Genomic DNA, 113,591 nt, shown 5'->3' on the forward strand with positions numbered 1-113,591 from the left:
TGCCGCATCCGGGTCGGTGAAGGAGCACAAAACTTTGCCATCTTGCGCCGAATCGCCCTGAACTTGCTGAAAAATGAAAAGTCGACCAAGGTCGGCATCGCTACCAAACGCTTAAAAGCGGGCTGGAGTGCCGACTATCTTGCCAAGGTCTTGGGCTTACCGACTTGATGCTTCATGCAATCGCCCTGCGACGGAGGCCAACGCGATGTACGTAGCGAAGCAAATGGGATATACCGATACGACCATGATGACGAGAACTTACGGCTGCTGGGTTGAGCAAGAAGGTGGTGTGTTACCAGATCAATACCGCACCATGACAGATGGGCTAAAGGCAGGGGTCGCTTAGCTTTTTCGCCCACGTTTCGCCCATGCAAATGGCAAAACGACTGGAACCCGCATGCATGCGTGTTTGTTGTGGCTAAAAGCAAAAGCGCCCTCCGTCCTTGCAGCATAGAAAAGATATTTGAAAATAGCAAAAGATCGCACTCGCCAGACAGCGGCCACGCCGGCGCCCTGCCCGCTCAACCCTTGACTGGCTTGCCGCCTGCGCGGCGCCGGCGCGCCTCCTTCGGGTCCGCCTGTAAGGGCCGGTACACTTCCACCCGGTCATGCTCGTGCAATACGGTATCGAGCGGCTTCTTCTTGCCATAGATGCCCACCATATTGATGCCCAGGTCGATGCCGGGGATTTCCTGCAGCAAGCCGCTCTGCGCCACCGCCTGCCCGATGGTGGTACCTGCAGGCACACGCAAGGAGCGCAGGAACGTACTATCCGGCAGCGCGTGGCAAACCTGCACCATGATGCCCGCTTCAGCCATACACCGTCTCCGCGCGCTTACAGAAAGAATCGACCATGCTGTTGGCGATCATGCCGAAGACGGGGCCGATGATCTGTTCAAGCACGCGGCTGGAAAACTCATAGTGCAAGTCCAGTTCGATCTTGCAGGCATCTTCACGCAGGGCCTTGAAGGTCCACACGCCGTCGAGGGTCTTGAAAGGACCGTCCACCAGCTTCATCTTGATGGAGGTGAAAGGCGCGTTCTCGTTGGACGTGGTGAAGCTTTGGCGCACGCCGTGGTAATGTATGCCCACGCTGGCGACAACCGTGTTCTCGCCTCGCTCGCGAACCTCGACCGCACCGCACCAGGGCAGGAATTTGGGATAATCCTCCACCGCCGCCACCAGCGCGAACATTTGTTCGGCGCTATAGCCGAGAAAAACTGATTTATGTACTACTGCCATTGAAGAACCATTTGCTATGATGTTGGATATAGTGATTTTATCGCGCTTGCGCGAGACAGTAGTTTAACCGACCCGCGCACATTTACCATCTCATGACCATAGCAGACAACAGAAAAGCCTTCCACGACTACTTCATCGAGGATCGCTACGAAGCGGGCATCGTGCTGGAAGGCTGGGAAGTCAAAGCCATCCGCGACGCTCGCGTTCAAATCAAGGAAGCCTACGTTGTCGTCCGCGGCGACGAACTCTTCCTGTTCGGCGCGCATATTAGCGCCCTGCCGACCGCCTCCACCCATATCCACCCGGAAGCCGTACGCACGCGCAAGCTGCTGCTGCACCGTACGGAAATGGATAAACTGATCGGCAAGGTGGAGCGCTCCGGCTATACGCTGGTGCCGCTCAACCTGCATTACAAGGGCGGCCGCGTGAAATGCGAAATCGGCTTGGCCAAGGGCAAGAAGCAGCATGACAAGCGAGCCGCAGAGCGCGACCGCGATGGCGCGCGCGAAGTCCAGGCGGCAATGAAGTCGCACCGTCGCTGATCTGGCACAGCGCGCAGCGTGCTGCGACCGTACCAACAACCCGGCTATATGCCGGGTTTTATTTTGCCAATTACCTGTGGCAAGCGGAAAAAGCCTGGCGCGGCGGGATGAAAACAGGGAAAGGAAGAGATACTGCGGGAACAAGACGAGTATTAGTGAAAATACCGTGGAGATAAGCGAATGAATCAGCTTTGCCTGTCTGGCCAAAGACGATAAATCAGGAAAGTTCCGGATGCTTGCATGCTGCCTTGTACTGCACCTGCACCACTCCACAGGACAAGCATCCGAATGAACGGTGTATTACACCTTCAACAGATCGCGCGACTTGCCCGAATCGGTCCACTCTTTGACCCATTTCGGTTGACGGCCACGGCCAGTCCATTGCTGCGTCGCATCGTCCGGATTGCGATAGCGCACTGCGACTGTGCCCGTTTTAGCGCGAATCCCTGTACCAACCAAGTCTTTTACGGAAACGCCGACGCTCTGGGCAATGGCCAGGATTTGCTCACGCGCTTTGGACAGATCATCCTGTTCGCGTTTCTTCATTTGCTTCTTGATGTCGTCCTGCAAGGTGCGCAGTTCGGACAGGGATAAGCTCGACAGATCCATGATATTTCCTTGTGTGAGTTGAAAAATATAACTGAACAGTTAAATTCTATCCAATTGTAACGCGACTGAGGTGATTTTTCTTAAGATTTGATTGTTTTTTACAATTCTTTTACCAAAAACCCTGCTTCCCTGGCTTTCAAGCACTACAAGCTTCCAATCACGGGGAGAGGGCATCGCGCACGGACTGTTTGCGCAAGCGCCACTGCTTTGTGCGGCTGCGATTCAATACAGCGCCATCGGCTGTATTTATTTTGCAGTACTTTCTGCTTTATTGCAATTTATAGTAATTATAAATTGCAATTCAAAATATACATGGAGCCAATACTATCGCCTATCGCGCATCGCCTGTAAACACTATCCTGGATCCTGCGCGGCAGATGTCACGCCAGTCAATGAAATAAGCACCACATGGCAGCACATATTCCCTAAAGTGCGCATAGCATAGCATGAAGAAAATATTTTCAACATAATTCATTCAGCCGCCGATACTCCAGCCCTGCCGCCGCCAGATAATCGGGGCAACGCAAATGCAAACTGCCCGCTATACAGCGGGCAGTATTGACGAAACCTTGCTACAGGCTTGCTATTCACCCAGCCAGTCAGGTAATCAGGGCATCGCTACGCTGCCTTTCGGCTTCTGCGATTTCACCACCTGCATCGCTGTGGCGATCAAACCACTCATATCGCCCAGATTGGCCGGCACAATAATCGAGTTATTCGTTTTCGCCAATTGCGCGAACGCGCCCACATATTGCTCGGCCACTTTCAGATTGACGGCATCCTCACCGCCTGGCTCGCGGATGGCGGCGCCCACCTGGCGCAGCGCTTCGGCACTGGCTTGCGCCAGCGCGACGATGGCCGTAGCCTGGCCTTCGGCGCGGTTGATCGAGGCCTGCTTCTCGCCTTCCGAACGGGCAATCGCCGCCTCCCGCTCGCCAGTGGCGATATTAATCTGCTCTTGCTTACGCCCTTCCGAGGCAGCAATCAGGGCGCGCTTCTCGCGCTCGGCCGTAATCTGCGCCTGCATCGCATGCAAAATTTCCTTCGGCGGCGTCAAATCCTTGATTTCATAACGCAATACCTTGACACCCCAATTCGCCGCCGATTCATCGATAGCATTTACGATGGCCGTATTAATATGGTCGCGTTCTTCAAATGTCTTGTCGAGTTCCATTTTGCCGATGACCGAACGCAAGGTCGTTTGCGCCAGTTGCGTAATGGCGGCAATATAATTCGACGAGCCATACGAAGCACGCATGGCATCGGTAATCTGGAAATACAGAATGCCATCGACCTGTAATTGCGTATTGTCACGCGTAATGCACACCTGCGGCGGCACGTCGAGTGGAATTTCCTTGAGCACGTGCTTGTAAGCAATGCGGTCAACGAAAGGCACAACGATATTCAGGCCAGGCCCCAATACCGCATGGAACTTGCCCAGGCGCTCCACCACCCAGGCATGCTGCTGCGGCACCACATTGACCGTCTTGAAGACAAATACCAGTGCCAGCAATAACAAGATCAGCGACATGCTTCCGATGCTTACTTCCATAATTTATTCTCCAGGTTATCCAACAATCAAACGGCTGCCACGTACGGCACGTATGGTGTAATGACCGGCCTGCGCATCGCTGCCGGGAATCAGCTCCACGTCCCACAAGGCGCCGCGATACATCACGCGCGCCGTGCCATCGACCCAATGCGCGACCGCCACGCTTTGACCGATATCCAGATTCACATTCGGATCCTGCGCCACATCGCGCCGCGCCGCCTTGCCAAAACGGCTGCGCCGCAATAACAGCGTGGCCGCCACGCCGACCATGGCGGCCGTCACAGCCTGCCAGCTGCCATTGCCGCCCGCCAGCGCCACCAGTCCTCCGGCACTGATACCGATGGCGATCATCAGCAGATAAAACGTGCCGGTAAACAGTTCCAGGATCAATACCGCGCCAGCTGCCACGAACCAGCCTACCCATTCAGCCATGATGCCTCCATTCTTGCGATTCCAAAAATAAAAAACCCCGCAGCCTATATAAGCGACGGGGTTTAATGCGCAGTACAGCCTGATATTCTTCTTACCAAACACCTATATACAAGCAGTCTAACGCAATTCCTGATGACGTCAATAGCCAGGGGGGCGAATTAGCGCCGCCGGCCCTGCATTTATTCTTCCAGCAGGCTGCGCAGCATCCACGCCGTCTTTTCATGCAAATCGAGACGCTGCGTGATCAGATCGGCCGTCGGCTGGTCATTGGCTTTTTCCAGCAGCGGGAACAAACGACGCGCCGTGCGCGCAGTCGCTTCCTGTGCCGACACCAGGTGACTGACCATGTCGAGCGCCGGCGGCACGCCGTCGATTTCCTTGATCGAGGCGAGCTTGACGAATTCCTTGTAGGTGCCCGGCGCCGGATAACCGAGGGCGCGAATGCGCTCGGCGATCAGGTCCAGCGCGCCCCACTGCTCCGTATATTGCGTCATGAACATCAGGTGCAGGGTGTTGAACATCGGACCCTTGACGTTCCAATGAAAATTATGGGTCATCAGGTACAAAGTGTAGCTGTCGGCCAGCAGGCCGGACAGGCCTTCCGCGATCTTCGCGCGATCCGCCTCGGAAATGCCGATGTCGATCTTTGCAACTTTGCTCGGTTTCTTGCTTGCCATGAGAACTCCCGTTTCAATGTATTGGTGGAATCATTTTAGCTGATCTGGCGCAAGCCCATCGAATATTGCCGTGCGCCGCATGGCAGGCGTAAAAAAACCCGCTGCCAGGTGAGCGGCAGCGGGTTTTCAGAGGGTAAGAAAGATGCTTACGCTTTCAGCGCAGCGAGCTTCTGCCAGGTGTCGATCACTGAGTCGGGATTCAGGGACATCGATTCGATGCCCTGCTCCATCAGCCAGACGGCGAAGTCGGGGTGATCCGAAGGACCCTGGCCGCAAATGCCGATGTACTTGCCGCGCGCCAGGCAAGCCTTGATGGCGAGCGACAGCAGGGCTTTCACGGCAGGATCGCGCTCGTCGAAGTCGGCGGCCAGCAATTCCATCCCGGAATCGCGGTCCAGGCCCAGGGTCAGCTGGGTCAGGTCGTTCGAACCGATCGAGAAACCGTCAAAATGGTCGAGGAACTGGTCGGCCAGGATGGCGTTCGATGGCACTTCGCACATCATGATGACGCGCAAGTCGTTTTCACCGCGCTTCAGCCCATTTTTCGCCAGCAGGTCGATGACTTTCTCAGCCTGACCCAAGGTGCGCACGAATGGCACCATGATTTCCACGTTCGTCAGGCCCATGTCGTTGCGTACGCGCTTCATCGCTTCGCATTCCATGTTGAACGCTTCGGAGAAGTCGGCCGACAGGTAGCGCGCCGCGCCGCGGAAGCCCAGCATCGGGTTTTCCTCGTCCGGCTCGTAGCGCGAACCGCCGATCAGCTTCTTGTACTCGTTCGACTTGAAGTCGGACAGGCGCACAATGACTTTTTTCGGCCAGAATGCGGCGGCGATGGTGGCGATGCCTTCAGCCAGCTTGTCGATATAAAACGCTTTCGGCGAAGCATGGCCACGCGCCACCGATTCCACGGCTTTTTTCAGGTCGGCATCGATGTTCGGGTATTCCAGGATCGCGCGCGGGTGCACACCAATATTGTTATTGATGATGAATTCCAGGCGCGCCAGGCCCACGCCGGCATTCGGCACTGACTGGAAGTCGAACGCCAGTTGCGGGTTGCCCACGTTAAGCATGATCTTGGTGTCGAGCTTCGGCAATTCGCCGCGCGACACCTCCGATACTTCCGTTTCCAGCAAGCCGTCGTAGATCTTGCCTTCGTCGCCTTCCGAGCACACCACGGTCACAAAGGTGCCGTCTTTCAGCACGTCGGTGGCATTGCCGCAGCCGACGACGGCTGGAACGCCCAGTTCACGCGCAATAATTGCAGCGTGGCAAGTACGGCCGCCACGGTTGGTGACGATGGCCGCAGCGCGCTTCATGACCGGTTCCCAGTTCGGGTCCGTCATGTCGGCCACGAGCACGTCGCCTGGCTGCACGCGCTCCATGTCGGCCGGGTCGTGGATCACGCGCACAGGGCCGGCGCCGATCTTCTGGCCGATGGCGCGGCCGGACGTCAACACGGTGCCCGTGCTTTTCAGCTTGAAGCGTTCCTGCACGTCGGTCGCCTTTTGCTGCGACTTGACGGTTTCAGGACGCGCCTGCAAGATGTACAGCTTGCCGTCGCGGCCATCCTTGCCCCACTCGATGTCCATGGGACGGCCGTAGTGGTTCTCGATGATGACGGCGTATTTGGCCAGCTCCACCACTTCGCTGTCGTTCAGCGAGTAGCGGTTGCGCATTTCGACCGGCACGTCGACGGTTTTCACAGAACGGCCAGCTTTCGCTTCGTTCGTAAATTCCATCTTCAGCAGTTTTGAGCCGATATTGCGGCGGATCACAGGCGACTTGCCTTTTTCCAGCATCGGCTTGTGCACATAGAATTCGTCGGGATTGACGGCGCCCTGCACCACGGTTTCGCCCAGGCCATAGCTGGAGGTGACGAACACCACATCCTTGAAGCCCGACTCGGTATCGATGGTAAACATCACGCCGGCCGCGCCCAGGTCGGAACGCACCATGCGTTGCACGCCGGCCGACAAGGCCACTTCAGCGTGCGTAAAACCCTTGTGCACGCGATACGAGATGGCGCGGTCGTTGTACAGCGACGCAAACACCTGTTTCATGGCGTCGAGCACGTTGTCAATGCCAACCACGTTCAGGAAGGTTTCTTGCTGACCAGCAAAAGACGCGTCCGGCAAGTCTTCCGCCGTGGCCGAAGAGCGCACGGCAAACGACATTTCGGTCTCGGAATCGGCCACCAACTTGGCGTAGAACTGGTCGATTTCAGCGGCCAGGCGTGGCTGGAATGGCGTTTCCACGATCCACTGACGGATCTCGGCACCGGCTTGCGCCAGCGCGCGCACGTCATCGATGTTCAGCCCTACGAGGCGCTGGGCGATGCGTTCGGCCAGCGGCAAGCCGCCATTGGCGCTATACGACAGGAAATCGCGGAAGGCCTGCGCCGTGGTGGCAAAGCCACCGGGCACGCGCACGCCGGCTTCCGCCAGCTGGCTGATCATTTCGCCCAGGGAGGCGTTCTTGCCGCCGACGGATTCGACATCCGTCATGCGCAAATGCTCGAACGAGGCAACATACACCGCGTCCTTGTCTTCCTGCTGTTGCGATACTGCGTTGGTCATAATGACACCCTTACTGATGATAGAAATCTTTACGCGAGGCGCACAGACAGTCTTCTTGTTATTCTTGGCGTCGTGCAGCACAATCATACCGTTGCAACCATTTTACCTTGTGCGGCGCAAATTGACGACGCACAATCTTGATCCGAAAACCCATGACACAAGATCCACGCCCCCCTCTGCCCTCCGCGGCCCGCACCGTCTTCTTTGTTTCCGACGGCACCGGCATCACCGCCGAGACCTTCGGCCACTCGGTGCTGACGCAGTTCGATCTGCGTTTCCGCCAGATCCGCCTGCCCTTCATCGATACCATGGACAAGGCCTACGAGGCGGCGCGCAAGATCAACGAAGCCTTCGCCACCGATGGCCAGCGGCCGATCATTTTCTCCACCCTGGTGAAGAACGATCTGTCGGCCGTAATTCGCAAGTCCAGCGGCATGCACATGGACCTGATTCAGACCTTTGTCGCCCCGCTGGAGCAGGAACTGGGCGTGATGTCGACCCACACCATCGGTCGCTCGCACAATATCGTCGACAGCGAGGAGTATAAGAACCGCATCGAGGCGATCAACTATTCGCTGGCGCACGACGATGGCCAGTCGCACAAGAACCTGTCCTCGGCCGATGTCATTCTGGTGGGTGTTTCGCGCTCTGGCAAGACCCCGACCAGCCTGTATCTGGCCATGCAATACGGTATCAAGGCGGCCAACTATCCGCTGATTCCCGACGATTTCGAACGAGACAAGCTGCCGTCCGCCCTGCTGGAATTTAAGAATAAAATTTTCGGATTAAGCATTACGCCCGAACGTTTGTCGGAAATACGCAACGAAAGACGCGCTGGAAGCAAGTATGCGGCCATCGAAAATTGCCGTTACGAGGTCAACGAGGCGGAAAAAATGATGAAACGCGAGGGTATCCGCTGGCTCTCCTCAACCACCAAATCGATCGAGGAGATTTCCACGACGATCTTGCAAGAGATTAAGCCGAACCGCCGCGAATACTAGACTAGAACACCTGACTAAACCTGCTGCGCGTCCGCTCGCTACGGTTTTGTCAGGCGTTCGTTTCTCTCGAAAGTTCCGTCAACGCGGCCACCAACCGGTCCAATTCAGCGGTGGTGGTAGTGACTGCCACCGTCGCGCGCACGATGTCGGTGTCGCCGATATTGCGCTGCACGGTAAAGACCTCGAAGCGCTGCAGCAAGGCCTGTTGCAGCTGGCGCGCGCTCATGCCGTCGACGGCAAAGGCCACCAGCGCCGTGCCGTGCACCGCGTCCTGCGGCGACAGCAAGCGTACGCCGGGCAATTGCGCGACGCGGCTGACCCAGTAATTGCGCAGCCAGGCCAGGCGTGCGGTCTTGGCCGGCGTGCCGCCCAGGCGCTCATGAAAGTCCAACGCGGCAGGCGCGGCAAGGATGGCGCTGATCGGCGGCATGCCCATGTGCAGGCGACTGCGGATATCGTCCAGTGGATAATCGTCGTCTCCGAAATGCGGCTCGATCTTGTGCAGCTGCGCAGCGCGGATATACACAAAGCCCAGTCCGGGCGGAGCACCCAGCCATTTATGTAAATTAAAACCGGCAAAATCGACATCCATCGCCCGCACATCGACCGCCACCTGCCCCAGCGCATGGGCACTATCGAGCACGACGTCGATGCGGTGTTCGCGCGCCAGCGCAATCAACGCGCGCACCGGCAACTGCTGGCCATTGGCCGGCGTTACCTGCGACAGCAGCAGCAATTTCGGTTTGACGGCCTGGCGCATGGCCGCAGCATAGCGGGCGATGATCTCGTCGTCGCTGATCGGCAAGCGCAATGTGACTTGCGTACTGGTGACGCCACGGCGCTGCGCCAGCCAGCGCATGGCCGTGCGCGTGGCCGGATAATCGAGATTGCTCCACAGCACGGTATCACCGGGCGCCAGGCCGTGATACTGCGTGATCAGCACTTGCATGGACTCGGTGCCGCTGCGCGTGAGCAGGATCTCGTGCGGCTCCGCATGGATCAGCGCGGCCAGGCGCTGGCGTAAAAGATCGACGCGCATGTGCGTGAATTCGCCGCGCACAAAAGGACTCAATTGCGCATTGACATAGCGCACCGCCTGCTCGAAGGCCGCTTGCACGGGCGCCGCCATGGCGCCGAAATAGCCATGTTCGAGATTGACGATGGCGTCCGGCGGCGCGGGATAAAAGGCGGCGGCCTGACGCCACCATGCCTCGTCACGTGCGGCGCCGCCGGCGAGCAAAGGCAGAACTGGATGATCAGGCATGGCGGGCATTGGTTGGAAAGTGTCAGGACTGGCCCTGGCGCAGCTGCTCGAAGAAGCAGACGGCGGCGCAGGCGGCCACGTTCAGCGATTCGATCTGTCCCAGGTGGGGAATGACCACCTGGTGCGTCGCCATCGACAGCAGGTCGCCGGCCACGCCCTGCCCTTCATGGCCAAACAGCCAGGCGACCGGCTGACGCAGGTCGACATCGTACAATCGCTGGGTGGCGTAGCCGCTGGTGGCGAGAGTGGCCACCTTGGCGCCGGCAACGAGCGCGGCCAGGTCGACGTTCTCAAAGATGTCGAGCACGAAGTGCGCGCCCATGGCCGCGCGCAGCACTTTCGGCGACCAGCAGAAGGCCGTGCCGGCGCTGCAGTACACCTGCGTAATGCCGGCAGCGGCGGCGCTGCGCAGGATCGAGCCCACGTTGCCCGGGTCTTGCAGATTATCGAGCAGCACGGCCGACACGCTCAGCGGTGCCGTGACGACCCGTTCCGGCGTCTCGACGAGGAACATCACGCCCACGCCATGCTCGACCTGGCTCACCGCATGGTACAGCGCGTCGGGCAAGCCCAGTACGTGCGCGCGCTGGCTTTCCAGCTGGCCGACGATGTCCGCCACTTCCCCGTTCTGCAAGGCGCTTTCGCTGACGATGCACTGCTCCGGCATGCCGCGCAGCTGCAGGTACGACTGGCACAGGTGCACGCCATCGAGCAAGGTACGGCCCGACTTGCGGCGCGCCTGCGAACTGCCCGCCAGCTTCAGCAAATCCTTGTATTGCGCATTCTCGCGCGAGGTAATCGTCTTCATGCCACCACCTCCTGCGCGCCGAACAGCGCAATCACATTGCGCACGGGGGCGAACGAACGGCGGTGCACGGGCGAGGCGCCGTGCAGATGCAGTCGCTCCAGGTGCAGCTTGGTGCCGTAACCCTTGTGCTGGTCGAAGCAGTACTCGGGATAGGCCGCATGCAAGTGCACCAGGGCCGCGTCGCGCGCCGTCTTGGCCAGGATCGAGGCGGCGGAAATCGAATCGACCTTGTCGTCACCGCCGATGATGGCCATGCCGCGTATCGGCATCACGGGGCAGCGGTTGCCGTCGATCAGGGCCAGAGTCGGCACGGTAGCCAACGCCTCAACGGCGCGGCGCATGGCCAGCATCGACGCCTGCAAAATATTCAGGCTGTCGATCTCCTCTTCCGACGCTTCGGCGATGGCCCAGGCCAGCGCCTTGGCCTTGATCTGCGGCGCCAGCAGATCGCGCTTGGCCTCGGTGAGTTTTTTCGAGTCGCGCAAGCCGTCGATCGGCTGCTGCGGGTCGAGGATCACGGCGGCGGCGAACACGGGGCCGGCCAGCGGACCGCGCCCTGCCTCGTCGACGCCACAGATGATTTCATCGAGCGAGAATGGCAAGTCGTCAAACAGGCCGGGATAGATATTTTTCACGTTGAATCTTTGGTTGGTAATGCGGTTGAAGCGGTGATCGGGATTTACTTGCGGTTGACGGCGATGACTTGCATGACGGCGTTGGCGCTCTCGCGCGCGCTGTCGCGCAGCAGGCTGTGGTGCATATCCGCAAAGCGCTGCACCAGGCGCAGACGGCCCGGCACGTCGCTCAGCTGCTGCCACATGGCCTCGGCCAAGGCCTCGGGGCTGGCCGCGTTTTGCAGCAACTCGGGCACCAGGTAGTCGCGCGCCAGGATGTTTGGTAAACCAATCCACGGCTGATAGCCCATGTGGCGCATGATTTCCCACGACGCGCGCATCATCTTGTAGGCGATGACCATGGGCTTCTTGTACAGCGCCACTTCCAGCGACGCCGTGCCCGACGCCACCAGCACCGCATCGGCGGCGCAGATGGCCGTGTGCGAACCACCATCGGTGAGCAAAATCTCGACGTCCTGCAAGCCAGCTTCCGCAATCAGCTGCAGGAAATACTGGCGCTGCTTTTCGCCGGCCATGGGCGCGACGAAACGCAAGGAGCGGTCGCGCGCCAGCAGCAGCTTGCAGGCGGCCACGAACGCTACCGTATTGTATTTGAGTTCGCCCATGCGGCTACCCGGCATCAGGGTCACGACATTCGCGTCTTCCGGCAAGCCCAGGGCGCGGCGCGCGGCCGCTTCGTCGGGCTGCAGGGGAATCATTTCGGCCAGCGGATGGCCGACATAGGTGACGGGCACGCCCGCCTTGCGGTAGATCTCTTCCTCGAACGGGAAGATCACCAGCATGTGCGAGACGGCCTTGATGATTTTCTTGATGCGCCCACCGCGCCAGGCCCAGATCTGCGGCCCGATGTAATGCACGGTGGGGATGCCGCCTTCCTTCAACTGCTGCTCCAGTCCCAGATTGAAGCCGGGATAATCGGCGCCGATGAAGACGGCGGGACGCTCGGCCAGCAACTGGTCGCGCAGCGCGTTCTGGATGCCCTTGATTTCACGGTAGCGGGGAATGATCTCGAACAGGCCGCGCACGGTCAGCTTGTCGAGCGGCCAGTCGGAGACGAAACCCTGTTTGGCCATGTGCTCACCGCCGATGCCGTGGAAGCGCGCACCGGGCAGCTGCGGCACCAGGCCGGACAGCAGCCGGCTGGCCAGCAGGTCGCCCGACACCTCGCCGGCGACGATGGCGACATTGGCGACAGCGAGGCCGCCGGCCTGGTCAGCGGACGATGCCACGCGACGCCACGCCCAAAAATTCGCGCATGGCGCGAATGTGTTCCGCTACTTCCGGCGACGCCGCCGCTTCTTCTTCGAACAGGGCTGCCTTGGATTCTTCCAGGGTCAGTCCGGAGCGATAGATGAGTTTGTACGCGGTGCGGATGCCGTTGATCTGCTCGCGCGTAAAGCCGCGGCGTTTCAAGCCTTCGATATTGACGCCATGCGCCTGCGCCGGATTGCCGTTCAACAGGACAAACGGTGGCACGTCCTGCGTCAGGCTGGTGCTCATACCGACAAAGGCGTGCGCGCCGATCTTGCAGAACTGATGCACATTGGCGAAGCCGCTCATGATGACCCAGTCGCCGATTTCCACGTGGCCCGCCAGTTGGGCGTTGTTCGAAAAGATGGTGTTGTTGCCCACCAGGCAGTCGTGCGCCAGATGCACATACGCCGAGATCCAGTTGTCATTGCCCAGGCGCGTCACGCCGCCACCCTGCACGGTTCCCGTGTTGAAGGTGCAGAATTCGCGGATGGTGTTGCGCTCACCGATTTCCAGGCGCGTCGCTTCCCCCGCCCATTTTTTATCCTGCGGCTGCGCGCCGATGGAAGAAAACTGGAACAGGTGGTTGTCGCTGCCGATCGTCGTGTGGCCGTCGATGACCACGTGCGGGCCAACTTTGGTGCCAGCACCGATGCGCACGTGCGGACCGATGATGGTGTACGGACCCACCTCGACCGAGCTGTCGAGCTCAGCCTTCGGATCGATCACTGCCGTGGAGTGGATGGCCGCCATCACTGCCCCGCTGGCTGGCTCGCAGACTGGCTCGCATCCTGCGCGCTACGGATGGTACACATCAGTTCCGCTTCCAGCGCGACCTTGCCGTCAACCGTCCCGACAGCCTTGTATTTCCAGATGCCGCGCGAGACGCGCAGGATTTCCACGTCCATTTTCAGCTGGTCGCCCGGTTCAACAGGACGCTTGAAGCGCGCATTGTCGATGCCGACAAAGTACACCACCGAATTTTCGTCCGGTTTCACGCCCATCGACAGGAACGACAGCAGGGCCGCCGTTTGCGCCAGCGCTTCGATCATCAGCACGCCGGGCATGACCGGCTTGTGCGGGAAATGGCCCTGGAAGAACTCTTCATTGACCGTCACGTTCTTGATGGCGGTGATGGTTTTATTCGCTTCCCAGTCCAGCACGCGGTCAACCAGCAGCAGCGGGTAACGGTGCGGCAGCAGCGATTTGATGGCCAGGATGTCGAGGGTCTTTTTTTCAGTAGTCATTTTTCGTCTTGCGTGGTCAGTGTTTTAATTGTTTTTTCAAGCGCGCGGATCTTCTCGCGCATGCTTGACAGGTTGCGCACGATGGCGGCGCTCTTTTCCCAGTCGGCATTCTTGGCCAGCGGATAAAAACCCGTGTACTGGCCAGGTTCCGCGATCGAGCGCGAGACCATGCTGCCCGAGCCCACGTGGACGCGGTCGGCAATGGTCAGGTGGCCCAGCACCATGGCAGCGCCGCCAAAGGTGCAGTACTTGCCGATGATGGCGCTGCCGGCCACGCCGACGCAGCCGGCCATGGCCGTGTGTGCGCCGATGTGGCAGTTATGGCCAATCTGGATCTGGTTATCGAGCTTGACGCCATCTTCGATGATGGTGTCAGCCAGTGCGCCACGGTCAATGGTGGTATTGGCACCGATATCGACATCGTCACCGATCACCACCCTGCCCGTCTGCGGAATCTTGATGTACACGCCACCTTCGTTGGCGAAGCCGAAGCCATCGGTGCCGATCACGGCGCCTGAATGGATGATGCCGCGCTGGCCGATCACGCAGCGCGCATGGAAGGTCACGTTGGCGAGGAGCTGGGTGCCTGCGCCGATCCTGGCATCGCGCCCCACCACGCAGCCAGGGCCGATGACGCAGCCGGCGCCAATGACGGCGCCCGCTTCGATCACCGCATGCACGCCGACAGAGGCGCTGGCATCGACCTGCGCGCTGGCGTCGACAAAGGCACCCGGATGGATGCCGATTGGCGCCTTGATCTCATGCAAGGCGGCGAAATACTGCGCCGCGCGCGCAAAATAGACATAGGGATTCGGAGTGACGATGCGCGCACCGGCATACTCGGCACCGATCAGCGCATCGTCAGCCGGCGTAAGGATCAGCGCGGCAGCGCCGCTCTGCGCCGCCTGTGCGCGGAATTTGCTATTACTGAGAAAACTGATGTGCGAAGCGCCGGCATCGGCCAGCGGTGCGATCCCTGTGACTTCCAGGTTGGGCTCGCCCGCCAACTGTCCACCGAAGCGTTCGACCAAATCTCCTAGTCGAGTGCCCATCTTGATAACCCTTATTTTGTTACTGTTACTTGTCCAGTGCCTTCAAGACCTTGTCGGTAATGTCGATGCGCGGGCTGGCCCACAGGGCTTCCTGCAGCACGATGTCATATCCTTCGATATGCGCCATCTGCTGGATGATGGTGTTGGCTTTTTCGGCAATGGCGCTGCGCTCTTCGTTCGTGCGCTGGCTCAAGTCTTCGCGAAATTCGCGCTGGCGGCGTTGCAGCTCCTTGTCCAGCTCGAAAAACTCGCGCTGGCGCTTGGCGCGCTCAGCCTCGCTCAGGGTGGGCATGTCCTTTTCCAGGGCTTCGTTGGCCACCTTGAAGCGGCTGCCCAGTTCCTGAACGGCTTTTTCGCGCGAGCGAAACTCTTCGGCCAGCTTGGCGCTGGCCGCTTTGGCCAGCTTCGACTCGTTATAGATACGTTCGCTGCTGATCCAGGCGATCTTCGACTCCTGAGCCAGCGCCTGCACCGGCAACAGCGAACTCCAGCACAATGCGATCACGGCAAGGGACTTGGGCAGGGTAGCGGATGCGGTGTTCATGATACTCCATGGTCAAAAGGTAAAAGCTGTCGCCCCGGTTCAGATGGCCGGTTAGAAACCGGTGCCCATCTGGAACTGGAAGCGCTCCAGGCGGTCTGTGGGCTTGGCGTTCAGCGGCTTGGCATAGCTCAGCTTGAGCGGGCCCACCGGTGAAATCCAGCTGATGCCCAAGCCAGCAGAATAGCGCAATTGCGAGATCCGCATTTTTTCGCCTTCCTGGTAGACCTGGCCGCCGTCAAGGAAACCAAACCAGCGCAAGCTGCGGTCATTGCCCGAACCGGGGAATGGCATCTGCAGTTCGGCGTTACCGATCAGGCGCGAAGCGCCGCCCAGCGCATCGTTGGTGCTCGGTTCGACCGCGCCCAGCGAGGAACTCAGGTAACCGCGCACCGAACCGATGCCGCCACCGTAGAAATTCTTGAAGACCGGATACACGTGCTTGCCGATGCCATGGCCGTAATCGATCTCGCCCTTCAGCGCCAGGGTGACCTTGCTGAACAGCGGACGGAAATACTGGTGCTCATAGATGGCACGGAAGTATTTCTGGTCGCCGATCACGTCAGCCTCCAGGTTGATGCGCTGGTAGCGGCCGATCGATGGCGTCAGGGCGCTGTCGCGGCTGTCGCGTTGCCATGCCGCCGTCAGCGGGATGGAGTTCGTAGTGGCCGAACCGATACCGTCGGACGGGCCGCCATTGTCGATCACATACTGCTTGAAGCGGACCGGGCTGGTGATGTCGGTTTCGATGCGCGAGCGCTCGGCGCCGATGCCGAAGAAGACGGTGTCGACTTCCGAGAATGGCACGCCGAAACTGACGCGGCCACCGGTTTGCTTGATCTTGTAGCTGCCGATGTTCAGCGCCGGCGGTTCCGTCGTACGCAGGTAAACTTCAAAGCTGCGCGAAATGCCATCGTCCGTAAAGTACGGATTGGTTTGCGAAAACGCAATCGTGCGGCTGTAGTGGCTGGTATTGAGTTCGATGCCGACCGTGTTGCCGCTACCGGCGAAGTTGGCCTGCGAAATCGATGCCGACAGGGTGAACTTCTCCGATTGCGAAAAGGCGCCACCGATCAGGAAGTTACCCGTTGGTTTTTCCACCACCGTCACGTTGACGTCGACCTGATCGGTCGTGCCCTGCGCTTCCGGCGTGTCGATGGTCACATCCTTGAAGTAGCCCAGGCGGTCGACGCGGTCGCGCGACAGCTTGATCTTGTTGCTGTCATACCAGGACGATTCGAACTGGCGGAATTCGCGGCGGATGACTTCATCGCGCGTGGTGGTGTTACCGGCGATATTCATGTGGCGCACGTACACGCGCTTGCCCGGATCGATGAAGAAAGTAAAACCCACTTCATGCTTTTCACGGTTGATTTCCGGGTTGGCGTTGACGTTGGCGAAGGCATAGCCGAACGTGGCCAGGCGGTCCTGGATGCGTTTATTCGTGGCCGTCAGGCGCGCACCAGAGTAAATCTCGCCTTCGCGCATCAGGTTCAGGGCCTTCAGCTCCTCTTCGCGGCCGAACATCTCGCCTTCGAACTTGGTGCCGGCGATCTTGTACTTTTCACCTTCGGTTATATTGATCGTCAGGTAGATGTCTTTTTTATCGGGCGTGATCGACACTTGCGTGGAATCGACCTGCATCTCGATATAGCCGCGGTCCAGGTAGTAGGACTTGAGCGACTCGATGTCGCCCGTCAGCTTGGTCTTCGAATACTGATCGGCTTTGGTGTACCAGCTGAACCAGCCGCCCGTATTCAGGGCCAGTTGTTCGCGCAGTTCCTTGTCGCTGAAAGCCTTGTTGCCGACGATGTTGATCTGCTTGATGCGGGCCACGTCGCCCTCGTCGACGGCGAACACCACGTTGACGCGGTTACGCTCGATCGGCGTGACGGTGGTGGTGATCTTCACGCCGTACAAACCATGCGACAGGTACTGGCGCTTAAGCTCCTGTTCCGCGCGATCAACCGAAGCCTTGTCGAAAATCTTGGCTTCGCCGACGCCGATTTCTTTCAATGCCTTGACCAACACATCTTTCTCAAATTCCTTGGTGCCCGTGAATTCCACGGCAGCGATGGCCGGGCGCTCCTCGACCAGCACCACCAGCACGTCACCATCGACTTCCAGACGCACATCCTTGAAAAAACCCGTCGCGTACAGGGCTTTGATGGCGGCGATACTCTTTTCGTCGGAGAACGTTTCACCGACGCGCACCGGCAGGTAGCTGAAAACAGTACCCGCTTCAGTACGCTGGATCCCTTCGACCCGGATATCCTTGACAGTAAACGGCTGAACGGCCAGCGCATGGCCGGCACACAAGGCCATGACGGCGGCGCCGATCAGGCTGCGACGAAAGGAAGGCAAGGCAAAACGAGCAGAATGTAATTTCATTGGGGTTATTCAATGGGTAAATCAATGGACAACATACACAAAAGATTGCTTGTGCGACTCACGCAATGGCATCAACCACCGCCCTAATTCAGCAATCGCAACACGTCATTAAAGACGGCAAGCACCATCAAGGTCAGCAACAAACCGATCCCCAGGCGCTGGGCAATCTCGCCTACGCGCTCCGGCAAGGGGCGTCCGGTCAAAACTTCCAGCGAATAATACAGCAAATGCCCGCCATCCAGAACAGGAATGGGTAGCAAATTCATCACGCCCAGACTGATACTGATGAAGGCGATGAAGCTCAGATAGCTTACCAGGCCGATGCGCGCTGTCTGGCCCGCGTAATCGGCAATGGTAATGGGCCCCGTCACATTCTTCAGTGAAACCTGACCGGTGATCATTTTACCCAGCATTTTCAGGCTCATGACACTGGTATCCCAGACCTTGGCGGACGCCTTGCCCACGGCAGAGAACGGTCCGGAGGCCACGGTGATCATATCCGGCACCTGCCCCAGCTTTGCCTGGATCTTACCAACTGTTACAGCTCCCTCTGTCCCGGCGCCCGGCACGGCGTCCGGCGTAATGGGCAAGGTCAGGTCCTGGCCCTGGCGCAAGAGTTGCAATTGCAAGGTCCGGCCAGGCGACTGGCTCAGGGTGGCGATGACCGCCGCCACATCGTGCACGGGCTGCTCGTCGATGGCCAGAATCTGGTCGTTTTTCTGCAGGCCGGCGCGCGCCGCGGCGCCACCGGGCATGATTTCCATCAGCGTGGGCGCGGAACGGGCCAGGGTCAGGCCCAGCTTGCCCAGCACGTCGCCTTCCAGGTCGGTTTCCGTCAGGCTGGCCGTCGGCAAGCTCGCTTCCTGCTGGCCACGGTCAGGACGGCGCACTTCGATGCGCGCCGGCTGCTTGTCGAGGGTGGCCTGAATCAGTTCCCAGCGCAGCTCGGACCAGCTGGCCACGGTCTTGCCATTCACCGTTTCAACCGTATCGCCGCTGCGCAAGCCAGCCACATAGGCGGCCGTCTGCTCGGCCACGGGACCGAGCTTGCTCGACGGCTCCTCGATGCCATACATGAACAGACCCGCGTACAGCACGATGGCGACGAGGAAATTGGCCAGCGGGCCGGCGGCAACGATGGCAATACGGCGCCACACGCTCTGGCGCGTGAATTCACGGCGCAATTCGCTTTCCGGCAAGTCACTGAGGTCTTGCGCGCGGCTGTCGAGCATGCTGACATAGCCACCCAGCGGCAGCGCGGAAATCGCCCATTCCGTCTGGTCCTTGCCAAACTTGCGCGAATACACCACTTTTCCCATGCCAATCGAGAAACGCAGCACTTTCACGCCGCACCAGCGCGCCACCAGATAGTGGCCCAGCTCGTGCAAGGTAATCAGTGAACCGAGCGCGACGATAAAGGCCAGCAAGGTGGTAATGAGCGTCATGCGGCCAGCCTTTGGGCGATATACGCGTGTGCCGCCGATCGGGCCAGGCGGTCCTGCTCCATCACGGCCTCGATACTGGAGGCGGCGCCATGCGGCACCGTCTCGATCACATGCGCGATGACGCGGTCGATCTGGCGGAAGCCGATCTGCTCGTCGAGGAAGGCTTGCACGGCCACTTCATTGGCCGCGTTCAGCAAGGCCGGCGCCGTGCCGCCCGCGCGCAAGGCGTCGAACGCCAGCGCCAGGCAGGGGAAACGGCGGAAATCGGGACGTTCGAACTGCAGGGTGGCCACTTGCGCCAGGTCCAGCTGCGCCACGCCGGAAGCGATACGCCGCGGATAGGCCAACGCATGCGCAATCGGCGTGCGCATGTCGGGGTTGCCCAGCTGGGCCAGCACGGAACCGTCGATATACGACACCATCGAATGGATCACGCTTTGCGGATGGATCAGCACTTCGATCTGCTCGGCCGGCGCGCCGAACAGCCAGTGCGCTTCGATCACTTCCAGGCCCTTGTTCATCATGGTGGCTGAATCGACGGAAATCTTGCGTCCCATGGCCCAGGTCGGATGCTTGCACGCCTGGTCCGGCGTGACCGTGTCGAGCGTCTCGACGTCGCGCGTGAGGAAAGGGCCGCCGGAAGCCGTCAGCACGATTTTCGCCACGCCTGCGGCGCCTGGCGTGCGGCCATGGGCATGCGGCATGCATTGGAAGATGGCGTTGTGCTCGCTGTCGATGGGCAGCAGCACGGCGCCGTTATCGTGTACCGCATCGATGAACAGCTGGCCGGACATGACCAGCGCTTCTTTATTGGCCAGCAATACTTTCTTGCCAGCACGCGCCGCCGCCAGGGTGGGCGCCAGGCCGGCCGCGCCGACGATGGCCGCCATCACGCCCGTCACTTGCGGCGCGCTGGCGATGGCGCACAGGGCTTCCACGCCGTACTCGACTTGCGTATCGACGCCCTGCCCGCGCAGCAAACGCGTCAGTTCAAGGGCGGCGTCTGCCGTGCCGACGACGGCGCGCTGCGGACGGAACTGCAAGCACTGCGCGGCCAGTTCGGCCACGCGGCTATGCCCACTCAGCGCATACACGCTGTATTGCTCGGGATGACGCGCGAGCACGTCCAGGGTAGACACGCCAATCGAGCCGGTCGCGCCAAGGATGGTGATGTATTGCATGAGTTTCCTTAAAGCCAGCTGGCCACGAGGGCGGCAAATGGCAGGACCGGAATCAGCGCGTCGATACGGTCGAGTACACCGCCATGGCCGGGCAGCAGCTTGCTGCTGTCCTTGATGCCGGCGCGGCGCTTCAATTGCGATTCAAACAGGTCGCCGACGATGCTGGCAGCGACGACCAGCAGCAGCACCAGCAAGGCCACCAGCGACCCGCGGCGCAATTGCAGTTGCACGGCAAAGGTGTCTTGCAGGACCGGTAGCGATGGCGCGGCAACGATGGTGATGGCGGCGATGAGCAGTACGGCAATCCCGCCGCCGATGGCGCCTTCCCAGGATTTCCCTGGGGAAATACTTGGCGCCAGCTTGCGCTTGCCGAAAGCCTTGCCCGAGAAGTAGGCGCCGATATCGGCGATCCACACGAGGGCCATGACGGACAGCAGGAACAAAGGGCTATGCAGGAACAAGGCGATGATGGCGACGAAGCAGCCGACGATGGTCACCGGGTACACCAGGCTGAGCAAGGTATTGCCCAGGCCTTCGGTGGGCGGCAAGCCCGTCGCCAGCGAGGGCACAAAACGGATCAGCCAGATAGCCACACTCAGGGTAAACCAGAAATTGAGCTGGGCCATGCCGTTAGCGACAAAAAAAGTATACGCAAAGGCGGCAGTCCAGACGGCAGCAATCAGCAGCGCCTGGCGATTTTTAAAAATGCGGAAACTTTCCCAGACGGCGGCGCCGAAGAACGCCGTGGCGATCACGGCGAAGGCAGGGAAATAATTCAGATACAGAACCGGCAGCAAGACCGCCAAGAGGACCAGGGCGGTGATTATCCGTGTTTTCAGCATCAGTTTGTCTTTTCAGTTAATTGCGCGCTGGTACGGCCAAAGCGCCGTTCGCGCTGCTGGTAAGACGCGATTGCCGCGTCGAGGCACTCGTCATTGAAGTCGGGCCAGAAAGTCTCGGTAAAAAACAGTTCAGTGTACGCCAGTTGCCACAGTAGAAAATTGGAAATGCGCTGCTCGCCGCCCGTGCGGATGAACAGGTCAGGCTCGGGCGCATAGGCCATGGCCAGGTGCGGCGCCAGTTGTTCTTCCGTGTAAGCCTGTCCGGCGGGCTGGCCGTTGGCGGCAGCCTCGACCGTCATTTTGTTGACTGCCTGCATGATGTCCCAGCGGCCGCCATAATTGGCGCAGATCGTCACCGTCAGACGCGTGTTGCGCGCCGTCTTGCGTTCCGCATTGGCGATCAGGGTTTGCAGCTGGTCATTGAAGCGCGACAGGTCGCCCACCACCTTCAGGCGGATGTCGTTGGCATGCATCTTGACCACTTCGCGTTCCAGCATGGTGACGAACAGGCGCATCAGCATCGACACCTCTTCTTCCGGGCGACGCCAGTTTTCCGAGCTGAAGGCAAACAGGGTCAGATACTCGACGCCCCGTTCGAGGCAGGTCTCGACGACACCGCGCACGGCGTCAGCGCCCTTGACGTGGCCAGCCACGCGCGGAAGGAAGCGTTTGGTTGCCCAGCGGCCATTGCCATCCATAATAATTGCTACATGGCGCGGCACCGTGCCCACCTCAGGTACTGCCGTTGTCGAACTCGAATAGATCATGAAAACACGAATACCAAAAATAAAGATAACTATTATGCGCCAAATAGCACTGCCCGGAAAAGCCATGCTCTCCCGGGCAGCGTCAAAGGACTGAAAACTAGACTGTCAGCACTTCTTTTTCTTTGTCGACCACCATCTTGTCGATGTCGGCAATAAACTTGTCCGTCAGCTTCTGCACTTCTTCCGACGAGCGGCGCTCATCGTCCTCGGAGCAGGCCTTTTCCTTGACCAGTTTCTTCAGCGACTCATTCGCATCGCGGCGAATGTTACGCACGGCAATCTTCGCATCTTCCGCTTCGGTCTTGACCAGCTTGACCATTTCCTTGCGACGCTCTTCCGTCAGCGGCGGCGTCGGGACGCGGATCAGGTCGCCCTGTGCCGATGGATTCAAGCCCAGGTCAGCGTCGCGGATGGCTTTTTCGATGGTGTTGGCCATCTTTTTTTCGTACGGCTGCACACCGATGGTGCGCGCGTCGATCAGGGTCACGTTGGCGACCTGGGTCAGCGCCGTCGGCGAACCGTAGTAATCGACCATCACGTGGTCCAGGATACCCGTATGGGCGCGGCCGGTACGCACTTTGGCCAGATCGGCCCGCAGTGTTTCCAGCGACTTCGTCATGCGTTCCTGGGTGTTCTTTTTAACGTCTGCTAAGGACATTACTGTACTCCTTGTCTTGATAATAATGAATATTTCTACTTCGCTTGCGATGAAAACACTAGCTCAGTCGGGAGTGCCGAAAACCGTTCAGGGCAAGGCGCGGCGCCGACGACGCTACGAATAGTACATAACGTGGATCAGGCGCTGCAACGCAGCCATGGACGGTTTCTCGGTGCTCCTTATTTCTATACGTGCACCAGAGTGCCTTCATCTTCGCCCATGATGACGCGCATCAGCGCGCCTGGCTTGGTGATCGAAAACACCTTGATCGGCAGTTTCTGGTCGCGGCACAGGGCGAATGCGGTCGCATCCATCACTTGCAGGTGCTTGGCGATGGCGTCGTCAAACGTAATCGTGTGGAACAGGGTGGCGTTCGGATCCTTCTTCGGATCGGCCGTGTAGACGCCGTCGACCTTGGTGGCCTTCAGGACGATCTCGGCACTGATCTCGGAACCGCGCAGGGCGGCTGCCGTGTCGGTAGTGAAGAACGGATTGCCGGTGCCGGCGGCGAAGACAACCACTTTGCCTTCTTCCAGGTATTGCAGGGCTTTCGGGCGGACGTACGGCTCGACAACTTGTTCGATGCCGATGGCCGACATGACGCGCGCGACGATGCCGACGTGGCGCATGGCATCGGCCAGGGCCAGTGCATTCATCACGGTGGCAAGCATGCCCATGTAGTCGGCGGTGGCACGGTCCATGCCTTGCGCGCCAGGCGCGACGCCGCGGAAGATATTGCCGCCGCCAATCACGATTGCCAGTTCCACACCCAACTTCGCCACCTCGGCCACATCGGCCACCATGCGCTCGATCGTGGCGCGGTTGATGCCGTAAGGATCATCGCCCATCAGGGCTTCGCCGGACAACTTGAGGAGGACGCGCTTGTAGGCTGGTTTTGACATGAGCTGGGGCTCCATAAATGAGGTTATTCGAGTATGACATGGCGCAGCGCCTTGCAGCGCCGGATAGGCGCGCGGGGCTGCCCATGCCGCCGCCCGGCACGACAGGTGCGGGCGGGCCAAAAAAACGGGCCTCTCGGCCCGCTTTACTTACGCTCCCTGGGAGGCAGCCATCTGTGCTGCGACTTCTGCTGCGAAGTCGTCTTGCTTCTTCTCGATGCCCTCGCCTACCACGTACATGGCAAAACCTTTGACGCTGGTGTTAGCCGCCTTCAGCATTTGCTCAACCGACAGCTTGTCGTTTTTCACGAAAGCCTGGTTCAGCAGGGAGACTTCTTTCAGGAACTTCTGTACGGAACCTTCCAGGCGTTTGGCCAGGATTTCCGGCGATTGCGCTGGCTTGCCTTCGGCGGCCGCTTTGGCTGCGTCTTCTTCGGCTTTCAGTTGTGCAACCGAACGCTCTTTTTCGATCAGTTCCGCTGGAACTTCGTTCGAAGACAGCGACACTGGCTTCATGGCAGCGATGTGCATGGCCACGTCTTTGCCGACTTGCTCATCGGCACCGTCGAATTCAACGATCACGCCAATGCGCGCACCGTGCAGGTACGACGCCAGCTTGTTGCTGGTTTCGAAACGCTGGAAGCGGCGGATGGTCATGTTTTCGCCGATTTTGCCGATCAGGGCAGCGCGCACTTCGTCCAGGGTCTTGCCATCGAGTGGCAGGGCCAGCAGGGCAGCGACGTCAGCCGGGTTGTGTTCTGCTACCAGACGCGCAGCGTTGTTGGCCAGTGCCAGGAAATCGTCGTTTTTCGCAACGAAGTCGGTTTCCGAGTTCACTTCAACCAGGGCGCCTACGCCATTGGCGATGTAGGTTGCCACGACGCCTTCAGCGGTGATGCGTGCCGATGCTTTCGATGCCTTGCCGCCCAGTTTGACGCGCAGGATCTCTTCCGCACGCGCCATATCGCCTTCGGCTTCGGTCAGTGCTTTTTTGCATTCCATCATTGGTGCGTCGGTTTTGCCGCGCAATTCGCCTACCATCGCTGCTGTAATCGCTGCCATGTGTTTCTCCTGATTCGGTGAGTCGATAGTCGCGGCCGGGCATGCATGCCTCGCCAGCGGTCCCTATCGTTTTTTTGTTAAAAAAAAGGGGGAGCTGCTGCCACCCCTTTTCCCTTACTGCTGCGCTTACAAACGGCTATCTAGCGATAGCCTTGCCATTAAGCCTGTTCGTTCACTTCGACGAATTCGTCGCCAGCGGCTGCTTTAACCATTTCAACAACTTCGTTACCGGCAGCTGCACGGCCTTCGATGATTGCATCAGCAACACCGCGAGCGTACAACATGATGGCTTTCGAGGAGTCATCGTTACCTGGGATCACGAAGTTCACGCCTTCTGGGGAGTGGTTGGTATCGACAATGCCGATGACCGGGATACCCAGTTTAGCTGCTTCGGTGATCGCACCTTTGTGGTAACCGACGTCCACGACGAAGATTGCGTCAGGAATGCCGCCCATGTCCTTGATGCCGCCGATCGATTTTTGCAGCTTGATCATTTCGCGGGAGAACATCAGCGCTTCTTTTTTCGACAGTTTCTCGATCGAACCGTCTTCAACCATGACTTCCATGTCTTTCAGACGCTTGATCGAGGTTTTGATCGTTTTGAAGTTGGTCAGCATGCCGCCCAACCAACGTTGATCAACGAAAGGCACGCCAGCGCGTTGTGCTTCAGCGGCGATGATTTCGCGCGCTTGACGCTTGGTGCCAACCATCAGGATGGTGCCACGGTTTGCAGCCAGTTGACGCACATGCTTCATTGCGTCCTGGTACATCGCCATGGTTTTTTCCAGGTTGATGATGTGGATCTTGTTGCGATGGCCGAAGATGAACGGTGCCATTTTTGGATTCCAAAAACGGGTTTGGTGACCAAAGTGGACACCGGCTTCCAGCATTTCGCGCATTGTTACGGACATTATTAACTCCAGGGTTGGGTCTGGAATCCGATCAGTCACCATACAGGCACCCTTGTCGACCGGATTCGCGTGTTTATATTAATTAAAGACACTGTTTTGCTGCATTGCTCAAAAGAGAATTCAAGCAACCCGGGATTCTACACCGGAATGAGCGCCACATCAAGTCCGCACTGCAAATCGCCCGCCCTGCGGAAACGCCCGATGCACCACGCTGGTGCAAGGCGTGGCCGCGCCGCCGCTTCATCCCCATTTCCCCACACATCCCTGCCCGGCCATAGGATGGAGGCGGCGGATTCAGGGCACCTCGTTTATAATTTCGACATATTTGCAGACTTTTCCCCGTACCGCAGGACTCGTCTGTGCTTTTCACCCGTGCTTTTCAGCCGACTATCTTGCAGATTGCGAATTACACCATGCCCACCATCCGTATCAATAGCGCCGCCGACATCGAAGGTATGCGCGTTGCCGGCAAGCTCGGCGCCGAAGTCCTCGACTACATCACTCCCTTCGTCAAGGTCGGCGTCACGACCGGCGAACTGGACCGCCTGTGCCACGAATACATGGTCAATGTGCAGGGCACCATCCCTGCCCCGCTGAACTATTGCCCGCCAGGCTACACGCCCTATCCGAAAGCCATCTGCACCTCCGTCAACGACGTCATCTGCCATGGCATTCCGGGCGACAAGGTCTTGAAGAGCGGCGATACCGTCAACCTCGACATCACCGTCATCAAGGATGGCTACCACGGCGACAATAGCCGCATGTTCCTGGTCGGCACGCCCACCATTCTGACCAAGCGCCTGTCGGAAATCACCTATGAATGCATGTGGCTGGGCATAGATCAGATCAAGCCGGGCGCCCACCTGGGCGATATCGGCCATGCCATCCAGCAGCACGCGGAAAAGGCGGGCTACAGCGTGGTGCGCGAATTCTGCGGCCACGGCATCGGCAAAGTGTTCCATGAAGAGCCGCAGGTGTTGCATTACGGTAAACCAGGCACCCTGGACCGCCTGGATGCGGGCATGATCTTCACGGTCGAGCCGATGATCAACGCCGGCCGCCGCGAGATTCGCGAAATGAACGATGGCTGGACCATCAAGACCAAGGACCGCAGCCACTCGGCGCAATGGGAACACACGGTGCTGGTGACAGAAACCGGTTATGAAGTGCTGACCGTCTCGCCCGGCATGCCGCCGCCGCCGGACTTCATTACGCACAAAGCCTGATCCCGCCACCCGGCCAGCCAAACGCACCGCCACCCCAGGGCCCAGATGAAAAAGCAAGTTCGGGAACAGCTGAAACAGCAACTGAAAGCCGACCGCCAGGTCGTCATTGCGGCCTTCCAGGCCGACGGCAAGCCTGAAAAACTGCTGCGCAGCCTACGCCACAGCGTCGATGGGGTGCTGGCGCGCGCCTGGCAAGAAGCGGGACTGCCGCCCGGCACGGCCCTGGTGGGCGTGGGCGGCTATGGCCGCGGCGAACTGTTTCCGTATTCCGACGTCGACCTGCTGATCCTGCTGCAGCAGGCGCCGGACGCGGCGACGCAGGAAAAACTCGAGGAACTGGTGCAACTGCTGTGGGACCTGGGCCTGGAAATCGGCCACAGTATCCGCACGGTCGAGGAATGCATGGTCGAATCGAAAGCCGACATCACCGTGCAAACCAGCCTGCTCGAAGCGCGCCTCGTGTGCGGCAACGCAGACTTGTTCGCGCAATTGCAACAGCGCTACGAGGCGGCAATGGACCCGCAGGCGTTTTTCCAGGCAAAAACGGCGGAAATGCGCCAGCGCCATGCCAAGTACGAAGACACGGCCTTCAGCCTGGAACCGAATTGCAAGGAAAGCCCGGGCGGCCTGCGCGACCTGCAAGTCATCCTGTGGGTGGCCAAGGCGGCCGGCTTGGCGAACTCGTGGCGCACCCTCGCCACAGGTGGCCTGATCACCTTGACGGAAGCGCGCCAGTTGATGGAAAAGGAGCGCGCCTTCAAGGATATCCGCGTGCGCCTGCACCTGCATGCGGGCCGGCGCGAAGACCGTCTGGTGTTCGACGTGCAGACGGCGATCGCTGAATCGCTGGGACTGCAGGCCACGGGCAGCGGGCCGCACATGCGCCGCGCCAGCGAATTCCTCATGCAGCGCTACTACTGGGCCGCCAAAACCGTGACCCAGCTCAATACGATTCTGCTGCAAAATATCGAGGCACGGCTGTTTCCGCAAGACGATGTGGCCGTGCCCATCAACGAACGCTTCAATGAAGTCAACAGCCTGATCGATATCAGCGCCGACGATACGTTCGAGCAATATCCGTCAGCCATGCTGGAAATCTTTGTCTTGATGACGGAGCGCGCGGCACTGAAAGGCATGACCTCGCGCGCCACGCGGGCCCTGTGGCACGCGCGCTTCAAGATCGACGCCGCCTTCCGCCAGGACCCTGTCAACCGCGCCCTTTTCCTGCGCATCATGAAAGCACCCGTGGGCATCATCCACGCGTTGCGGCGCATGAACGAGATGAGCATCCTGGGGCGCTACCTGCCGAATTTCCGCCGCATTGTGGGCCAGATGCAGCACGACCTATTCCATGTGTACACGGTCGACCAGCACATTTTGATGGTGGTGCGCAACATGCGCCGCTTCACCATGAGCGAGCACGCACACGAATACCCGTTCTGCAGCCAGTTGATGGCCGATTTCTCGCAGTCGTGGCTGCTATACGTGGCGGCCCTGTTCCACGACATCGCCAAGGGCCGCGGCGGCGACCATTCGAAGCTGGGCGTGGCCGACGCCACCCAGTTCTGCCAGGACCACGGCCTGTCGGAAGAAGACACGGAACTGGTGGCTTTCTTGGTGGAAAATCACCTGACCATGTCGCAAGTGGCGCAAAAGCAGGACCTGTCCGACCCCGACGTCATCGCCGCCTTTGCAAAAGTGGTCAAGGACGAGCGCCACCTGACGGGTTTATACCTGCTGACGGTGGCCGACATCCGCGGCACCAGCCCGAAAGTATGGAATGCCTGGAAGGGCAAGCTGCTGGAAGACCTGTACAAAATCACCCTGCGCGTGCTGGGCGGCGAACCGCACACGGCCGACCGCGAGCTGAAGAACCGCCAGCAGGAAGCGCTGGCCACCCTGCGCCTGTACGGTTTGCCGCCAGACGCGCACCTGAAACTGTGGCAGCAACTGGACGTGGCGTATTTTCTGCGCCACGACGCTTCCGACATCGCCTGGCAGACGCGCTCGCTGTATGACAAGCTCGACAGCAAGTTGCCGGTGGTAAAATGCCGCTTGGCGCCGATCGGCGAAGGCTTGCAGGTGGCCGTGTACATTCCCGACCAGCCCGACCTGTTCGCGCGCATTTGCAGCTATTTCGACCGCAAGAATTTCAGCATCCTCGACGCGAAGATCCACACGACCAGGAATGGTTATGCGCTCGACACATTCCTTGTCACCGAACAGAATTTCGCCAAGAGCTACCGCGACATCATCAGCCTGATCGAGCATGAGCTGGGCGAGCTGCTCCAGTCGCAAACACCGCTGCCGCCGCCGGGCAAGGGACGGCTGTCGCGCCTGTCGCGCACCTTCCCCTTCCAGCCGACGGTGGATTTGCGGCCCGATGAAAGGGGCCAGTACTACCTGCTGTCGGTGGCCGCCAACGACCGCACGGGCCTGCTGTATGCAATCGCCAATGTGCTGACCAAGTACCGCATTAACTTGCACACGGCCAAGATCATGACCCTGGGCGAGCGGGTCGAAGACGTCTTCCTCGTCGACGGTCCCGCGCTCAACAATGCCCGCAACCAGATATTGCTGGAAACCGATTTACTCGATGCGCTGAAAGTCTAATGACCTCCGCGCAGCGCCTACCCTTACTGAAACTGAAACAACATGACCGAAGAATTATTACGCTTGTCCAAACGTATGTCCGAACTGGGCCTGTGCTCGCGCCGTGAAGCCGATGAATGGATCGCGCGCGGCTGGGTCCGCGTGGATGGCAAGGTGGTATCCGAACTGGGCAGCAAGGTCACTCCCAGCCAGAAAGTCACCGTGGAACGCCAGGCGGCGGCCGAACAGTCGAAACGCGTGACCGTGCTGATCAACAAGCCGATGGGCTATGTCAGCGGCCAGGCCGAAGATGGCTATACGCCCGCCGTGGCTTTGATCAAGGCCGAAAACCGCTGGGCGGAAGACCGCAGCCCGGAACAGTTCCACCCGACCCAACTGCGCAGCCTGGTGGCAGCCGGGCGCCTGGACATCGATTCCGTCGGCTTGCTGGTCTTGACGCAGGATGGGCGCGTGGCCAAGCAGCTGATCGGCCACGATACCGATATCGACAAGGAATACCTGGTGCGCGTGAGCTACACCAAGGGCGACACCCTGCCCGACAGCGAGCTGAAAAAGCTCAACCACGGCCTGTGGCTCGACGGCAAGCCGCTGCTGCCGGCCAAGGTGCGTTGGCAAAATGAAGACCAGCTGAGCTTTACCCTGCGCGAAGGCAAGAAACGCCAGATCCGCCGCATGTGCGAAGCCGTCGGTCTGAAAGTGCTGGGACTGAAACGCGTGCGCATCGGCAAGGTCAAGCTGGGCGACTTGCCGACGGGCCAATGGCGTTATCTGAGCGCGGACGAGCAGTTTTAAGCGGAGACGTCAACATGGCATGCCGCGCAGCATCCCATCCTGCATAAGCGAGTATAGTGATATAAAAACAATTATTGTGATTTACTTAGTAAATATTGCTTTAAACCTATACACTATTCCCCATTAGAACAAAAGAGATACGCTGTCGTGAACGATCCCATCCCCAATCCCCTGCGCAAAGGCGCGCCCAGCCTGGCCGACGTAGCCGAGCCGATGGAGCCAGGCACCAAGCCGCACCATATGAGCGATCCGTGGGATATCGGCGAAACCCTGTGCAGCCTGGCTGATAACGGCGACGCCATTTCCATCTATCCGACGGGTGGCGAAGATGTCATCATGGCGCGCATCTTGTCCGTCGACGACGACTTGCCGCAATTCGTGCTGGAACTCAATGAAGGTGCCACCCTGCCCGAAGGCGGCGCCACGTTTGTATCGTGGGTGCAAAGCGCCAAGCTGCAATTTACCATCAACGACGAATGGGAGGCCTATCCCGAGCGGCCAAACGTCTACCTGATGAACTTCCCCAGCCATTGCCTGGTGCTGGAACGGCGTGAATCGACGCGCCTGGAAACACCGCTGGGTGTGTACTACCTGGCCGCCTTCGTGCTCGAGGGTCGTCCGTATGAACTGCAGCTGTATGATTTTTCGGCCGGCGGCATCGGCATGCGCGCCCACCCGCGCGATACGGTCGGCCTGTACGTGGGGCGCAAGCTGTCGCGCGTGCGCCTGGAACTGGGACCGGACAAGGTCATGATCGCCGACCTGGAAATCCGCCTGTCGCGCACCTTCCGCTCTTTCCTGCTGGGCGAGCAAGTGCAGATCGGCTGCCGCTTCCTGAACCTGACGGATGCCATGCAGGATGAATTGAAAATGCTGCTCGATAACCTGGGCAGCAGCCGCAAGGCGCGCTAGGTTCGCTTCACGCATAAAAAATGGCCGCCCAGCTTATGCTGCGCGGCCATTTTTTATTGACTGTCAGAATCTGGGGTCAGACACCAAACTTAGTCGTCATCGTTTGGATCCAACTCGGGGAACATCACTTCCGTATAGCCGAACTGCGTGAAGTCGACGATGCGCATCGGATACAAAATGCCGTGCAAGTGGTCCACTTCATGCTGCACCACGCGCGCATGGAAGCCGTCGCAGTCGCGGCTGATGGGCTGGCCGAACTGGTCCATGCCTTCATAGTGCAACTCGCTCCAGCGCGGCACGCTGCCGCGCAGGCCGGGTACCGACAGGCAGCCTTCAAAGCCCTCTTCCTTGCGTTCAGACAAAGGTGTCAGCACCGGGTTGATCAACACAGTTTCCGGCACTTGCGGCGCATCGGGATAGCGCAGATTTTGCTTGAAACCGTAGATCACCAGCTGCAGGTTGACGCCGATCTGCGGCGCCGCCAGGCCCGCGCCATTGGCCGCATGCATGGTGTCGAACATGTCGCTGATCAAGGCATGCAATTCGGGCGTATCGAATTCACGCACGGGCTCGGCCATGCGCAGCAAGCGCGGATCGCCCATCTTCAGAATTTCACGTACCGTCATTTTGCTTCCAGTGTCGATTGCAGTTCTTGCAGGTAAGCGCGGAAGGCAGCGCCCGTTTCCGGATGTTTCATGCCCATCGCCGTCGTTGCCTTCAGATAACCCAGCTTGGAACCGCAATCATAACGCTGCCCCTGGTAGCGGTAAGCCAGCACGCGCTCTTCGCGCATCAGAGCGGCGATGCCGTCCGTCAACTGGATTTCGCCGCCGGCGCCCGTGCCGATATTTTCCAGGTGGTTAAAGATACGGCTGGTCAACACATAACGGCCCACCACGGCCAGGGTCGATGGCGCCTCTTCAGGCGCGGGCTTTTCCACGATAGCCGAGACCAGTTCCAGGTCGGGCTGATAATTCTTTGCCGATACAATACCGTACTGCTTGGTTTCTGCGCGCGGCACATCCTGCACAGCCAGCAACGAGCAGTTTTCATACTGGAAGACATCGGTCATCTGCGCCAGCACGGGGCGCACGCCCTCTTCCACATCCATGAAATCGTCGGCCAGCAAGACGGCAAACGGCTCGTCGCCGATCACGGGACGAGCGCACAGCACGGCATGCCCCAGGCCCAGCGGCGCCGACTGACGGATGTAAATGCAATTGATGTGTTTGGGAATGACGTTTTGCACCATGTCGAGCAACTGGCGCTTGCCGGCCGCTTCCAGTTCCGATTCGAGCTCATAGGCCGTATCGAAATGGTCTTCGATGGCGCGTTTATTGCGGCCCGTGATGAAGATCATTTCCGTGATGCCCGCCGCCACCGCTTCTTCCACCGCGTACTGTATCAATGGCTTGTCGACGATGGGCAACATTTCCTTCGGTTGCGCCTTGGTCGCAGGCAAGAAACGGCTGCCCAGGCCGGCGACGGGAAAGACTGCTTTTCTGATTTTTTTCATGGGTCTTCTGTAAGATGTTGAATGATTAGTCCTGCGCGAGCAAGGCCAGCAGGCCAGCCTCGTCGAGTATGGCCACGCCCAGTTCCTGCGCCTTGGCCAGTTTGCTGCCGGCGTCCGATCCAGCCACGACGTAGCCGGTTTTCTTCGACACGGAACCGCTAACCTTGCCACCGGCCGCCTCGATCAGCTCCGCTGCCTCATCGCGGCTCATGTTGGGCAAGGTGCCCGTCAAGACGAAAGTCTTGCCATCCAACTTGCCGCCAGCGGCTGATATTTCAGGCAATTGTGACAGTAATTCATTTCGCAGGGCGTCCAGTTGCGCAAGCAGCTTGAGATTGCTCTCATCGGCCAGCCATTGCGCCAGCGCTTCAGCCACGGCGGCGGGCAAGCCCGCGTGGAAGCTGGCGCCCTGCGCCGCCAGGCTGGACAGGGTCACGCCCCGCTCCACCAACTGCTTGCTACGCGGCTCCGTCAGCTTGGGGATGCCGATGGCCGCCAACAGCTTGGTTTGCTCCAGTTGCACGCGCAGCTTGGCGCTGGGCGCGTGTTCGCCCTGCGGCGTCACGCCAGCATCCAGCAATGCCTGCAGCGCCTGCTGGTTCTTTTCTTCGGCAAAGAAATCGGCAATCGACACCGCCACGGTGCCGCCGATGTCGGGCAGCACGCGCAGCAAGGCCGCCGGTGCGCGCCGCACATAGTCCAGGCTGCCCAGCCATTCGGCCAGGGTCTTGGCCGTCGATTCGCCCACGTGGCGGATGCCCAGCGCAAACAGGAAACGCTCGAGCGGCGGGCGTTTGCTCGCTTCTATGCCGGCCAGCAAGTTTTCCGCCCATTTGGTGGGAATCTTGCCTTGTTGCACTGTTTCTGGCGTCGAGCCATCGCGCTCGTCGGCGCGCAGCTTCATTTCCAGCAATCTTTCCAGGGTCAGGCTGTACAGATCGGCCAAGCCATGCACGTATTCCAGTTCGACCAGGGTATCGATATAACGTTCCCCCAGACCTTCGATATCCATCATGCGGCGGCCCGCGAAATGGCGAAACGCTTCCTTGCGCTGGGCCGAACAGAACAGGCCGCCTGAACAGCGGGCGATGGCTTCGCCCTCTTCGCGCACCACGTGGGAATCGCAGACAGGGCAGCGCTCGAGCATCTTGAATGGCAGCGGCGCCGGTTCCGGCCGTTTTTCCAGCACCACGGACAGCACTTCGGGAATCACGTCGCCGGCGCGGCGCACGACGACGGTATCGCCCACGCGCACATCCTTGCGCAGCACTTCGTCTTCATTGTGCAAGGTGGCGTTGGTCACCGTCACGCCGCCGACGGACACGGGCGCCAGGCGCGCCACGGGCGTCATGGCGCCCGTGCGGCCCACCTGAATGTCAATGCCCAGCACCTGCGTCAGCGCCTCTTCGGCAGGGAACTTGTGCGCCAGCGCAAAACGCGGCGCGCGCGACACAAAGCCCAGCTCTTGCTGGTCTTGCGTCGCGTTCACCTTGTACACCACGCCGTCGATTTCATAGGGTAAAGCGGGGCGGCGCACGCCGATATCGGCGTAGTAATCGAGCAAACCCTGCGCGCCCTGCACCACCTTGCGCTCCTTCGACACGGGAATGCCCAGGGTGTCGTACCAGTCCAGCAAGGCCGAATGCGACACCGGCATGGCGGCGCCATCGAGGGCGCCGATGCCGTACGCATAGAAGCGCAGCTTGCGCTGCGCCGTGATGCGCGAGTCGAGCTGGCGCATGCTGCCAGCGGCCGCATTGCGGGGATTGGCGAATTCTTTGTGCCCTGCTTCGCGCTGGCGTTCATTCAGGCGGGCAAAATCGGCCTTGAACATCATCACTTCACCGCGCACATCGAGCACAGCCGGAATCCTGTCGCCCTGCAGGCGCAGCGGAATGCCGGCGATGGTGCGTATATTCGCCGTCACGTCTTCGCCCGTGGCGCCGTCGCCGCGCGTGGCCGCCTGCACGAACAAGCCGTTTTCATAGCGCAGGTTGATGGCTAGGCCGTCGAATTTCACTTCGGCAGCGTAGTCGACTTCTGCACCGTCAAGGTCCAGGCCTTCACGCACGCGACGGTCGAAGTTGACGATATCGTCATCGGTAAAACCATTGTTCAGCGACAACATTGGCACCGTGTGCGTGACTTGCTCGAATTGCGGCAGCGGCGCCGCGCCCACGCGCAAGGTGGGCGAGTCTGGTTGAAGCAACTCAGGATGGGCCGCTTCCAGCGTCTGCAGTTCGACGAACAGCTTGTCGTACTCGGCGTCGGGAATGGTGGGATTGTCGAGCACGTGGTAGGCGTGCAGATGCCGATTGAGTTCGGCAGTGAGTGCCAGGACGCGCTGGGCGGCGTCCTGGTTGATCGGATCAGTCATTGTTGCGGGATTCTTCAGCTAAATAAACGCAGGGCGCGGGTGGAGCCGGCCGGAATGTCGGCCGCGTCCATTTCCTGGTAAAACTCTTGCACCTGGCCGGCGATCTCGGCCAGCGCCGTGTCCGACAGGGCCTGGTTGTAATCGTCGACGATGGTGGCGTCGAGGCGACCCACCAGCGCTTTGGCACAGGCGACCATGGCGCCGAAGCCGTCGCGCGCGGGCGCCACGCAAGGCACGTCCAGCAGCAGGGTCAAACGGGGCGTGGTTTCCTCGGCCAGGGTGACATTCGTTGACAGCGAGAACAGATAACTGCCGTCGCCGTCCGGCATGACGAAACGGCCGTCCGGACGCACATCAAAGCCCTGCTTTTCCAAGGCGAAGAGCAAGGTGGAAATGGCCCACGGCGCGCCGTTCGTGTGCAGGTTGACGCCCAGTTGTGCGTCGTGGCCGGCGACAAAGCGGTGCAAATTGCGCGCTTCGGCCATCACTTCCATCATGTCGGGCACTTCCGGCTCGGCGCCGATCTCGTCCGCCACGCCGCGCAGCCGCGTGACCAGTTCCGAGTATTCGAGTTCATTCAAGGCCGTGCTGCGGCTGGCCAGCTGCACCCCGCCTTGCATCTTGGTGTAAACACCGCCATGCGTGATCGGTTCCCAGTCGCCATTCACATGCAAACCGATGAAGTGCACGGGCTTGTTACCCACCAGGCGCAGGGTTTGCAACACGGGCAGGATCTTGTCGCCGCGCACGGGCGCTTCCAGTGACAAGGGCAGCAGGCAATCGATCAGCGGGTCGACCAGGCTGGTCGCCTGCTCGCTGGCGGCGCTCACTTCTTGCACGGGCTCGGCCGCTGGAGCAGGGACCGGCTCGGCAGGGGCATCCCCCAGCGACGGTTCCACATGCACGGGGGCATCGGACACGGGCGCCGCTGGCGGCGCGCCGAACGACGGTTCGGCCTTGGCGGCGGGCGCGGCGTCAAAACGCGGCTCCTGGCGCAAGACGGGTTGCTGGACATCGGTCACGGGGGCGTCGCCCTCGCGCATCAGCACATCGTCGTGGTCGGTGGAAAAGGCCCGCTCCACGCTTTTCTTGGCCTTGTATTCCTGCCATTTGTTGTACGAGAAAACGCCGACGATAAAGACGCCGCCGGCGCCAAACAAGGTAATTTGAAGGTCTGTCATGCTGCTTGTGCCTCGGTAGCAAAATTTGCGGCGGACTCCATGTCCACCGCCACGATGCGCGATACGCCCTGCTCCTGCATCGTCACACCGATCAATTGATGGGCCATTTCCATCGCAATCTTGTTATGCGAAATGAAAAGGAATTGGGTCTGGTCGGACATGCGCTTGACCATGCGGCAGAAGCGTTCCGTGTTCGAATCGTCCAGCGGTGCATCGACTTCGTCGAGCAGGCAAAACGGCGCCGGATTCAGGCGGAACATGGAAAACACCAATGCGGTCGCGGTCAGCGCCTTCTCTCCACCGGACAACAGGTGGATGGTGGCATTTTTCTTGCCGGGAGGCTGCGCCATGACTTGTACACCGGAATCGAGAATCTCGTCGCCCGTCATGGTCAGCTTGGCCTGGCCGCCACCAAACAGAATGGGGAACAGCTCGGAAAAGTGATGATTGACCTTGTCGAAGGTGTCTTGCAACAGGTCGCGCGTTTCCTTGTCGATCTTGTGGATCGCGTCTTGCAGCGTATTGATGGCTTCGGTCAAGTCGGCATTCTGGGCATCGAGGAAATTCTTGCGCTCGGATGCCTGCGCCAGTTCGTCCAGCGCGGCCAGGTTGACGGCGCCCAGGGCCGTGATGGCGTTCGTCAGACGCGTGACTTCGCCCTGCAGATACGATGGACGCATGTCCGGGTGCAGCTTTTCCGTCAGGGCCGCTTCATCGGCGCCCGATTCCAGCAGTTGCTGGGAGAATTGCTCCTGGTTCAGGCGCACGGCCTGTTCCTTGAGCTGCATTTCCATGATCTTGTCGCGCTGTGGCTGCAAGCTGCGTTCCGATTGCGTGCGCGCATCTTCAGACAGGCGCAACTGTTGCGTGATCTGGTCCAGTTCATGGCGGGCATCGGACAGCGCCCGCTCCTGCGTGGTGCGGCGCTCGAGCAAGTCCTGCAAGCCGTCGGCGGCCGCGCCGCTTTCCAGGTTGGCCAGTTCCAGTTCGCCTGCCTGCAGGCTGGCCGTCACTTGCTGGGCCTGCGTACTGGCCGTGGCGATGTTGCGGCGCAACTCCTCGATCTTCGCGCGGTGGGCTTTTTCCGCATATTCCGTATCCTTGGCGGCGCGTTCCAGGTCGCGCAAGGCTTCGCGCGCTTCGGCCAAGCGCTGTTCCTTCTGCAAGAAGTCCGTATGGCCGTCTTCGTGCGCTTCCTGCAAGTTGCCCAGTTCCATGTCCAGCTGTTCGAATTTCTCTTCCGACTCCAGCTTGGTCTGCATCTGTTCCGCTTCCTGCGCGGCGATTTCCGCCAGATCCGCGCCGATCTGCGTGCTGCGCTGGTTGAAACGCGCTTCCACTTCCGACAGTTTCACCACGTCCAGTTGCAAAGTATGCACGGAAGATGTCAGTTGCTGTATGCGCAGGCGCAAGTCCGACAGCTTGCGCGTCAAGGTTCCCACGGCGGCATCGGCGCGCACGGAACGGGCACGCGCCTCTTCGGCCAGCAATTGCTGGGCGCGCAACTGCTTGCCGATATTCTCGATTTCCTGCTGGCGCCCCAGCATGCCTTCCTGCTCCGAATCGGCCGCATAAAAACGCACGCTGGACGCCGTGACCACGTGACCAAGCCGCGTGACAAAGTAGCCGCCCGGCGGCAACTTGCTACGCTCGGCCAGCGCTTCGGCCGCGTCTTCCACGGCGTAGGCGTTGTACAGCCAATCCTGCAGCAAGCCGCGCAAGCCCGGATCGTTGAGTTTCAGCAAGTTCAGGAACGGCTTCAGGCCCGGCACTTCCGGCAGGGGCAGCGGCGCCACGGTGGACGGCGCGTACAGGGCCAGCTTGGCTGGCGGCGCATCGGCAAAGAACGCCTTGGCCCAATCGATATTCGACAGTTGCAGGGCCGACGTGCGCTCGCGCAAGATCGATTCCATGGCCGCTTCCCAACCCGCTTCGATCTGCAACTTTTGCCACAATCGCGGCAAGGTATCGAGCTCGTGCTTTTTCAGCCACGGCTGGACCTTGCCCTGCGTCTGTACCCGTTCCTGCAATTGTTTCAAAGCGGAAAGACGCGCTTCCAGCTGGGCATTCGCGGCCGTCTCGGCATTGACCTGCGCCTGCGCTTCGGCCCGTTCCTGCTCCAGCTTGGGTTGCTGCTCCAGCGCTTCTTCCAGGTAAAAACCCTGCTCTTCCAGCGTTTGTTGCTTTTCTTCCAGCTGCAGTTTCAGGTTTTCCAGGTGGCTGCTGTCGGGCAAGCTCAGGCTGTTCTTTTCCTGCTGCAGGCGTTCGCGGCGCGTCAGGAGGCTGGCCAAGATGTTCGAGGCGTTGCGCTGGTGCGCCGATTCCAGTTCCAGCTGCTGCTGGGCCTGCATAATCCGCGCGCGCGATTCCGTGCTCTTGTTCTGCGCGGCGCGCCAGGCGGCGTCCAGTTCGGGCAATTGCTCGCCCTTCTGTTCCGCCATCATTTGCGATTGCTCAACCTTCGCAGCCAGTTCCTCGAGGTGGAATTCCGCCTCTTCGATCTGTTCCTGGTATTCGCCGCCTTGGCTGCTCCACTGGTCGCGCTGGGCCGTCAAGGTGGCCAGCTGGGCTTGCAGGCGGGCGCGCGATTCGATGACGAACTTGATCTGCGCTTCCAGGCTGCCGATTTCCGCATTCGTCTGGTACAGATGGCCCTGCGCCGTATGCAAGCGGTCGCCCACGGCAAAGTGCGCCTGGCGCATCTGCTCAAGCGTCAATTCCACGTTGCGCAGCTTGGCCGTCTGCTCTTCCAGGTCCGTCTGCGCCTGCTCGACTTCGCGGAAATAGCGCGTCTGTTCGTTTTGCGCCTCGTTCTTGCGCAGCAGCCACAGCAGTTTCTGCTTTTCTTCCTGGTCCGCCTGCAAGGCGTGGAAACGCGTGGCCACGGCCGCCTGCGCTTCCAGCTTTTCCAGGTTGGCATTGAGTTCGCGCAAGATGTCTTCCACGCGCAGCAAGTTTTCGCGCGTATCCTGCAAGCGGTTTTCCGTCTCGCGGCGGCGTTCCTTGTATTTCGACACGCCGGCCGCTTCTTCGAGGAAGACGCGCAATTCTTCGGGGCGCGATTCAATGATGCGCGAAATCATGCCCTGGCCGATGATGGCGTAGGCGCGCGGCCCCAGGCCCGTGCCGAGGAAGATATCCTGGATGTCGCGCCGGCGCACGGGCTGGCCGTTGATGTAATAGGTGGAAGTGCCGTCGCGCGTCAGGGTGCGCTTGACGGCGATCTCGGCGTACTGGCCCCACTGCCCGGACGCCTTGCCGTCGTTATTGTCGAACACCAGTTCCACGGAAGCGCGGCCGGCAGGCTTGCGGTGGGTGGAACCGTTGAAGATGACGTCCTGCATCGACTCGCCGCGCAGTTCGGACGCTTTCGACTCGCCCAGCACCCAGCGCACGGCGTCGATGATATTCGACTTGCCGCAGCCATTCGGCCCGACCACGCCCACGAGCTGGCCTGGCACCTGGAAATTGGTGGGATCGACGAAAGACTTAAATCCCGACAACTTGATGGAAGAGAGACGCACGTGTTTTAGAGTTCCTGGCCTATGCTGGCGGTTGAGATCGGTGAACCCGGATCGTATTCAGTTCAGATACACCATTGCGATGGCAGTCTGGCCGCTCACCGCAAAAAAGTGGTTCATCATACCATTTCCCGATGCTTTTCTGGCCAAAAAACAGCAACATCAAGTGCTGTCCAGCGCCATCTTAACGGGCTGGGTGGCTATCCTGCGCCAGTTTCCAGTCTTCACGGGAAAAAACGCGCTCATGGCCGGACAGCACCATGGCCAGTTTTTGCAGCCACTGTTCGGTCGGCATGGGTTCGGCCTTGAAGCTCAGCACCACCATCAGCATCAGGCTGGCCAGGGCCAGCGCATGGCTGACGGCGAAATTCACGGCGCCACGGGCACTCCACATGAAGCCCAGCGCCAGCGCCAAGCCCAGCACGCAGCCGCTGACCGCTTCCGACACGCTATGCGCATGCACGACGACACGCGAAATAGCCACCAGCACGGCAAACGCCACCCCCACGAGCACGCCGGCATGGCGCCAGCGCGGCGTGGCGCGCTGCAGCAAAACATACATCAGCACGGGAAACACGGCGCCGGCGCGCATGGCGTGACCGCTGAAACCGGTGAAATCGAGCGCGCTACTGCCCACGCCCCAGCTCATGAAAGCCAGCTTTGACAGCACCACGAGTGCCAGGCCGCCGCCGTACCACATGCTCCAGCTGAGTACCAGGCGCCATTGACGCGAGACGAGCAGCCACAGGGCGATCGCCACGCCAGCCGGCCCCATCACGGACATGTCGGCCGCAAAAGAAATACCATTCCACCAAGTCATCGTGCCTGCACTTATCTCATGATCAGATTGCACTATGCCACGACTCTGCCCTGTTCCGCGTGGCTTTTGCTGTGCTGCAGCGAAGAATTACATTCCATTACAAATTTCCGCGCCAAAACTACCCACCTGCCCAGCGCCAAGCGCGTCAGATATTCGTCAGGCGCTTGCCCTTGGGCGGCGCAAAGTCGCGGATCGATTCGATCATGCCCACTTCCAGCGCCTGGTCAGCCGTCAGGTGCAGGTCGGAATAGGCATGCACCTGCCATTGCTCTTCCGTCAGGTTGACCTGGCCGCGCAGGATGCGCTCGGTACGCATGTCATCGGCGCGCAAGCCCTCGACGATGATGCTGAGCGCATCGGGCCGCGAACCGGGCGAGGCTGTCGCATGCGATTTGTGCACCATGAAGCGCGCCGTGTCGCTGGCATGGCGGTGCCGCCCCGACAGAAACAGGGTAACGGCGATGGACGCCACGGCGCCTGCGTTGTAGGTGATGATGTCGAGCGGCAATTTGCTGAGGAAGTTGTACAGACAGATGCCATCGCTGACATAGCCGCCGTTGGACTGGATCAAAATGTGCGCAGTGGTGAGCTTGTCTTCCGTGATATCGGCCACGACATTGAAGACGCGCCGCACCATGTCGCTGTTGACGTCGCCCGAGAGGGTGAAATAAGCGTGCTGCTCGGTGTTGTTTTGTGTCTCGTGTTGCGTCCCGCTTTGTGTCCCGCTTTGTGTCGTGTTCATGGCAGCCACCCGCAAGAAAGCCAAGATTTCATCATAGCGCATTCGCACGCGGCACGGCGCCCTCTTGCGCTGGAGCGCAGCGCCTGCCAGCCCCGCAAACTGCGGCTTTTGCTGCAATTTGGCAACGTCTTTTCAGATTGACAGAAACACCCTGCTGGCATATATTCCTCACACTTGATCGGGAGAGGGCAACCCAGCGTTGCCGCCGAAGGGGCACTACCCAAAAACTCTCAGGCAAAAGGACCGATCAGGCGGACTGAAGCTGTTGCTTTGGCGACACTACAGCTCAACTCTGGAGAGCGGCCGCGGCTATTGCCGGCGACCCACCGAAGGGGCGCACGGGGCAAGCCCCCGTAATCTCTCAGGTACAAAGGACAGGGGGGTCAGTGATCACGATGGAGTGCCGTTTTGGCGCTCTATATTCTGTGTTCTGTTAACTTCCCCTTTACCTTCGTCCCGAGGAATCCATGACGCTCAAAGCGACCCCACTCAACAACGCCCACCGTGCCCTCGGCGCCCGCATGGTCGATTTCGGCGGTTGGGACATGCCCGTCAACTACGGCTCGCAAATCGAAGAACACAACGCCGTGCGCAGCGACGCCGGCATGTTCGACGTGTCCCATATGTGCGTGGTCGATATCGAAGGTCCGAACGTGCGCGCCTTTTTGCGCGGCCTGCTGGCAAATAACGTCGACAAGCTGCAAGTGTCGGGCAAGGCGCTGTATTCGTGCATGTTGAATGCCGAAGGTACCGTCATCGATGACCTGATCGTCTATTTTTTCAACGAAAACTGGTTCCGCCTGGTCGTCAACGCGGGCACGGCGGAAAAAGACGTGGCCTGGATGCAGCAGCAAAATACCAACACCAACAGCGGCCTGACGATCACCCAGCGCCGCGACGGCAATGACGCCATGGCCCTGGTGGCTGTGCAAGGCCCGCATGCGCGCGCCAAGGTATGGCAAGTGCTGCCGCAGACGCAAGCGGCGTCCGAAGCCATCAAGCCGTTCAATGTCGTCATTGTCAAGGACACGGCGTTCGGCGAAGTCATGCTGGCGCGCACCGGCTACACGGGCGAAGACGGTTTTGAAATCGGCGTGGCAGCGACCCAGGTGGAAGCGCTGTGGAACGCCCTGATCGCTGCCGGCGTCAAGCCGGCCGGCCTGGGCGCGCGCGACACCCTGCGCCTGGAAGCGGGCATGAATTTGTACGGCCAGGACATGGATGAAACCGTCAACCCGCTCGACGCGGGCTTGGCATGGACCATCGACCTGGTCAGCGAGCGTGACTTCATCGGCAAGGCGGCCCTGCTGGCCAAAGGCCAGAATGCGCAATTCGTCGGCCTGATCCTGCGCGAAAAAGGCGGCGTGCTGCGCGCCCATCAAAAAGTCATCATCGCCGGCAACGCGCACACGGGCGAAATCACCAGCGGCACCTTCAGCCCGACGATGCAGGAAGCGATTGCCCTGGCGCGCGTGCCGAACGGCGTGAACGTGGGCGACACCGTGCACGTGGAAATCCGCGGCAAGCAACTGGCCGCTTCCGTCGTCAAGCTGCCTTTCGTGCGTAACGGTAAAATCCTACTTGCGTAAGCGATTAGCGATAGAGAGCCACCGCCCGCAAGACCGAACAATCATAATCAATAACGAACACTTACCATCTGGAGCCACACATGAACATTCCTGCAGACCTGAAGTACACCGCTTCCCACGAATGGGTACGCCTTGAAGGCGACGGCACGATCACCGTCGGCATCACTGAATACGCGCAGGACGCCCTGGGCGACATCGTCTTCGTCGAACTGCCAACCGTGGGCAACACCTACGGCGCCGGCGACGACGCCGCCGTGGTGGAATCGGTCAAGGCAGCGAGCGACATCTACGCGCCGATCGCCGGCGAAGTCGTGGCCGTCAACGACGACGTGGTCAATGCGCCTGAATCGATCAACGCCGATGCCTACGCCAACTGGCTGTTCAAAATCAAGCCAGCCGACGTGTCGGCCCTGGACGGCTTGCTCGACGCTGCCGCCTATGGCGCCACCACCAGCGCCTAATCGCGTTTGACTCACGGGCCGCGTTTGCGGCCCGTTTGCTTTAGTTGCAATAAATTACAGCAGCGCACGCGCGCCGCCTCCCGGTTTTTCAGTCTTTTTTGGCCTCTATATCATGACCCGCACCAGCCTGACCCAACTCGAAGCACGCGATGCCTTCATCGCCCGCCACATCGGCCCTTCTTCCACCGAACAGCAAGCCATGCTGGCGACCCTCGGCTATCCATCGCGCGCCGCGCTGATCGACGCCCTGGTGCCGGCCAACATCCGCAACAAGGGCGCCCTACCCCTGGGCGCGTACTCGCAGCCGATGCCGGAACAGGAAGCCTTGTCGCGCCTGAAAGCCATCGCCGGCAAGAACCAGGTATTGAAATCCCTGATCGGCCAGGGCTACTACAACACGTTCACGCCTGGCGTCGTATTGCGCAACATCTTTGAAAATCCCGCCTGGTACACGGCTTACACGCCTTATCAGCCCGAGATTTCTCAAGGCCGCCTGGAAGCGATCCTGAACTTCCAGCAAGTGATCACGGACCTCACCGGCATGGGCATCTCGAACGCCTCGATGCTGGATGAAGGCACGGCCGCCGCAGAAGCGATGACCCTGATCCAGCGCGTGGGCAAGTCGAAGTCGAACGTGCTGTACGTGGCCAATGACGTGCTGCCGCAAACGCTGGAAGTGGTGCAGACGCGTGCCCAGCCGATCGGCATCGAGGTGCGCACCTTCGACCCGGCTGAAATCGAAGCGCTGGACGCCTGCTTCGGCGTGCTGCTGCAATACCCTGGCGTGAACGGTGTCGTGCGCGACTACCGCGCCGGCGTGGAAAAACTGCACGCGAATGGCGCCATGGTCATCGTCGCAGCCGACCTGCTGGCCCTGACCATGCTGACACCACCGGGCGAATGGGGCGCCGACGTCGTCGTCGGCAACAGCCAGCGCTTCGGCGTGCCGCTCGGTTTCGGCGGCCCGCACGCCGGCTATCTGTCCACGCGCGATGAATTCAAGCGCAATATGTCGGGCCGCCTGGTGGGCGTAACCGTCGATGCGCAAGGCAACAAGGCGTATCGCCTGGCCCTGCAAACGCGCGAACAGCATATCCGCCGCGAAAAAGCCACGTCCAACATCTGCACGGCGCAAGTGCTGCTGGCCGTGATGGCCTCGATGTACGCTGTCTACCACGGCCCTGCCGGCCTGCTGCAGATCGCCCGGCGCGTGCACCGCTTTACGGGCGTGCTGGCCGCCAACCTGAAAACCCTCGGTTATGGCGTCGTCAATACGACCTACTTCGACACCTTGACCATCAATGTCGCCGATGCGGCGCAACTGCACGCGACGGCCATACACCACGGCGTCAACCTGCGCAAGATCGACAGCACACACGTCGGCGTGTCGCTCGATGAAACCACCACGCGCGACGATATCGCGCTGCTGTGGAAGGTGTTCGCGCACGGCCTAGTCAACGCGCCTGCCGCACCTGACCTGGACAGCGTGGAAGCTGGCGTCAGCAGCGCCCTGCCGGCGAACCTGGCACGCGAGAGCGCCTACCTGACCCACCCGGTCTTCAACAGCTATCACTCGGAACACGAAATGCTGCGCTATCTGCGCAGCCTGGCCGACAAGGACCTGGCGCTGGACCGCACCATGATTCCGCTCGGCTCGTGCACCATGAAGCTGAATGCGACGTCGGAAATGATTCCCGTCACCTGGCCCGAGTTTTCCAACATCCACCCGTTCGCGCCCGACGCGCAAACCGTGGGCTACCGCGAAATGATCGCGCAGCTGGAAGAGATGCTGTGCGCGCTGACGGGCTACGCCGCCGTCTCGCTGCAGCCGAATGCCGGCTCGCAAGGCGAATACGCGGGTCTGCTGGTGATCAAGGCGTATCACGAATCGCGCGGCGAAGGCCACCGCAACATCTGTTTGATTCCATCGTCGGCGCACGGCACCAATCCCGCCTCGGCCAACATGGTCGGCATGCAGGTCGTCGTCACCAGCTGCGACGCCAACGGCAACGTGGATCTGGCCGACCTGAAAGCGAAAGCGGAAAAGCACAGCGCCAACCTGGCTTGCGTGATGGTCACCTACCCGTCCACCCACGGCGTGTTTGAAGAAGGCATCCAGGAACTGTGCGAGATCATCCACGCGCACGGCGGCCAGGTCTACATCGATGGCGCCAACATGAACGCGCTGGTCGGCGTGGCCGCTCCCGGCTCGTTCGGCGGCGACGTCTCGCACTTGAACCTGCACAAGACCTTTTGCATCCCGCACGGCGGTGGCGGACCAGGTGTCGGTCCGATCGGCGTGGGCGCCCACCTGGCGAAATTCCTGCCGAACCAGCGTTCTACCGGCTACCGGCGCGACGCAGCCGATGCGGGCATAGGCGCCGTCAGCGCCGCGCCGTTCGGCTCGGCCAGCATCTTGCCGATTTCGTGGATGTACATCGCCATGATGGGCGCAGAGGGATTAACCGCAGCGACCGAGACGGCGATTTTGGCAGCGAACTACATCGCGCGCCGCCTGGCGCCGCACTACCCCGTGCTGTACTCGGGCCATGACGGCCTGGTCGCGCACGAGTGCATCCTGGACCTGCGCCCGATCACCGAAGCCACCGGCATCAGCAACGAAGACGTGGCCAAGCGTTTGATGGACTTCGGTTTCCATGCGCCGACCATGAGCTTCCCTGTGCCGGGCACCCTGATGATCGAGCCGACGGAAAGCGAATCGAAAGTGGAAATCGACCGCTTCATCGACGCCATGATCGCCATCCGCGCGGAAATCGCCAAGGTCGCCAGCGGTGAATTCGACCACGACGACAACCCGTTGAAAAACGCGCCGCACACGGCGCAGGTATTGATGTCGGACAACTGGGAACGCAAGTACAGCCGTGAAATCGCCGCTTACCCCGTCGCTTCCCTGCGCCAGCGTAAATACTGGCCACCGGTCGGCCGCGCCGACAACGTGTACGGCGACCGCAACCTGTTCTGCGGTTGTGCGCCGATCAGCTCCTATGAAGAAGAGTAAACCTGATTTGCCCGGCTAGCCGGGCAGATGAAAAACAGAACGGCAGACCGCAGGGTCTGCCGTTTTTTTATGCGCCGCTTTATAGTGCCAGCAAAACCGCCCCCGGCAACCCCAGCACCGTGCCCAGTATCGTCAGGCACACGACATCGCGCCGCTCGCAGCGGGCGCGGTGCGAACTCCAGGCGGCAAACAATAGCGCGGCGGCCACGCCGCTGAGCGAAATTCCCACTTCCGTCATGCCGTCTCTCCCCGCGCGGCTGGCGCCACTATCATCCAATCTTCTCGCATCGTCATCATTCATCCTTGGTCAGTTGTGTCAAAATAATGGCTACCTACCGGTAGGCAGTAAGTGTACAATAAAAAACCCGGCGGCGTCCATGCCCCGTTTTTTTGACGATACGAAGGAAACGTAATGCAGCAGCAAACCACCCTCCCCGCCGCCAGTCTTGGGCTGGCGGCGTCCCTGGCCCTGGTGGCCGTGCTCGGTCCGGCAGGCATCGACATGTACCTGGCTTCCATGCCTGCCATGGCGCGTGAGCTGCACACCTCATATGCGAATATGCAACTGAGCCTGACCGTCTTCCTGCTGGCCCTGGGCGGCGGACAACTGCTGTGCGGCCCGCTGACGGACATGCTGGGCCGACGCTATCCGCTGCTGACCGGCATCGCCGTGTACATTCTTGCTGCCGTGTGGGCGGCGCAGGCGGATCAATTGACCACCCTGCTGCTGGCGCGCACGCTGCAGGGCCTGGGCGCGGCGCTGACCCTGGTGGTGGTGATGAGCATGGTGCGTGACGTGGCCGATGGCGTGCAGGCGGCGCAGCTGTTTGCCCTCTTGATGACCATCGTGGGCCTGGCGCCCGTGCTGGCGCCCGCCGTCGGCGGCTTGCTCGACGCACATTACGGCTGGCGCGCCGTGATGCTGGCCCTGGCCGCGCTGGGCGCCTTGACCCTGCTCAATAGCGCACTGTTCCTGCCGGAAACGCTGCCTCGCTCCCGTCGCGTCCCGCCGCGCGGCCTGCATCGCACCTATGCGCGCATCGCGCTGGACCGCGCCTTTTTGCTGCCCGCGCTGGCCCTGTCCGCCACTTTCTTCTTTCTGTTTGCGTATATCGGCGGCGCGGCGCTCGTGTATCAGCGCGATTTCGGCCTGTCCGCCGACAGCTTCGGCCTGGTGTTCGGCGCCACGGGCGTGGCCGTGCTGCTCGGTGCGATGGCCAGCGGCCGCCTGGTGGAAAAGTACGGCGTGGCGCGCCTGAGCGTGGCGGGCAGCGCCGCCATGCTGGGCGGCGCCGTGCTGGCCCTGCTGGGTGCCTGGGCGGGCTTCGGCATCATCGCCGTCGTGCCAGGCATGTTCGTGGCCCTGTTTGGCCTGGGCATCGCCGAAGCGGCGCTGATGGCCATGGCCATGGGTTCGCAACAGCGCGCGCTCGGTTCCACGGCCGCCCTGCTGGGTGCCATCCAGATGACCCTGTCGTCCCTGTCCACGCCGCTGGCGGCCAGCCTGTCCGAACGGGGGCCGCTGCCCTGGCTGCTGTTCTTGACCGTGGCCGGCCTGCTGGTATCATGGCTGACCCTGGCCACTGCGCGCGTCCATCCGGTCCATGCCACCAGCCTGGGAGCGCACTGACGCCTCACTCACTATCACCCCAATGATGAAAAAACGCTCGGCCTCGGCCGATAATATCTGTGCCGTCGCCGTCGTGCACTTTTCCGAACACGGCTACGATGCCTCGTCCCTCAGCGACATCGCCGAGCAGGCGGGCATGCGCAAGGCGTCGCTGTATTCCCATTTCGCCGGCAAGGACGCCCTCTTCCTCGACGTGTTTTCCGACGCGCTGGCCGAAGAGCAAGCCTTCATGCAAGGCTGCTTTGCCGATGAAGCGGCGCTGGCGGCGCCCGGCGGCCAGCAGGCCGGCGCCCTGTACTGCGAGCGCATGGCGCAGCGCTATGCCGATTCGGCCCATTTGCGCTTCTTGCTGCGCACAGCCTACCTGCCGCCCGCGCCCTTGCGCATCGAAATCGGCACGGGTTATGAAGCCTTGCTGGCGCAATTGCAGCGGCATTACATGGCCAGCCTGGGCCGCATGGCACCGGCCCTGCCGCTCCCGCGCCTTGACCTGTATGCGCAAGCCTACCTCGGTATCGTTGACAGCTTGCACGTGGAGCTGATCTATGCAGGCGGCGCCGCGCTGCAGCAACGCCACGCGGCCTTGTGGCAGATTCTGTCCGATTCGCTTTCTTTAACCACCGGCAAGCCTTCATAAAATCGAGCCTGCTTGCCCTTCTGCAGTGCGGCGCGTTCACCGTCCACGCCGCACCATCGCAGACCGACCGCCAGTAACTGGTGGAAACATTCCGCCTGTGCCAGATCAACAAGGACAAGGCCAGTTTCATTAAGCTGCTGTACAGCGAATTGGGGCAAGGAAGCCTGGCAGCTGGTACGCACCACGCAAGGCTGGAAGATCAATTCCGTGATCTGCTCGATGAAATTCAACCCGGAAAAGCCGGCTAAAAAGCGCCCTGAGCCAGGATGGTCAACCAGGCGTATCGAGGCTATAGACGACGGAATTCATCGCGGTGTGCACAATCTGAAACAGCGTGCCGTCCCAGCGGGACTTGCTGAAGTGGGAGGTACGGTCCAGGTAGCCTGGCGTGTTGGTGATGCCGTCGACAGCCAATGGTTTTCCGGCTTTGTCGACGAGATGGGCTTGCCACACCTCGCCGATGGCAGGGCCCAGGCATCGGTAGACTTCGACGCGATATTGTTTGTCCGGCGACGAGCGCCATAATTTGCGCACCGGAATGTAGAGTGCAAACTCGCAGTCGCGCACACAGTGTGCCGCTTGATTGACGGCCTCGACATCCGCACCCGCATCACTTGCCAGCCGGACCAACACCGTGGTCAGTTCCAGCAGCATGCGCTCTTGCTGTTCGGACGGGGAACAGGCCATGTAGGCGCCGATATCGAAGTCATCCACGTAATAGCTGGTGCAGCCCAGCAGCTGGCTGCGCTGCGCCACGTCAGCCGGTTTTTCGCCGAAGATGACGGACAGCAGCGAAGAGCCATCAAGGATGAAATCGGGCGGCAAAAAATGCACCAGCAACTGCCGCACATGATGCGCGCTCGGATGGAAAGACCAGGCTCGCTGGTTGGAATAGCTCAGTGGTGTTTCAACTACCCTGATCTCTCTGAGTCGTGCCATATGACCAATGCCTTTCATGGGCCTGCCTGCTTGCCTCTTCGTCGAACATGACGGTTTCCTTCGATTATAACAATCACAGCCAGGACGAACGCCAGCAGAAACCGTTGACCAAGAACCGGTCTACATTACGCTTCGGTAATGTAGACGATCTTTGCTTGACCTTGTCGGCATGCACTTTTATCATCCGTGCATTATTCATTTTACGGAGTCCCACGTGGGTACTTGTTCTAGTGACAGTAGCCGATCTTGTCTCGGTGATTGCCTCGGCAGCTAAACAGCAAGCAACGCGGAACTTTATTTCCTCCGTGCCTTGCTGAGCAAGGTGCGGTGTCCCGCGCAGCCAGTCCGGCTGCGCTCTCTCCCCCTCTTTCCGATCGTGACCGGCTACTGACCCGGATTGCCCGCCAGCACTATTGTGTTTTGGCGGCACGCAAGTCTTGCCTGCGGCTGCGCCGCCCGTCAACACCTCGTCGTGAAAGGAAGAGCCATGAATCTCTTCACCCGCTTATTCGAATCATTCCTGCGCAAACGCCATACGGCCGGCCATTTCCGCCGCCGCGCCATGCCGCTGGAAAACAGCACGGCCCGCCCCGTGCCCGACCACCTGGCGCGCCAGTTGCTGGCCGCCGCCCATGAAGACCTGGACAGCGCCCTGAACCGCCTGCATACGCGCCTGGAAGGCTTGCGCGATGCCGAGGCGCAAGTCATCGGCGCGCAAACGGGGCCGAATGAAGTCGAGCATGAAAAACCGCTGGCCTGGTACCAGCATCTGTGGCTGTGCTACAAGAATCCGTTCAACCTGCTGCTCACCGTGCTGGCGATTGTGTCCTACCTGACGGAAGATCCGAAGGCCACCATCGTCATCGGCACCATGGTAATTTTGTCGACCCTGCTGCGCTTCGTGCAGGAAGGCCGCTCGAACCGCGCCGCCGAGCGCCTGAAAGCCATGGTCAGCAATACAGCCACCGTGCTGCGCAATGGCCAGCAGATCGAGCTGCCGATCCGCCAGCTGGTGCAGGGCGACATCATCGTGCTGTCGGCCGGCGACATGATCCCTGCCGATTGCCGTTTGCTTTCCGCAAAAGACCTGTTCGTCAGCCAAGCCGCCATGACGGGTGAATCCTTGCCGGTGGAAAAGATGGCCGAGCTGGCCGACAGCGGGGGCCGCGACCCCATGGAACTGGCCAATTTGCTGTTCATGGGCACGAATGTGATCTCGGGCGCGGCAACGGCGCTGGTATTGGCCACGGGCAACCGCACGTATTTCGGCACCATCGCCACGCGCGTGACGGCCACCGAGCGCACGCCGACCGCGTTTGAAGCGGGCGTGAACAGCGTCAGCTGGCTGCTGATCCGCTTCGCCCTCGTGATGGCGCCGCTGGTGTTCCTGATCAACGGCTGGACCAAGGGCGACTGGATGGAAGCGTTCCTGTTTGCCCTGTCCGTGGCCGTCGGCCTGACGCCGGAAATGCTGCCCATGATCGTCACCAGCACCCTGGCCAAGGGCGCCGTAAAACTGTCGAAAAAGAAAGTCGTCGTGAAGCGCCTCGATGCGATCCAGAACTTCGGCGCCATGGATGTGCTCTGCACCGACAAGACAGGCACCTTGACGCAGGACAAGATCGTGCTCGAGCGCCATACGGATGTGTTCGGCCAACCGTCCGATGAAGTGCTGCAATTCGCTTACCTGAACAGCCATTACCAGACGGGCCTCAAAAACCTGCTCGACCGCGCCGTGCTCGACCATGTGGAATTGCAGACGGAAATGCAGCTGGCCCGCGATTACCTCAAAGTCGATGAAATCCCTTTCGATTTCGTGCGCCGCCGCATGTCCGTCGTCGTTTCCGAAAAGAATGATCACCATGAGCTGATCTGCAAGGGCGCCGTCGAGGAAATCCTCGCCGCCTGCAGCCATCTGCGCCTGGGCGGCGTGAATATTGCGCTCGATGCAGCCCTGCTGGACAAGGTGCTGGAAACCACGCATGGTCTCAATACGGAAGGCTTGCGCGTGGTGGCCGTGGCCGTCAAGGAAGTGCCACCGCACAAAACCGTGTACGGCGTGGCCGATGAAACGGCGCTGACCCTGATCGGCTACGTGGCCTTCCTCGACCCGCCGAAGGAATCGACGGCACCCGCCCTGCGCGCGCTGGCGGCACATGGCGTGACCGTGAAAGTCTTGACGGGTGACAACCACCTGGTGACGGCGAAGATTTGCCGCGAAGTGGGTCTGGCCGTGCATGGCGTGCTGCAAGGCCCGCAACTGGACGACATGGATGACGCCACCCTGGCGCAAGCAGCCGAAGACAATACCGTGTTTGCCAAGCTCAGCCCTTTGCACAAGGAGCGCCTGGTGCGCGCGCTGCGCGGGAATGGCCACATCGTCGGCTTCATGGGCGACGGCATCAACGACGCGCCCGCCCTGCGCGCGGCCGACATCGGCATTTCCGTCGATTCGGCCGTCGATATCGCCAAGGAAGCGGCCGACATCATCCTGCTGGAAAAAAGCCTGATGGTGCTGGAAGAAGGCGTGCTGGAGGGCCGCCGCACCTTCAGCAACATGCTCAAATACATCCGCATGACGGCCAGCTCAAACTTCGGCAATGTATTTTCCGTGCTGGTGGCCAGCGCCTTCCTGCCCTTCCTGCCCATGCTGCCGCTGCACTTGCTGGTGCAAAACCTGCTGTACGATGTGTCGCAGATCGCCATTCCCTTCGACAATGTCGACGCCGAACTGATCCAGCAGCCTTTGACCTGGAACCCACGCGACATCGGCCGCTTCATGGTGTTTTTCGGCCCCATCAGCTCGATCTTCGATATCAGCACGTTTGTTTTGATGTGGCATGTGTTTGGCGCGAATACACCGGAACAGCAGACCCTGTTCCAATCCGGCTGGTTCGTCGTCGGCTTGCTGACGCAAACCCTGATCGTGCACCTGATCCGCACACCCAAGCTGCCCTTCATCGACAGCATCGCTTCCGTGCCCCTGCTGGTGGCGACCACTGCCATCATGGCCGTGGGCGTGTTCCTGCCGATGGGACCGCTGGCGACCTACTTCAAGCTGCAAGCCTTGCCCTTGGGCTATTTCCCCTGGCTGCTGGGCATCCTGGTGTGCTACACCGTGCTGACGACGTTCATGAAACGCGTGTACCTGCGCAAATTCGGCTGGCAATAGTATGATGAAACGCTCTTTCCCCTACAAAAGGCGCGCATGAGCGGCTCCTCCTCATCTTCATCAATACCCAAACGTCATCAGGCCTTGCTGCTGTCAGCGCTGGTGTTTCCCGGCAGCGGGCATTTCTTGTTAGGCCGCAAAGCACGCGGCTGCCTCTTCCTCGTGCCGGCCCTGGTCGCGCTGGCGCTCGTATTGCGCCAGATCATGGCACGCTTGGACCAAGTTATGGCACAGATCGACAGTGGCGCCCTGCCCCTCGACGTGCAGCTGATCATGGAAAAAGTGGAGCGACTCTCCGCCAATGACGGCCCCGCCATGACGCTGGCCGTGGGCGTGCTGGTGGCGTGCTGGATAGGTAGCCTGATCGACACCTTGCTGATCAAGCCATGATGGCGGAGGCAGAGGCACGCAAACAGCGCAAGGAAGCAAAGATGCAGGCGCGCCGCGCGCAACTGGCGCTCAGCCGCCAGGACCACGGCGGCCCGCTAGCCTGGCGCGGCTGGTTCGACGGTTCCGCCCATCCGAACCCGGGCAAGCTGGGCATAGGTGCCCTGCTGCTGGGACCGAACGGCGAGCGCATCGAAGTAAGCGAGGCTGCCGGCTATGGCAGCAGCAGCGATGCGGAATATGCAGCCCTGACGGCCGTGCTGCAGGCGGCGCTCAGCGTACGCCCGCTGCCCGTGCAGTTGCTGCTGTACGGCGATAGCCAGGTAGTGATCAATGATGTGCTGGGCACGACGCCGGTCGGCGCCAAGGGGCTGGAAACGCACAGGGCCACCGTAGTGGCCCTGCTGAAGCAATTCACTGAGGTGAGCTTGCGCTGGATTCCGCGCCACAGGAATGGCGAGGCGGACCGGCTGTCGCAGCTGGCGATCACCGGCTGGGTTGAGGATACTCTACCGCCGGAAGATTAAGCAGCGCGGCCAATCTGCAAACTAGCCTTGGCTGGCTGGCTTGCCGGACGTTTTACCCCCTTCAAGCCGCTGACCGTGGCCTGCTGGCCATGCAATTTAAAGACGCTGACCACTTGCGCCAAGTTGTGCGCCTGGTGCTGCATCGATTCGGCGGCGGCGGCCGATTCTTCCACCAGGGCCGCATTTTGTTGCGTCACGGCATCCATCTGGCCAATGGCGCGGTTGATCTCGTCGATGCCCACGCTTTGCTCGCTGCTCGCTGCCGTGATTTCCGTGATGATGTCGCTCACGCGCTGCACACTGTCGACGATATCATTCATGGTCGAGCCGGCTTGCGCCACCAGCATGCTGCCCGCGTTGACTTGCTCGACCGACGCGCCGATCAGGGTCTTGATCTCTTTCGCGGCGCTGGCCGAACGCTGCGCCAGGTTGCGCACTTCGGACGCCACCACGGCAAAGCCACGGCCCTGCTCGCCGGCGCGCGCCGCTTCCACGGCCGCGTTCAGGGCCAAGATGTTGGTCTGGAAGGCAATGCCATCAATGACGGAAATGATGTCGACGATCTTGTTCGAGGACGTATTAATCGATTGCATGGTGCCCACCACTTGCGCCACCACTTCGCCGCCCTTGACAGCTACTTGCGCGGCCGACGCCGCCAATTGGTTGGCCTGGCGCGCATTGTCCGCATTCTGTTTCACGGTCGACGTCAGCTCTTCCATCGACGAAGCTGTTTCTTCCAGCGAACCGGCCTGTTCTTCCGTGCGGGAAGACAGATCCTGGTTACCGGCTGCAATTTGCGTCGACGAGGTGGCGATGCTGTCCGTGCCGCTGCGCACTTCGCCCACGATGGTGAGCAAGCTGGTGTTCATATCCTTCAACGCTTGCAGCAGTTGCCCCGTTTCATCCTTGGCACTGGTATCGATCTGCGCCGTCAAGTCGCCATCGGCCACCTTGCGGGCGATTTCCACGGCCGTGCGCAGCGGGTGCACGATGCCCATCGTCAAGACCCAGGCGCAGACGACGCCGAAAGCCAGCGCCAGCGCAGCCAGCGCCAGCAGCAGGTTGCGGCTGGTCTTAGCCACGGCATCGATCTCGCGCGCGGTGGCGTCGATGCTGGCGCGCTGGTGTTCCAGCATGTTCATGATGACTTTCTGGTATTTGGTCGAGCCGGGCACGAAGACGGCCTGGAAGGCTTTCTCCGCCTCTTCCGTCTGGCCGGCCGCCTTCAGCTTCGATACTTGCTCCCGGGCATCCAGATACACCTTGCGCATGTCGCTGACCTGGCGGAACAGTTCCGTTTCTTGCGGGCCGGAAATCAGAGCTTCGATTTTCTTTTGCAGCTCGCCCGAGACGACGGACGACTGTTTCGCCTCTTCCGCGAAATACGGTCCCAGCGACGTGTCGGCACTGCGCACGATGGCCGTGGTGCGGCGGATGCCGCTGTCGATCTTGCTATACCAGTCGGAAATATAGCGTTCCTTCGCCAGCGGCTGCTCCATCATATTGCGCGTGGCAGTGGCCACGTCATGCAAACGCCAGACGCTGATGCCGGTAATGACCATGGAAAACAGCAAAATGACGGCAAAACCCAGGCCGAGACGCACACCAATACTGACGTTTCTTAACAAATTCATGTGAATATCCTAAAAAAGCGGAACCAGACTATATAAAAGGGGGGGCGGCTGCACGGGGCAGCCGCGACGCTATCAGCGTGTGCCGATGCGCAAGGCAGTTTGTGGCGCTGCCGGGCGTTTCAGCGTCGGCTTTACACCATTCAAGCCACTGGCACCGGCATGCTGCACATTGAGCTTGAACACGCTAACAACCTGCGCCAGCTTGTGCGCCTGGTGCTGCATCGATTCGGCGGCGGCCGCCGATTCTTCCACCAAAGCCGCATTTTGTTGCGTCACAGCATCCATCTGGCCGATGGCGCGGTTGATCTCGTCGATGCCCACGCTTTGCTCGCTGCTCGCTGCCGTGATTTCCGTGATGATGTCGCTCACGCGCTGCACACTGTCGACGATATCGTTCATGGTCGAGCCGGCTTGCGCCACCAGCATGCTGCCCGCGTTGACTTGCTCCACCGACGCGCCGATCAAGGTCTTGATCTCTTTCGCGGCACTGGCCGAACGCTGCGCCAGGTTGCGCACTTCGGACGCCACCACGGCAAAGCCACGGCCCTGCTCGCCGGCCCTGGCCGCTTCCACGGCCGCGTTCAGCGCCAAGATATTCGTCTGGAAGGCAATGCCATCAATGACGGAAATGATGTCGACGATCTTGTTCGAGGACGTATTGATCGATTGCATGGTGCCCACCACTTGCGCCACCACTTCGCCGCCCTTGACAGCCACTTGCGCGGCCGACGCCGCCAACTGGTTGGCCTGGCGCGCATTGTCTGCATTCTGTTTCACGGTCGACGTCAGCTCTTCCATCGACGAGGCTGTTTCTTCCAGCGAACCGGCCTGCTCTTCCGTGCGGGAAGACAGGTCCTGGTTGCCGGCGGCAATTTGCGTCGACGAGGTGGCGATGCTGTCCGTGCCGCTGCGCACTTCACCCACGATGTTGAGCAAGCTGGTGTTCATGTCCTTCAAGGCTTGCAACAGTTGCCCTGTTTCATCCTTGGCGCTGGCATCGATCTGCGCCGTCAAGTCGCCATCGGCCACCTTGCGGGCGATGTCCACGGCCGTGCGCAGTGGGCGCACGATGCCCATCGTCAAGACCCAGGCGCAGACGACGCCAAAGACCAGCGCCAGCGTCGACAGCAATAACAGCAGGTTGCGGCTGGTGCTGGCGATGTCATCAATCTCGCGCGCGGTGGCGTCGATGTTGGCACGTTGGTGTTCCAGCAAGCCGTAGACCATCTTCTGGTACTTGGCTGCGGCGGGCACGAAGGTTTTTTCAAACACTTCATTGGCGGCGTCGACCTGCGATTCACCCTTCAGCTTGTAGACCTGGTCGCGCGAACTGATGTATACCTTGCGCTGCTCCAGCAAGCCCGCGAACATGGCTTTTTCCTCAGGTTTGTCGATCAGCGCCTCGATCTTCTTTTGCAGCTCAGCCGAGCTGGACGACGAGACTTTCGATTCTTCGGCGAAATAGCCGCTCAGCGAGGTGTCGCTGCTGCGGGCGATGGCGATCGTGCGCCGCACGGCGCTGTCGATGCGGCCGTACCAGTCGGAAATATAGCGTTCTTTGGCCAGCGGCTGCTTCATCATGACGCGCGTGGCGCTGGCCACGTCGTGCAAACGCCAGACGCTGATGCCCGTAATGAGCATGGAAAACAGCAAAATCACGGCAAAGCCGAGTCCGAGGCGGACACCGATGCTGACGTTGCGTAATAAATTCATGTGACTATCCTAAATAGCCCTGATGCCATGGCGACATGGCTGGCAGTTTCGCGCTGGTGCGGGCTGGCTGCAATGGCAAAACGGGCATAAAAAGTGAAACTGAAGTGAAACTGGCGCACGGTTCGGCTGAACCGTGCGCCAGCAAATGCGTTAGCGTGCGCCTTGCAAAAAAAGCAAACAATGCTTGGGGTCAATTGTTTCCGACAAACCCAGTCAAAAAGACCGGCAGCAGGAAATTAAGCCGCCAGCTTCTCGATCAAGCCCATGTCGGCGCTGGACATCAGCTGGTCAATATCGACCAGAATCAGCATGCGCTCGTCGATGGTGCCCAGGCCGATCACGTATTCCGTGTTGATCGAACGGCCCATGTCCGGCGCCGGCTTGATCTGTTCCGGCATCAGGGTGGTGACGTCGGAGACGCGGTCGACGACCATGCCGACGACGCGGTTGCCGATATTGAGGATGATGACGACGGTGAACTGGTCATAGCTGGGCGTGCCCAGGTTGAACTTGATGCGCATGTCGACGATCGGCACGATGATGCCGCGCAGGTTGACCACGCCTTTGACGAACTCGGGCGCGTTGGCGATGCGGGTCGGCGTTTCATAGCTGCGGATTTCGCTGACTTTCTGGATGTCGATGCCATACTCTTCCTGGCCCAGGGTAAAAGCCAGGTATTCGGCAGCCTTGGCAACGGTTGCGCCAGTGTCGCTGGAAATGGTGTTCATGATAATCCTTTCGTTAACTCGCCTGGGGCGCAGGCCATGACACGCTACACGCGGGCCCTGGATGTGACGAGCCATCCAGAATGCAATAAAATGGCTGCCACTTGTATGTTTTTGCAAATACTTTCTAGCAATTAGCTTATGTCTCTAATTTCCGTGCGGCAATGTTACCCCATGTAAATTTTACATGCACTAAAAAAGAGCGATCATCGGGCGGATGCTTTTCCAAAATGCAATTATGTGGCAAATGCGGCACGCCGTGGCACCAGGCTCCCGGCCACATGCGGCGGCGTTTTATGCCACACTGGCAGCTCCTGCTTTTTACGACGTTGAACCATGCATTCTTTGCTTTCCCAATGGCAACCACGCCTGCTGGCACTGGCCACGGCCGGCCTGGGCGACGACAGCGCCCACGACCTCAACCACCTGCAGCGCGTCTGGCGCAATGCCAGCGTCTTGCTGCAAGTCCATGCGCAGGCCGATGCCCTCACCGTGATGGCCGCCTGCTATCTGCACGACTTGGTCAACTTGCCGAAAAACCACCCCGAGCGCCACTTGGCCTCGCGCCAGGCGGCAGCGCTGGCTTGCCACCAGTTGGCGGAGCTGGATTTTCCGGCAGAAAAATTGGCGGGCGTGGCCCACGCCATCGAGACCCACAGTTTTTCCGCCAACTTGCCGCCGCTCACCATTGAAGCGCAAATCGTGCAGGATGCCGACCGCATCGACGCGCTGGGGGCCGTGGGACTGGCACGCCTGTTCTATACGGCGGCGCGCATGGATAGCGCGCTGGCGCATGGTAGCGATCCGCTAGCCGAACATCGCGCACTCGACGACAAGGCATACGCGCTCGACCATATTGTTACCAAGCTCGACAAACTGCCCGGCAAGATGCAGACGGTGGCGGGCCGCGCGCTGGCCGAACAGCGCCTGGCCGTGCTGACGGATTTCCGCGCCGCCTTTGCCGCGGAATGGGCGGGCCGCTCTAGTATGGGTGGCGATAGCCAGCAGCGCGCATGCTGTCTATAATGCAAGCCTCAGCTATCGCGCCGCGCGTCAGCAGAAACCTGTAACGCGACGGCGCAACACCAACGCGCCGAAAGCATGCATGTCCGAGAAAACCAGCCACGACAGCCATTCCCCGTCCTCCCCCGCCGCGCCCGCGCGCGCAGGCAATCTCAATTTCATCCTCGTCTGCGTCTTCATCGACATGCTGGGCATCGGCCTGGTGGTGCCCGTGCTGCCCATCCTGATCGGCGACTTTGTCAGCGGCAAGGAAGCGCAAGCGTTCTGGTACGGCATCATGGCGGCCGTCTTCGGCTTGCTGCAGTTCATCTTCATGCCCATGCTGGGCGCCATCAGCGACCGCGTGGGACGCCGTCCCGTGCTGCTGTATTCGATGGCCGGCATGGCTGTCAACTTTCTCGCCACGGGCTGGGCGCCGAACCTGGCCTGCCTGTTCATCGGCCGCATCATCGGCGGCGTCTCGTCGGCCAGCATGTCGGTCGCGTCTGCCTACGCCTCCGACATTTCCACGCCGGACAACCGGGCCAAGAGCTTCGGCAAGATCGGCGCCGCCTTTGGCCTGGGCTTCATTTGCGGCCCCATGCTGGGCGGCCTGCTGGGCGAAATCAATCTGCACCTGCCGTTTTACGTAGCGGCGGGCTTGTCGGCCGCCAATTTCATCTACGGCTATTTCTTCGTACCCGAATCGTTGCAGCCGGGTCCGCGCGCGCCATTTACCTTGGCGCGCATCAATCCGTTTGCCGCCCTGCTGAAACTGGTGCGCCGCGTGGAGATCCGCGGCCTGGTGCTGGCCTTCGGCCTGATGACGTTTGCGCAAATGATGCTCAACACCACCTGGGTGCTGTACACGCATTTCCGCTTCGACTGGACGCCGCGCCAGAACGGCATCGCCCTGTTCTGCGTGGGCCTGTGCGCGGCCGTGGTGCAGGCGGGCTTGCTGGGCATGTTGATCAAGCGTTTTGGCGAAGTGCGTCTGTCGCTGCTGGGCATGGGCTCGGGCGCCCTCACCTACCTGCTGTATGGCCTGGCAACGCAAGGCTGGATGATGTATGCGTTGATTTTGTGCAACCTGCTGGCCTTTGCCGCCGGCCCCGCCTTGCAAGGCATCATCTCGAAGGCGTCGGCCGCCAGCGAGCAGGGAGAACTGATGGGTTCCCTGCAATCGATCAGCAGCCTCGGCATCATCATCATGCCCTTGCTCGGCAGCATGATCCTGGGCGAAGTGAGCCACTTACCGCCACAGGATTGGCGCATCGGCAGCACCTTCTATCTGTGCGCCATCATGCAAACCCTGGGCATCCTGGTGGCCTGGCGCTACTTTAAGGCGCAACGCCAGGCAAGACTTATGGTTTCCACCACAAAGTAGTCGGTGGGGTAACATTGCATTTAAGAAATAAATAGGCGAGAATGGGATAATCAACCGCGCGTTACCGACGCCCGGCATTCGATGGTGAGCAAGGATGGGTATGACTGACTTTTATTCCAGCGCCTGGCGCCGAACCGTGGCCATGCTGACGCTGGCGCTGCCGTCGCTGGTCGGCGCGCAATGCTCGCGCGACATCCAGGTGCCCATCTCGGCCATCGGCTCCAGCGTGGTGGTGAATGGCGCCAGCATTGGCGGCATCTATCCCGACTTGCTGCGCAGCATGGGCGCCAAGCTCGGCTGCAATTTCATCTTCACGGCCGTGCCCCGCGCGCGCCTGGAAGCAATGTTTGAGGCGGGCAAGGCAGACTTGCTGATCCCGGCCAGCAGCACCTTGCGGCGCGACCAGCATGGCCTGTTCATCCCCATGTTGGGCAGCCGCCCCCTGCTGATCTCGCTACAGGGCGCGCGCGCGCCCATCAACACCATGCAGGAACTGCTCGAGCGGCGCGAATTGCGCGTGGCGCTGGTGCGCGGCTACGACTATGGCGCACCGTACCAGGCGCTGGCGAAAGAGCTGAGCAGCCAGGGACGTTTGTTCTACGAAGTCGATGCGCTCTCCGTGGCGCGCCTGATGCAAAGCGGCTTCATCGATGCGACCGTCATGGCGCCCACCATCCTGGCCGGCGTGGCGCAGAACGATGCGCGCGTGTATGGCCTGGCCGACCGCCTGCGCCTGGAAGCGCTGCCCGAACTACCGTGGGGCATGAGCGGTGTCTACCTGTCGCGCAAGTCCCTCACAGCGGAAGACCAGGCCACCCTGCGCGACCTGCTGGACAAAGCGGGCCGCTCAAGTTCCCTGATGGACGCCTTCCAGCGCCATCACCGCCAGGAACTGCTTTCGCTCAGCATACGTCCGCGCTAAGGACACATGCATGTCGGGCCTGGTCGTCGCCGTCGTCCTGTTTGCCGCCCTGCTGCACGCCGGCTGGAATGCCATCGTCAAGTCGGGCAAGGATACCTTTCTCAGCACGGTGCTGGTCTCCGTGGGCGCAGCCCTGATTTCGCTGGCCGTCTTGCCCTTTGTCAATGCTCCCGCACCCGCCAGCTGGCCCTACATGGCCGCCTCGGCCGTGGCACAGCTGGCCTATTATTCTCTGCTGGCGGCCGCCTACAAGGCGGGCGACATGAGCCTTGCCTATCCCCTGATGCGCGGCAGCGCGCCCCTGCTTGTGGCGCTGGCCAGCTGGCCGCTGATCGGCGAGCGCCTGTCTTCTATGCAGATGGGCGCCGTCGCCTGCATCTGCGCGGGCATCTTCGGCCTTTATTTCGCCGCGCGCCTGCCGGCCACGGCTGGCACAACAACAAACACGGGGCGCGCCACCGCCTTTGCGCTGGGCAACGCCGGCGTCATCGCCAGCTATACCCTGATCGACGGCGTCGGCGTGCGCCTGTCCGGCGCGCCAGCCGCCTACACCATGTGGATTTTTGTCTTGAATGGAAGCGGGCTGCTGCTGTGGACGGCGTTGCGCCGCCCCACCGACTTGCTTGCGTATGCGCAAACGCAATGGCGCCTGGCCGCCGTTGGCGGCTTCGGCACGCTCGCTTCGTATGGGCTGGCCTTGTGGGCCATGACGCAGGCGCCCGTGGCCGCCATCGCGGCCCTGCGCGAAACGTCGATTTTATTCGCCATCGCCATTGCCGCCCTGTTCCTGCGCGAAAAAATCAGCCCCCGCCGCTACCTGTCCATAGGCCTGATCGCGGCGGGCGCCATCCTCATGCGCGCTGGCTAGCGCGCATCGAGCGGCGCTATCGGCAACTCGATCGCGCTGGCAGCCCCTGCCGCGTGGTAGACGCGCTGCGTCGCCTTTCTATAATGGCCTGGGTCCGCCAGGAAGATGTTTGGCACGTAGTTTTGCGGGTTGCGGTCGTACAGGGGGAACCAGCTCGACTGCACTTGCACGGCAATGCGGTGGCCGGGCAGGAAGACGTGATTCGCGTTCGGCAAGGCGAAGCGGTAGCGCTCCACCTTGCCCGCCGGTATCGGCGTCGGGTGCTCGAAGCTGTCGCGGTAGCGCCCGCGGAAGATATCCATCGCCACGCCCAACTGGTAGCCGCCCATGGCCGGCTGCGACGGTACTTCGTCCGGATACACGTCGATCAGTTTCACCACCCAGTCCGCATCCGTTCCACTGGTGGAGGCAAACAGGTTGACCATCGGTGCGCCGGCGATGCGCACGGCCGTTTTCAAGGGCTCGGAAACGTAGCTGAGCACGTCCGTGCGGTCCGCATAGCCGCGCTGGTCGCTGACCAGCCATGGCTTCCACTGATCGCCATCGCTCAGGCGCACGGGACGCGCGACGAAGGGCACGGGTTTCGCCGGATCGGCCACGTATTCATCGAAGGCGCCTTCAGCCGCATCCGCAGCGCCCGATGGCGCCGCAAAGCCCAGCTTGGAACCGTCCTGCAGGTAGATCGGCGTCAGCTTGGTCTCGCAAGTATCGCAAGCCAGCGGCCACTGCTGCAGGCGCTGCCACTGGTTCGTGCCGCTCTGGTACGACACCACGGGCGCCGTGTTCGCATCCGGCGCGCCATCCTTCAGGTATTGATTGAGGAACGGTTGCATGACTTTTTCGCGGAACTGGCGCGCCGTGTCGCCGTCAAACTTCAGCGCGCCCAGGCTGGAACCGTCATAGTTGACGCCGCTGTGCCGCCACGGGCCGATGGCCAGGTAATTGAGGTTGTTGCGCTTGTCGCGCCCTTCCATCGCCGTGTAAGAGGCATAGGGACCATAGATGTCTTCCTGGTCCCACTGCCCCACCACGTGCATGGTCGGCACGATCAGCGGGCGCTTCGCCAGGATTTTATCGAGCGCCTGCTCCTGCCAGTAACTGTCATAGGCCGGGTGTTCGAACAGCTTTTTCGTGTAGGTCAGCTTGTCGATGCCGAATTTCTTCGCGTAATCGCCAGCCGAGCCGATGCGCAGATACGCATCGTAGTCGTCGTAGACGCCCGTCACGGGCGCCTCGGCGCTGCCGCGCACGCTCGTCTGCCACGCCAGGTAAGACAAGCTCGGCATGCGGAAGGCGCCGTTATGGAACCAGTCGTCGCCACGCCAGCCATCGACCATGGCGCTCATGGGAATGGCCACCTTCAATGCCGGATGCGGGTCGACCAGGGCCATCAACACCGTATGCCCCTCGTACGAGGAACCCAGCATGCCCACCTTGCCATTGCTTTCCGGCACGTTCTTCGCCAGCCAATCGATGGTGTCCCACGCATCGGTCACGTTATCGACCTTGGTATTGTTGAGCGGTCCGCGCACGGGGCGCGTCATCACGTAATCGCCTTCGGAGCCATGCTTGCCGCGCACGTCCTGGAACACGCGAATGTAGCCGTTTTCCACCAGGGTATCGTCGCCCTGCGGCAAGGTGGCCAGCATGCTGGCGCTGGTGGCGCGCTGGGCGCGGCGGGCCGCGTTGTAGGGCGTGCGCGTGAGCATAATGGGAGCGCGCTGCGCACCCTTCGGCACGACGATCACCGTGTACAGCTTGACGCCGTCGCGCATGGGGATCATCACCACGCGCTTGACGTAGTCATTCAGGTCGGGCATCACCAGCTTGGCGCCGATATCGGGCGTCATGGGCGGCGTTTGCGGCTGCCAGGACGCAGCAAGCACGGGGCTGCATAGGGAACTGATAACCAGGGCCAGGCCGGTGAGCCGGACGGGGGACGACACGCGCATACTATTCTCCAATGATTCATGCCACGCAAAAGTGGCCGAACGGCAATAGTACCCGGAAAGCAAGTTCTGCAATAGGCCAGCCTCTGACGCAGCGCAGCAGATAAATCGGGGCGCAACTTGACAGAACGCGCACGAACTGCAACCATAACGCCATGAAATTTATCCCGTCACAACACGCCTGCTTGAATTGGTGGTCCCGCTCACTTTCGCGCGGCCACTGCATAGTGATGTGAATTTGATCCACGCCGCCTCGATCGGTGGCGTAACAGGCTGAGCCTGGATCATCCCCGATGCAGGCGGCTCAAAAGGAAACTTGATGAGCTTGCCTAATACTCCTAATACTCTTAATACCCCCGATACCCCCGACACCGACAACGCCCCGGCCGCACCGCTATCCGCTGCCGCCATCGCTTCGCAATCCGTGATCCTGACGGGCGACCGCCCGACCGGCCCCTTGCACCTGGGTCACTACGTGGGCAGCCTGCGCGACCGCGTCCGCTACCAGAACAGCTACAAGCAATTCATCATGCTGGCCGACGCGCAGGCGCTGACGGACAATATGGATGACATCGACAAGGTGCACCGCAACGTCGTCGAAGTGGCGCTCGATTACCTGGCCGTCGGCATCGATCCGACCAAGACGACAGTGTTCATCCAGTCGCAAATCCCGGAACTGGCCGAGCTGACGTTTTACTACCTGAACATCGTTACCGTGGCGCGCCTGGAGCGCAACCCCACCGTCAAGGAAGAAATCCGCTTGCGCGGCTTCGAGCGCGACATTCCGGCCGGCTTTTTGACCTACCCGGCCAGCCAGGCGGCCGACATCACGGCCTTCAAGGCGGGCGTGGTGCCCGTGGGCGAAGACCAGATTCCGATGATTGAGCAAACGAATGAAATCGTGCGCCGCTTCAACCGCATGTACAACCGCGAAGTATTGATGGAATGCAAGGCGCTGGTGCCGGACATCGGCCGCCTGCCCGGCATCGACGGCAAGGCGAAGATGAGCAAGTCGCTGGGCAATACCATCAACCTGGGCGCGACCTCGGCCGAAATCACGGCCGCCGTCAAAAAAGTCTATACCGATCCGCTGCACCTGCGCGTGGAAGACCCGGGCCACCTGGAAGGCAATATCGCGTTTACCTACCTGGATGCGTTTGACCCGGAAAAAGCGGCGCTGGCCGAAATGAAAGCCCATTACGTGCGCGGCGGCCTGGGCGACAGCATCGTCAAGAAGCGCCTGGACCTGGTCTTGCAGGAAATGCTGGCGCCGATCCGCGCCCGCCGCGAAGAATTCGCCAAGGACAAGGGGCAAGTCATCCAGATGCTCAAGGAAGGCACCTTCAAGGCGCGCGAAGTGGCGGCCCGCACGGCCGATGAAGTCAAGTCGGCGCTGGGTCTCAACTACTTCTGATTACAGGCAGGAATAGCAAACTGATGCGCCCAGGCGGAGTCGGGTAAAATCCCGCTTTCGCCTGGGCGCAATTCGTTTGTCACCGTGGCATCAGCAATCCGTAGAGAAGACAAGGCGCCATGACCGATACCCCTATCGAACAGCTGCTGCAGCAGCATTTTTCCATCGATGCGCTGCAACGCTCGCCCGCGCCCCTGCAGCAGGCGCTGCGCATGCTGGGCGGCTGGCTGGCCGCCGAGCGCGACACGCCGTATCCGCACACGCCGTATGCGGAACTGCTGACGCAACTGTCCGACACTTGCCTGCCCGCGCACGGCATGCCCGTGGCGGAGTTTCTGCAAGAACTCGACACCACCGTGCTGGCCAATACGGCCCAGCTGAACCATCCGCAATACATCGGCCACATGACGCAGGCCTTACCCTGGATCAGCGTGCTGGCCGAAGCGTTTACAGCCACCCTGAACCAGAATCAGGTGAAGATCGAAACGGCGTATGTCTCGACCCTGATCGAAAAGCAGATTCTCGGCTGGCTGCACCGCCAGGTGTACCAGCAGCCCGAACATGTCTACACGCAGGCGATGGCCGCCACCAGCGGCGCGCTGGGCAATGTCGTCAATGGCGGCACCATGGGCAACTTGACGGCCCTGGCCGTGGCGCTGGAACAGCAACTGCCCGGCACGCGCAAGCGGGGCCTGTTTGCCGCCATGCAGGAATCAGCTTACGCGGGGCTGGCCGTGATCGGCTCGGCCCGCAGCCATTATTCCGTGAAAAAGGCGCTGGCGACCCTGGGCCTCGGTGAAAACGCCCTGCACCTGGTGGCCGTCGACCGCGACAACCGCATTGACATCCAGGCACTGGAAACCACGATTGCCGACTTGAAATTGCGCAATATCAAGGTCATCGCCATGATCGGTATTGCCGGCACGACGGAAACTGGCGCCATTGACCCGCTGGCCGCCATGGCGGCGATTGCCGCGCGCGAAAGCATCTGGTTCCATGTGGATGCGGCCTGGGGCGGCGCCCTGCTGATCGCGGAACAGTACCGCGCGCTGTACGACGGGATTGCTTTGGCCGACTCCGTCGTCATCGACGGGCACAAGCTGTTGTGGGTGCCGATGGCGCAAAGCATGGTGCTGTTCAAGGACAGCGCCAGCCTGAACTTGCTGAAACATAACGCCAACTACATTTTGCGCGACAACTCGGGCGACCTGGGCCAGACGTCGCTGGAAGGCTCGCGCCGCTTCGACGCCTTGAAGCTGTGGACTTCGTTCAAGGTGCTGGGCGTGTCCGGCTACACCACCTTGCTGCAGCAGGCGGCCACCTTGTCCGGCCAGTTGCAGCAGCTCTTGGCCGACCAGCAGGATTTCGAACTCGTCACCCGTTCCGACACCTTCATTCTGACCTACCGCTACGTGCCGGCGCACTTGCGCCAGCGCATGGAAAGCTTGCTGGCCAGCGGCCAGGTCGACGCGGCGGCCGAACTGAACAAGCAATTGAACACGCTCAACGCCAAACTGCAAAACCGGCAAAAAGCGCAGGGCCACAGCTTTGTCTCGCGCACGGTACTGGAATCGACGCGCTACCCAGGCCCGACCAATGTGCTGCGCGTGGTCATGACGAATGTCAAGACGCGCCCCCACCACCTGCACGCCATCCTGGCCGAACAGCGGGCCATCGGGCAGGCGCTGGTGGCCGAGCTGGGCCTGTAGGAATTCCACCCATCAGCCCTGACTGGATGCCCGATGCAACGCCTGAGCGCCCTCACCGATCTGTTACGGCATCTGTTGAAATGGCTGCTGCTGGCCTTTGTGGTGGCCGTGCTGGCAGGGTCGGCCTCGGCCGTTTTCCTGTTCGCCCTGGACTGGGCGACACGCACGCGTTTGGCGCACGCCTGGCTGATCTGGCTCCTGCCTGTAGCGGGCTTTGCCGTCGGCTGGCTGTATCTGCGTTATGGCAGCTCGGTGGAAGGCGGCGCGAATCTGCTCATCGATGAAATCCACGACCCGAAAAAAATCATCCCCTTGCGCATGGTGCCGCTGGTACTGGGTGGCACTGTCCTCTCGCATTTGTTCGGCGCCTCTGTCGGGCGCGAAGGCACGGCCGTGCAAATGGGCGGCGCGCTGGCCGACCAACTGACGCGCATGTTTCATTTGCACAAGGAAGACCGGCGCATCATCCTGATGGCCGGCATCAGCGCCGGCTTTGCCTCCGTCTTCGGTACGCCGCTGGCAGGCGCCCTCTTCGGCCTGGAAGTGCTGGCCATCGGCCGCCTGCGCTATGAAGCCATGCTGCCCTGTCTGGCCGCCGCCGTCATCGCCGACCAGGTGGTCCTGCTATGGGGGCCGGTTTTGCACATTAGCCACACGCATTACGCCGTGCCTTTGACCCCCGCCATTTCCGCCTGGACCTTGTGCGCCATGGTGATCGCGGGCATGCTGTTCGGCGTGACGGGCAAGGTGTTTGCGCAAGCCACGCACGGCTTGAGCGGGCTGATGAAACGCTGGATCAGCTATGCCCCGCTGCGCCCGCTGGTCGGCGGCCTCGTCGTCGCCGTCGCCGTGTGGCTGATCGGTACGGATCGCTACATCGGCCTGGGCATCCCCACCATCGTCGACGCGCTGAACGAACCGCTGCCCGCATACGATTTCCTGGCCAAGATGGCATTTACCATTGTTTCGCTGGGCACCGGTTTCAAGGGCGGCGAAGTGACGCCCTTGTTCTACATCGGGGCGACGCTGGGCAATGCGCTGGGCCCGTTGCTGCACCAGCCCGTCACCTTGCTGGCCGCCATCGGTTTTGTTGCCGTCTTCGCGGGCGCCGCCAACACGCCCATCGCCTCGACCCTGATGGCGATGGAACTGTTCGGCGCCGAGATCGGCGTGTACGCCGCCATCGCCTGCGTGGTGGCGTATCTGTTTTCCGGCCACGCGGGCATTTACCGGGCGCAACGCAGCGGCCACGCCAAACGCACGGCTCCCAAGGATGCAGACACATGACACAGAATATCTACGACAACGACGCTTTCTTCACGGCCTACAGCCAGCTGCCCCGCTCCGTTGGCGGTCTCGACAGCGCGCCCGAATGGCCGGCAATGCGCGCCATGCTGCCCACGCTGCAAGGCAAAAGCGTGCTCGACCTGGGCTGCGGCTATGGCTGGTTCTGCCGCTGGGCGGCTGACGCCGGCGCGGCGCGGGTGCTGGGTGTGGATGTGTCGGAAAAGATGCTGGCGCAGGCGTGTGGCATGGGGAACCATGCGACGCTCGAGTATGCCCGGCTGGACCTGGAACAACTGGCCTTGCCGCCCGCCAGCTACGATCTGATTTACAGTTCACTGGCGTTCCACTACATCGAGGATTTTGTCGCCTTGCTGGCCGCCATCCGCCACGCCTTGAAGCCGGGTGGCAAGCTGGTGTTTTCCATCGAGCACCCGATCTTCATGGCGCCGCGCCAGCCCGGCTGGCTGACGGATGCGCATGGCTGCAAGCGCTGGCCCGTCGACAGCTACCAGCAACAAGGCCCGCGCGTGTCGGACTGGCTGGCGCCCGGCGTGATCAAGCAGCACCGCACCCTAAGCACGACCTTGAATGCCTTGCTACACGCCGGTTTCCAGCTGGAACATGTGGAAGAATGGGGACCGACAGACGCACAGGTCGCGCAGCAGCCAGCCCTGGCGGAAGAGCGCGAGCGGCCGATGCTGTTGCTGGTGGGCTGCGGCCTGCGCTAGGCCCGGCGCCGTTCAAACAATTTTCCTGCAAGCTCTTCGATATCGTCACGCATGGCCAAGGCATTCAGCCACGCCGGCGGAATCGCCCGGGCACCATAATAGGCGCCGGCAAGCTGGCCGACGATGGCGCCAGTGCTATCGGCATCTTCGCCCAGGTTGACGGCGCGCAATACCGCCGCTTCCAGCGACTCCAAGCAATAGCCGGTGCCGCGAATCCGCCCTTCCGTCTTGGCGATGAAACGACCACTCGCCATCTCGCTCAGCCTGGCTTCGGCAGGCCGGTAAGCCATACTGTCCAGTAGCGCCTCTTTCGGCGTAACCGCCAGCGCGCTGCACAGCAAAGCGGCAAACATCTGGCAGCTTTCGACCGCTTCCGCCGCCGCATGGGTCGTACGCGAGCTATCGGCGGCGTAGGCCACGGCCGCCGTCACATCCGGATAGGCAAACAGCACGACGGGAGCCAGGCGCATGAGCGAGCCATTGCCGGCTGAACACGGCGCGGTGGAACCACTGTAGGGATTGCCCGTCTCCTGGAAACTGGCCAGTGCGGCTCTTACCGTGGCGCCGATATCGAAGCAGGTGCCGGTGGAACTCAGATAGCCCCCTTGAGTACCAGGCTCTCGGCAAGGCCATCGCGCCATCAGATTACGCCACCAGATTACGCCACGGTAGGCCGCAGCGCCGCCCCGCCATGCAGGGCCAGCGGCATGGCCCTGGCCCAGCGGTTCGAGGATAGCGAAAACGTCAGCGCGCGCACCTGGTGATACCACCCGGCAGGCACATACAACATGTCGCCCGGCTCGACGATGCATTCGATCATGCTAGCCTGACGCGCCAAAGGGAAACGCTGGAAATCGGGCGCTTCCGGGTCGAAGGGCGAACCGAACAGGATGGCGTTCGCTACGCTCGGGTACAAAAATGCGTCGTGGTGCGGCGGCGATAAAAATATGCGCTTGCGGCCCCACACTTGGGCGAAGATATTGTCGTCGAAGTCGCAGTGCAGGGGAGTGACCGTGCCAGCCGGCCCGACCCAGAAACGTGGCGGGCCCATCTTGTCGAAATACGTGGGCCAGTGGCACAAACGATTCAATTCGCGCAATTCCAGGTTGCCCAGGTACGGCGGCAGTTGGTTCGCCGCGTCGTGCGCGCCCTCTTCTACCAGGTCAAGGTATTGCCCCATCGACATATCCTGCATGGCGCGGTCGGCTGCAAACGCCGTGTTGATGTAGTCGCCCACCCGCGCGCGCACGGGCACGTGGCTGAACTGCGCGCGCAACATGTCTGGCCCCAGCTTGGATAAGGGCCAGCGCTGCACCAGTCCGCGCATCAGGAATGGCAGGCCCAGCGCGGCGCGCGCGCGGAAGGCGGCGGCATCGAGCATGCCCAGATGCGGCACGGCGCTGATGGCCGGCAAGTCACGCGCTGCCTGCTTGATGGCCTCGCGCATGGCATCGATGGACGTGACGCCGCGTACCTGCGCATCCTTGTCTTCACGTGCTTGCTTGCGCGCAAGCGCGGCTTCGGGCGAACCGAATTCGGCTGGCGGCCTGGGCGGCAAAGCGCGCGGCGATATGGGGGTGGCCGAAAGCGGGAGCGGCACTTCTTTTTCTACAGACATAAACCTTCTTTGCGATCAAGGCGTCGCACGGCATGGTGCGACAGTGCGCTATTTTAAGCCAGCAAGGCCCGTTCAGCACGCATGACAGATTCCCTACGACGCATCGACACCTGACAAAACCATCGCGAGCGGCAGTGATTTGTGGCTAAGAAGCGCAACCGTACTTCAGTACGGTGAGCATCGCAGGCCGCAAAGCGCGACGCGCAGCAGGTTTGGTCAGGTGTTCCTACACAGGGGTTTTGAAGATGGGATCGACGATGAACTGCTGCGCCTTGATGCGCAAGGTGCGCTCTTCGTCCAGCTCGGCGCGCGTTTCGCCCAGCTCTTCGCGCTCCGCCTCCAGTTCCAGGCGGGCAGCCGCCAGTTCCGTTTCCACGCGCGTCAGGCTTTCCAGCTTCAGCTGCGCCTGGATCAATTCGGCGCGCGCCGCTTCGGCAGCTTCTTCCAGGCGGGGAATGCCTTCGAGCTTGAATTGCGCCTTGGCCAGGTCCATGCGCGCCTGCTCGGCCGCCTCTTCCAGGCGCGGCAAGCCTTCCAGGCGCAGCTGCGCCTTGGCCAAGTCGGTGCGGGCCTGGTTGGCCACTTGCCGCTCGCGTTCGAGTTCCTCGCGCAAAGTTTCCAGTTCGCCCGCCTGCAAGTCGAGCATTTCTTGCTGGCGCTCGTTCTCGCTGGCCAGGTCCATCAATTCCTGTTGATTATCGTTCATCTCGGCTTCATGCGCGCTGTGGCTGGCGCTTAATTCCTGTCCTACATAATCGAGGATGGCTTGCTGCAGTACGGGCGACAGTTCGGCGGCGGCAGAGATCTGGCGCTGCGCGCCTGCCTTGCGGCGCTGCAAAAGCTTGCTGATGGTGCCCAGGCAGGCGCCGTTGCCCAGCCGTTCGCGCAAGGCGCGCACCGTGATGGCCTGGCCTTCGCCCGCCATCGCTTCCATTGCCGCATTGATCTGTTCCGCGCTTGCTTTTGCCATTATCGTGTACTCTTGAATGTTGCTCAGGGCAATCTTGCCCAAGGGCATTATCTTATGCCAGCGGCGACAAAGCGTAAAGTATTTCTCAATAGAACGCAATTGCACAACAGGACCGTGTGCAAACATGCGGCTTCAGGTGATTTACTCTTCCAGCAAGCCATTTTCCGTGAGCATATCCTGCACCAGTTCCAGGCGCAGCACGGGATTGTCTTGACTGAGCAGCAATTGCTTTTGCATGGCGCTCAAGGACAGCAACTCGCACCAGCGGTTCGCCACCCAGCCGCACTCGTCGAGCCGGTACGGCGGCTGCAGGGGCATTTGCTCAGGCGGAATCTTTTGCTCCTGCAAGGTGCGTATCAGTGCGCCCAGCGCGTCGGCCACGTTTTGCTGCTCTTGCGGGATGGGAATGGTTTTATCGGGCGGCAAGGTTTCAATCTGCGCCATCCACAAGCCGTGCTTCAGCTGCTCGCTGGAAAGGATATGAAAGCGCTGCATGCCCATGCATTTAATTTGCAGCAAGCCCGACAGGGGCGCGGCCCAGTCGATGACGCGCGCCAAGGTGCCCACGGGCGCCAGGATTTCCTGCTGGCCCGGCTTGCGCACTTCCGCGCCGTCCAGCAGCTGCACCACGCCAAACAGCTGCTCGCCCATGATGCATTTACGTATCATGTCCAGATAACGTACCTCGAAGATCTGCAAGGGCAGATAGCCATCGGGATACAGCACCGTATTGAGCGGGAACAAAGGTATCGAGGTCATAGCCGCATGATGGCACGAATGCCAACTCCATGCAGCACGCCTCTCCAAGCAGTTTTAGTTCGATGTTATTTGTAGAAGCGGCGCTTCTTGGCCCGCTCGGCCGCCTTCGGCGCCAGCACCTTGACGGCTTTTTTCTGAATGGTGCCGCCGGCGGACGTGCCCGGCACGCGGTGTTCCGCCTCGAAACCGGGCTCCTCGTTGCGCTTGAGGGTTTGCCGAGTCAACGCTTCGACGGCCGACAGCAATTCCACCTCGTCGGCGCAGACGAGGGAAATGGCCTCGCCCGAGGCACCCGCGCGGCCCGTGCGGCCGATGCGGTGGATATAGTCTTCCGCCACGCTGGGCAAGTCGAAATTGACGACGACGGGCAATTGATCGATGTCCAGGCCGCGGGCGGCCACGTCGGTAGCCACCAGTACCTGCACCTCGGCCGCCTTGAAACGGGCCAGCGCGCGCAAGCGGTTCGGCTGCGTCTTGTCGCCATGGATCGAATCGGCGCGCACGCCCTGCTCCAGCAAGGTATTCACCAATAGCTCGACGCCCTTGCGCGTCTTGACGAAGACCAGGACCTGGCCCCAGCGCTTTTTCTTCAGCAAGTGCAGGAACAGTTCCGGCTTGCGTTTCTTGTCGCACACGATGACCGATTGCTTCACGGCTTTGACTGTGCTGTTACGCGCGCTGACTTCCACCGAGACGGGATCCTTCAGCATGGTTTTCGCCATGGCGCGGATGGCGTCCGAGAAGGTGGCCGAGAACAGCAGGGTCTGGCGCTGCTTGGGCATGCTCATCAGAAGCAAGTCGAGCTCGCGCTCGAAGCCCAGGTCCAGCATGCGGTCCGCCTCGTCCAGCACCAAAGTCTGCACTTGCTCGAACTTGACGGCGCCCTGCGTCTGCAAATCCAGCAAGCGGCCCGGCGTAGCGACCAGTACGTCGAGGCCCTTGCGCAATTTACTGATCTGCGGCTCGATGGGCACGCCGCCATAGGCGACAAAGCTGCGCAGCGGCAAGTTGCCGCCATAGCTGCGGAAGCTGGCATACACTTGCTCGGCCAGTTCGCGCGTGGGGACAAGCACCAGCACGCGCACGCACTGGGGCGCCACCACGCCTTCCAGCGTCAGGCGCTGCAGCAGCGGCACGGCAAAGCCGGCCGTCTTGCCCGTGCCCGTCTGGGCGGCGGCCATCAGGTCGCGCCCGGCCAGCACGGCGGGAATCGCTTGCGCCTGCACTGGCGTGGGCTTGGCATAGCCGAGCTCGTCAAGTTTGCGGACCAGGGGATCGATCAGGCCGAGGGAGGAAAACGTCATGGGGAAAGCAATCTTGGCAAAGGAAAAGGTGGCGCGCACGGACCAGCCGTGCGCGCGATTGCCGAGATTATAGGCCAGCGGGCATGCGGGCCGGCGTTTTCAGCATGAAAACATCGCCATCAGAACTTCATTTCCAGGGTCGCGCGCGCCTGCGGCGAACTCGGTGAAATGCTGTTGCGCACGATCGTGCCGCTGGCGTCCGCATACGTGGTGGTGCTTTCGAAGTCTTGCGCCAGCAAGTTCGACACGGCCAGGCGCAATTGATTCTTAGCATCGAACTTCCACAGCGCATAAATGTCAAGGTCGCGCCGCGGCGACGTGTAGGCGCTCTGGCGTTCGGTGATGCGCACGGGGCCGCCATTGCGGAAATTGAAGCTGCCGCCCGTCGTCAACATGCCATCGGGCGTCTTGTAGTCGAGACCGAAGTTGCCGCTGACGGGCGTTTGCTGGTCGAGACGGTTGTCCGGCCCCGGCACCTGTTCCACCTGCGACCAGTTGCGGCTGACGCTGGCGCGCAGGTCGATGGCCGGCACGGGTGCGGCCAGCACGGCGCGCAGCGGGAACTTCGCTTCCAGTTCCAGTGTCTGCGTATTTGCGCGGCCATCGTTGACGGGCGTGGATACCCAGCGGTCATCGATGAACAGCAAGCCCTGGCGCGTGTAGCCGTCGATGCGGCGGGCCGAGGCACGCGCGCTGAGCAAGGCGCCTTCGGCCCAGTAGTGCTCGTACGAGGCATCGATACCCAGCGCCAGCTCCGGTTTCAGATAGGGATTGCCTTCGCGGTCAGGGTCCGTCTGGCTATTGTTGGTCGAGGTATTACGGCGCGGAATCAGGCTCGACGTGGGCTGCGCCTTGTAGGTACGCGTCAGGGCCAGGCGTACCTGGTCGCCCTTGGTATCAGGCAACTTCCACAGGGTTTGCAGCAGCGGGCTCCATACGCTCGTGCGCTGCTGCACTTCGTCATAAGTGTCGCCCGCGCTGCGCGTATCGATGCCTTCCCAGCGCACACCCGCATACATCGACCAGCGCGGCGTGATTTCCCAGTCATCCTGCACAAACAGGGCCAGGCGCTTGATCGTGGCGTCGAAACCTTCGTCGCTGTTGACGGGCGGAGGCGCGCCCAAGGTGCCCAGAGCCGCTTCGCGCTGACGGCGCGATTCCTCGCGCTCGGTGTACGCGCCATCCCAGCCCATCGACAGGGCGTGGCCGGGCAGCAAGGGCGTCGAATACTTGCCAGTCGAACTGACGCCGTTTTCCGTCGCCTTCACGCCCACCTTGCGCTCGAGCGCCAGGCCGCTGCCATCGATAAAGCCTTGCTGCAGGCTATCGGACGTATTGCGGGCGGCCGAGGCGCCCACTTTCAATTCCAGCCGGGCGCCGCCAGCCAACTTATGCATCCATGTCAGGTCGCTGCGGCCGAAGGCATTATGGTTGCTCGAGCTGCCCGTGTTGGTGTCGTAGTCTGGGCGCAAGCCCTGCTCCGTCTCGGCGCGGCTGAAATTGCGGTGGTTCGAGCGCCCGCCATTGAAAAAGAATTGCGCCGTCAGATTGTCGCCGTTGGCCAGCACCCAGTTCAGGCGCGGCGACAGATTGATGCCTTCCGGGCGGCCATCGCCCGTGCCATTCGTGCGGCGCTGCAGGTTTTGCCGGCCATCGGGCGCGTAGCCCAGTTCCAGTCCGGGATTGTCGTAATGGTAGTCATAGCGGAACAGCGAAGCGGCCAGCGAGTAGGAGAAATTTCCTTCGCGGTCGGACAGTTGCACGTTCACGCTGGGCGAAAAGCTCACGTCGCTACCCTGCACACCCAGCTTGAGCTCGCGCTGCGCCGTTTTCACGGCCTTTTTCAGCACCACGTTGATGGTGCCGGCGATCGACTGGGTGCTGTACTCGGCACTGGCCGCATGCAGGATTTCGATGCGCTCGATGACGTCGGGCGACAGGGTATCGAGCGAAAAACCGGCGGGCGCCCGTTCGCCATTGAGTAAAATCTGCGTGTAGCCGCTACCCAGGCCCCGCATGCGGATTTCGCCGCCCGAGCGCCCGGCCGCGCCAGACACGGTAATGCCGGGCAGGCGCTTGAGCACGTCGGTGACATTCGTGTCGCCATACTTGAGGATTTCCTCGCTGCCCACGACCATCTTGCTGGCCGTATCGTCGCGACGCGGATCATAGCCGCTGCCCTTGACTTCCACGGTTTGCATGGGCTTCTCGGCCTTCAGCGGCGCGGCGGCGGCGTCAGTGGGGGCGGGCGTTTCGGATTGCTGGGCCTGGGCATTCCAGGCAAACAGGACAGCGGAACAAATAACGGTTAGGCGAAGGCAACGGCGTGGCATCATGACCTGGCTAAAAAAGTTGGCTGAATAAAAATGGCTAAATGCTAAAAAACAGGCCGCCGTATTGTGCTGCAATTTTTTCCGACTGGCACAGTTTCCTGAAAATATTTCCTATAGCAAATTAAATTTGGCGGCAGACTGTGCTACGCACCCTTGCATACGGTACATATCATTGCGCGCCACATCGCCGCTATAATGCGTTTTCACCAATTCCCATCATCCCCGTCAAAGGCTTCCCATCGTGTCTGACCGTCTTGCCGTTTTGCCTCAATATCTGCTGCCCAAGGGAGCGTTGACCAATTTTGCCGGCCGGATCGCCGGTGCCAAGGGCGGCGCCATGACCACGCGGCTGATCCGCTGGTTCGTCGGCCGCTACAACGTCAACATGGATGAGGCGCTGGACCCGGACATCACGCACTACACGAGCTTCAACGACTTTTTCACGCGCGCGCTGCGCCCCGATGCCCGCCCGCTGGCCAAGGCCGACTATATCTGCCCCGTCGATGGCCGCATCAGTCAGTTCGGCACGATCGACAAGGACCAGATCTTCCAGGCCAAGGGCCACAACTTCAGCACCACGGCCCTGGTGGGCGGCGATGCCGCATTGGCGGCCCAGTTTGAACACGGCAGCTTCGCTAACCTGTACCTGAGCCCGCGCGACTACCACCGCATCCACATGCCGTGCGACGGCCGCTTGACGCGCATGATTTATGTTCCCGGTGAATTGTTCTCCGTCAACCCGACCACGGCGCGCGGCATTCCCGGCCTGTTCGCCCGCAACGAACGCGTCGTCTGCCTGTTCGACACGGCCAACGGTCCCTTCGTCATGACCCTGGTGGGCGCCACCATCGTCGGCAGCATGGCCACCGTCTGGCACGGCGTCGTCAACCCGCCCCGCACGGGCCAGGTGCGCGACTGGAGCTATGCCAACGACAATGTGGTGCTGAAACAGGGCGAAGAGCTGGGCCGCTTCCTGCTCGGTTCCACCGTCGTCATGCTGTTCCCGAAAGGCACCGTGGACTTCAACGGCACCTGGCAAGCGGCCGGTCCCGTGCAGCTGGGTGAAGTCATGGGCAACGTGCCCAAATAAATTATCTGGGTGCGCTCCTACACGGGCGCATCGGTTTTGTACATCTCCTCCATCAAGTCCAGGAACGCGCGCGTCTTGGCCGGCATCAAACGCCGGCCGGGAAACACGGCCCAGCCCGTGACCAGCGGGAAACTCCATTCGGGCAAGACCCGCACCAATTCCCCCGTCGCCACATACGCCTTGGCAAAGCGGTCCGTGCTGGCCGCGATGCCCACGCCCGTGCAGGCCATGCGCACCAGCAATTCCGGCGAGTTGGCCAGCAGGCGCACAGGTAAATCGCGCTCCCACGTCGTCTTGCCGCGCATCAAAGTCCAGTGTACGAGGCCATCCACGGCACGCGGCAAGCTGAGCAAATCGTGGCCATACAGGTCGTCGGGATGCTCGGGCAAGCCGTGCACGCTCGTGTATTGCGGTGAGGCATACAGGGACAAGCTGCTGAAGGCCACGCGCCGCGCCGCCAGGCTGGCATCGTCGGGCAAGTTGCCCATGCGAATGGCCAGGTCAAAATTTTCTTCCAGCAAATCCACGCGGCGCGCCGACAAGTCCAGTTCCAGCGAAATGGCCGGATAGCGGCGCACGAACTCGGCCAGCACCTCGCGCATCAGCGCGTCGCCGAAGTCGGCCGGCATGGAGATGCGCAGCAAGCCACTGGGGCCCGCCTGGCGGTGCTGGGCCAGCGCGCCGGCCGCCTCGGTTTCTTCCGCCACCTTGCGCGCATGCTCGAGCAGGCTGGCGCCAAACTCCGTCAGCGCCAGCTTGCGCGTGGTGCGCAGCAAGAGCCGTTCGCCCAATCTGGCTTCGAGCTGCGAGATGCGCCGCGACAGGGTTGACTTGGGCAAGTCCACACGCACGGCGGCGCGACTGAAACTGCCACATTCGACGACGCGCGCAAACAGCAGCAAATCTCCAGGATCGATATTCATCGCTTACCTTTACACTCGATTGTTCCATCAGTGGATTAATGTTATCCATTTTAACGCCTTCCGCATCAATTTTGGAATTGCTATAGTTCATCCATCGCAAGACACCTCACACGGAGAAACAAGATGAACATCCTGCAAATCAATTCCAGCGCCCGTAGCACCGGTTCCGCCTCGACCCGTTTGGCTGACGCCATCGTTGCCCGCGTACAAGCCGCCAACCCTGGCGCCACCCTGGCGCGCCGCGACTTGGCCGCTGCACCGCACCCCGTGCTCGACGAGCCGACCTTGCAAGCGCTGTTCACCCCGGCCGACAAACGCACGCCGGAGCAGGCAGCCCGCATCGCCCTGGACGACGCGCTGATTGCGCAAGTGCAAGCGGCTGACGTCATCGTCATCGGTGCACCGATGTACAACTTCGGCATCACCGTGCAACTGAAAAGCTGGTTCGACGCGATTGCCCGCGCCAACGTCACCTTCAAGTACACGGAAAACGGCCCTGTTGGCCTGCTGACCGGCAAGAAAGTCTATGTGGGCCTGTCCCGCGGCGGCTTGCACCGCGATAGCACCAACGATAGCCAGGTGCCATACCTGAACACCATGTTCGGTTTCCTGGGCCTGACCCACGTGCAATATGTGTATTCGGAAGGCATGGGCATGGGCCCGGAAGCCGTCGCCAAGGCGCAGGCGCAAGCGGACGCCGAGATCAACGCGATCCTGGTGTAATCCCCAGCAGTGAAAGGGACGGCGCACTGGCGCCGTCCCGGCCTAGAGGAGAGAGCAATGAGCGATACCACCACCGTCACGCAAGCACGCGCCGTCGAGCGCGTGATCGCCGGCCAGGCCGTCATGGATGGCGCCGGCGTGAAGATCAACCGCGTGCTGACGCAGCAGTTACAGCGCCGCCTCGACCCGTTCTTGATGCTCGACAACTTTGCCAGCGATAAGCCGAACGACTATATCGCCGGCTTCCCCGAGCATCCGCACCGCGGTTTCGAAACGGTCTCGTACATGATTACGGGGCGCATGCGCCACAAGGACAGCGCGGGCCACGAAGGCTTGCTGACTTCGGGCGGGGTGCAATGGATGACGGCCGGCAGCGGCGTGATCCACTCGGAAATGCCGGAACAGGAAGAAGGCGTGATGGAAGGCTTTCAGCTGTGGCTGAACCTGCCAGCGCGCGACAAGATGCGCACGCCGTGGTACCGCGATTTCACCAGTAGCGAAATCCCCCGCTACACGACGGACGCAGGCGTGGCCGTGCAAGTGATCGCCGGCGAGAGCCATGGCGTGGCGGGCGCCGTGCAGCGCGAACTGACGGAACCGCTATACCTGGACATCGACTTGCCGGCCGGCAGCAGCTTCGAGCAGCCATTGCCGGCAGGCCATAACGCCTTCCTGTACACCTTCCGCGGCGAAGTGCAGGTCGATGGCAAGGCCGTGCCTGCCCTGCGCATGGCGATCTTCGCCAACACGCCGGGCAGCGACGGCGTGCGCATCGAGGCGCCGCAAGGCGGTCGCGTGATCCTGGTGGCCGGCCAGCCCTTGAACGAGCCCATCGCGCAATACGGCCCGTTTGTCATGAATACCCAGGCGGAAGTGTTCCAGGCCGTGCAGGATTTCCGCGAAGGCAAGTTTGGCGAGACGGCCGTGCAGTAAAGTTGTCTGCCCCATCAACAACCTGCAGTGCCTCCGGGCCTGCAGGTTTTTTTACGTGCCGACTATTTTGTTGCTTTTCAATTACACTGACGCCAACCTCATTCCACAAAGCATTCCATGCAGCCGATGCACACCGAACACGACGCCACCCATTTGCACGCCCACCTGAAGGGCGACGCCAAGCACACCCATTCGTTCGAAGGGCGTAGCCAGAGCATCCTCGCGTGGGCGCTGGGGCTGACCCTGTCGTTTGCCGGCATCGAGGTGGCGGCCGGCTTCCTGTCCAATTCGCTGGCCCTGATTTCCGACGCAGGCCACATGGTCACGGATGCGGCCGCGCTGGGCCTGGCCCTGCTGGCGCAACTCATCGCGCGCCGCCCGCCCTCGCCGCGCCACTCGTTCGGCTTTGGCCGCGCCGAGGCGCTGGCCGCCTTCGTCAATGGCCTGGCCATGCTGTGCGTGGTGGGCTGGATCTGCTATGAAGCCGTGCTGCGCTTTTCCGCCCCGCAACCGGTCAAGGGGGGCATGGTCTTCATCGTCGCCTTCATCGGCCTGGCGATCAACGTGGTGGTGGCGTGGGTCTTGTCGAAAGACAAGCAAAGCGTGAACACGCGCGCCGCCCTCGTGCATGTGATGGGCGATTTGCTCGGTTCGGTCGCCGCCATCATCGCCGGCGCCGTGATTTACTTTACGGGCTGGATGCAGATCGACCCGCTGCTGTCCGTGCTGGTGTCCCTGCTGATCCTGAAATCCACGTTTGGCGTACTGCGCGAGTCGTACCACTTCCTGATGGAAGGCGTGCCCATGCACATCGATTACATCCAGGTGGGCGCTGACGTGGAACAAGTGGACGGCGTGATTGCCGTGCACGATTTGCATGTCTGGGACATGTCGCCGGGCCAGCCGGCCCTGATCGGCCACGTGGAGATCGAACACCTCGACCATTGGCCCAAGGTATTGCGCGCGATCAAGAAGATGCTGTTGGCCAAGCATGGCATCGATCACATCACCTTGCAGCCGGAGACAGCGGCGATGGCGGGATTGCACGCGGGTGACAAGACGCACTGACAGTGATGCGGGAAGTCCAGGCAAGACTCCCACCCTAAATCAGCTTCTTCTGGCCTCCAATACGCCACTCACGTCCTTGATCACATTCAAGGCCTTCAATAACTGCGCCGTCGAACTGATCTCGGCCGTAAACGTCATACGGGCCTGGCCCTTGGCGCTTTGGGTATTGACGCCGATGACGTTGATCTTTTCGCGCGAAAATATTTCGGAGATGTCGCGCAGCAAGCCCTGGCGGTCGCCTGCCAGAATGAAAATGTCGACCGGGTACACCGTGTCGTGGCCGCCCGTGCTGCCCCACTCCGTAAAGATCACCCGTTCGGGCGACTTGGCGCGCATTTCTTCGAAATTCTTGCAGGTGGCGCGGTGAATCGACACGCCCTTGCCACGAGTGACGAAGCCGACGATGCTGTCCGGCGGTGCCGGCTTGCAGCACTTGGCCAGCACCGTCATCAAGCCTTCCGTGCCCACCACCAGCACGCCGGACTTGGCGCCCTGCTCCACGCTGGACGCGCGGCTCTTGCCGACCAGCACGGCGTCTTCCGGCACCACCACTTCGCCATTGTCGTGCAGCGCCTGCTCCACGTGGCGCAGGCTGAATTCATCCTTGCCGACAGACAGGAATAGTTCATCAACCTTGGCAAAGCCCAGCTTTTGCGCCAGCGATTCAAGATTGACGGCCGTCTTGCCTTCGCGCTGCAGGGATTTCTCCACCAGCGCGCGGCCGTGGGCCAGGGTTTCCTGCATGTCAATGGCATGGAACCAGGCGCGAATTTTGGAACGCGTGCGCGTGCTGACGGCGTAGCCGGCGCCCAGCCAGTCGCGCGACGGCCCGGCCGTGCCCGGCGCGCCCTTGGCCGTGATGATTTCACAGGTCTGGCCGTTTTTCAGCTGGGTATTCAAGGGCACCATGATGCCGTCGACCTTGGCGCCGCGGCAGCGGTGGCCCACGTCCGTGTGCAGGTGATAGGCAAAATCGACGGGCGTGGCGCCGACGGGCAATTCCAGCACGCGCGCCTGCGGCGTCATGACGAAGATGCGGTCGTCCAGGGTGGCCGACTTGAGCTTTTCCACCCATTCGCGCTGGATTTCTTCCTGGCCCACGACGGCGTCGGCGACCTCGGTTTTCCACGCCAGCAGCTGGCGCAGCCAGGCGATCTTTTCGTCGTATTTCTGGCCGGCAAAGTTCGAGCCACCCTCTTCCTTGTAGCGCCAGTGCGCGGCCACGCCGTATTCGGCAAAGCTGTGCATTTCATTGGTGCGGATTTGCACTTCCAGCGGGCGGCCGTCCTCGGCCATCACCACCGTGTGCAGCGACTGATAACCATTGGGTTTCGGGCGCGAAATATAATCGTCGAATTCTTTCGGGATGGGGGTCCAGATATTGTGCACCACGCCCAGCACCGTGTAGCAAATTTTCACGTCGGCAACGATGACGCGGAAGGCGCGCACGTCGTACAGGGCCGTGAAATCGAGCTCCTTGCCGCGCATCTTGTTCCAGATGCTGTAAATGTGTTTCGGGCGGCCAAATACTTCCGCCTGGATGCCGGCCGAAGCCAGTTCCGTCTGCAGGCGCAAAATCGCCGAGGAAACAAAGCCCTCGCGCATCATGCGCTTTTCTTCCAGCATCTTGGCGATGCGTTTATACGCTTCCGGTTCGATGAAGCGGAAGGACAAATCTTCCAGTTCCCACTTCAGTTGCCAGATGCCGAGGCGGTTGGCCAGCGGCGCGTACAGGTCCAGCGTTTCCTTGCCATATTCGCGCGTCATTTCATTGAACAGCTTCAATTCGGCGAAATAGCGCAAGGTCGTCACGCAGGCGGCCAGGCGCACCAGCACGACGCGCATGTCGGAGGCCATCGCCAGCAGCATCTTGCGCAAGGTTTCCACCTGGGCCACGGCTTGCTGCGCCGCATTCTTGCCGCGACCGCCAGCGCTGCCGTGTTGTGCCTGGGTCAGCGCGCGCAGGCGGATCAGCTGGCGCACACCTGTCGCCAGGTCGCACACCTGCTTGCCGAAGCGCGGCTCGATATCGGCTGCCGTATCCGGGTCCAGCAAGGTCAGCTCGAACATCAGGCCGGCAATGCGCGTTTCCGCATCGCTGCGCAGGAAAGCCAGGGTGGTGGCCACGCCGATGGCGAAGTCCAGCGCAGCACGGCCGGCAAAGGTCTGCTTGTCGCCATACGCTTCGGTGGCATACGCGAGCGCGTCCAGCACGCGCGCGCTGTCCGGCGCACTCAAGCCCTCTACCAGTTGTTCCGATGTGACGCTATTCGGGGCCGAGATGGAAACCATGTAATGCCTTATATACTTAAAAACTAAATAACTGAATAACCTAGCGCTCTGCAGCGATGATGACGATTTCAACCAGGCATGCCGGATTGGCCAGCTTCGCCTCCACGGTGGCGCGCGGCGGCGTGTGGCCGGACGCGACCCAGTCATCCCATACTTCATTCATGCCGGGAAAGTCTTTCATGTCGGCGATGTAAATCTGGCACGACAGGATGCAGGTCTTGTCGCTGCCCGCTTCCATCAGCAGGCGGTCGACGTGAGCGAGCACTTCGCGCGTCTGGCCGACGATGTCTTGCGTCGTGTCTTCGGCAATCTGGCCAGCCAGGTAGATGGTGTTGTTGTGTATCGCCACTTCGGAGAGGCGTTTGCCTACGTGCAGTCGTGTAATTTCCATGCTTCTTCTTTCGGTTGTTTCAAAATCTGTACAGCGTTATTACTTACTACCACTTACTTGCCCAGCAGAAATTTGCGCGCGATGGCGATCTGGTCGTCGTGCACGAAGGTGGGCGCATGGCCCACACCTGCGATTTCCACCAGCTGCGCCTTCGGCCCGCGGCCAAGCATACTTTGCGCCGTCGCGTGCGACAGCAGGTCGGACTCCGACCCGCGCACCAGCAAGGTGGGGCAGCGCACGGCATCATACGCGGCCCACAGCATGGCTTCGTCGCTGGCCGCCGATTCCGGCGTAGCCGAGCGGAACGGCATGGCCAGTCCCATATCATAGTGGCGGCGCCAATGGCCATCCTTATCCTGGCGCAACACATCGACTGCCAGTTTATGCCATTCCTCGTCCGTATGCGGGCCGAAGCTGGCGGACACGTCGCGCACAAATTTGGCGCCCTGCTCGAACGTCTCGAAACGCAAGTCCTGGCCGATGTAGTCGCCGATGCGCTGCAAGGCTTCGGGCGCCAGGGTCGGGCCGATATCGTTCAAGACCAGCTTGCTGATCGGGCTGTTCGGCAAGGAAGCCAGGCCCAGGCCGATCAAGCCGCCCATCGACGTGCCGAACCAGTCCACCGTCTGGCGATCGCCATAGTCCAGCACGCGCGCCAGCAAAGTCACCATGTCGCTCACATATTGCGGTATGCGGTAGAACTGCGGATTGGCCAGCCAGCCCGAGCGCCCGCGCCCCACAACGTCGGGGCAGATGACGCGGTAATCGCTGGCCATGGCGCGCGCCAGGTTGTCGAAGTCGTCCGCCACGCGCGTCACGCCATGGGCGCAGACGAGCACGTTCGGATTGTCGGGCGCGCCCCACTCCTTGTACGACATGGTATGCAAGCCTGCGGGGGAGATGCATTGCACTGACTTGATGCTGGCTTCGATCATGCGATTTCCTTATTTAATATAAAAAGAGCACCGCTTCCTGCCTGTCATGGGGTGTCCCGCGCGCGACGCTACGGCAGTGTAGCGCAGCGCGGGCAATGCTCCAAGCGCGCGCCTGAAATGCTGCGCCGCAGCACGCCAGTCATGGCGCAATACCCGATATAGCGAAAATGCATATCTGCGGTTATCCACAATTGAGCCGGCCTGGCAATGCGCGGATGATCGCAGCATCAACCCGCAAGAGGAGACCACTCGTGAAAAAACCATTCTATAAAATCCTGTATGTACAGGTGCTGTTCGCCATCGTGGCAGGCGTGCTGCTGGGGGTGTTTTATCCCTCAAACGCCGTCGACATGAAACCGCTGGGCGACGGCTTTATCAAACTGATCAAGATGATCATCGCCCCGGTGATCTTCTGTACCGTGGTCTCCGGCATTGCCGGCATGCAGGATGTCAAGAAAATCGGCAGAGTGGGCGGCAAGGCACTGCTGTACTTTGAAGTGGTTTCCACCTTCGCGCTGGCCATCGGTCTGGTCGTTGCCAACCTGCTCAAACCGGGCGCCGGCTTCAACGCCGACCCAGCCCACCTCGACGCCAAGTCGATCGCGCAATACACGCATGCCGAAGGCTTGACGACGGTCGATTTCCTGATGAACATCATCCCGAAGACTTTCGTTGACGCCTTCGCCAAGGGCGACATCCTGCAAGTGCTGCTGATCGCCATCCTGTTCGGCTTTTCGCTGTCCCTGCTGGGTGAGCGCGGCCGTCCGGTCACCAAGCTGATCGACGAGCTGTCGCATGCCATCTTTGGCATGGTCAACATCATCATGAAAGTCGCTCCCATCGGCGCGTTCGGCGCGATGGCCTTTACCATCGGCAAATACGGCCTGGCTTCGCTGATTCCGCTGGCTAAACTGATGGGTTCGTTCTACCTGACCTGCTTCCTGTTCGTCTTCGTCGTGCTGGGCCTGATCGCCAAGTACACCGGCTTCTCGATCGGCCGCTTCTTGCTGTACATTAAGGAAGAACTGCTGATCGTGCTGGGCACGAGCTCGTCGGAATCAGCCCTGCCAGCACTGATGAAGAAACTCGAGCGCCTGGGCTGCTCGAAACCGGTGGTCGGCCTGGTCGTGCCTACCGGCTACTCGTTCAACCTGGACGGCACCAACATCTACATGACCATGGCCGCCCTGTTTGTGGCGCAAGCCACCAACACGGAACTGACCATCTGGCAGGAGCTGACCATCCTCGGCGTGGCGATGCTGACCTCGAAAGGCGCCTCCGGCATCACCGGTGCCGGCTTCATCACCCTGGCCGCCACCCTGGCCGTCGTGCCGACGATTCCCGTGGCCGGCATGGCGCTGATCCTGGGCATCGACCGCTTCATGAGCGAGTGCCGCGCGCTGACCAACTTCGTCGGCAACGGCGTTGCCACCATCGTCGTGTCGAAATGGGAAAAAGAACTGGACATGGACAAGCTGCACAGCGAGCTGGCTCACCCTACCCACCCTGCCGACGACGCTTATGTGGCACCGGCCGTGAATATCGTGAAATAAGCGCAATGCACTGAGTAGTACCCTGCAAGGCCCCGCGGAGCGATCCGCGGGGCTTTTTTCATGCGCGCACACTTTATTCCATCATCAACAATCAGTAAATCATGCATCAACATTTACCAGGATGATCAATAAATCAAAAACCTTTATAGTGCTGTCACCTGTTCGCCGCCAGGCTCCCGCATAATGACATAGCGTTAGTGCAAGCCTGACACCGAAGCATCCACACTTTGAATGGAGTACCTCATGTCCCTCTCGCCCGCCTTCTACGCCACCTGGAGCCCACGCCTGCTGGGTGTGCTGCGCATCATCCTCGGCTTTCTTTTCATGCAACATGGTACGGCCAAGCTGTTCGGCGCGCCGCATGTGGCCATGTTCGACGGCCTGCAACTGTTGTCCGTGATGGGCGCGGCCGGAGTCATCGAGCTGGTGGGCGGCACCCTGCTGCTGGTCGGCCTGTTCACGCGCCCCGTCGCCTTCATCCTGTCGGGCCAGATGGCGGCCGCCTACTTCATGGCGCATGCACCTGCCGGCTTTTTGCCGATCCTGAACGGCGGCGAAATGGCCGTGATGTACTGCTTCACCTTCCTGTATTTTGCCGCTGCGGGCGCCGGCGCCTACAGCCTCGACGGCTTGCGCAGCAAGGCTGCCGCATAAAAAAGGCGGACATCGCTGTCCGCCTTTCTCAATACAACGATCCGCTAATATTCCGCTTACACGGCCGAAACGTCCAGCTCAGCGCCCGTGGCCGCCTGCACTTGCTCCTTAGTCACGCCCGGCGCCAGTTCCACCAGCTTCAGGCCGTTTTCCGTCACATCGATGACGCCCAGGTCGCTGATGATGACGTCGACCACGCCCACGCCCGTCAGCGGCAAATCGCATTGTTTCAGCAGCTTGTGCGAGGTCGTGCCATCCTTGGCCGTGGCCACGTGTTCCATCAACACCACCACACGCTTGACGCCGGCGACCAGGTCCATGGCGCCGCCCATGCCCTTGACCATCTTGCCTGGAATCATCCAGTTCGCCAAGTCGCCCTTTTCCGACACTTGCATCGCGCCCAGGATGGCCAGGTTGATCTTGCCGCCACGAATCATGCCAAACGAGTCAGCCGAGCTGAAGTAGGCGGCACCGGGCAAGGCCGTCACCGTCTGCTTGCCGGCGTTGATCAGGTCGGCGTCGACTTCATCGTCCGTGGGAAACGGGCCGATGCCCAGCAAACCGTTTTCCGACTGCAAGAATACTTCCATATTCTCCGGCACATAATTGGCCACCAGGGTCGGCAAGCCGATGCCCAGGTTCACATAAAAGCCATCCTGCAATTCCTTTGCCGCACGCGCGGCCATTTCATCTCTAGTCCAAGCCATGATGTTCTCCGTATTCTTTTTTATGCTTCAGTGCGCACGGTGCGCTGCTCGATGCGTTTTTCCGGGTTCGCGTTGACCACGATGCGGTGCACGAAGATGCTCGGCGTATGCACCTGGTCCGGGTCGATCTCGCCCACTTCGACCAGTTTTTCCACCTCGACGATGGTGATCTTGCCGGCCATGGCCACGTTCGGGTTGAAATTGCGCGCCGTCTTGCGGTAAACCAAATTGCCCGCGCGGTCGGCCATGTAGGCTTTCACCAGCGACACATCGGCCACCAGGCTGCGTTCCATCACGTATTGTTCGCCGTCGAATTCGCGGATTTCCTTGCCGTCGGCAACGATGGTGCCCACGCCCGTCTTGGTGAAGAAGGCGGGAATGCCGGCGCCGCCCGCGCGCAGCTTTTCAGCCAGGGTGCCTTGCGGCGTGAATTCCAGTTCCAGTTCGCCGGCCAGGTACTGGCGCGCGAATTCCTTGTTTTCGCCCACATAGGAGGCGATCATTTTCTTGATCTGGCGGGTGGTCAGCAACTGGCCCAGGCCGAAGCCGTCCACGCCGGCGTTGTTGGAAATGGCCGTCAGACCCGTCACGCCCGAATCGCGCAAGGCTTTGATCAGTGCTTCGGGAATGCCGCACAGGCCAAAGCCGCCGACGGCGATGGTCTGGCCATCTTGGACGATACCGGCCAGCGCCGAGGCGGCGTCAGGATAAACTTTATTCATGGGTGTCCCTCTATCTTTTGTTAAGCTTTGGTCTTGAGTCCATGACTCAGGCAGCGACTCAGCATAAAATACGCGAGTGGAAAGTACAATACCGTAGAACTACCGGCGCCGTGCCAGCAATCCCACTGTGAGAGTGATACGTATCAGATGAACGCCGCGTCAGCCATCGATTATGAAAGCATCTTCCTGCACGCGCCCGTGGGCATGTGCATCTCGGAAAACCGCATCATGCGCAGTTGCAATGAAGCACTGGCGGCCATGTTCGGCTATGCACGCGTCCAGATGGACGATCAATCGTTCGAAGTACTCTACCCCACGCACGACGAATTCCTGCGCACGGGTGACCGCATCATCCCCATCATGAACGCCAAGGGCCGCTATTCGGACGAGCGCATCATGCGCCGCAGTAATGGTGAATTGTTCTGGTGCCACGTCACGGGCCACGCCATGCTGCCCGCGCAGCCGCTGGGGCCTGGTATCTGGACGTTCGAGGATGTCAGCGAGAAACGTCCCGTGACGGCGGAACTGACCCCGCGCGAGCGCGAAATCGCCGCCCTGCTGGTGGAAGGCAAGACCAGCAAGGTCATCGCCCGCCAGATCGACCTCAGCCCCCGCACGGTGGAAATGCACCGCGCCAAGCTGATGCGCAAATTCGCTGCATCGACCTCGTCGGAGCTGGTGCACAAGCTGGTGGGGCTGCAGCTGCAGCGCTAAGGTTGCAGCCAAGGTGACTATCGTTTAACGCCAAGTAAAACCGTCGCGAGCGGCAGCGATTTGTGGCCGAGAAGCGCGACGCGCAGCAGGTTTTATGGCGTTAAAACGTGCTCATGCCGCCATCGGCAGAGATAATCGCGCCATTGATGAAATGCGAATCCTCGCCCGCCAGCAGCAGCAGCAGGCCGTCGAGGTCTTCCGGCTTGCCCGGGCGCTTGTTCGGCAGCATTTCGATCAGCTTCTTGCCCTGCTCGGTGGCGAAATAATCTTCGTTGATCTCGGTGGAAATATAGCCGGGGCAGATGGCGTTGGTGTTGATGCCATACTTGCCCCACTCCACGGCCATGGCGCGCGTCATGTGCACCATGCCCGCCTTGCTCATGCAATACACGCCGATCTGCGGCAACACCTGCAAGCCCGCCATCGAGGCGATATTGATGATGCGGTGCTGTTTCTTCGGGTCGCCCTTGGCGCGCGCGATCATGCGCTTGGCCGTCTGCTGGGCCACGAAGAATGAGCCACGCAGGTTGGTATCCATCACGAACGAGTAATCCTCGGGCGTGACGTCGACCAGGCGTTGCGTGGTGGAGACACCGGAATTGTTGACGAGGATATCGATAGGGCCCGCTTCTGTTTCCGCATGCGCGATGGCCGACTTGATGCTGGCGAAGTCGGTCACGTCGAGCGACACCACGTGCGCGGCGCCGCCATCGGCTTCGATTTCGGCACGCAACTCCTTCAGGCGTTCGGTGCGGCGCGAGGCCAGCACGACCTGCGCGCCCGCCTGGGCCAGCACTTTCGCAAAGCGCGCGCCGAGGCCGCTCGATGCGCCGGTAATCAGGGCAATCTTGCCCTCGAAATTGACTTCTATGCCCACGAGCTACTCCTGTTTTGTTTTAGACAACACTTTACGCCGTGCCACTGGCACAGGGGCAAAATACCCTGCGTCACACTTGCGCAAAGGTAAACGCCATCATTACACAAAATGGCTGGATTTAGATTGCGGCGTGGGGCAATGTCACGCAAAATGGCGCCAAAGTTGCAATCCTCGCCAAAAACAAGCACACTCGTGCTTAAATTTATTCGAAGATTCCTCACCCACCCATTTAGTGACTAACAATCGAGACCATGACACAGCCTAATAACTTAGTTGAACAGTACGGACCGCGCGACACCATGGAGTATGACGTGGTGATCGTTGGCGGTGGCCCCGCAGGCTTGGCGGCGGCAATCCGCCTGAAGCAGCTGGCCGCTGAAAAGAGCCAGGAAGTGTCCGTCTGCGTGCTGGAAAAAGGCGGCGAACTGGGCGCGCATATCCTGTCCGGCGCCATCATGGACCCGAAAGCGCTAACCGAACTTATTCCGAATTGGAAAGAACTGGGCGCGCCCCTGAACACGGCAGTGACGGAAGACCGCATTCTGTTCCTGACGGAAACCAAAGCCTACAAGACACCGAACTTCGCCGTGCCGGCCTGCTTTGAAAACCACGGCAACTATATTGTCTCGCTGGGCAATGTGGTACGCTGGATGGGCCAGCAGGCGGAAAACCTGGGCGTGGAAATCTTCCCGGGCTTCCCTGCCGCGGAAATCCTCTACAACGACGATGGCTCCGTGAAAGGCGTGGCAACCGGCAATATGGGTGTCAAGCGCGACGGCGAACCGGGTCCCGACTTCCAGCTGGGCATGGAATTGCACGCCAAGTACACCTTGTTCGCCGAAGGCGCGCGCGGCCACCTGGGCAAGCAATTGATGGCCAAGTATGACTTGAACGCCGGCAAAGACCCTCAATCGTACGGCATCGGCATCAAGGAATTGTGGGAAATCGACCCGGCACAGCACAAGCCGGGCCTGGTGATCCACTCGACCGGCTGGCCGCTGGACGCGAAGACCTATGGCGGCTCCTTCCTGTATCACCTGGAAAACAATCAGGTCATGGTCGGTTATGTGGTCGGCCTCAATTACGAGAATCCCTACTTGTCGCCGTACGAGGAATTCCAGCGTTATAAAACGCATCCGGAAATCCGCAAGTTCTTCGAAGGCGGCAAGCGCATTTCGTACGGCGCGCGCGCGATCACGGCTGGCGGCCTGCAATCGCTGCCAAAGCTCGTGTTCGCCGGCGGCGCGCTGATCGGCTGCGATGCGGGCTTTTTGAACATGAGCCGCATCAAGGGCAGCCACGCAGCCATCAAGAGCGGCATGCTGGCGGCGGACGCGGCCTTCGGCGCGCTGGGCGAACAGCGCCAGCACGACGAACTGTCCAGCTACCCTGTTGCTTTTGAACAATCCTGGCTGCATGAAGAGCTGCACGTGGCGCGCAACGTCAAGCCTTGGCTGTCGAAAGGCCTGTACCTGGGCAGCCTGATGACGGGCATCGACCAGATCCTCTTCCGCGGCAAGGCGCCCTGGACCCTGCACCACACGCATGGCGACCACGAATGTCTGAAGCCGGCGGCCCAGTCGAAAAAGATCGTGTATCCGAAACCCGATGGCAAGCTGACCTTCGACAAGATGTCGTCCGTCTTCATTTCCAACACGAATCACGCGGAAGACCAGCCCATCCATCTGACCTTGAAAAACGCCAGCGTGCCCGTCGACGTCAACCTGGCCACGTATGCGGGTCCGGAGGCACGTTACTGTCCCGCCGGCGTGTACGAGTTCGTGAAAAACGACGACGGCGCCGAGCGCCTGCAGATCAATGCGCAAAACTGCGTGCACTGCAAGACCTGCGACATCAAGGACCCGACGCAAAATATCGTGTGGGTGACGCCGGAAGGTGGGGGCGGACCGAATTATCCGAATATGTAAGCTTGTAGTTTGGCGTGCCTTGCCATTAAGTCAACGGCAAGGCATGCGCCTTCAGCAACGACTGCCGTGACCTTACAGATACTTGTCGCCGGCCAGGCGGCTGCGTATCGTTTTTGCCGGCACGCCATAACTGACGCACAGATCGGCCACGGGCCGCGTCACCACGGCACCGGCGCCTACCACGCAATGACTGCCGATGCGCATGCGCTGCAGCAACAAGGCGCCCATGCCCAGGGCGCTGCACGTGCCAATGAAACTGCTGCCGCCTGTCGCAGCAGCAGGCGCCAGGCTGGAAAATGCCTCCATTACAGAATCATGGTCCAGCGAGGCGCGCGTATTGACGATACAGCCCTGCCCGACGTCGCAGCCGGGATTGATTACCGCCCCCGCCATTACCACGCAGCCAGCACCGATGCGCACGGCCCTGGCGACGCTTGCCTGCGGATGCACGGCGCTGACAAATGGCAGTTCGGGGCACAAGGCCGCCACGCGAGCCGTCACGCCGGCCCGTACAAAGTTGTCTCCAATGGCCACCAGCACCCCCGCCACAGCGAGCTTTTCCACCAGCACCGGCAAATCAGGCTCGGCGCCAAGGACGCGATAGCCCGAGGTTTCCTCACCGACCGTGCGAAACGCATCGATCAAGCCGGCAATGCGAAAGAGCCCCTGTCGTTCGACCACGTCAATCACGACCTTTGCGTGGCCCGACGAGCCAATAATTAAAATATTGTGCATATCTCAGTTGAAAAGTGAACGATATCGGGCAGCGGCTATCCTCCAGGGTAGCCTCGAATCCCGGGCATCATACCAGTAGTCCGGCGCAAGGCATCCCGCCCATCCGGCGCCCAGCATCTTAAAACAGCCACTTTCCCCCACGCTTTGACCAGCCAGCAACACCAAGTTTGCATTGCGACAGCATTCCTGAATAAATTCCACCTGGAAAGTTTCTCAGAGGCACTTCCACCAGTTACAATTCCCTTTACTAAATATTTTAACTGCCGCCCGCCCATGAACGCAAACGCCCTTCCCGCAGTGCCCCTCGACGCCGAACTACAGCAGGCAATCATCGAACACCAGGCTGGCCGCTACGCCGAGGCGGAGGAGCTTTACCTGGCGATTTTGCAGGCGCAGCCGTATCACGCCATTGCCAACCACAATATGGGCTTGCTGGCGGGACAGGTCGGGCAATACCAGGCCGGCTTGCCGTATCTGCACAAGGCGCTGTCGGTCAACCCCGACGAAGGCCAGTTCTGGCTATCGTATGCGGATGGCTTGCTCAAGGCGGGCGAACGCGAACAGGCGCTGGAGATCGTCACGGCGGCCATCGCGCGCGGCCTCGATAACGAACAGTCGCAGGGCTTGCGCAGCCGCATCGAAACGGCGATTGCAAGCACGCCGACAGCGCAGGAAACGCAGCACGTCATTGCGCTGTATCAAGCCGGCCACCATGCCGAACTGGAAGTGACCAGCTACGCCCTGACGCAGCGCTATCCCGACTCGGACTTTGCCTGGAGCGTGCTGGGCACCGCCCTGCAATTACAGGGCAAGGATGCTTTCGAGGCCCTGCAAAAAACCGCGCAATTGGCGCCCAACGATGCCGAAGCGCATGGCAATCTGGGCACAGCATGGCAGGAACGAGGCATGTACGCGCAAGCGATCAACAGTTATACCCGGGCGCTGGAACTGAATCCGGACTTTGTCGAGGCGCACGGCAACCTGGCGGCGGCGCTGCAGGCGCAAGGCAAGCTGGAGCAGGCCGAGCAGGCGTACCGGCAAGCGCTGGCGTTGCGCCCCGATTACGCCAAGGGACATTTCAATCTCGGCAATACTCTGCAAACGATGCAGCGCAGCGCCGAAGCCGTCGCTTGCTATCAACGCGCGCTGGCCCTGCTGCCAGGCGACGCCGAAATCTATCTGAACCTGGGCAACGCCCAGCAAAACCTGCAGCAATGGCAAGCGGCCATTGTCAGCTATCGGGCCGTGCTGCAATTGGCGCCCCACACGACGGGGGCGCATGCCAATCTGGCCGCCGCGCTGCATGAAGCTAAAGACTACGCGGGCGCCGTGGCCAGCTACCGGCACGCCATCGAATTGCATCCCGACGACGCCAAGTTGCACAACAACTTGGGTCGCGCCCTCCAGTCGCTGGAGCAGCCTGAGCAAGCCATCGCCGCGTACGAACAGGCGATCGCGCTCGATGGCAGCTTCGCACAGGCGCTGAGCAATATGGGATTGCTTCAATGCAAACAAAAGAATTACACGGCGGCCGTCGAGTACTGCGCCAGAGTACTGCGCCTGCAGCCGGACGATGCGCAAGCCTGCGGCCAGCTCGCCATCGCCTACGGCGCGGCCGAAGACCGCGACAATGCACTGAAATACTTCCAGCAAGCCATCGATCTGGCCCCAGCCAGCGCCGCGAACCACAGGCAGCTGGCCGATTACTACAGCACCATCAAGCGCTATCCCCTTGCGGTGGAGGCATACCGCCGTACCCTGGAACTCGATTCCGGCGATAGCGAAACGCATAACCACCTGGGCGTCGCCCTGCAAGAGCTGGAGCAATACGACGCCGCTGCCGCCGCCTATGAGCGCGCGCTCGAACTGGAACCGAAAAACACTTCGGCGCTGTGTAATTTGGGCTCGACGCGGCAGGCACAGAATCAATTGGAACACGCCAAGCACACGTATTTGGCCGCGCTCGATATCGACCCCGCATTCGAGCGCGCGCACTTCGCACTTGGCAATTGCTACGTGCTGATGAACGAACCCCTTCTGGCGCTGGAGTGCTACCACAAGACACTGGAAATCAATCCCGACTATCGTGATGCCTACGTCAACATCAGCGCCACTTTCAGCAATATCGGCAGGATAGAAGAAGCCATTGCAACCTGCCGCAAGGGTCTGGCCGTCTGCCCGCTGTGGGAAACCCTGTTCAGCAACTACCTGTTCCTGTTATCGCATAGCACCGAGATCGATCCCCAGGCACTCTTTGCGGAGCATCAGCGCTTCAGCGACACCTTTGAAACGCACATCGCCAAGGGACACGCGAGTCACGGCAATATCCGCGACCCGCTGCGCACGCTGAAAGTCGGCTTCGTGTCAGGTGACCTGCACAACCATCCAGTCCCGCATTTCCTCATTCCAATACTAGAAAATATCGCCGATGATGCCCGGTTGTCACTGTATGCTTATCACAACAATCCGCATAACGACGATATCACGAAACGCCTGCGGGAAGTCATTCCCCACTGGCGCCAGGTCGAGCACCTGTCCGATCCGGACCTGGGCCAGCTGATCCGCGACGATGGCATCGACATCCTGATCGATTTGTCCGGCCACACGGGCAAGAACCGGCTGCTCATGTTTGCCGCTAAGCCCGCCCCTATCCAGGCCAGCTGGATCGGCTACCCGCTCACAACGGGACTGCAATCGATCGATTACTATCTGAGCGATCAGTTCTTCACGCCACCGGACGAATTGGGCGACCAATTCTCCGAGAAACTGTTGCTGCTCCCCGCCTGCGTGCCATTCCTGCCGTCCAAGGTTGCTCCCAGCATTCAGCCCGCGCCCGTATTGTCAAATGGCTACATCACGTTTGGCAGTTTCAACCGCACCAATAAAATCAATCGCCAGGTCATCGCGCGCTGGGCCAGGGTGCTGCGCGCCGTCCCCGACGCCAAAATGATCGTGGCTGCCATGCCGAAGTCGGAAGCGCCGCCACAACTGGCGGCCTGGTTCGCGGAAGAAGGCATTGCGCCGGAGCGCCTGACCTTCGAAGGGCGCACGGGCATGGCACAATTCATGGCCCTCCATCACCGCATCGATATCTGCCTTGATGCCTTCCCGTATTGCGGCAGCACGACGACGCTGCATGCGCTGTGGATGGGCGTGCCCACGCTCACGACGGCAGGCCCTACCATGCCTAGCCGCGCCGGCAACATGATCTTGCGCCAGGTCGAACTCGATGACTTCATCGCCACCGACGAAGACGATTTCGTGCGCAAGAGCATGGCCATGGCGGCTAACCCCATGTTGCTGGGCGCTTACCGCTTCAGCATGCGGCACCGGCTGGAGCGCTCGACCCTGGGCCGGCCCAAACTGATCACAGAAGGACTGGAAAATGGCTTGCGCATCATCTGGCAACGCTGGTGCGAAGGCTTGCCGCCAATGTCGTTTGAAGCACCCGTGGCAGTGCCCAACCCGCCGATCGGATTATGATGAGCGCTCCAAAAAACAAACCGGTCTATGTCACCCAGCCCCTGCTGCCGCCGCTGGAGGATTTCCTGCCGTATCTGGAAGCGATCTGGGACAACAAGATCCTGACCAATGGCGGCCCCTTCCACCAGCAACTGGAACAGGCGCTGTGCGACTACCTGGGCGTCAAGCATATCTGCCTGTTCGCCAATGGCACGCTGGCATTGATGACGGCCTTGCAGGCGCTGCGCATCAACGGTGAAGTCATCACGACGCCGTATTCGTTTGTCGCCACCGCCCATTCGTTGCTGTGGAATAATATCAAGCCCGTCTTTGCCGACATCGAACCGCACAGCCTGAACCTCGACCCGACCAGGATCGAGGCGGCCATCACGCCGCAGACCACTGCCATCATGCCCGTGCACTGCTACGGCCGGCCATGCGACATCGAAGCCATCGAGAAAATTGCCGACAACTACAACCTGAAGGTAATCTACGATGCGGCGCACGCGTTTGGCGTGCGCCACCGCGGTGGCAGCGTGCTCAATCACGGCGACCTTTCCGTGATCAGCTTTCACGCCACCAAAATTTTCAACACCTTCGAAGGCGGCGCCATCGTCTGCCCCGACGCCAAGACCAAGCAACGCATCGACCATCTGAAAAACTTCGGCTTCGTCGATGAAGTCACGGTGGTGGCGGCAGGCATCAATGGCAAGATGAGCGAGATCAATGCCGCCTTCGGCTTGCTGCAGCTCAAGGGCATCGACGGCGCGCGTCAAAAGCGCAAGGCGATCGATGCGCATTATCGACGGCAGCTGGCTGGCATCGATGGCATCAGCTGCCTGCAGCAGGGCGAAGGCGAGGCGGCAAATCACGCGTATTTTCCCATCCTGGTCAGCCCCGGCTACCCGCTGTCGCGCGATGCCCTGTTCCAGCTGCTGCGCGACCAGGAAATCTACGCGCGCCGCTACTTTTACCCGCTCATCAGCGACTTCCCCATGTATCGCGGCATGCCGTCCGCGGCGCACGCCAATCTGCCCGTGGCGCGGCTGGCGTCATCGCAGGTGATCTGCTTGCCGATCTATCCGGATCTGGAGATGGCAACCGTAGACGCCATTATCGCGATGATCGCCGCCCCCGCACAGCAACAAGCATTGATACGGAACATTGCTTGATGCACATTTCCACCGAAACCAATTTTTCCGGCGTGGCGGAAAACCATCCGTGGTCGGCTCATTTCACGGTACTGGGCTACGCGGATGGCGCCATCAGCACCCTGCCCCATCGGTTTTTTCGCGACTGGCTGGACCAGGAACCGACGAGCGGCCACTTCTACATCGGGCGCGGCTCCTGTTTCGGCGTCGGTTCATTCGTGAAATATGACAGCGGACAGCAAAGCCTGTGCGTGGGACGCTATGTGGCCGGCGGCTCACGCCTGAGTTTCATCCTCAATGGCCAGCACGAAATGCGCACGATCTCGACGTACATGCTGTCGATCCTCGGCGGCGGCTTGAAAAATGCACCGCCGCCACAGTATGCCGACACGGTGATCAAGAACGATGTCTGGATCGGCGACGAAGTGATGGTGCTGGGCGGCAGCGTGATCGAAAACGGCTGCGTCATCGGCGCCCGCTCGCTGCTGCCGCCGAATTTCCGCTCGGAACCCTATGGCATTTATGCGGGTTCGCCGGCGCGCCTGATCCGCCACCGCTTCACGGAAAAAGTCCGTGCCGCGCTGCAGGAGCTGGCCTGGTGGGAAATGCCGCTGGCCTGGGTGCGCGACAATAACGCCATGTTTCTGGAAGATCTGTGCGGCGACGAAGCGAAGGCATTGCTGGTCATCGATATCCTGAAGAGCAGCCGCCAGCAATGGGAGGCGGAACACGGCGGCGTGGTGGACTGAACATGCGGCAGCTTGCCACTCGACAAAGAAAAATAAATTTCCACACGGCATTTAATAAAGAGGAAGGAATGGTCGTCTTGTACTGGTAGGAGCAGATAAACCGTCGCTCCTCACCATAACCACCCAATTAGGAATGACACCATGCTGAGTCTTCACACCAACGCTGCTTCCCTGTCGGCACAAAATTCGATCTCGAACACCCAATCCAAACTGTCGACTTCGATGACGCGCCTGAGCACCGGCTTCCGCATCAATTCGGCCATGGACGACGCTGCCGGCCTGCAAATCGCCACCCGCCTGAAAGCACAAACCAGCGGCATGACCGTGGCGATGAACAACACGCAAAACAGCACCTCGCTGCTGCAAACGGCTGAAGGCGCGTTCGCTGAAGTCACCAACATGCTGGTGCGCATGAAAGACTTGGCCACCCAAGCTTCCGATGCCTCGTCGACCGCCAACGACAAGACCGCCATGCAAGCTGAATACAATGCATTGGGTCAAGAACTGTACAACGTCATGACCAACACCACGTTCGGCGGCACCAAGCTGCTGGGCGACGGTAGCGGCGCAGCCAAGGGCACGCTGTCGACCTCGATGACGTTCCAGATCGGTGCAAGCTCGACCGAAAAAATGAGCTTCGACGTGTCCGGCAACCTGTCCACGTTGAATACCGCCCTGAGCGGCCTGAGCGCGAACTTCTCCAGCGGCGCATCGACTGGCGCAACGGAACTGACCGCCACCGCAAACGCCACCATCGGCCTGCTGGCGACCGCCATCGACAGCGTCAGCACCGTGCGTTCGGCACTGGGCGCGACGGCTAACCGTCTGGACCACGTCAACACCAACTTGTCGAACATCGCCACCAACACCAAAGCCGCTACCGGCCGCATCATGGACACCGACTTCGCTACCGAAAGCTCGAACATGACGTCGTCGCAAATGCTGCTGCAAGCTGGCACCGCGATGCTGAAACAAAGCAACAGCATGTCCTCGATGGTCATGTCCCTGCTGCAATAATATGGACTTGGCCGCTCGCGGCCAGCCTCTCGAAGCCAGACTCCGGTCTGGTTTTTTTTCGTCTGTACCTTGCGCAAGCATGCCGCAAGGCCGGCCGTACGGCCCCGAGGAACAACAAATACCATTTATTTTCAAAAATTTCCTTAAAGCATTTAATTAAGGTGGCCGCCCGGTCGTCTTGTACTGATAGGAGCAGATAAATCGTCGCTCCTCACCGTAACCACCCAATTAGGAATGACACCATGCTGAGCCTTCACACCAACGCTGCCTCCCTGTCGGCACAAAATTCGATCTCGAATACCCAATCCAAGCTGTCGACCTCGATGACGCGCCTGAGCACCGGCTTCCGCATCAATTCGGCCATGGACGACGCTGCCGGCCTGCAAATCGCCACCCGCCTGAAAGCACAAACCAGCGGCATGACCGTGGCGATGAACAACACGCAAAACAGCACCTCGCTGTTGCAAACGGCTGAAGGCGCGTTCGCTGAAGTCACCAACATGCTGGTGCGCATGAAAGACTTGGCTACCCAAGCTTCCGATGCCTCGTCGACCGCCAACGACAAGACCGCCATGCAAGCTGAATACAATGCATTGGGTCAAGAACTGTACAACGTCATGACCAACACCACGTTCGGCGGCACCAAGCTGCTGGGCGACGGCGCGGCTGCTGCCTCCGGCACGCTGTCGACGTCGATGACGTTCCAGATCGGTGCAAGCTCGACCGAAAAAATGAGCTTTGACGTTTCCGGCAACCTGACCGCGCTGAACGCAGCCCTGACCGGCCTGAGCAAAAACTTCTCGTCGGCCGCATCGACCGGTGCCACGGAACTGACTGCTACCGCCAACGCCACCATCGGCCTGCTGGCGACCGCCATCGACAGCGTCAGCACCGTGCGTTCGGCACTGGGCGCGACGGCTAACCGTCTGGACCACGTCAACACCAACTTGTCGAACATCGCCACCAACACCAAAGCCGCTACCGGCCGCATCATGGACACCGACTTCGCTACCGAAAGCTCGAACATGACGTCGTCGCAAATGCTGCTGCAAGCTGGCACCGCGATGCTGAAACAAAGCAACAGCATGTCCTCGATGGTCATGTCCCTGCTGCAATAATATGGACTTGGCCGCTTGCGGCCAGCTTCTCCAAGCCAGACTCCGGTCTGGCTTTTTTTTCGCTTGCAATGTCATGCATTTACCGCATATTGAACTAAATTGCCATCACGTTTAACGATGTTGCCGGCATAGTCGCCTATACAAGGTAGAACACAGAACAATCGTCCACTGGAGCCGCCGCGTGCTGAGCATTCATACCAATACTGCCGCACTGTCAGCCCAGCGGGCCATGGGCTGGGCCCAGCAGCTGCTGTCGACGTCGATGACGCGCCTCTCCACGGGCTTTCGCATCAACTCAGCCATGGACGATGCGGCCGGCTTGCAGATCGCCACCAGGCTGAGCGCCCAGACCAGCGGCATGGCAGTGGCCATGCGCAACACGCAAAACAGCACCTCGCTGCTGCAAACGGCCGAAGGCGCGTTTGGCGAAGTCAGCGCCATGCTGGTGCGCATGAAGGACCTGGCCACCCAGGCAGCGGACGCCTCGTCGAACCAGAAAGACCGCGACGCCATGCAAGGCGAATATGACGCACTGGGTGCCGAGCTGTACAACGTGATGACGAACACCCGCTATGGCGGCACCTTATTGCTGGGCAACGGCAGCGCCGGCAAAGGTACCCTGTCGCAAGCCATGACGTTCCAGATCGGCGCCACCGGCAGCGAGACCATGCAATTCAACGTGGCGGGCGACATGGCTGGCCTGGATGCGGCACTGCAAGCGATCTCCGTCAATTTTGCGCCAGGCGTCACGCCCGGCAGCGAATTTACCAGCAACAGCAGCGCCAACGGCATGATCGACTTGCTGGCGGCGGCCGTCGACAAAGTCGGCAGCGTGCGCTCGGCGCTGGGCGCCACCGCGAACCGGCTCGGGCATGTCTACAATAACCTGGCCAACATGGTCACCCATACCAGGGCCGCCATCGGTCGCATCATGGATGTCGACTACGCGGCCGAAAGCGCCAACATGACCTCGGCGCAAATGCTGCTGCAAGCGAGTACGGCCATGCTCAAGCAAAGCCAGAGCATGAGCAAACTAATTCTTTCTTTACTACAATAGTTACCGGCAGGGCGCGATGGCGGATCTGATTAATATGTATCAGCAGGAAGCAATGGCATGGCGATAGACCGCATTTCATCGGGCAACCCGGTGCCCCTGATTACCCAGCGCTTCGACGTCAGCCCCGCGACGCCGATGGTGCCCGGCGTGGTCCAGCCGCTGGTGCCCATCGGGCCTTACATGGCGCCCGCGCCCGACGCCGGTACCCTGCCCGCCCAGCTGCAGCAACAGAATACCCTGGCGTCCCTCATCAAGCCCAACGCCGATGGCGCCGGCGGCGCCATGCCGCGCGACAGCAGCGCCATGCAGGTCAATCAACTGTTCTTCACGCGCCAGCTGGTATGGCAGCCGCCCGACGCGGCGCAGCTGGCCGCCTCGTGGCGCGTGATGGTCAAGACGTATGGCGAGCACTATGCCGCCCTGCAGGAACAGGCGCGCGGCCAGCACGTACCGGGCAATCTATTCATGGCCGAACAGCAACCGGCCCTGCTGCGCGAAGGTGCCCGTCCGCCTTTGAGCGTCGACAGCGAAGCGTGGCGCTTTGCCGTGTATGGCTGGGGCGGCCAACGCCTGCTGCTGCGCGTGCTGGCCAGCGACGAGGACGAGGATGCGCCACACAGGCGGCGCGGCAAGGTGGCGCTGCGCGTCGAACTGCTGATTGCCGGCATCGGCCGGGTAGTGATCCAGATGGAGCCGGCTGGCGATGGGGTGCTGCTGGAACTGGCGGCCGATGAAGACATCGCCTTGCGCCACTTGCGCCTGGCCCTGCCCGAGATTGCCGACGCCGTGCGGCGCGCGGGCCTGCGCGTGGTGCGCTGCCGCCTGAACCGCCAGTTGCATGCGCAGCGCGTGCACGGCAATTACCCGATGCAGGCGGGTGCCGCCTCGCTATCGCTGCCCCTGTTTCGCGCCATGGCCGAAGTGGCACTGCTGCTGACGCAACCGCCGGCGGAAGCGGCGGCCAATCCCGACGCGCCCGCGGCTCCTCCTGCCGAAGCCGAAGAGGAAACCATCATCGTCTCGAAGGAAGTGGCGGCGCCGCTCGGTTACGACTATGGCGACGAGGAAGACGCGGCGCAAGGCAGCAGCGTGCTGCTGCTGGCCGATGGCCAGCAGCACGACCTGCTGCCACCCATCGACGAGCAGGATTGATGCAGGAGGATTGATGCAACATAAGAAAACGGCGCCCGCAGCGCCGTTTTTGTTATTTATCCTACCGTTTACCCCACCGTGCCGATGATGCTCACTTCGCGGTTTTCCGGAATTTCGTTATACGACAGCACGTGCAAGCCCGGCGCGAACAGGCGCGCATAGCGGGCCAGCAGCGGACGGATCTGCGGCAGCACCAGCAGCAGCGGCGGCGTCGCTTGCTGCTTCATCTGCTCGCGCGCCACCGGCATGTTCACCTGCAGCTGCGACAGCAGATGCGGGTCGATCGGATAATTATCCAGCGTCACCTTGCCCGACTGGCGCGCCTGGTTCAGCGAACCGAGCAGCATGTTTTCCAGCTCGCCGCCCAGGTTAAACGCCTGCATTTCCATCTTCTGGCCAAACAGGCCACTGACGATCTGGCGCCGCAGGGCGCAGCGCACTTCGGCCGCCAGCAGGATCGGGTCCTTCGTCGTTTCCGAACTGTCGAGCAAGGTGGTAGCGATGGGCACGATATCCTTCAGTGACACGTTTTCTGCCAGCAAGACGCGGAACACGCGCAGCAGCTGCGTGTGCGTGAGCGCCTTGTCCAGCGCGCCGGCCAGCTTGGGCGACAGGGCCGTCAGGCGCTCCATCATGTTGGAGACATCTTCATGGCGGAACAGTTCCGGCAAGTATTCGCGCACCATTTTCGACAAGTGCGTGGCGATCACGCTGGGCGCCTCGATGACCTGGTAACCGAGGCCCAGCGCATGCGCCTTTTCACTCGGTTCTATCCAGGTGACGGGCATGCCGTAAGCCGGTTCGATGCCGGGAATGCCATCGAGCTGGCCATACACGTTCGGCGACGGGATCGCCATCAGGCGGTCGGCCTGCACTTCCGCCTGCGCCACCACGGTGCCGGACAGCACGATGGCGTACTGCGACGGTTTCAGGGCCAGGTCGTCACGCACGCCGATGTTCGGCAGCAGCAAGCCCATTGCTTCGGACAGACTCTGGCGCACGCCCTTGACGCGCTTGTTCAAGGGTTCGCCTTGTGTCTTGTCCACCATGCCGACCAGTTTATAGCCGAGCATCACCATCAGCGGCTGCACGGCAGGCAGTTGCTGCCACTCCAGTTCGGCCGGGCGCTCGTCGCGCAAGGCCGCCTCGATGGCCGCCATGCCGGCCGCATCGGGCCCTTTCACGCGCTTGGTCAGGCGCCACGCCACGAAGGCCAGCACGGCGGCAAAGGTCATGAACATGAACCACGGCATGCCCGGAATCAATGCCAGCGCCACCATCATGCCGGACGCGCTGTAGATCACCGTTGGCGAAGTCAGTACCTGGCCCGCCACTTGCTGTTCGAAGTCGCCCGAATCGCTGATGCGGGTAACGAGAATGGCGGCCGCGGCCGACAGCAGCAGCGCCGGGATCTGCGCCACCAGGCCATCACCGATGGTCAGCAGTGCATATTGACGGAAAGCATCGCCAAACGACAGGTCGTGCATCAGCGAGCCGATGGCCACGCCACCGACCATATTGATGATCAGGATCAGGATACTGGCGACGGCATCGCCGCGCACGAACTTCGACGCGCCGTCCATGGCGCCATAGAAATCGGCTTCAGCGGCCACATCCTTGCGGCGGATCTGGGCTTTTTCCTGGTTGATCAGACCGGCGTTCAGGTCGGCATCGATGGCCATCTGCTTGCCCGGCAAGGCATCGAGGGTAAAGCGCGCGGAGACTTCCGAGATGCGCTCGGCACCCTTGGTGACGACGGCAAAGTTGATGATCATCAAGATCACAAAGACCACGATACCGACGACGAAGTTACCACCGATCACCACGTTACCAAAGGCCTCGATCACTTTACCGGCCGCGTCCGCACCCGTATGGCCGTGCAGCAGCACCACGCGCGTGGACGCCACGTTCAACGTCAGCCTGAGCATGGTGGTAGCCAGGATCACCGTCGGGAAGACGGAGAAATCGAGCGGCCGCTTGGCCGACACGCTGACCAGGATGACGATCAGAGCCAGCACGATATTGAAAGTGAACAAGATATCGAGCAGCACCGGCGGCAGCGGCAAGATGATCATCGCCAGGATCACCAGCAGGAACAGCGGCGTGGCGAACTTGTGGCGGCGCATTTCGGCAACCACTCTGTTCAGTAAATTCATGAAGGTACTACCTCGCTCAAATGAGATGGCACGACCACCTCGGTGGGAAATGGGGGCTGGGCGGCACGCTGCCCAGTACGGAATGCTTTCACCTGCAGTATGTAGTTGAGCACCTGCGACACGGCCTGGTACAGCTGCACGGGAATCTGCTGCTGCACCTGGCTGGTGTTGTAGATGGCGCGCGCCAGCGGCGGCAACTCCAGCGTTTCGATATGATGTTCCTTCGCCACTTGCCGGATATACAGCGCCATCTCGTCGACGCCCTTGGCAACGACAAACGGCGCCTCGGCGCGATCCTGGTCATACTTTAGTGCAACGGCGTAATGCTCGGGATTGACGATCACCACGTCGGCGTCGGGCACGGTCTTGCGCACGCTGCGCCGGCCGATCTGCTGCTGCAACTGGCGGATGCGCTGGCGCACTTCGGGCCGGCCTTCGCTGCTCTTGTGCTCTTCCTTGACATCCTGCTTGCTCATGCGCTGGTTGCGGGCAAAGAAGAAAGCCTGGGCCGGCACGTCGATGATGGCGAACAGAACGAAGACGGAAATGAGCGCCATCAAGCCATCGAGCATCAGCGCCGAACCATCGAGCATGGCTTGCTGCAGCGGTCTGTGTTGCAAGTCCACATACTGCCTCAGGCTGGAACGGCTCACATGCACGAGCACCATGCCCAGCACGGCGGCCTTGGCGATGGACAAGCCGAATTCAAAACCATGCTTGGGCGCAAACAAGCGGCCCAGGTTCTTGGCCGGGCTCAGGCGCTCCATCTTCGGCATCCAGTTCTTCGTACTGATGACCCAGCCGCCGGGGATCAAGGAACCGAGCACGACGAACAAGGGCACGCAGAACAGCGGTACGATCATCTTGATCAGCAAGCCTACCGACGTGGTAAACGCCATCGACATGGCATTTTCCAGCGCACCCTTGCTGTCGAGCGGCATGAAAGCCATGGCGAACAGCTCACGAAAGCTTTGCAGGTAGCCCGGCAGCAAATAAATGAAGACCTTCATGCTGATCAGAATGCCCAGCGCCGTCGACAGGTCGCGCGAACGCACCACCTGCCCTTCCTGGCGCGATTTCTTCAGCTTCTGCGCTGAGGCCTTTTCTGTCTTGTCGCCAGTGCTGCTATCCGCCATGGGCCACCCGCATCTGTTCCTGGAGCATGTCGAGCACGCGGTTGGTCATGGCGATATAGTGCTCGGGGATAAAGCGCACGATCTGTATCAGCATCAGCAGGCCGAACATGGTGATCATGGAAAAACCCAGCGAAAACAGGTTCAGCGACGGCGCCACGCGGTTCAAAAAGCCGAAACCGAGTTGCACCACCATGGTGGAAAAAACGATGGGCAAGGCCAGCAACATGGCGGCGGCGAAGATCCACGCCACGTTATACGCCACCGTTTGCAGCAGCAGCGGTCCGTAGCCCTGCCCCACGGGCCAGGCCGTGAAACTGGCGCCGATCACGCCCGCCAGCACCAGATGGCCGTCGATGGCAAAAAATACGATCATGCACATGATGGTGAGTAAACCCGTGATCACGTCCGACGAGGTGCCGTTGAGCGGATCGTTCATGACGGCCATGGAAAAGCCCACCTGGCTCGACACCAGATAGCCGAGCACCGACATGACGGACATGGCAAAGTGGAAGGCCAGGCCGAGGACGAAGCCGATGATGGCCTGCTCCAGGGTGGCGACGACGGCGTGCAGGGAAAACGGATCGATTTTCAACAAGTCTTGCGAGATGCCCGACGCCTGCATCACGGGCAGCATCAGGATCGCCAGCACCAGCGACAGCAGCACCCGCACGGGGACGGGCACCATGGCATCGCCGATCACGGGCGAGGCGCTGAGCATGGCCAGGATGCGGCAGAACGGCCACCACACGGCCAGCAGAAACGGCAGCACCTGATTGAAAATCTGATCCATGGGCGCGCCGCGCTATCCGACCAGGGTGGCCGCGCGCTGAAAAATGGATACGCAATAATCCATCAGGTAACCGGCCATCCAGCGTCCGGCCAGAATCAGGGCCAGCAGGGTGACCAGCAGGCGCGGCAGGAAACTCATGGTCTGTTCATTGATCGAAGTGGCCGCCTGCACCAGCGCAACCAGCAAGCCCATGAGCAAACCCGGCACGACCAGGATCACCACCAGCAGCATGACGACATGCAGCGCTTCGATGATCAGGTCGACGGCGACTTCAGGCGTAAACATCGATCAATAGCCCTGTATGCTGGTAACTAAGGTGTTGACGGTCAGGGTCCAGCCGTCGACCAGCACGAACAGCAGCAGCTTGAACGGCAAGGAAATCACCAGCGGCGATAGCATCATCATGCCCATGGCCATCAGTACGGACGCCACCACCAGGTCGATGATGAGGAACGGTATGAACAGCATGCAGCCGATCTGGAACGCCGTCTTGAGTTCGGACAACACAAACGCCGCCAGCTTGACCGTAAAACTATGGTCTTGCGGGCGCATGCTCGACGGTTCTCCAGCCAGATGCGCGATCTGCGCCAGCGCGGCCTTGCTCGTCTGCGCCAGCATGAAGCGCGAAATCGGCACTTCGGCGATCTTCAGCGCTTCCTGCATGCCGATCTGGTCGCGGTCGTAGGGCACGAACGCGTCCTTCCACACCTGGTCGCCGATGGGGCGCATGACCAGCAAGGTGAGAATCAGGGCGATGCCCGTGACGATGCGGTTGGGCAAGCCCTGCTGCAGGCCCAGGGCCTGGCGCAGCAGGGACAGCACGATGACGAAGCGGGTAAAGCTGGTCATCATCATGACCATCACGGGCAGCAGCCCGAGCAGGGTCATGACGACCAGGATCTGCATCTTCACCGACAGGTCGGTCTTCGCGCCCGGCACCACGCCGGACAACAAATCCTGCGCCCCGGCCACGCTGCAGCACAGCATCATAGCGGGGACAGCCAGCGCGGCAGTCAGCGCACCGCGGCGCCGGCTCAAACCGGGTACCGCCAGCTTCATGCTGTCATCAGGTCGAGATTGAGGCCGTCGAGGTCGATGACTTTCAGGCCATAGTTCTCGCCGGCCACCACCACTTCGGCACGGCCGATCGGCGTGCCGTTGACCTTGATCACCAGCGGTTCGCCGGCCAGCATGTCGAGTTCGATCACGCTTTCCGGGCCGATGGCCATCAGTTCTTCCAGCGAAATGCGGGCCGAGCCCACTTCCAGGGTCAGGGTAACGGGAATCTTGCGCATCATCTGCGGAATATCGCGGCGCGCGCGGGTGCTGGCCACGTCGGACACGTCGCCCTGGTCGATGATCATGTCATCGCCCAGGTCTTCCAGCAGGGTTTCGCTCTGGTTGGTATCGGTCATATTCATATTATTCGACATCTTCAAATGAGGTTAAACAGAGCTTGCCCTTGTGTTCGGAAACAGCCGCGGTAAATAAACGGGAGTCGTCCAGCATGACGTCGGTGCGGCTCAGGCTGACGGGAATCACGTCACCCACGCGCAGGTCGAACAAGGCGCCCAGCTGCACCTGCTTGCTGACGAGCCGGCCTTCCAGGGTCACTTGCAGGCGCGAAGCGAGCGGGCGCACGCTGCCACGCAAGGCTTTCTTCGCCTGCGCGCGCTCGGGCAGCAAGCCGCGCAGCACGTCGGCCATCAGGCGCTTGTCCAGCGAGAACCAGAAATGGCCGCTCTGCCCGGCCTCGACGTCGCTGAGCGCCACGCTGACGATCCAGCTGCCGCGCGGCGGGTGCACGCCGGACTGCACGGCGACCTCGGCACTGGTGTCGATGTCGCTGCTTTTGCCCAGCGTTTGCAGGTTCTTGTGGATGCGGGAGAACAAACTGCTCACTAACTGTTGTCCCAACACCACAGCGAGACGCTCTTCCGTGGCCGTCACGCGCACCTGCGCCGGATCGGGCAGCACACCCTTGGCGCCGGCACTACCGTAGCGATAGTTCAGTACGCTCAAGAGTATCTGCCGTTCGAGCGTAAAACCCGTCTGGCCGGCCGGCGTGGAAAAACTCAGCCAGCGATTTACGCTGTCCTCGTTTTCCACGCGCGACAAAGTCACGCCATCGATCTGGAAATTACCCCAGTAGCGACGGCTCATCGGCTGGCGCAGGGCCACGGCCAGGTCGTCGCGCAGCTGGGCGCCGAATACATGCAGCAAATGGACAGGACGTCCAAGCAGACAGGAATCGAGGACTTGATGGCGCACAGTTTGATCTGTCTTGGTAATGATTGTCATGTAGTGGTCATGTCGGTATTGCGGTGGCAGAACAAATTATACGGATCGCCCGAAATTAAATACAGCATCATCTTGGCCTTGCCGACAGGTCCGCAAGCAAACGATTGCGCATCGTATCGCATCCTAGATGACTACGGTGCTGAACAATACATGAAAAAGCTGAATATTGCCATGTATCAATATTCCTTGAGGCAATCCTCTCTTTACTTTATAGTTGCCTGCAGGTAAGCTTACGGTGACAAAATAGTGATTTGCAGTGCGCCATTCCGCTTACCTGATTCCGGTTTTTATGGCAGTTTTCAGTCCTTTATATTGCCACCAGCAGAAACTTTTATCAGATAAATATTAGTTGTCATGGCTATGTAAATCATGTCGGCGTGGGTTAGCTGAGTTTATTTGAGTCTGCTTGAGCGGATGGAGTGGCAACTGATAAAACTGATGTGCCCTGCGGATCGGGCCTGGCAGGATGGCAGTCACATGCACTACTGCCGGATTGGCAACACCAGTAATTCTGATTGATACGTCACCGCATATTGAAAGTAGAGGGCAAGATGAGCAATGAACTCGCAGGTCTGATCAAGGCCGATCTGGCAGCACTGAGCAATGACGCGCGCGCCCTGGGCGCCAGCATCGCGCCCGCCGCCCAGTTCGGCGCGCCGGAACAATCCGGTTTTTCCTTTGCGCAAAGCATGAAAGACGCCATCGGCAAGGTCAATGGTGACGACCGCCTGGCGGCGCAGAAAATGAGCGACGTCGACAGTGGCAAGAGTGACGACATGGTCGGCGCCATGCTGGCTAGCCAGGAAGCAAGCCTGTCCTTCTCCATGTTGATGCAAGTGCGCAACAAGGTCATGGGCGCCGTCGATGAGCTCATCAAACTGCCTCTGTAATCTTCACGTCCTGATCCACGCCCAGCCTCCCAGCGAAAGTTACCCCAAGTGATTACCCCCATGAAGTCCGCATTTGCGCGCTGGCGCCTTGGTGCCCAGCCCGCCATTCCGCCCGCCCTGCTGAAAAACCTGGTTCCCATCGTCGTGTTGGCCATCGGCATCACCGCCATGGTGACCATGTATGCCTGGCGCGACCAGGCCAACTACAAGCCGGTGTTTGGCGCGCGCGAAAAAGTGGCCGTGACGGACATGATGGCCACCCTGGACGCTGAACACATTCCCTACCGTTTGCATCCGGACAGCGGCCAAGTGCTGGTGCCCGACGCCATGCTGGGCAAGGTGCGCATGCTGCTCGCCTCGAAAGGCGTGACGGCGCAGCTGCCGGCCGGCCTGGAACTGATGGACAAGAATGACCCGCTGGGCGTATCGCAATTCGTGCAGGACGTGCGCTTCCGCCGCGGCCTGGAAGGCGAGCTGGCGCAAAGCATCATGACGATGGACGCGATCGCTTCGGCGCGCGTCCATCTGTCGATTGCCAAGTCGACCTCGTTTGTCGCCAGCGACGGCGACAAATCGTCGGCCTCCGTGGTGGTGGCGCTGAAACCGGGCCGCACCCTGGCGCCGGAACAGATCGCCGCCGTCATCAACATGGTGGCCGGCAGCGTCGCCAGTCTGGCGCCTACGCGCGTGAGCCTGGTCGACCAGGGCGGCAACCTACTGTCTTCGCACGTTGACCTGACGGACGGCTTCGACGCCTCGGCCGCCGGCAATGAAGGCGCGAAACATTTCCAGGATGAAATCCGCCGCAACGTGACGGGCTTGCTGGGACCCGTCATCGGCGAAGACAACTTCAAGCTCAGCGTAACGGCCGCCGTGAACAACGACCGGGTGGACGAAACGCTGGAAAAATACGGCGAAGCCCCGAAAGTGACCAGCGAAGCGATGCGCGAAGAGCAGGAACGCAACCGCACCGTGGCCGGCATTCCCGGCAGCCTGTCGAACCGGCCGCCAGCAGCGGCCGTGCCGGCACCGGCCGACGCCGCTGGCGCCGCGCCGGCCGATGGCGCACCGAAACCGTCCGACGATGGCACGGCCCGCAAGAACGCCACCACGCGCCAGTACGCGTATGACCGCAGCATCACGCAGATCAAGCGCAGTCGTGGCCGCCTGGAAAAACTCAGTGTGGCCGTCGTCCTCAACAGCGCCGCCGCACCGAATCCGAAAACCGGCTGGACCCCTGCCGAACTGGGCAATATTGAAAAAATGCTGAGCAGCGGCCTGGGCATCAACGCCCAGCGCGGCGACAGCCTGAGCCTGACGGCGCTGGCCTTCCCGGCCAAGCCGCCCGTGGCGCAGTGGTGGGAAGAGCGTGACACCGTCGTCGATTTCAGCAGCTGGCTGCTGTACGCCCTGGGCGCCGTGCTCGGCTACTTCCTGATCCTGCGCCCACTGCTGCGCCTGCTGACCACGCGCCTGGCGCCGCCGGCACTGAAACAGCTCGATCCGGCCCTGGCACTGGGCGGCAGCAGCGCCGCCGGCGCGAATGGCGCGGCGACCGCCGGCGCGCCTGCGCTGGGCGTGAATGGCAGCCCGCTGGCGCTCGAAGGCGAAGCCAGCGCTGGCAATATGCCGGTCGTGCCGCTGCTGGAAAACTATGACTTGCCACCACCAGGTTCGGCGGTCGACGTAATGGTCAACCACCTGAAAGTGCTGGCGGAAAAAGAACCCGAGCGTGTCGCCGAAGTCGTCAAACAATGGATGCAGAAAAATGGCCGAACTCAACAACAGTAATCCCTCCGACGGCGCCGAATACGACAGCGCCAGCCTGAATCCCGTGGAACAGGCTGCCATCGTGCTGCTGAGCATAGGCGAAGAACAGGCCGCCAATGTGCTGCGCTGCCTGTCGCGCGAAGAATTGCTCGAAGTCACGCAAGTGATGTCGCGCATGAGCGGCATCAAGGTCGAATCCGTGAAAACGGCCATGCAGACCTTCTTCGACGACTACCGCCAGCAAAGCGGCGTGCACGGCGCCTCGCGCAGCTACCTGAAGCGCTCGCTGGACATGGCGCTGGGCAGCGATATCGCAAATAGCGTGCTGAACAACATTTACGGCGACGCCATCCGTCCCAAAATGGCGCGCCTGCAGTGGGCCTCGCCGAAATGGCTGGCCGAATACATCGTCAACGAGCATGTGCAGATGCAAGCCGTGTTCCTGGCCTTTTTGCCGCCCGCGCTGGCGGGCCAGATCCTCGACGCCCTGCCCGTCGAAGGCCGCGACCTGGTCTTGCTGAACCTGGCGCGCCTGGACGAGATCGACCGCGACCTGCTGGTCGAGCTCGACGAACTGGTGGGCCGCTGCCTGGGCACGCTGGACACGCAAAGCACCAGCGTGGAAGGCATCCGCCAGGCTGCCGAGATTCTCAACCGCATGCCGGGCAACCGCGCTGCGCTGGTTGAACTGCTGCGCGCGCACGACCCGGACGTGGTCTCGGAAATCGAACTGAGCATGTACGACTTCCTGATCCTGTCCACGCAGAGCGATGTTACGCTCACACGCATCCTGGAAGACGTGCCGATGGAACAGTGGGCCATCGCCCTGAAGGGCGCGGAACCGGCTATCCGCGACGCCGTGCTGAAAACCATGCCGCGCCGCCAGGCACAAAGCTTCGAAGACATGATGCGCCGTTCCGGCCCCGTGCCTTTGAGCCGTATCGAACAGACGCGCCAGGAAATCATGGCCACCGTCAAGGGCCTCGCCGATGCGGGCGAGATCGAAGTGCAACTGTTTGCTGAAGCGGTGATCGAATGAAACACTTCCGCTCGTATCGTTTCCCGCCCCTGTCGCAATTCATCGCCGCCGGCCAGCGCGCCTCCAACGAGGATACGGACGGCCAGTGGCAGGCATCCGTCTCGGAAGGTTTCGAGCAGGGCCAGCGCGACGGCTACGAAGTCGGCCTGGTGCAAGGCCAGCAGGATGGCTACGACACCGGACGCAACGATGGCGTGGCGCAGGGCCGCGAGGAAGGCCGCAATGAAACCCTGGTGGCGCTGGACCGCCTGGCACGCCCCGTCGACGCCATCCTGCGCGATCTGAAAAAAGTACGCGCCGATTACCGCGAAGCGCAGCGCAAGGAAGTCGTCGACCTGGTGGCCAAGGTGGCGCGCCAAGTGATCCGCGCCGAACTGGCGCTGCAACCGGTGCAATTGCTAGCCCTGGTCGACGAGACCCTGGCCTCGATGCCGCCGACGCGCGAAGAAATCGATGTCTTCCTCAATCCGGAAGAATTGAAACGCATCAGCGAACTCGATCCGAAGCGCGCCAAGCGCTGGAACCTGATCGCCGACGCGCGCCTCGACGCGGGTGAATGCCGCATCAAGGCGGGCGACAATGAAGTCGACGCGGGCTGCCATCAGCGCCTGTCGGCCTGCATGGAACAAGTCAGCAGCCACCTGGCGCTGGCCGCCGAACACGCGGACCAGGGCGCGCCTGCATGATCGCCGACACGCTGCGCAGCTTCGAGATCGGCGATATTCCGGTCGCGACACCGACCGGACGCCTGGTCGGCGCGTCCGGCTTGCTGCTGGAAAGCGCCGGCTGCCGCCTGCACACGGGCCAGCGTTGTCAAATTGAAACTGTAAGCGGCGAGTGGCTCGATGCGCAAGTCGTCGGTTTCCGCGAAAAACTGTCCTACCTGATGCCGTTCAAGAAGGCCACGGGACTGACCACGGGCGCGCGCGTGCTGCCTCTGCCCGACAAGGCCAGCCTGCAGATCGGCCCCTCGTGGCTGGGCCGCATGGTGAATGGCCTGGGTGAGCCAATCGATGACCTGGGCCGCCTCGGCGGCGAACACATCCTGGAAGTCACGCCGCCAAAAATCAATCCCCTGAAGAAACAACCGGTGGTTGAGCCGCTGGACGTGGGCGTGCGGGCGATTAACAGCATGCTGACCCTGGGCAAGGGCCAGCGCGTGGGCCTGATGGCCGGTTCCGGCGTGGGCAAGAGCGTGCTGCTGGGCCTAATCACGCGCCAGACGGTGGCCGATGTCGTCGTCGTCGGCCTGATCGGCGAACGGGGCCGCGAAGTGCGCGAATTCGTCGAAAAGTCGCTCGGCGCCGAAGGCTTGAAAAAGGCCGTGCTGGTGATCGCGCCGGCCGATGAATCGCCCTTGATGCGCATCATGGCCACCGAACTGTGTCATTCTATTGCCGCGCATTACCGCGACCAGGGCAAGCACGTGCTGCTGCTGGTCGACTCGCTGACGCGCTATGCGATGGCCTTGCGCGAAGTGGCGCTGGCCCTGGGCGAGCCGCCGGCCACGCGCGGCTACCCGCCGTCGGTCTTTTCGAACTTGCCGCAACTGGTGGAAAGCGCCGGCAATGGCGCCCACCCGGAAGG

Annotated in this window: 101 protein-coding genes, 1 pseudogene and 2 riboswitches (1 of these 104 running past the window's edge); of the genes and pseudogenes, 44 read left to right on the plus strand and 58 right to left on the minus strand. The window is 61.0% G+C overall.

What is annotated here, in order from left to right:
- Positions 1-168 (plus strand): annotated as a pseudogene (locus ACP7DE_RS15085) (ISAs1 family transposase); the annotation flags it as partial.
- A 353-nt stretch (positions 169-521) separates the two neighbouring features.
- Here ACP7DE_RS15085 and ACP7DE_RS15090 read toward each other — a convergent pair.
- The gene (locus ACP7DE_RS15090; RefSeq protein WP_426072861.1) at positions 522-818 is read right to left on the minus strand and encodes an RnfH family protein; all 297 of its coding nucleotides are present in this window, start codon (positions 816-818) and stop codon (positions 522-524) included.
- Complete coding sequence (locus tag ACP7DE_RS15095; RefSeq protein ID WP_426072862.1) at positions 811-1,242, minus strand: type II toxin-antitoxin system RatA family toxin; 432 nt, start codon at positions 1,240-1,242, stop codon at positions 811-813. The genes ACP7DE_RS15090 and ACP7DE_RS15095 overlap by 8 nt, the downstream gene beginning before the upstream one ends.
- Positions 1,243-1,334: 92 nt before the next feature.
- Between ACP7DE_RS15095 and smpB the strand changes: the two genes are divergently transcribed.
- Positions 1,335-1,784, plus strand: a complete 450-nt coding sequence (gene smpB, locus ACP7DE_RS15100; protein WP_034752217.1) for an SsrA-binding protein SmpB — start codon at positions 1,335-1,337, stop codon at positions 1,782-1,784.
- A 300-nt stretch (positions 1,785-2,084) separates the two neighbouring features.
- Here smpB and ACP7DE_RS15105 read toward each other — a convergent pair whose 3' ends face one another.
- The 5 genes from ACP7DE_RS15105 to ppsA all read right to left on the minus strand — a co-directional run bounded on the left by ACP7DE_RS15105 (position 2,085) and on the right by ppsA (position 7,633).
- Entirely contained in the window at positions 2,085-2,393 is a 309-nt protein-coding gene (locus tag ACP7DE_RS15105) for an H-NS family nucleoid-associated regulatory protein (protein ID WP_010397665.1), read from the minus strand.
- A 607-nt stretch (positions 2,394-3,000) separates the two neighbouring features.
- Positions 3,001-3,945, minus strand: a complete 945-nt coding sequence (locus ACP7DE_RS15110) for an SPFH domain-containing protein (protein WP_426072863.1) — start codon at positions 3,943-3,945, stop codon at positions 3,001-3,003.
- A gap of 15 nt (positions 3,946-3,960) precedes the next feature.
- Complete coding sequence (locus tag ACP7DE_RS15115; protein ID WP_426072864.1) at positions 3,961-4,377, minus strand: NfeD family protein; 417 nt, start codon at positions 4,375-4,377, stop codon at positions 3,961-3,963.
- 179 nt (positions 4,378-4,556) lie between these two features.
- Entirely contained in the window at positions 4,557-5,054 is a 498-nt protein-coding gene (locus ACP7DE_RS15120; protein WP_426072865.1) for a Dps family protein, read from the minus strand.
- Positions 5,055-5,200: 146 nt separating this feature from the next.
- Positions 5,201-7,633, minus strand: coding sequence for a phosphoenolpyruvate synthase (gene ppsA / locus ACP7DE_RS15125; protein WP_426072866.1), 2,433 nt, complete (start codon positions 7,631-7,633; stop codon positions 5,201-5,203).
- Between the two features lie 152 nt (positions 7,634-7,785).
- On the opposite strand from ppsA, the gene ppsR reads away from it, so the two are divergent.
- Positions 7,786-8,634: a posphoenolpyruvate synthetase regulatory kinase/phosphorylase PpsR gene (gene ppsR / locus ACP7DE_RS15130; RefSeq protein WP_034784135.1), complete on the plus strand. Its 849-nt coding sequence runs from the start codon at positions 7,786-7,788 to the stop codon at positions 8,632-8,634.
- 49 nt (positions 8,635-8,683) lie between these two features.
- On the opposite strand, the gene ACP7DE_RS15135 is transcribed toward ppsR, so the two are convergent.
- From ACP7DE_RS15135 to rpsB, 17 genes are all read right to left on the minus strand, one after another.
- A complete protein-coding gene (locus ACP7DE_RS15135) occupies positions 8,684-9,898 on the minus strand; it encodes an aminotransferase class V-fold PLP-dependent enzyme (protein WP_426072867.1) in 1,215 nt (404 codons plus the stop codon).
- 22 nt (positions 9,899-9,920) lie between these two features.
- Entirely contained in the window at positions 9,921-10,706 is a 786-nt protein-coding gene (locus ACP7DE_RS15140; RefSeq protein ID WP_426072868.1) for a TrmH family RNA methyltransferase, read from the minus strand.
- A complete protein-coding gene (rnhB, locus tag ACP7DE_RS15145) occupies positions 10,703-11,341 on the minus strand; it encodes a ribonuclease HII (protein ID WP_426072869.1) in 639 nt (212 codons plus the stop codon). The genes ACP7DE_RS15140 and rnhB overlap by 4 nt, the downstream gene beginning before the upstream one ends.
- 44 nt (positions 11,342-11,385) lie before the next feature.
- Positions 11,386-12,570 (minus strand): lipid-A-disaccharide synthase, encoded by a 1,185-nt coding sequence (gene lpxB, locus ACP7DE_RS15150; protein WP_426072870.1) that lies wholly within the window; start codon positions 12,568-12,570, stop codon positions 11,386-11,388.
- A complete protein-coding gene (gene lpxA, locus ACP7DE_RS15155; protein ID WP_426072871.1) occupies positions 12,554-13,345 on the minus strand; it encodes an acyl-ACP--UDP-N-acetylglucosamine O-acyltransferase in 792 nt (263 codons plus the stop codon). Before lpxA ends, lpxB begins: the two co-directional genes overlap by 17 nt.
- Positions 13,345-13,839 carry a 3-hydroxyacyl-ACP dehydratase FabZ gene (gene fabZ / locus ACP7DE_RS15160; RefSeq protein ID WP_035818168.1) on the minus strand — a complete coding sequence of 165 codons (495 nt, stop codon included), beginning with the start codon at positions 13,837-13,839 and terminating at the stop codon, positions 13,345-13,347. The genes lpxA and fabZ overlap by 1 nt, the downstream gene beginning before the upstream one ends.
- Positions 13,836-14,891 carry a UDP-3-O-(3-hydroxymyristoyl)glucosamine N-acyltransferase gene (lpxD, locus tag ACP7DE_RS15165; RefSeq protein WP_426072872.1) on the minus strand — a complete coding sequence of 352 codons (1,056 nt, stop codon included), beginning with the start codon at positions 14,889-14,891 and terminating at the stop codon, positions 13,836-13,838. Before lpxD ends, fabZ begins: the two co-directional genes overlap by 4 nt.
- 25 nt (positions 14,892-14,916) lie before the next feature.
- The gene (locus tag ACP7DE_RS15170; RefSeq protein ID WP_426072873.1) at positions 14,917-15,435 is read right to left on the minus strand and encodes an OmpH family outer membrane protein; all 519 of its coding nucleotides are present in this window, start codon (positions 15,433-15,435) and stop codon (positions 14,917-14,919) included.
- 51 nt (positions 15,436-15,486) lie between these two features.
- On the minus strand, positions 15,487-17,823 hold the full coding sequence (bamA, locus tag ACP7DE_RS15175) for an outer membrane protein assembly factor BamA (protein WP_426072874.1): 2,337 nt from the start codon (positions 17,821-17,823) through the stop codon (positions 15,487-15,489).
- An 83-nt stretch (positions 17,824-17,906) separates the two neighbouring features.
- A complete protein-coding gene (gene rseP / locus ACP7DE_RS15180) occupies positions 17,907-19,268 on the minus strand; it encodes an RIP metalloprotease RseP (RefSeq protein ID WP_426072875.1) in 1,362 nt (453 codons plus the stop codon).
- Positions 19,265-20,449 carry a 1-deoxy-D-xylulose-5-phosphate reductoisomerase gene (gene ispC, locus ACP7DE_RS15185; RefSeq protein ID WP_426072876.1) on the minus strand — a complete coding sequence of 395 codons (1,185 nt, stop codon included), beginning with the start codon at positions 20,447-20,449 and terminating at the stop codon, positions 19,265-19,267. The genes rseP and ispC overlap by 4 nt, the downstream gene beginning before the upstream one ends.
- Positions 20,450-20,457: 8 nt before the next feature.
- Positions 20,458-21,291 (minus strand): phosphatidate cytidylyltransferase, encoded by an 834-nt coding sequence (locus ACP7DE_RS15190; protein WP_426072877.1) that lies wholly within the window; start codon positions 21,289-21,291, stop codon positions 20,458-20,460.
- Positions 21,291-22,058 (minus strand): polyprenyl diphosphate synthase, encoded by a 768-nt coding sequence (uppS, locus tag ACP7DE_RS15195; protein ID WP_426072878.1) that lies wholly within the window; start codon positions 22,056-22,058, stop codon positions 21,291-21,293. The genes ACP7DE_RS15190 and uppS overlap by 1 nt, the downstream gene beginning before the upstream one ends.
- A gap of 97 nt (positions 22,059-22,155) precedes the next feature.
- Positions 22,156-22,716: a ribosome recycling factor gene (frr, locus tag ACP7DE_RS15200; protein ID WP_102122155.1), complete on the minus strand. Its 561-nt coding sequence runs from the start codon at positions 22,714-22,716 to the stop codon at positions 22,156-22,158.
- A gap of 185 nt (positions 22,717-22,901) precedes the next feature.
- Entirely contained in the window at positions 22,902-23,618 is a 717-nt protein-coding gene (gene pyrH / locus ACP7DE_RS15205) for a UMP kinase (protein ID WP_071077758.1), read from the minus strand.
- A 147-nt stretch (positions 23,619-23,765) separates the two neighbouring features.
- On the minus strand, positions 23,766-24,677 hold the full coding sequence (gene tsf / locus ACP7DE_RS15210; RefSeq protein WP_332858776.1) for a translation elongation factor Ts: 912 nt from the start codon (positions 24,675-24,677) through the stop codon (positions 23,766-23,768).
- Between the two features lie 158 nt (positions 24,678-24,835).
- On the minus strand, positions 24,836-25,588 hold the full coding sequence (gene rpsB / locus ACP7DE_RS15215) for a 30S ribosomal protein S2 (RefSeq protein ID WP_219135456.1): 753 nt from the start codon (positions 25,586-25,588) through the stop codon (positions 24,836-24,838).
- Between the two features lie 413 nt (positions 25,589-26,001).
- On the opposite strand from rpsB, the gene map reads away from it, so the two are divergent.
- From map to ACP7DE_RS15235, 4 genes are all read left to right on the plus strand, one after another.
- On the plus strand, positions 26,002-26,814 hold the full coding sequence (map, locus tag ACP7DE_RS15220) for a type I methionyl aminopeptidase (RefSeq protein WP_426072879.1): 813 nt from the start codon (positions 26,002-26,004) through the stop codon (positions 26,812-26,814).
- 45 nt (positions 26,815-26,859) lie between these two features.
- Positions 26,860-29,427 (plus strand): [protein-PII] uridylyltransferase, encoded by a 2,568-nt coding sequence (locus ACP7DE_RS15225; RefSeq protein ID WP_426072880.1) that lies wholly within the window; start codon positions 26,860-26,862, stop codon positions 29,425-29,427.
- Positions 29,428-29,469: 42 nt separating this feature from the next.
- Positions 29,470-30,219, plus strand: coding sequence for a pseudouridine synthase (locus tag ACP7DE_RS15230; RefSeq protein WP_426072881.1), 750 nt, complete (start codon positions 29,470-29,472; stop codon positions 30,217-30,219).
- A 147-nt stretch (positions 30,220-30,366) separates the two neighbouring features.
- Positions 30,367-31,131, plus strand: coding sequence for a flagellar brake protein (locus ACP7DE_RS15235; RefSeq protein WP_426072882.1), 765 nt, complete (start codon positions 30,367-30,369; stop codon positions 31,129-31,131).
- 89 nt (positions 31,132-31,220) lie between these two features.
- On the opposite strand, the gene def is transcribed toward ACP7DE_RS15235, so the two are convergent.
- From def to ACP7DE_RS15270, 7 genes are all read right to left on the minus strand, one after another.
- Complete coding sequence (def, locus tag ACP7DE_RS15240; RefSeq protein WP_426072883.1) at positions 31,221-31,757, minus strand: peptide deformylase; 537 nt, start codon at positions 31,755-31,757, stop codon at positions 31,221-31,223.
- A complete protein-coding gene (gene galU / locus ACP7DE_RS15245; protein ID WP_426072884.1) occupies positions 31,754-32,647 on the minus strand; it encodes a UTP--glucose-1-phosphate uridylyltransferase GalU in 894 nt (297 codons plus the stop codon). Before galU ends, def begins: the two co-directional genes overlap by 4 nt.
- 25 nt (positions 32,648-32,672) lie before the next feature.
- A complete protein-coding gene (gene ligA / locus ACP7DE_RS15250) occupies positions 32,673-35,024 on the minus strand; it encodes an NAD-dependent DNA ligase LigA (RefSeq protein ID WP_426072885.1) in 2,352 nt (783 codons plus the stop codon).
- A gap of 14 nt (positions 35,025-35,038) precedes the next feature.
- Positions 35,039-36,205 carry a cell division protein ZipA C-terminal FtsZ-binding domain-containing protein gene (locus ACP7DE_RS15255; protein WP_426072886.1) on the minus strand — a complete coding sequence of 389 codons (1,167 nt, stop codon included), beginning with the start codon at positions 36,203-36,205 and terminating at the stop codon, positions 35,039-35,041.
- Positions 36,202-39,729 carry a chromosome segregation protein SMC gene (gene smc, locus ACP7DE_RS15260; RefSeq protein WP_426072887.1) on the minus strand — a complete coding sequence of 1,176 codons (3,528 nt, stop codon included), beginning with the start codon at positions 39,727-39,729 and terminating at the stop codon, positions 36,202-36,204. The genes ACP7DE_RS15255 and smc overlap by 4 nt, the downstream gene beginning before the upstream one ends.
- Positions 39,730-39,910: 181 nt before the next feature.
- On the minus strand, positions 39,911-40,546 hold the full coding sequence (locus tag ACP7DE_RS15265) for a phosphatase PAP2 family protein (protein ID WP_426072888.1): 636 nt from the start codon (positions 40,544-40,546) through the stop codon (positions 39,911-39,913).
- A gap of 145 nt (positions 40,547-40,691) precedes the next feature.
- Positions 40,692-41,288: an ATP-dependent Clp protease proteolytic subunit gene (locus ACP7DE_RS15270; RefSeq protein ID WP_426072889.1), complete on the minus strand. Its 597-nt coding sequence runs from the start codon at positions 41,286-41,288 to the stop codon at positions 40,692-40,694.
- A gap of 169 nt (positions 41,289-41,457) precedes the next feature.
- Positions 41,458-41,544, plus strand: a riboswitch (glycine riboswitch).
- 26 nt (positions 41,545-41,570) lie between these two features.
- A riboswitch (glycine riboswitch) is annotated at positions 41,571-41,676 on the plus strand.
- Between the two features lie 79 nt (positions 41,677-41,755).
- On the opposite strand from ACP7DE_RS15270, the gene gcvT reads away from it, so the two are divergent.
- From gcvT to gcvP, 3 genes are all read left to right on the plus strand, one after another.
- Entirely contained in the window at positions 41,756-42,877 is a 1,122-nt protein-coding gene (gcvT, locus tag ACP7DE_RS15275; RefSeq protein ID WP_426072890.1) for a glycine cleavage system aminomethyltransferase GcvT, read from the plus strand.
- 80 nt (positions 42,878-42,957) lie between these two features.
- Positions 42,958-43,338: a glycine cleavage system protein GcvH gene (gene gcvH, locus ACP7DE_RS15280; RefSeq protein ID WP_353657574.1), complete on the plus strand. Its 381-nt coding sequence runs from the start codon at positions 42,958-42,960 to the stop codon at positions 43,336-43,338.
- Positions 43,339-43,450: 112 nt separating this feature from the next.
- The gene (gene gcvP, locus ACP7DE_RS15285; protein WP_426072891.1) at positions 43,451-46,357 is read left to right on the plus strand and encodes an aminomethyl-transferring glycine dehydrogenase; all 2,907 of its coding nucleotides are present in this window, start codon (positions 43,451-43,453) and stop codon (positions 46,355-46,357) included.
- A 79-nt stretch (positions 46,358-46,436) separates the two neighbouring features.
- On the opposite strand, the gene ACP7DE_RS15290 is transcribed toward gcvP, so the two are convergent.
- Positions 46,437-46,595: a hypothetical protein gene (locus ACP7DE_RS15290; RefSeq protein WP_426072892.1), complete on the minus strand. Its 159-nt coding sequence runs from the start codon at positions 46,593-46,595 to the stop codon at positions 46,437-46,439.
- A gap of 174 nt (positions 46,596-46,769) precedes the next feature.
- On the opposite strand from ACP7DE_RS15290, the gene ACP7DE_RS15295 reads away from it, so the two are divergent.
- From ACP7DE_RS15295 to ACP7DE_RS15305, 3 genes are all read left to right on the plus strand, one after another.
- A complete protein-coding gene (locus ACP7DE_RS15295) occupies positions 46,770-47,987 on the plus strand; it encodes a Bcr/CflA family efflux MFS transporter (RefSeq protein ID WP_426072893.1) in 1,218 nt (405 codons plus the stop codon).
- A gap of 22 nt (positions 47,988-48,009) precedes the next feature.
- Positions 48,010-48,624 carry a TetR/AcrR family transcriptional regulator gene (locus tag ACP7DE_RS15300; protein ID WP_426072894.1) on the plus strand — a complete coding sequence of 205 codons (615 nt, stop codon included), beginning with the start codon at positions 48,010-48,012 and terminating at the stop codon, positions 48,622-48,624.
- Positions 48,625-48,704: 80 nt separating this feature from the next.
- Complete coding sequence (locus ACP7DE_RS15305; protein WP_426072895.1) at positions 48,705-48,872, plus strand: hypothetical protein; 168 nt, start codon at positions 48,705-48,707, stop codon at positions 48,870-48,872.
- Positions 48,873-48,894: 22 nt separating this feature from the next.
- On the opposite strand, the gene ACP7DE_RS15310 is transcribed toward ACP7DE_RS15305, so the two are convergent.
- On the minus strand, positions 48,895-49,581 hold the full coding sequence (locus ACP7DE_RS15310; RefSeq protein ID WP_426072896.1) for a hypothetical protein: 687 nt from the start codon (positions 49,579-49,581) through the stop codon (positions 48,895-48,897).
- A 469-nt stretch (positions 49,582-50,050) separates the two neighbouring features.
- On the opposite strand from ACP7DE_RS15310, the gene mgtA reads away from it, so the two are divergent.
- The 3 genes from mgtA to ACP7DE_RS15325 are packed head-to-tail and all read left to right on the plus strand — an operon-like array spanning position 50,051 to position 53,649.
- Entirely contained in the window at positions 50,051-52,735 is a 2,685-nt protein-coding gene (mgtA, locus tag ACP7DE_RS15315) for a magnesium-translocating P-type ATPase (protein ID WP_426072897.1), read from the plus strand.
- 36 nt (positions 52,736-52,771) lie between these two features.
- Complete coding sequence (locus tag ACP7DE_RS15320; protein ID WP_426072898.1) at positions 52,772-53,125, plus strand: hypothetical protein; 354 nt, start codon at positions 52,772-52,774, stop codon at positions 53,123-53,125.
- Positions 53,122-53,649, plus strand: a complete 528-nt coding sequence (locus ACP7DE_RS15325) for a ribonuclease HI family protein (protein ID WP_426072899.1) — start codon at positions 53,122-53,124, stop codon at positions 53,647-53,649. The genes ACP7DE_RS15320 and ACP7DE_RS15325 overlap by 4 nt, the downstream gene beginning before the upstream one ends.
- On the opposite strand, the gene ACP7DE_RS15330 is transcribed toward ACP7DE_RS15325, so the two are convergent.
- The 3 genes from ACP7DE_RS15330 to ACP7DE_RS15340 all read right to left on the minus strand — a co-directional run bounded on the left by ACP7DE_RS15330 (position 53,646) and on the right by ACP7DE_RS15340 (position 57,724).
- Positions 53,646-55,283 carry a methyl-accepting chemotaxis protein gene (locus ACP7DE_RS15330; RefSeq protein WP_426072901.1) on the minus strand — a complete coding sequence of 546 codons (1,638 nt, stop codon included), beginning with the start codon at positions 55,281-55,283 and terminating at the stop codon, positions 53,646-53,648. The two genes, ACP7DE_RS15325 and ACP7DE_RS15330, sit on opposite strands and share 4 nt — an antisense overlap.
- Before the next feature lie 72 nt (positions 55,284-55,355).
- Positions 55,356-56,996: a methyl-accepting chemotaxis protein gene (locus ACP7DE_RS15335; RefSeq protein ID WP_426072902.1), complete on the minus strand. Its 1,641-nt coding sequence runs from the start codon at positions 56,994-56,996 to the stop codon at positions 55,356-55,358.
- Positions 56,997-57,232: 236 nt separating this feature from the next.
- On the minus strand, positions 57,233-57,724 hold the full coding sequence (locus tag ACP7DE_RS15340; RefSeq protein WP_035818113.1) for a chemotaxis protein CheW: 492 nt from the start codon (positions 57,722-57,724) through the stop codon (positions 57,233-57,235).
- A 333-nt stretch (positions 57,725-58,057) separates the two neighbouring features.
- Here ACP7DE_RS15340 and ACP7DE_RS15345 point away from each other — a divergent pair, with 333 nt between their 5' ends.
- The 4 genes from ACP7DE_RS15345 (at position 58,058) to ACP7DE_RS15360 (ending at position 61,900) form a co-directional block, all read left to right on the plus strand.
- Complete coding sequence (locus tag ACP7DE_RS15345) at positions 58,058-58,747, plus strand: HD domain-containing protein (protein WP_426072903.1); 690 nt, start codon at positions 58,058-58,060, stop codon at positions 58,745-58,747.
- Between the two features lie 79 nt (positions 58,748-58,826).
- Positions 58,827-60,110 (plus strand): TCR/Tet family MFS transporter, encoded by a 1,284-nt coding sequence (locus tag ACP7DE_RS15350; RefSeq protein WP_426072904.1) that lies wholly within the window; start codon positions 58,827-58,829, stop codon positions 60,108-60,110.
- 100 nt (positions 60,111-60,210) lie between these two features.
- Complete coding sequence (locus ACP7DE_RS15355) at positions 60,211-61,032, plus strand: substrate-binding periplasmic protein (protein ID WP_426072905.1); 822 nt, start codon at positions 60,211-60,213, stop codon at positions 61,030-61,032.
- A gap of 10 nt (positions 61,033-61,042) precedes the next feature.
- Positions 61,043-61,900 carry an EamA family transporter gene (locus ACP7DE_RS15360; RefSeq protein WP_426072906.1) on the plus strand — a complete coding sequence of 286 codons (858 nt, stop codon included), beginning with the start codon at positions 61,043-61,045 and terminating at the stop codon, positions 61,898-61,900.
- On the opposite strand, the gene ACP7DE_RS15365 is transcribed toward ACP7DE_RS15360, so the two are convergent.
- On the minus strand, positions 61,897-63,852 hold the full coding sequence (locus tag ACP7DE_RS15365) for a CocE/NonD family hydrolase (protein ID WP_426072907.1): 1,956 nt from the start codon (positions 63,850-63,852) through the stop codon (positions 61,897-61,899). The genes ACP7DE_RS15360 and ACP7DE_RS15365 overlap by 4 nt on opposite strands.
- Positions 63,853-64,168: 316 nt before the next feature.
- Here ACP7DE_RS15365 and trpS point away from each other — a divergent pair, with 316 nt between their 5' ends.
- The 4 genes from trpS to ACP7DE_RS15385 all read left to right on the plus strand — a co-directional run bounded on the left by trpS (position 64,169) and on the right by ACP7DE_RS15385 (position 68,987).
- Positions 64,169-65,263 carry a tryptophan--tRNA ligase gene (gene trpS / locus ACP7DE_RS15370; protein WP_426072908.1) on the plus strand — a complete coding sequence of 365 codons (1,095 nt, stop codon included), beginning with the start codon at positions 64,169-64,171 and terminating at the stop codon, positions 65,261-65,263.
- Between the two features lie 119 nt (positions 65,264-65,382).
- Positions 65,383-66,972 carry a pyridoxal-dependent decarboxylase gene (locus tag ACP7DE_RS15375; protein ID WP_426072909.1) on the plus strand — a complete coding sequence of 530 codons (1,590 nt, stop codon included), beginning with the start codon at positions 65,383-65,385 and terminating at the stop codon, positions 66,970-66,972.
- Positions 66,973-67,005: 33 nt separating this feature from the next.
- Positions 67,006-68,259, plus strand: a complete 1,254-nt coding sequence (locus ACP7DE_RS15380; RefSeq protein WP_426072910.1) for a voltage-gated chloride channel family protein — start codon at positions 67,006-67,008, stop codon at positions 68,257-68,259.
- Positions 68,256-68,987, plus strand: a complete 732-nt coding sequence (locus tag ACP7DE_RS15385; protein ID WP_426072911.1) for a class I SAM-dependent methyltransferase — start codon at positions 68,256-68,258, stop codon at positions 68,985-68,987. Before ACP7DE_RS15380 ends, ACP7DE_RS15385 begins: the two co-directional genes overlap by 4 nt.
- On the opposite strand, the gene ACP7DE_RS15390 is transcribed toward ACP7DE_RS15385, so the two are convergent.
- The 6 genes from ACP7DE_RS15390 to ACP7DE_RS15415 all read right to left on the minus strand — a co-directional run bounded on the left by ACP7DE_RS15390 (position 68,984) and on the right by ACP7DE_RS15415 (position 75,839).
- Complete coding sequence (locus ACP7DE_RS15390; RefSeq protein ID WP_426072912.1) at positions 68,984-69,628, minus strand: ADP-ribosylglycohydrolase family protein; 645 nt, start codon at positions 69,626-69,628, stop codon at positions 68,984-68,986. The genes ACP7DE_RS15385 and ACP7DE_RS15390 overlap by 4 nt on opposite strands.
- 17 nt (positions 69,629-69,645) lie before the next feature.
- Complete coding sequence (locus ACP7DE_RS15395) at positions 69,646-70,605, minus strand: cupin-like domain-containing protein (protein ID WP_426072913.1); 960 nt, start codon at positions 70,603-70,605, stop codon at positions 69,646-69,648.
- A 226-nt stretch (positions 70,606-70,831) separates the two neighbouring features.
- Positions 70,832-71,575: a DNA-binding protein gene (locus ACP7DE_RS15400; protein ID WP_426072914.1), complete on the minus strand. Its 744-nt coding sequence runs from the start codon at positions 71,573-71,575 to the stop codon at positions 70,832-70,834.
- Positions 71,576-71,716: 141 nt separating this feature from the next.
- Positions 71,717-72,334, minus strand: coding sequence for an LON peptidase substrate-binding domain-containing protein (locus ACP7DE_RS15405; RefSeq protein ID WP_426072915.1), 618 nt, complete (start codon positions 72,332-72,334; stop codon positions 71,717-71,719).
- A gap of 65 nt (positions 72,335-72,399) precedes the next feature.
- Positions 72,400-73,638, minus strand: coding sequence for a DEAD/DEAH box helicase (locus tag ACP7DE_RS15410; protein WP_426072916.1), 1,239 nt, complete (start codon positions 73,636-73,638; stop codon positions 72,400-72,402).
- A 119-nt stretch (positions 73,639-73,757) separates the two neighbouring features.
- Positions 73,758-75,839, minus strand: a complete 2,082-nt coding sequence (locus ACP7DE_RS15415) for a TonB-dependent receptor plug domain-containing protein (RefSeq protein WP_426072917.1) — start codon at positions 75,837-75,839, stop codon at positions 73,758-73,760.
- 373 nt (positions 75,840-76,212) lie between these two features.
- Here ACP7DE_RS15415 and asd point away from each other — a divergent pair, with 373 nt between their 5' ends.
- Positions 76,213-77,061 carry an archaetidylserine decarboxylase gene (gene asd / locus ACP7DE_RS15420; RefSeq protein WP_426072918.1) on the plus strand — a complete coding sequence of 283 codons (849 nt, stop codon included), beginning with the start codon at positions 76,213-76,215 and terminating at the stop codon, positions 77,059-77,061.
- Positions 77,062-77,078: 17 nt separating this feature from the next.
- On the opposite strand, the gene ACP7DE_RS15425 is transcribed toward asd, so the two are convergent.
- Positions 77,079-77,984: a LysR family transcriptional regulator gene (locus ACP7DE_RS15425; protein WP_426072919.1), complete on the minus strand. Its 906-nt coding sequence runs from the start codon at positions 77,982-77,984 to the stop codon at positions 77,079-77,081.
- Positions 77,985-78,107: 123 nt separating this feature from the next.
- Between ACP7DE_RS15425 and ACP7DE_RS15430 the strand changes: the two genes are divergently transcribed.
- The 3 genes from ACP7DE_RS15430 (at position 78,108) to ACP7DE_RS15440 (ending at position 80,708) form a co-directional block, all read left to right on the plus strand.
- On the plus strand, positions 78,108-78,707 hold the full coding sequence (locus ACP7DE_RS15430; protein WP_426072920.1) for an FMN-dependent NADH-azoreductase: 600 nt from the start codon (positions 78,108-78,110) through the stop codon (positions 78,705-78,707).
- A gap of 57 nt (positions 78,708-78,764) precedes the next feature.
- Positions 78,765-79,640 carry a pirin family protein gene (locus tag ACP7DE_RS15435; RefSeq protein WP_426072921.1) on the plus strand — a complete coding sequence of 292 codons (876 nt, stop codon included), beginning with the start codon at positions 78,765-78,767 and terminating at the stop codon, positions 79,638-79,640.
- A gap of 117 nt (positions 79,641-79,757) precedes the next feature.
- Positions 79,758-80,708, plus strand: coding sequence for a cation diffusion facilitator family transporter (locus ACP7DE_RS15440; protein WP_426072922.1), 951 nt, complete (start codon positions 79,758-79,760; stop codon positions 80,706-80,708).
- Positions 80,709-80,747: 39 nt separating this feature from the next.
- Here the strand turns inward: ACP7DE_RS15440 and ACP7DE_RS15445 are convergent, their stop codons facing one another.
- Genes ACP7DE_RS15445 through ACP7DE_RS15455 form a run of 3 tightly spaced genes read right to left on the minus strand, consistent with a single transcriptional unit; the run spans position 80,748 to position 84,326 of the window.
- Entirely contained in the window at positions 80,748-83,000 is a 2,253-nt protein-coding gene (locus ACP7DE_RS15445) for a RelA/SpoT family protein (protein WP_426072923.1), read from the minus strand.
- 40 nt (positions 83,001-83,040) lie between these two features.
- Positions 83,041-83,391: a RidA family protein gene (locus ACP7DE_RS15450; protein WP_426072924.1), complete on the minus strand. Its 351-nt coding sequence runs from the start codon at positions 83,389-83,391 to the stop codon at positions 83,041-83,043.
- Positions 83,392-83,444: 53 nt separating this feature from the next.
- Positions 83,445-84,326: an alpha/beta fold hydrolase gene (locus ACP7DE_RS15455; protein ID WP_426072925.1), complete on the minus strand. Its 882-nt coding sequence runs from the start codon at positions 84,324-84,326 to the stop codon at positions 83,445-83,447.
- Between the two features lie 215 nt (positions 84,327-84,541).
- On the opposite strand from ACP7DE_RS15455, the gene ACP7DE_RS15460 reads away from it, so the two are divergent.
- Together ACP7DE_RS15460 and ACP7DE_RS15465 are read left to right on the plus strand one after the other, a co-directional pair.
- On the plus strand, positions 84,542-85,879 hold the full coding sequence (locus ACP7DE_RS15460; RefSeq protein ID WP_426072926.1) for a dicarboxylate/amino acid:cation symporter: 1,338 nt from the start codon (positions 84,542-84,544) through the stop codon (positions 85,877-85,879).
- A 243-nt stretch (positions 85,880-86,122) separates the two neighbouring features.
- Positions 86,123-86,533, plus strand: a complete 411-nt coding sequence (locus ACP7DE_RS15465) for a DoxX family protein (protein WP_426072927.1) — start codon at positions 86,123-86,125, stop codon at positions 86,531-86,533.
- A 56-nt stretch (positions 86,534-86,589) separates the two neighbouring features.
- On the opposite strand, the gene ACP7DE_RS15470 is transcribed toward ACP7DE_RS15465, so the two are convergent.
- The gene (locus ACP7DE_RS15470; RefSeq protein WP_426072928.1) at positions 86,590-87,240 is read right to left on the minus strand and encodes a CoA transferase subunit B; all 651 of its coding nucleotides are present in this window, start codon (positions 87,238-87,240) and stop codon (positions 86,590-86,592) included.
- A gap of 20 nt (positions 87,241-87,260) precedes the next feature.
- Complete coding sequence (locus ACP7DE_RS15475) at positions 87,261-87,962, minus strand: CoA transferase subunit A (RefSeq protein WP_426072929.1); 702 nt, start codon at positions 87,960-87,962, stop codon at positions 87,261-87,263.
- Between the two features lie 147 nt (positions 87,963-88,109).
- Here ACP7DE_RS15475 and ACP7DE_RS15480 point away from each other — a divergent pair, with 147 nt between their 5' ends.
- The gene (locus tag ACP7DE_RS15480) at positions 88,110-88,676 is read left to right on the plus strand and encodes a LuxR C-terminal-related transcriptional regulator (protein WP_426072930.1); all 567 of its coding nucleotides are present in this window, start codon (positions 88,110-88,112) and stop codon (positions 88,674-88,676) included.
- 100 nt (positions 88,677-88,776) lie between these two features.
- On the opposite strand, the gene ACP7DE_RS15485 is transcribed toward ACP7DE_RS15480, so the two are convergent.
- The gene (locus ACP7DE_RS15485) at positions 88,777-89,553 is read right to left on the minus strand and encodes an SDR family oxidoreductase (protein WP_034752351.1); all 777 of its coding nucleotides are present in this window, start codon (positions 89,551-89,553) and stop codon (positions 88,777-88,779) included.
- Positions 89,554-89,804: 251 nt separating this feature from the next.
- Here ACP7DE_RS15485 and ACP7DE_RS15490 point away from each other — a divergent pair, with 251 nt between their 5' ends.
- Positions 89,805-91,481 (plus strand): electron transfer flavoprotein-ubiquinone oxidoreductase, encoded by a 1,677-nt coding sequence (locus ACP7DE_RS15490; RefSeq protein WP_426072931.1) that lies wholly within the window; start codon positions 89,805-89,807, stop codon positions 91,479-91,481.
- Between the two features lie 72 nt (positions 91,482-91,553).
- Here the strand turns inward: ACP7DE_RS15490 and ACP7DE_RS15495 are convergent, their stop codons facing one another.
- Positions 91,554-92,216 (minus strand): acetyltransferase, encoded by a 663-nt coding sequence (locus ACP7DE_RS15495; RefSeq protein WP_426072932.1) that lies wholly within the window; start codon positions 92,214-92,216, stop codon positions 91,554-91,556.
- 273 nt (positions 92,217-92,489) lie between these two features.
- On the opposite strand from ACP7DE_RS15495, the gene ACP7DE_RS15500 reads away from it, so the two are divergent.
- From ACP7DE_RS15500 to ACP7DE_RS15530, 7 genes are all read left to right on the plus strand, one after another.
- Positions 92,490-95,699: a tetratricopeptide repeat protein gene (locus ACP7DE_RS15500; RefSeq protein WP_426072933.1), complete on the plus strand. Its 3,210-nt coding sequence runs from the start codon at positions 92,490-92,492 to the stop codon at positions 95,697-95,699.
- Positions 95,696-96,850, plus strand: a complete 1,155-nt coding sequence (locus ACP7DE_RS15505; RefSeq protein WP_426072934.1) for a DegT/DnrJ/EryC1/StrS family aminotransferase — start codon at positions 95,696-95,698, stop codon at positions 96,848-96,850. Before ACP7DE_RS15500 ends, ACP7DE_RS15505 begins: the two co-directional genes overlap by 4 nt.
- Positions 96,850-97,578 carry an acetyltransferase gene (locus ACP7DE_RS15510; RefSeq protein ID WP_426072935.1) on the plus strand — a complete coding sequence of 243 codons (729 nt, stop codon included), beginning with the start codon at positions 96,850-96,852 and terminating at the stop codon, positions 97,576-97,578. The genes ACP7DE_RS15505 and ACP7DE_RS15510 overlap by 1 nt, the downstream gene beginning before the upstream one ends.
- A 141-nt stretch (positions 97,579-97,719) precedes the next feature.
- Complete coding sequence (locus ACP7DE_RS15515) at positions 97,720-98,595, plus strand: flagellin (RefSeq protein ID WP_152283217.1); 876 nt, start codon at positions 97,720-97,722, stop codon at positions 98,593-98,595.
- A 242-nt stretch (positions 98,596-98,837) separates the two neighbouring features.
- On the plus strand, positions 98,838-99,713 hold the full coding sequence (locus ACP7DE_RS15520) for a flagellin (RefSeq protein WP_152255272.1): 876 nt from the start codon (positions 98,838-98,840) through the stop codon (positions 99,711-99,713).
- Positions 99,714-99,894: 181 nt separating this feature from the next.
- Positions 99,895-100,770 carry a flagellin gene (locus tag ACP7DE_RS15525; protein ID WP_426072936.1) on the plus strand — a complete coding sequence of 292 codons (876 nt, stop codon included), beginning with the start codon at positions 99,895-99,897 and terminating at the stop codon, positions 100,768-100,770.
- A 57-nt stretch (positions 100,771-100,827) separates the two neighbouring features.
- Positions 100,828-101,922: a hypothetical protein gene (locus tag ACP7DE_RS15530; RefSeq protein WP_426072937.1), complete on the plus strand. Its 1,095-nt coding sequence runs from the start codon at positions 100,828-100,830 to the stop codon at positions 101,920-101,922.
- Positions 101,923-101,990: 68 nt separating this feature from the next.
- Here the strand turns inward: ACP7DE_RS15530 and ACP7DE_RS15535 are convergent, their stop codons facing one another.
- Genes ACP7DE_RS15535 through ACP7DE_RS15565 form a run of 7 tightly spaced genes read right to left on the minus strand, consistent with a single transcriptional unit; the run spans position 101,991 to position 108,305 of the window.
- A complete protein-coding gene (locus ACP7DE_RS15535) occupies positions 101,991-104,078 on the minus strand; it encodes a flagellar biosynthesis protein FlhA (protein ID WP_426072938.1) in 2,088 nt (695 codons plus the stop codon).
- Positions 104,075-105,214: an EscU/YscU/HrcU family type III secretion system export apparatus switch protein gene (locus ACP7DE_RS15540; RefSeq protein ID WP_426072939.1), complete on the minus strand. Its 1,140-nt coding sequence runs from the start codon at positions 105,212-105,214 to the stop codon at positions 104,075-104,077. Before ACP7DE_RS15540 ends, ACP7DE_RS15535 begins: the two co-directional genes overlap by 4 nt.
- Positions 105,204-106,004, minus strand: a complete 801-nt coding sequence (locus ACP7DE_RS15545; RefSeq protein ID WP_426072940.1) for a flagellar biosynthetic protein FliR — start codon at positions 106,002-106,004, stop codon at positions 105,204-105,206. The genes ACP7DE_RS15540 and ACP7DE_RS15545 overlap by 11 nt, the downstream gene beginning before the upstream one ends.
- Positions 106,005-106,016: 12 nt before the next feature.
- A complete protein-coding gene (locus tag ACP7DE_RS15550; protein WP_034757874.1) occupies positions 106,017-106,289 on the minus strand; it encodes a flagellar biosynthetic protein FliQ in 273 nt (90 codons plus the stop codon).
- Positions 106,290-106,292: 3 nt separating this feature from the next.
- Positions 106,293-107,063 (minus strand): flagellar type III secretion system pore protein FliP, encoded by a 771-nt coding sequence (gene fliP, locus ACP7DE_RS15555; protein WP_426072941.1) that lies wholly within the window; start codon positions 107,061-107,063, stop codon positions 106,293-106,295.
- A complete protein-coding gene (locus ACP7DE_RS15560; RefSeq protein ID WP_046684914.1) occupies positions 107,060-107,425 on the minus strand; it encodes a FliM/FliN family flagellar motor switch protein in 366 nt (121 codons plus the stop codon). Before ACP7DE_RS15560 ends, fliP begins: the two co-directional genes overlap by 4 nt.
- Position 107,426: 1 nt before the next feature.
- Positions 107,427-108,305, minus strand: a complete 879-nt coding sequence (locus ACP7DE_RS15565) for a FliM/FliN family flagellar motor switch protein (RefSeq protein WP_426072942.1) — start codon at positions 108,303-108,305, stop codon at positions 107,427-107,429.
- Positions 108,306-108,856: 551 nt separating this feature from the next.
- Here ACP7DE_RS15565 and ACP7DE_RS15570 point away from each other — a divergent pair.
- The 5 genes in view from ACP7DE_RS15570 to fliI are tightly spaced (at most 60 nt apart) and all read left to right on the plus strand, a layout consistent with a single transcriptional unit that may run on beyond the window.
- Positions 108,857-109,195: a flagellar hook-basal body complex protein FliE gene (locus ACP7DE_RS15570; protein ID WP_034757853.1), complete on the plus strand. Its 339-nt coding sequence runs from the start codon at positions 108,857-108,859 to the stop codon at positions 109,193-109,195.
- A 60-nt stretch (positions 109,196-109,255) separates the two neighbouring features.
- Positions 109,256-110,986: a flagellar basal-body MS-ring/collar protein FliF gene (fliF, locus tag ACP7DE_RS15575; RefSeq protein WP_426072943.1), complete on the plus strand. Its 1,731-nt coding sequence runs from the start codon at positions 109,256-109,258 to the stop codon at positions 110,984-110,986.
- Positions 110,964-112,004 carry a flagellar motor switch protein FliG gene (locus ACP7DE_RS15580; RefSeq protein WP_426072944.1) on the plus strand — a complete coding sequence of 347 codons (1,041 nt, stop codon included), beginning with the start codon at positions 110,964-110,966 and terminating at the stop codon, positions 112,002-112,004. Before fliF ends, ACP7DE_RS15580 begins: the two co-directional genes overlap by 23 nt.
- On the plus strand, positions 112,001-112,690 hold the full coding sequence (fliH, locus tag ACP7DE_RS15585; protein ID WP_426072945.1) for a flagellar assembly protein FliH: 690 nt from the start codon (positions 112,001-112,003) through the stop codon (positions 112,688-112,690). Before ACP7DE_RS15580 ends, fliH begins: the two co-directional genes overlap by 4 nt.
- Positions 112,687-113,591: the 5' portion of a flagellar protein export ATPase FliI gene (gene fliI, locus ACP7DE_RS15590; protein WP_426072946.1), read on the plus strand. The gene runs 406 nt beyond the window's last position; only the first 905 of its 1,311 coding nucleotides appear in the window; it begins with the start codon at positions 112,687-112,689; the stop codon falls past the right edge of the window. The genes fliH and fliI overlap by 4 nt, the downstream gene beginning before the upstream one ends.

It is taken from the genome of Janthinobacterium sp. DSP2-3-3 (genome assembly GCF_049897325.1).
Lineage (GTDB): Bacteria > Pseudomonadota > Gammaproteobacteria > Burkholderiales > Burkholderiaceae_D > Janthinobacterium.

What these genes read in the sequence shown, in the direction of transcription:
- ACP7DE_RS15345 (WP_426072903.1), top strand. Translation starts at nt 58,058, where the DNA reads ATGCATTCTTTGCTTTCCCAATGGCAACCACGCCTGCTGGCACTGGCC.
- fliP (WP_426072941.1), bottom strand. Translation starts at nt 107,063, where the DNA reads ATGAAGCTGGCGGTACCCGGTTTGAGCCGGCGCCGCGGTGCGCTGACT.
- ACP7DE_RS15435 (WP_426072921.1), top strand. Translation starts at nt 78,765, where the DNA reads ATGAGCGATACCACCACCGTCACGCAAGCACGCGCCGTCGAGCGCGTG.
- ACP7DE_RS15335 (WP_426072902.1), bottom strand. Translation starts at nt 56,996, where the DNA reads ATGAATTTATTACGCAACGTCAGCATCGGTGTCCGCCTCGGACTCGGC.
- ACP7DE_RS15110 (WP_426072863.1), bottom strand. Translation starts at nt 3,945, where the DNA reads ATGGAAGTAAGCATCGGAAGCATGTCGCTGATCTTGTTATTGCTGGCA.
- def (WP_426072883.1), bottom strand. Translation starts at nt 31,757, where the DNA reads ATGACGGTACGTGAAATTCTGAAGATGGGCGATCCGCGCTTGCTGCGC.
- ACP7DE_RS15440 (WP_426072922.1), top strand. Translation starts at nt 79,758, where the DNA reads ATGCAGCCGATGCACACCGAACACGACGCCACCCATTTGCACGCCCAC.
- ACP7DE_RS15460 (WP_426072926.1), top strand. Translation starts at nt 84,542, where the DNA reads ATGATCGCAGCATCAACCCGCAAGAGGAGACCACTCGTGAAAAAACCA.
- ACP7DE_RS15230 (WP_426072881.1), top strand. Translation starts at nt 29,470, where the DNA reads ATGACCGAAGAATTATTACGCTTGTCCAAACGTATGTCCGAACTGGGC.
- ACP7DE_RS15360 (WP_426072906.1), top strand. Translation starts at nt 61,043, where the DNA reads ATGTCGGGCCTGGTCGTCGCCGTCGTCCTGTTTGCCGCCCTGCTGCAC.
- ACP7DE_RS15325 (WP_426072899.1), top strand. Translation starts at nt 53,122, where the DNA reads ATGATGGCGGAGGCAGAGGCACGCAAACAGCGCAAGGAAGCAAAGATG.
- ACP7DE_RS15395 (WP_426072913.1), bottom strand. Translation starts at nt 70,605, where the DNA reads ATGTCTGTAGAAAAAGAAGTGCCGCTCCCGCTTTCGGCCACCCCCATA.
- trpS (WP_426072908.1), top strand. Translation starts at nt 64,169, where the DNA reads ATGAGCTTGCCTAATACTCCTAATACTCTTAATACCCCCGATACCCCC.
- ACP7DE_RS15310 (WP_426072896.1), bottom strand. Translation starts at nt 49,581, where the DNA reads ATGAAAGGCATTGGTCATATGGCACGACTCAGAGAGATCAGGGTAGTT.
- ACP7DE_RS15095 (WP_426072862.1), bottom strand. Translation starts at nt 1,242, where the DNA reads ATGGCAGTAGTACATAAATCAGTTTTTCTCGGCTATAGCGCCGAACAA.
- ACP7DE_RS15225 (WP_426072880.1), top strand. Translation starts at nt 26,860, where the DNA reads ATGAAAAAGCAAGTTCGGGAACAGCTGAAACAGCAACTGAAAGCCGAC.
- ACP7DE_RS15415 (WP_426072917.1), bottom strand. Translation starts at nt 75,839, where the DNA reads ATGCAAACCGTGGAAGTCAAGGGCAGCGGCTATGATCCGCGTCGCGAC.
- ACP7DE_RS15265 (WP_426072888.1), bottom strand. Translation starts at nt 40,546, where the DNA reads ATGACTTGGTGGAATGGTATTTCTTTTGCGGCCGACATGTCCGTGATG.
- ACP7DE_RS15380 (WP_426072910.1), top strand. Translation starts at nt 67,006, where the DNA reads ATGCAACGCCTGAGCGCCCTCACCGATCTGTTACGGCATCTGTTGAAA.
- ACP7DE_RS15455 (WP_426072925.1), bottom strand. Translation starts at nt 84,326, where the DNA reads ATGATCGAAGCCAGCATCAAGTCAGTGCAATGCATCTCCCCCGCAGGC.
- ACP7DE_RS15450 (WP_426072924.1), bottom strand. Translation starts at nt 83,391, where the DNA reads ATGGAAATTACACGACTGCACGTAGGCAAACGCCTCTCCGAAGTGGCG.
- ACP7DE_RS15400 (WP_426072914.1), bottom strand. Translation starts at nt 71,575, where the DNA reads ATGGCAAAAGCAAGCGCGGAACAGATCAATGCGGCAATGGAAGCGATG.
- fliF (WP_426072943.1), top strand. Translation starts at nt 109,256, where the DNA reads ATGAAGTCCGCATTTGCGCGCTGGCGCCTTGGTGCCCAGCCCGCCATT.
- ACP7DE_RS15140 (WP_426072868.1), bottom strand. Translation starts at nt 10,706, where the DNA reads ATGAAGACGATTACCTCGCGCGAGAATGCGCAATACAAGGATTTGCTG.
- ACP7DE_RS15135 (WP_426072867.1), bottom strand. Translation starts at nt 9,898, where the DNA reads ATGCCTGATCATCCAGTTCTGCCTTTGCTCGCCGGCGGCGCCGCACGT.
- gcvH (WP_353657574.1), top strand. Translation starts at nt 42,958, where the DNA reads ATGAACATTCCTGCAGACCTGAAGTACACCGCTTCCCACGAATGGGTA.
- ACP7DE_RS15495 (WP_426072932.1), bottom strand. Translation starts at nt 92,216, where the DNA reads ATGCACAATATTTTAATTATTGGCTCGTCGGGCCACGCAAAGGTCGTG.
- ispC (WP_426072876.1), bottom strand. Translation starts at nt 20,449, where the DNA reads ATGCAATACATCACCATCCTTGGCGCGACCGGCTCGATTGGCGTGTCT.
- ACP7DE_RS15300 (WP_426072894.1), top strand. Translation starts at nt 48,010, where the DNA reads ATGATGAAAAAACGCTCGGCCTCGGCCGATAATATCTGTGCCGTCGCC.
- ACP7DE_RS15190 (WP_426072877.1), bottom strand. Translation starts at nt 21,291, where the DNA reads ATGCTGAAAACACGGATAATCACCGCCCTGGTCCTCTTGGCGGTCTTG.
- ACP7DE_RS15545 (WP_426072940.1), bottom strand. Translation starts at nt 106,004, where the DNA reads ATGGATCAGATTTTCAATCAGGTGCTGCCGTTTCTGCTGGCCGTGTGG.
- galU (WP_426072884.1), bottom strand. Translation starts at nt 32,647, where the DNA reads ATGAAAAAAATCAGAAAAGCAGTCTTTCCCGTCGCCGGCCTGGGCAGC.
- ACP7DE_RS15375 (WP_426072909.1), top strand. Translation starts at nt 65,383, where the DNA reads ATGACCGATACCCCTATCGAACAGCTGCTGCAGCAGCATTTTTCCATC.
- ACP7DE_RS15465 (WP_426072927.1), top strand. Translation starts at nt 86,123, where the DNA reads ATGTCCCTCTCGCCCGCCTTCTACGCCACCTGGAGCCCACGCCTGCTG.
- tsf (WP_332858776.1), bottom strand. Translation starts at nt 24,677, where the DNA reads ATGGCAGCGATTACAGCAGCGATGGTAGGCGAATTGCGCGGCAAAACC.
- ACP7DE_RS15170 (WP_426072873.1), bottom strand. Translation starts at nt 15,435, where the DNA reads ATGAACACCGCATCCGCTACCCTGCCCAAGTCCCTTGCCGTGATCGCA.
- ACP7DE_RS15520 (WP_152255272.1), top strand. Translation starts at nt 98,838, where the DNA reads ATGCTGAGCCTTCACACCAACGCTGCCTCCCTGTCGGCACAAAATTCG.
- ACP7DE_RS15105 (WP_010397665.1), bottom strand. Translation starts at nt 2,393, where the DNA reads ATGGATCTGTCGAGCTTATCCCTGTCCGAACTGCGCACCTTGCAGGAC.
- ACP7DE_RS15115 (WP_426072864.1), bottom strand. Translation starts at nt 4,377, where the DNA reads ATGGCTGAATGGGTAGGCTGGTTCGTGGCAGCTGGCGCGGTATTGATC.
- map (WP_426072879.1), top strand. Translation starts at nt 26,002, where the DNA reads ATGCCCACCATCCGTATCAATAGCGCCGCCGACATCGAAGGTATGCGC.
- rseP (WP_426072875.1), bottom strand. Translation starts at nt 19,268, where the DNA reads ATGACGCTCATTACCACCTTGCTGGCCTTTATCGTCGCGCTCGGTTCA.
- ACP7DE_RS15560 (WP_046684914.1), bottom strand. Translation starts at nt 107,425, where the DNA reads ATGAATATGACCGATACCAACCAGAGCGAAACCCTGCTGGAAGACCTG.
- ACP7DE_RS15350 (WP_426072904.1), top strand. Translation starts at nt 58,827, where the DNA reads ATGTCCGAGAAAACCAGCCACGACAGCCATTCCCCGTCCTCCCCCGCC.
- ACP7DE_RS15405 (WP_426072915.1), bottom strand. Translation starts at nt 72,334, where the DNA reads ATGACCTCGATACCTTTGTTCCCGCTCAATACGGTGCTGTATCCCGAT.
- ACP7DE_RS15470 (WP_426072928.1), bottom strand. Translation starts at nt 87,240, where the DNA reads ATGGCTTGGACTAGAGATGAAATGGCCGCGCGTGCGGCAAAGGAATTG.
- ppsA (WP_426072866.1), bottom strand. Translation starts at nt 7,633, where the DNA reads ATGACCAACGCAGTATCGCAACAGCAGGAAGACAAGGACGCGGTGTAT.
- fabZ (WP_035818168.1), bottom strand. Translation starts at nt 13,839, where the DNA reads ATGACTACTGAAAAAAAGACCCTCGACATCCTGGCCATCAAATCGCTG.
- ACP7DE_RS15295 (WP_426072893.1), top strand. Translation starts at nt 46,770, where the DNA reads ATGCAGCAGCAAACCACCCTCCCCGCCGCCAGTCTTGGGCTGGCGGCG.
- ligA (WP_426072885.1), bottom strand. Translation starts at nt 35,024, where the DNA reads ATGACTGATCCGATCAACCAGGACGCCGCCCAGCGCGTCCTGGCACTC.
- ACP7DE_RS15090 (WP_426072861.1), bottom strand. Translation starts at nt 818, where the DNA reads ATGGCTGAAGCGGGCATCATGGTGCAGGTTTGCCACGCGCTGCCGGAT.
- ACP7DE_RS15500 (WP_426072933.1), top strand. Translation starts at nt 92,490, where the DNA reads ATGAACGCAAACGCCCTTCCCGCAGTGCCCCTCGACGCCGAACTACAG.
- ACP7DE_RS15480 (WP_426072930.1), top strand. Translation starts at nt 88,110, where the DNA reads ATGAACGCCGCGTCAGCCATCGATTATGAAAGCATCTTCCTGCACGCG.
- lpxA (WP_426072871.1), bottom strand. Translation starts at nt 13,345, where the DNA reads ATGGCGGCCATCCACTCCACGGCAGTGATCGATCCGAAGGCTGAGCTC.
- ACP7DE_RS15490 (WP_426072931.1), top strand. Translation starts at nt 89,805, where the DNA reads ATGACACAGCCTAATAACTTAGTTGAACAGTACGGACCGCGCGACACC.
- ACP7DE_RS15535 (WP_426072938.1), bottom strand. Translation starts at nt 104,078, where the DNA reads ATGAATTTACTGAACAGAGTGGTTGCCGAAATGCGCCGCCACAAGTTC.
- ACP7DE_RS15565 (WP_426072942.1), bottom strand. Translation starts at nt 108,305, where the DNA reads ATGACAATCATTACCAAGACAGATCAAACTGTGCGCCATCAAGTCCTC.
- ACP7DE_RS15515 (WP_152283217.1), top strand. Translation starts at nt 97,720, where the DNA reads ATGCTGAGTCTTCACACCAACGCTGCTTCCCTGTCGGCACAAAATTCG.
- ACP7DE_RS15270 (WP_426072889.1), bottom strand. Translation starts at nt 41,288, where the DNA reads ATGAACACGACACAAAGCGGGACACAAAGCGGGACGCAACACGAGACA.
- ACP7DE_RS15120 (WP_426072865.1), bottom strand. Translation starts at nt 5,054, where the DNA reads ATGGCAAGCAAGAAACCGAGCAAAGTTGCAAAGATCGACATCGGCATT.
- mgtA (WP_426072897.1), top strand. Translation starts at nt 50,051, where the DNA reads ATGAATCTCTTCACCCGCTTATTCGAATCATTCCTGCGCAAACGCCAT.
- gcvT (WP_426072890.1), top strand. Translation starts at nt 41,756, where the DNA reads ATGACGCTCAAAGCGACCCCACTCAACAACGCCCACCGTGCCCTCGGC.
- ACP7DE_RS15385 (WP_426072911.1), top strand. Translation starts at nt 68,256, where the DNA reads ATGACACAGAATATCTACGACAACGACGCTTTCTTCACGGCCTACAGC.
- ACP7DE_RS15530 (WP_426072937.1), top strand. Translation starts at nt 100,828, where the DNA reads ATGGCGATAGACCGCATTTCATCGGGCAACCCGGTGCCCCTGATTACC.
- ACP7DE_RS15410 (WP_426072916.1), bottom strand. Translation starts at nt 73,638, where the DNA reads ATGACGTTTTCCTCCCTCGGCCTGATCGATCCCCTGGTCCGCAAACTT.
- ACP7DE_RS15550 (WP_034757874.1), bottom strand. Translation starts at nt 106,289, where the DNA reads ATGTTTACGCCTGAAGTCGCCGTCGACCTGATCATCGAAGCGCTGCAT.
- ACP7DE_RS15445 (WP_426072923.1), bottom strand. Translation starts at nt 83,000, where the DNA reads ATGGTTTCCATCTCGGCCCCGAATAGCGTCACATCGGAACAACTGGTA.
- fliH (WP_426072945.1), top strand. Translation starts at nt 112,001, where the DNA reads ATGAAACACTTCCGCTCGTATCGTTTCCCGCCCCTGTCGCAATTCATC.
- ACP7DE_RS15475 (WP_426072929.1), bottom strand. Translation starts at nt 87,962, where the DNA reads ATGAATAAAGTTTATCCTGACGCCGCCTCGGCGCTGGCCGGTATCGTC.
- ACP7DE_RS15430 (WP_426072920.1), top strand. Translation starts at nt 78,108, where the DNA reads ATGAACATCCTGCAAATCAATTCCAGCGCCCGTAGCACCGGTTCCGCC.
- smpB (WP_034752217.1), top strand. Translation starts at nt 1,335, where the DNA reads ATGACCATAGCAGACAACAGAAAAGCCTTCCACGACTACTTCATCGAG.
- ACP7DE_RS15290 (WP_426072892.1), bottom strand. Translation starts at nt 46,595, where the DNA reads ATGACGGAAGTGGGAATTTCGCTCAGCGGCGTGGCCGCCGCGCTATTG.
- ACP7DE_RS15510 (WP_426072935.1), top strand. Translation starts at nt 96,850, where the DNA reads ATGCACATTTCCACCGAAACCAATTTTTCCGGCGTGGCGGAAAACCAT.
- ACP7DE_RS15570 (WP_034757853.1), top strand. Translation starts at nt 108,857, where the DNA reads ATGAGCAATGAACTCGCAGGTCTGATCAAGGCCGATCTGGCAGCACTG.
- ACP7DE_RS15355 (WP_426072905.1), top strand. Translation starts at nt 60,211, where the DNA reads ATGACTGACTTTTATTCCAGCGCCTGGCGCCGAACCGTGGCCATGCTG.
- ACP7DE_RS15365 (WP_426072907.1), bottom strand. Translation starts at nt 63,852, where the DNA reads ATGCGCGTGTCGTCCCCCGTCCGGCTCACCGGCCTGGCCCTGGTTATC.
- ACP7DE_RS15580 (WP_426072944.1), top strand. Translation starts at nt 110,964, where the DNA reads ATGGCCGAACTCAACAACAGTAATCCCTCCGACGGCGCCGAATACGAC.
- ppsR (WP_034784135.1), top strand. Translation starts at nt 7,786, where the DNA reads ATGACACAAGATCCACGCCCCCCTCTGCCCTCCGCGGCCCGCACCGTC.
- ACP7DE_RS15340 (WP_035818113.1), bottom strand. Translation starts at nt 57,724, where the DNA reads ATGAACACCATTTCCAGCGACACTGGCGCAACCGTTGCCAAGGCTGCC.
- uppS (WP_426072878.1), bottom strand. Translation starts at nt 22,058, where the DNA reads ATGATCTATTCGAGTTCGACAACGGCAGTACCTGAGGTGGGCACGGTG.
- bamA (WP_426072874.1), bottom strand. Translation starts at nt 17,823, where the DNA reads ATGAAATTACATTCTGCTCGTTTTGCCTTGCCTTCCTTTCGTCGCAGC.
- rpsB (WP_219135456.1), bottom strand. Translation starts at nt 25,588, where the DNA reads ATGTCCGTAACAATGCGCGAAATGCTGGAAGCCGGTGTCCACTTTGGT.
- ACP7DE_RS15505 (WP_426072934.1), top strand. Translation starts at nt 95,696, where the DNA reads ATGATGAGCGCTCCAAAAAACAAACCGGTCTATGTCACCCAGCCCCTG.
- lpxD (WP_426072872.1), bottom strand. Translation starts at nt 14,891, where the DNA reads ATGGGCACTCGACTAGGAGATTTGGTCGAACGCTTCGGTGGACAGTTG.
- ACP7DE_RS15540 (WP_426072939.1), bottom strand. Translation starts at nt 105,214, where the DNA reads ATGGCGGATAGCAGCACTGGCGACAAGACAGAAAAGGCCTCAGCGCAG.
- gcvP (WP_426072891.1), top strand. Translation starts at nt 43,451, where the DNA reads ATGACCCGCACCAGCCTGACCCAACTCGAAGCACGCGATGCCTTCATC.
- pyrH (WP_071077758.1), bottom strand. Translation starts at nt 23,618, where the DNA reads ATGTCAAAACCAGCCTACAAGCGCGTCCTCCTCAAGTTGTCCGGCGAA.
- ACP7DE_RS15425 (WP_426072919.1), bottom strand. Translation starts at nt 77,984, where the DNA reads ATGAATATCGATCCTGGAGATTTGCTGCTGTTTGCGCGCGTCGTCGAA.
- ACP7DE_RS15320 (WP_426072898.1), top strand. Translation starts at nt 52,772, where the DNA reads ATGAGCGGCTCCTCCTCATCTTCATCAATACCCAAACGTCATCAGGCC.
- ACP7DE_RS15390 (WP_426072912.1), bottom strand. Translation starts at nt 69,628, where the DNA reads ATGGCGCGATGGCCTTGCCGAGAGCCTGGTACTCAAGGGGGCTATCTG.
- ACP7DE_RS15255 (WP_426072886.1), bottom strand. Translation starts at nt 36,205, where the DNA reads ATGACAGACCTTCAAATTACCTTGTTTGGCGCCGGCGGCGTCTTTATC.
- ACP7DE_RS15330 (WP_426072901.1), bottom strand. Translation starts at nt 55,283, where the DNA reads ATGAATTTGTTAAGAAACGTCAGTATTGGTGTGCGTCTCGGCCTGGGT.
- frr (WP_102122155.1), bottom strand. Translation starts at nt 22,716, where the DNA reads ATGTCCTTAGCAGACGTTAAAAAGAACACCCAGGAACGCATGACGAAG.